At 58.5% G+C, this 115,343-nt stretch carries 87 protein-coding genes and 1 pseudogene (1 of these 88 cut by a window edge); 56 read left to right on the top strand and 32 right to left on the bottom strand.

All coding sequences use genetic code 11. The features are described from left to right. Both J3U87_RS17475 and J3U87_RS17480 read right to left on the bottom strand, forming a co-directional pair. Window positions 1–426, bottom strand: partial view of a TetR/AcrR family transcriptional regulator gene (locus J3U87_RS17475; protein ID WP_237384341.1) — the 5' portion only. 150 nt of this gene lie to the left of the window's left edge; 426 of the gene's 576 nt are visible here — the first part of the coding sequence; its start codon is at window positions 424–426; the stop codon falls past the left edge of the window. Window positions 427–627: 201 nt separating this feature from the next. Beyond that, window positions 628–1,722, bottom strand: a complete 1,095-nt coding sequence (locus J3U87_RS17480) for an SDR family oxidoreductase (RefSeq protein WP_237384342.1) — start codon at window positions 1,720–1,722, stop codon at window positions 628–630. A gap of 474 nt (window positions 1,723–2,196) precedes the next feature. On the opposite strand from J3U87_RS17480, the gene J3U87_RS17485 reads away from it, so the two are divergent. Next, window positions 2,197–3,264 (top strand): thrombospondin type 3 repeat-containing protein, encoded by a 1,068-nt coding sequence (locus tag J3U87_RS17485; protein ID WP_237384343.1) that lies wholly within the window; start codon window positions 2,197–2,199, stop codon window positions 3,262–3,264. A gap of 260 nt (window positions 3,265–3,524) precedes the next feature. Here J3U87_RS17485 and J3U87_RS17490 read toward each other — a convergent pair whose 3' ends face one another. Then, complete coding sequence (locus J3U87_RS17490) at window positions 3,525–3,710, bottom strand: hypothetical protein (RefSeq protein WP_237384344.1); 186 nt, start codon at window positions 3,708–3,710, stop codon at window positions 3,525–3,527. Next, window positions 3,707–3,850 (bottom strand): hypothetical protein, encoded by a 144-nt coding sequence (locus J3U87_RS17495; protein ID WP_237384345.1) that lies wholly within the window; start codon window positions 3,848–3,850, stop codon window positions 3,707–3,709. Before J3U87_RS17495 ends, J3U87_RS17490 begins: the two co-directional genes overlap by 4 nt. Window positions 3,851–4,754: 904 nt before the next feature. Here J3U87_RS17495 and J3U87_RS17500 point away from each other — a divergent pair. Then, the gene (locus J3U87_RS17500; protein WP_237384346.1) at window positions 4,755–5,921 is read left to right on the top strand and encodes an FAD/NAD(P)-binding protein; all 1,167 of its coding nucleotides are present in this window, start codon (window positions 4,755–4,757) and stop codon (window positions 5,919–5,921) included. 145 nt (window positions 5,922–6,066) lie between these two features. Here J3U87_RS17500 and J3U87_RS17505 read toward each other — a convergent pair whose 3' ends face one another. After that, window positions 6,067–6,498, bottom strand: a complete 432-nt coding sequence (locus J3U87_RS17505; RefSeq protein WP_237384347.1) for a helix-turn-helix domain-containing protein — start codon at window positions 6,496–6,498, stop codon at window positions 6,067–6,069. Between the two features lie 241 nt (window positions 6,499–6,739). Between J3U87_RS17505 and tmpT the strand changes: the two genes are divergently transcribed. Further along, a complete protein-coding gene (gene tmpT / locus J3U87_RS17510) occupies window positions 6,740–7,372 on the top strand; it encodes a thiopurine S-methyltransferase (RefSeq protein ID WP_237384348.1) in 633 nt (210 codons plus the stop codon). Window positions 7,373–7,528: 156 nt separating this feature from the next. Here the strand turns inward: tmpT and J3U87_RS17515 are convergent, their stop codons facing one another. The 6 genes from J3U87_RS17515 to J3U87_RS17540 all read right to left on the bottom strand — a co-directional run bounded on the left by J3U87_RS17515 (window position 7,529) and on the right by J3U87_RS17540 (window position 14,681). After that, entirely contained in the window at window positions 7,529–7,939 is a 411-nt protein-coding gene (locus J3U87_RS17515) for a VOC family protein (RefSeq protein ID WP_237384349.1), read from the bottom strand. Between the two features lie 142 nt (window positions 7,940–8,081). Continuing rightward, window positions 8,082–8,402 carry a hypothetical protein gene (locus J3U87_RS17520; protein ID WP_237384350.1) on the bottom strand — a complete coding sequence of 107 codons (321 nt, stop codon included), beginning with the start codon at window positions 8,400–8,402 and terminating at the stop codon, window positions 8,082–8,084. Window positions 8,403–8,564: 162 nt separating this feature from the next. Then, window positions 8,565–9,698, bottom strand: a complete 1,134-nt coding sequence (locus J3U87_RS17525) for a tryptophan 7-halogenase (RefSeq protein ID WP_237384351.1) — start codon at window positions 9,696–9,698, stop codon at window positions 8,565–8,567. Window positions 9,699–9,806: 108 nt separating this feature from the next. Beyond that, window positions 9,807–10,220, bottom strand: coding sequence for a hypothetical protein (locus tag J3U87_RS17530; RefSeq protein ID WP_237384352.1), 414 nt, complete (start codon window positions 10,218–10,220; stop codon window positions 9,807–9,809). A gap of 32 nt (window positions 10,221–10,252) precedes the next feature. Then, window positions 10,253–12,565, bottom strand: coding sequence for a LodA/GoxA family CTQ-dependent oxidase (locus J3U87_RS17535; protein ID WP_237384353.1), 2,313 nt, complete (start codon window positions 12,563–12,565; stop codon window positions 10,253–10,255). A gap of 16 nt (window positions 12,566–12,581) precedes the next feature. Further along, window positions 12,582–14,681, bottom strand: coding sequence for a tyrosinase family protein (locus tag J3U87_RS17540; RefSeq protein WP_237384354.1), 2,100 nt, complete (start codon window positions 14,679–14,681; stop codon window positions 12,582–12,584). Window positions 14,682–15,397: 716 nt separating this feature from the next. Between J3U87_RS17540 and J3U87_RS17545 the strand changes: the two genes are divergently transcribed. The 5 genes and pseudogenes from J3U87_RS17545 (at window position 15,398) to J3U87_RS17565 (ending at window position 18,580) form a co-directional block, all read left to right on the top strand. Further along, window positions 15,398–15,730, top strand: coding sequence for a hypothetical protein (locus tag J3U87_RS17545; protein ID WP_237384355.1), 333 nt, complete (start codon window positions 15,398–15,400; stop codon window positions 15,728–15,730). Window positions 15,731–15,865: 135 nt separating this feature from the next. Beyond that, a pseudogene (locus tag J3U87_RS35300) lies at window positions 15,866–16,027 on the top strand (hypothetical protein); the annotation flags it as partial. A 70-nt stretch (window positions 16,028–16,097) separates the two neighbouring features. After that, window positions 16,098–16,712 carry a hypothetical protein gene (locus tag J3U87_RS17555; protein ID WP_237384357.1) on the top strand — a complete coding sequence of 205 codons (615 nt, stop codon included), beginning with the start codon at window positions 16,098–16,100 and terminating at the stop codon, window positions 16,710–16,712. A gap of 715 nt (window positions 16,713–17,427) precedes the next feature. Beyond that, window positions 17,428–17,892, top strand: a complete 465-nt coding sequence (locus J3U87_RS17560) for a helix-turn-helix domain-containing protein (RefSeq protein ID WP_237384358.1) — start codon at window positions 17,428–17,430, stop codon at window positions 17,890–17,892. A 73-nt stretch (window positions 17,893–17,965) separates the two neighbouring features. Next, the gene (locus tag J3U87_RS17565; RefSeq protein WP_237384359.1) at window positions 17,966–18,580 is read left to right on the top strand and encodes a hypothetical protein; all 615 of its coding nucleotides are present in this window, start codon (window positions 17,966–17,968) and stop codon (window positions 18,578–18,580) included. Window positions 18,581–18,625: 45 nt separating this feature from the next. Here J3U87_RS17565 and J3U87_RS17570 read toward each other — a convergent pair whose 3' ends face one another. From J3U87_RS17570 to J3U87_RS17580, 3 genes are all read right to left on the bottom strand, one after another. Beyond that, window positions 18,626–24,334 carry a serine/threonine-protein kinase gene (locus tag J3U87_RS17570; protein ID WP_237384360.1) on the bottom strand — a complete coding sequence of 1,903 codons (5,709 nt, stop codon included), beginning with the start codon at window positions 24,332–24,334 and terminating at the stop codon, window positions 18,626–18,628. 233 nt (window positions 24,335–24,567) lie between these two features. Then, window positions 24,568–29,373, bottom strand: a complete 4,806-nt coding sequence (locus tag J3U87_RS17575; RefSeq protein WP_237384361.1) for an RHS repeat-associated core domain-containing protein — start codon at window positions 29,371–29,373, stop codon at window positions 24,568–24,570. A gap of 91 nt (window positions 29,374–29,464) precedes the next feature. Continuing rightward, a complete protein-coding gene (locus tag J3U87_RS17580; RefSeq protein ID WP_237384362.1) occupies window positions 29,465–29,788 on the bottom strand; it encodes an RHS repeat domain-containing protein in 324 nt (107 codons plus the stop codon). Window positions 29,789–30,088: 300 nt separating this feature from the next. On the opposite strand from J3U87_RS17580, the gene J3U87_RS17585 reads away from it, so the two are divergent. Both J3U87_RS17585 and J3U87_RS17590 read left to right on the top strand, forming a co-directional pair. Further along, on the top strand, window positions 30,089–30,349 hold the full coding sequence (locus tag J3U87_RS17585; RefSeq protein WP_237384363.1) for an antitoxin: 261 nt from the start codon (window positions 30,089–30,091) through the stop codon (window positions 30,347–30,349). Further along, complete coding sequence (locus J3U87_RS17590) at window positions 30,346–30,744, top strand: type II toxin-antitoxin system VapC family toxin (protein ID WP_420038271.1); 399 nt, start codon at window positions 30,346–30,348, stop codon at window positions 30,742–30,744. The genes J3U87_RS17585 and J3U87_RS17590 overlap by 4 nt, the downstream gene beginning before the upstream one ends. Window positions 30,745–30,776: 32 nt before the next feature. Here the strand turns inward: J3U87_RS17590 and J3U87_RS17595 are convergent, their stop codons facing one another. The 5 genes from J3U87_RS17595 to J3U87_RS17615 form a co-directional block, all read right to left on the bottom strand. Further along, window positions 30,777–31,196 (bottom strand): type II toxin-antitoxin system VapC family toxin, encoded by a 420-nt coding sequence (locus J3U87_RS17595; protein ID WP_272932499.1) that lies wholly within the window; start codon window positions 31,194–31,196, stop codon window positions 30,777–30,779. After that, window positions 31,193–31,432, bottom strand: coding sequence for a FitA-like ribbon-helix-helix domain-containing protein (locus J3U87_RS17600; protein ID WP_237384366.1), 240 nt, complete (start codon window positions 31,430–31,432; stop codon window positions 31,193–31,195). The genes J3U87_RS17595 and J3U87_RS17600 overlap by 4 nt, the downstream gene beginning before the upstream one ends. 725 nt (window positions 31,433–32,157) lie before the next feature. After that, entirely contained in the window at window positions 32,158–32,622 is a 465-nt protein-coding gene (locus tag J3U87_RS17605; protein WP_237384367.1) for a hotdog fold domain-containing protein, read from the bottom strand. A 199-nt stretch (window positions 32,623–32,821) separates the two neighbouring features. Then, window positions 32,822–34,174, bottom strand: a complete 1,353-nt coding sequence (locus J3U87_RS17610; RefSeq protein ID WP_237384368.1) for a DUF1501 domain-containing protein — start codon at window positions 34,172–34,174, stop codon at window positions 32,822–32,824. A 35-nt stretch (window positions 34,175–34,209) separates the two neighbouring features. Continuing rightward, window positions 34,210–36,045 carry a DUF1549 domain-containing protein gene (locus tag J3U87_RS17615; protein WP_237384369.1) on the bottom strand — a complete coding sequence of 612 codons (1,836 nt, stop codon included), beginning with the start codon at window positions 36,043–36,045 and terminating at the stop codon, window positions 34,210–34,212. A 439-nt stretch (window positions 36,046–36,484) separates the two neighbouring features. Here J3U87_RS17615 and J3U87_RS17620 point away from each other — a divergent pair, with 439 nt between their 5' ends. The 3 genes from J3U87_RS17620 to J3U87_RS17630 all read left to right on the top strand — a co-directional run bounded on the left by J3U87_RS17620 (window position 36,485) and on the right by J3U87_RS17630 (window position 41,897). After that, the gene (locus J3U87_RS17620; RefSeq protein ID WP_237384370.1) at window positions 36,485–37,216 is read left to right on the top strand and encodes a TerC family protein; all 732 of its coding nucleotides are present in this window, start codon (window positions 36,485–36,487) and stop codon (window positions 37,214–37,216) included. Between the two features lie 222 nt (window positions 37,217–37,438). Beyond that, window positions 37,439–37,699: a hypothetical protein gene (locus J3U87_RS17625; RefSeq protein WP_237384371.1), complete on the top strand. Its 261-nt coding sequence runs from the start codon at window positions 37,439–37,441 to the stop codon at window positions 37,697–37,699. A gap of 331 nt (window positions 37,700–38,030) precedes the next feature. After that, entirely contained in the window at window positions 38,031–41,897 is a 3,867-nt protein-coding gene (locus tag J3U87_RS17630; protein WP_237384372.1) for a S8 family serine peptidase, read from the top strand. A gap of 258 nt (window positions 41,898–42,155) precedes the next feature. Here the strand turns inward: J3U87_RS17630 and J3U87_RS17635 are convergent, their stop codons facing one another. Then, window positions 42,156–43,424, bottom strand: a complete 1,269-nt coding sequence (locus tag J3U87_RS17635) for a TlpA disulfide reductase family protein (protein WP_237384373.1) — start codon at window positions 43,422–43,424, stop codon at window positions 42,156–42,158. A gap of 167 nt (window positions 43,425–43,591) precedes the next feature. Next, the gene (locus tag J3U87_RS17640; protein WP_237384374.1) at window positions 43,592–43,879 is read right to left on the bottom strand and encodes a 4a-hydroxytetrahydrobiopterin dehydratase; all 288 of its coding nucleotides are present in this window, start codon (window positions 43,877–43,879) and stop codon (window positions 43,592–43,594) included. On the opposite strand from J3U87_RS17640, the gene J3U87_RS35305 reads away from it, so the two are divergent. Further along, window positions 43,878–44,132 (top strand): transposase domain-containing protein, encoded by a 255-nt coding sequence (locus tag J3U87_RS35305; protein ID WP_420038309.1) that lies wholly within the window; start codon window positions 43,878–43,880, stop codon window positions 44,130–44,132. The two genes, J3U87_RS17640 and J3U87_RS35305, sit on opposite strands and share 2 nt — an antisense overlap. A 288-nt stretch (window positions 44,133–44,420) precedes the next feature. Here the strand turns inward: J3U87_RS35305 and J3U87_RS17645 are convergent, their stop codons facing one another. Further along, entirely contained in the window at window positions 44,421–45,629 is a 1,209-nt protein-coding gene (locus J3U87_RS17645) for a PAS domain S-box protein (protein ID WP_237384375.1), read from the bottom strand. 822 nt (window positions 45,630–46,451) lie between these two features. Here J3U87_RS17645 and J3U87_RS35310 point away from each other — a divergent pair. After that, on the top strand, window positions 46,452–46,727 hold the full coding sequence (locus J3U87_RS35310) for a Druantia anti-phage system protein DruA (protein ID WP_420038272.1): 276 nt from the start codon (window positions 46,452–46,454) through the stop codon (window positions 46,725–46,727). Window positions 46,728–46,772: 45 nt separating this feature from the next. Here J3U87_RS35310 and J3U87_RS17650 read toward each other — a convergent pair whose 3' ends face one another. Further along, window positions 46,773–48,938 (bottom strand): patatin-like phospholipase family protein, encoded by a 2,166-nt coding sequence (locus J3U87_RS17650; RefSeq protein ID WP_237384376.1) that lies wholly within the window; start codon window positions 48,936–48,938, stop codon window positions 46,773–46,775. 622 nt (window positions 48,939–49,560) lie between these two features. Next, a complete protein-coding gene (locus J3U87_RS17655; protein ID WP_237384377.1) occupies window positions 49,561–50,394 on the bottom strand; it encodes a beta/alpha barrel domain-containing protein in 834 nt (277 codons plus the stop codon). Window positions 50,395–50,662: 268 nt separating this feature from the next. Between J3U87_RS17655 and J3U87_RS17660 the strand changes: the two genes are divergently transcribed. The 3 genes from J3U87_RS17660 (at window position 50,663) to J3U87_RS17670 (ending at window position 57,167) form a co-directional block, all read left to right on the top strand. Beyond that, a complete protein-coding gene (locus J3U87_RS17660; protein ID WP_237384378.1) occupies window positions 50,663–52,213 on the top strand; it encodes an acyl-CoA carboxylase subunit beta in 1,551 nt (516 codons plus the stop codon). A gap of 266 nt (window positions 52,214–52,479) precedes the next feature. Next, window positions 52,480–55,383 carry a GAF domain-containing sensor histidine kinase gene (locus J3U87_RS17665; protein ID WP_237384379.1) on the top strand — a complete coding sequence of 968 codons (2,904 nt, stop codon included), beginning with the start codon at window positions 52,480–52,482 and terminating at the stop codon, window positions 55,381–55,383. Window positions 55,384–55,790: 407 nt separating this feature from the next. Continuing rightward, window positions 55,791–57,167: a sigma-54-dependent transcriptional regulator gene (locus J3U87_RS17670; protein WP_237384380.1), complete on the top strand. Its 1,377-nt coding sequence runs from the start codon at window positions 55,791–55,793 to the stop codon at window positions 57,165–57,167. A gap of 28 nt (window positions 57,168–57,195) precedes the next feature. Here the strand turns inward: J3U87_RS17670 and J3U87_RS17675 are convergent, their stop codons facing one another. After that, window positions 57,196–57,585 carry a hypothetical protein gene (locus tag J3U87_RS17675; RefSeq protein WP_237384381.1) on the bottom strand — a complete coding sequence of 130 codons (390 nt, stop codon included), beginning with the start codon at window positions 57,583–57,585 and terminating at the stop codon, window positions 57,196–57,198. A 147-nt stretch (window positions 57,586–57,732) separates the two neighbouring features. On the opposite strand from J3U87_RS17675, the gene J3U87_RS17680 reads away from it, so the two are divergent. The 10 genes from J3U87_RS17680 (at window position 57,733) to J3U87_RS17725 (ending at window position 66,801) form a co-directional block, all read left to right on the top strand. Continuing rightward, window positions 57,733–58,452, top strand: a complete 720-nt coding sequence (locus J3U87_RS17680; protein WP_237384382.1) for a metallophosphoesterase — start codon at window positions 57,733–57,735, stop codon at window positions 58,450–58,452. A gap of 294 nt (window positions 58,453–58,746) precedes the next feature. Continuing rightward, window positions 58,747–59,205 carry an ATP synthase F0 subunit B gene (locus J3U87_RS17685; RefSeq protein WP_237384383.1) on the top strand — a complete coding sequence of 153 codons (459 nt, stop codon included), beginning with the start codon at window positions 58,747–58,749 and terminating at the stop codon, window positions 59,203–59,205. A 111-nt stretch (window positions 59,206–59,316) separates the two neighbouring features. Continuing rightward, window positions 59,317–59,880 (top strand): F0F1 ATP synthase subunit B family protein, encoded by a 564-nt coding sequence (locus J3U87_RS17690; protein WP_237384384.1) that lies wholly within the window; start codon window positions 59,317–59,319, stop codon window positions 59,878–59,880. After that, on the top strand, window positions 59,877–60,419 hold the full coding sequence (atpH, locus tag J3U87_RS17695; protein WP_237384385.1) for an ATP synthase F1 subunit delta: 543 nt from the start codon (window positions 59,877–59,879) through the stop codon (window positions 60,417–60,419). The genes J3U87_RS17690 and atpH overlap by 4 nt, the downstream gene beginning before the upstream one ends. Window positions 60,420–60,424: 5 nt before the next feature. Further along, a complete protein-coding gene (atpA, locus tag J3U87_RS17700) occupies window positions 60,425–61,945 on the top strand; it encodes a F0F1 ATP synthase subunit alpha (RefSeq protein WP_237384386.1) in 1,521 nt (506 codons plus the stop codon). Window positions 61,946–61,947: 2 nt separating this feature from the next. Then, a complete protein-coding gene (gene atpG / locus J3U87_RS17705; protein WP_237384387.1) occupies window positions 61,948–62,805 on the top strand; it encodes an ATP synthase F1 subunit gamma in 858 nt (285 codons plus the stop codon). A 43-nt stretch (window positions 62,806–62,848) separates the two neighbouring features. Then, the gene (atpD, locus tag J3U87_RS17710) at window positions 62,849–64,258 is read left to right on the top strand and encodes a F0F1 ATP synthase subunit beta (RefSeq protein ID WP_237384388.1); all 1,410 of its coding nucleotides are present in this window, start codon (window positions 62,849–62,851) and stop codon (window positions 64,256–64,258) included. A 29-nt stretch (window positions 64,259–64,287) separates the two neighbouring features. Then, a complete protein-coding gene (locus tag J3U87_RS17715; RefSeq protein WP_237384389.1) occupies window positions 64,288–64,680 on the top strand; it encodes a F0F1 ATP synthase subunit epsilon in 393 nt (130 codons plus the stop codon). 119 nt (window positions 64,681–64,799) lie between these two features. Then, a complete protein-coding gene (locus J3U87_RS17720; RefSeq protein WP_237384390.1) occupies window positions 64,800–65,525 on the top strand; it encodes a methyltransferase domain-containing protein in 726 nt (241 codons plus the stop codon). An 88-nt stretch (window positions 65,526–65,613) separates the two neighbouring features. Continuing rightward, window positions 65,614–66,801 (top strand): ABC transporter substrate-binding protein, encoded by a 1,188-nt coding sequence (locus J3U87_RS17725; RefSeq protein WP_237384391.1) that lies wholly within the window; start codon window positions 65,614–65,616, stop codon window positions 66,799–66,801. Window positions 66,802–66,916: 115 nt separating this feature from the next. Here J3U87_RS17725 and J3U87_RS17730 read toward each other — a convergent pair whose 3' ends face one another. Then, window positions 66,917–67,255 (bottom strand): STAS domain-containing protein, encoded by a 339-nt coding sequence (locus tag J3U87_RS17730; RefSeq protein ID WP_237384392.1) that lies wholly within the window; start codon window positions 67,253–67,255, stop codon window positions 66,917–66,919. A gap of 193 nt (window positions 67,256–67,448) precedes the next feature. Here J3U87_RS17730 and ruvA point away from each other — a divergent pair, with 193 nt between their 5' ends. From ruvA to J3U87_RS17750, 4 genes are all read left to right on the top strand, one after another. After that, window positions 67,449–68,057: a Holliday junction branch migration protein RuvA gene (gene ruvA / locus J3U87_RS17735; protein WP_237384393.1), complete on the top strand. Its 609-nt coding sequence runs from the start codon at window positions 67,449–67,451 to the stop codon at window positions 68,055–68,057. Next, on the top strand, window positions 68,051–69,067 hold the full coding sequence (ruvB, locus tag J3U87_RS17740; protein ID WP_237384394.1) for a Holliday junction branch migration DNA helicase RuvB: 1,017 nt from the start codon (window positions 68,051–68,053) through the stop codon (window positions 69,065–69,067). Before ruvA ends, ruvB begins: the two co-directional genes overlap by 7 nt. Beyond that, window positions 69,060–70,769, top strand: coding sequence for a sigma-54 interaction domain-containing protein (locus J3U87_RS17745; RefSeq protein ID WP_237384395.1), 1,710 nt, complete (start codon window positions 69,060–69,062; stop codon window positions 70,767–70,769). Before ruvB ends, J3U87_RS17745 begins: the two co-directional genes overlap by 8 nt. 492 nt (window positions 70,770–71,261) lie before the next feature. Beyond that, window positions 71,262–72,866: a hypothetical protein gene (locus J3U87_RS17750; protein ID WP_237384396.1), complete on the top strand. Its 1,605-nt coding sequence runs from the start codon at window positions 71,262–71,264 to the stop codon at window positions 72,864–72,866. Window positions 72,867–72,942: 76 nt separating this feature from the next. Here J3U87_RS17750 and J3U87_RS17755 read toward each other — a convergent pair whose 3' ends face one another. After that, complete coding sequence (locus J3U87_RS17755; protein ID WP_237384397.1) at window positions 72,943–74,349, bottom strand: AAA family ATPase; 1,407 nt, start codon at window positions 74,347–74,349, stop codon at window positions 72,943–72,945. Further along, the gene (locus J3U87_RS17760) at window positions 74,349–76,457 is read right to left on the bottom strand and encodes an ATP-binding protein (protein WP_237384398.1); all 2,109 of its coding nucleotides are present in this window, start codon (window positions 76,455–76,457) and stop codon (window positions 74,349–74,351) included. The genes J3U87_RS17755 and J3U87_RS17760 overlap by 1 nt, the downstream gene beginning before the upstream one ends. Window positions 76,458–77,193: 736 nt before the next feature. Here J3U87_RS17760 and J3U87_RS17765 point away from each other — a divergent pair. The 17 genes from J3U87_RS17765 (at window position 77,194) to J3U87_RS17845 (ending at window position 99,805) form a co-directional block, all read left to right on the top strand. After that, a complete protein-coding gene (locus J3U87_RS17765) occupies window positions 77,194–79,272 on the top strand; it encodes a hypothetical protein (protein ID WP_237384399.1) in 2,079 nt (692 codons plus the stop codon). A 185-nt stretch (window positions 79,273–79,457) separates the two neighbouring features. Beyond that, window positions 79,458–81,905, top strand: coding sequence for a PPC domain-containing protein (locus tag J3U87_RS17770; RefSeq protein WP_237384400.1), 2,448 nt, complete (start codon window positions 79,458–79,460; stop codon window positions 81,903–81,905). A 46-nt stretch (window positions 81,906–81,951) separates the two neighbouring features. Continuing rightward, a complete protein-coding gene (locus tag J3U87_RS17775) occupies window positions 81,952–82,701 on the top strand; it encodes a hypothetical protein (protein ID WP_237384401.1) in 750 nt (249 codons plus the stop codon). 72 nt (window positions 82,702–82,773) lie between these two features. Then, window positions 82,774–83,532, top strand: coding sequence for a tetratricopeptide repeat protein (locus tag J3U87_RS17780; protein WP_237384402.1), 759 nt, complete (start codon window positions 82,774–82,776; stop codon window positions 83,530–83,532). A 41-nt stretch (window positions 83,533–83,573) separates the two neighbouring features. Beyond that, entirely contained in the window at window positions 83,574–84,182 is a 609-nt protein-coding gene (locus J3U87_RS17785; protein WP_237384403.1) for a hypothetical protein, read from the top strand. Between the two features lie 271 nt (window positions 84,183–84,453). Beyond that, entirely contained in the window at window positions 84,454–84,918 is a 465-nt protein-coding gene (locus J3U87_RS17790) for a tellurite resistance TerB family protein (protein ID WP_237384404.1), read from the top strand. A gap of 332 nt (window positions 84,919–85,250) precedes the next feature. Beyond that, window positions 85,251–87,374, top strand: a complete 2,124-nt coding sequence (locus J3U87_RS17795; RefSeq protein WP_237384405.1) for an arginine--tRNA ligase — start codon at window positions 85,251–85,253, stop codon at window positions 87,372–87,374. Window positions 87,375–87,560: 186 nt separating this feature from the next. Then, entirely contained in the window at window positions 87,561–89,027 is a 1,467-nt protein-coding gene (locus J3U87_RS17800) for an HTTM domain-containing protein (protein WP_237384406.1), read from the top strand. Window positions 89,028–89,207: 180 nt separating this feature from the next. Then, window positions 89,208–90,194 (top strand): ATP-grasp domain-containing protein, encoded by a 987-nt coding sequence (locus J3U87_RS17805; protein WP_237384407.1) that lies wholly within the window; start codon window positions 89,208–89,210, stop codon window positions 90,192–90,194. Beyond that, window positions 90,187–90,894, top strand: coding sequence for an HAD family hydrolase (locus J3U87_RS17810; protein ID WP_237384408.1), 708 nt, complete (start codon window positions 90,187–90,189; stop codon window positions 90,892–90,894). Before J3U87_RS17805 ends, J3U87_RS17810 begins: the two co-directional genes overlap by 8 nt. 76 nt (window positions 90,895–90,970) lie before the next feature. Beyond that, a complete protein-coding gene (locus tag J3U87_RS17815; protein WP_420038310.1) occupies window positions 90,971–91,927 on the top strand; it encodes a glycosyltransferase family 2 protein in 957 nt (318 codons plus the stop codon). Beyond that, window positions 91,893–92,585, top strand: a complete 693-nt coding sequence (locus J3U87_RS17820; RefSeq protein WP_237384409.1) for an LbetaH domain-containing protein — start codon at window positions 91,893–91,895, stop codon at window positions 92,583–92,585. Before J3U87_RS17815 ends, J3U87_RS17820 begins: the two co-directional genes overlap by 35 nt. Before the next feature lie 253 nt (window positions 92,586–92,838). Next, entirely contained in the window at window positions 92,839–94,923 is a 2,085-nt protein-coding gene (locus J3U87_RS17825) for a hypothetical protein (protein ID WP_237384410.1), read from the top strand. 574 nt (window positions 94,924–95,497) lie between these two features. Next, window positions 95,498–95,986: a prepilin-type N-terminal cleavage/methylation domain-containing protein gene (locus J3U87_RS35010; RefSeq protein WP_272932501.1), complete on the top strand. Its 489-nt coding sequence runs from the start codon at window positions 95,498–95,500 to the stop codon at window positions 95,984–95,986. Window positions 95,987–96,344: 358 nt separating this feature from the next. Further along, window positions 96,345–97,109: a hypothetical protein gene (locus J3U87_RS17835; RefSeq protein WP_237384411.1), complete on the top strand. Its 765-nt coding sequence runs from the start codon at window positions 96,345–96,347 to the stop codon at window positions 97,107–97,109. 97 nt (window positions 97,110–97,206) lie between these two features. Next, on the top strand, window positions 97,207–98,436 hold the full coding sequence (locus tag J3U87_RS17840; protein ID WP_237384412.1) for a sensor histidine kinase: 1,230 nt from the start codon (window positions 97,207–97,209) through the stop codon (window positions 98,434–98,436). Window positions 98,437–98,446: 10 nt separating this feature from the next. Further along, window positions 98,447–99,805, top strand: a complete 1,359-nt coding sequence (locus J3U87_RS17845) for a sigma-54-dependent transcriptional regulator (protein ID WP_237384413.1) — start codon at window positions 98,447–98,449, stop codon at window positions 99,803–99,805. Here the strand turns inward: J3U87_RS17845 and J3U87_RS17850 are convergent. Both J3U87_RS17850 and J3U87_RS17855 read right to left on the bottom strand, forming a co-directional pair. Beyond that, on the bottom strand, window positions 99,780–100,526 hold the full coding sequence (locus tag J3U87_RS17850) for a hypothetical protein (protein WP_237384414.1): 747 nt from the start codon (window positions 100,524–100,526) through the stop codon (window positions 99,780–99,782). The two genes, J3U87_RS17845 and J3U87_RS17850, sit on opposite strands and share 26 nt — an antisense overlap. 40 nt (window positions 100,527–100,566) lie before the next feature. Beyond that, complete coding sequence (locus J3U87_RS17855) at window positions 100,567–100,929, bottom strand: hypothetical protein (RefSeq protein WP_237384415.1); 363 nt, start codon at window positions 100,927–100,929, stop codon at window positions 100,567–100,569. A gap of 338 nt (window positions 100,930–101,267) precedes the next feature. Between J3U87_RS17855 and J3U87_RS17860 the strand changes: the two genes are divergently transcribed. From J3U87_RS17860 to J3U87_RS17880, 5 genes are all read left to right on the top strand, one after another. Beyond that, window positions 101,268–106,112, top strand: a complete 4,845-nt coding sequence (locus J3U87_RS17860) for a sigma 54-interacting transcriptional regulator (RefSeq protein WP_237384416.1) — start codon at window positions 101,268–101,270, stop codon at window positions 106,110–106,112. 246 nt (window positions 106,113–106,358) lie between these two features. Beyond that, complete coding sequence (locus tag J3U87_RS17865; protein WP_237384417.1) at window positions 106,359–106,709, top strand: YciI family protein; 351 nt, start codon at window positions 106,359–106,361, stop codon at window positions 106,707–106,709. After that, a complete protein-coding gene (locus J3U87_RS17870) occupies window positions 106,703–108,004 on the top strand; it encodes an RNA polymerase sigma factor (protein WP_237384418.1) in 1,302 nt (433 codons plus the stop codon). Before J3U87_RS17865 ends, J3U87_RS17870 begins: the two co-directional genes overlap by 7 nt. A 124-nt stretch (window positions 108,005–108,128) precedes the next feature. Then, window positions 108,129–108,794: a DUF2461 domain-containing protein gene (locus J3U87_RS17875; RefSeq protein ID WP_237384419.1), complete on the top strand. Its 666-nt coding sequence runs from the start codon at window positions 108,129–108,131 to the stop codon at window positions 108,792–108,794. Window positions 108,795–109,095: 301 nt separating this feature from the next. Next, on the top strand, window positions 109,096–111,648 hold the full coding sequence (locus tag J3U87_RS17880) for a serine/threonine-protein kinase (protein ID WP_237384420.1): 2,553 nt from the start codon (window positions 109,096–109,098) through the stop codon (window positions 111,646–111,648). A 19-nt stretch (window positions 111,649–111,667) separates the two neighbouring features. On the opposite strand, the gene J3U87_RS17885 is transcribed toward J3U87_RS17880, so the two are convergent. Further along, window positions 111,668–112,252 (bottom strand): thymidine kinase, encoded by a 585-nt coding sequence (locus tag J3U87_RS17885; RefSeq protein ID WP_237384421.1) that lies wholly within the window; start codon window positions 112,250–112,252, stop codon window positions 111,668–111,670. Window positions 112,253–112,669: 417 nt separating this feature from the next. Between J3U87_RS17885 and accC the strand changes: the two genes are divergently transcribed. Beyond that, window positions 112,670–114,184, top strand: coding sequence for an acetyl-CoA carboxylase biotin carboxylase subunit (accC, locus tag J3U87_RS17890; RefSeq protein ID WP_237384422.1), 1,515 nt, complete (start codon window positions 112,670–112,672; stop codon window positions 114,182–114,184). Window position 114,185: 1 nt separating this feature from the next. Continuing rightward, window positions 114,186–114,689, top strand: a complete 504-nt coding sequence (locus tag J3U87_RS17895; protein ID WP_237384423.1) for a biotin/lipoyl-containing protein — start codon at window positions 114,186–114,188, stop codon at window positions 114,687–114,689. 36 nt (window positions 114,690–114,725) lie between these two features. On the opposite strand, the gene J3U87_RS17900 is transcribed toward J3U87_RS17895, so the two are convergent. Next, on the bottom strand, window positions 114,726–115,187 hold the full coding sequence (locus J3U87_RS17900; protein WP_237384424.1) for a hypothetical protein: 462 nt from the start codon (window positions 115,185–115,187) through the stop codon (window positions 114,726–114,728). Window positions 115,188–115,343 lie beyond the last annotated feature (156 nt).

Genomic DNA, 115,343 nt, shown 5'->3' on the forward strand with positions numbered 1-115,343 from the left:
ATCGTTTCGAGCCTCGCCGAGGCTCCGAGCGCGAAGGAACAACGCCTCGTATGCCTCCTGAAGGCTGTGGACCATCGCGTCGACGCGAGCCTTCGCCAGGGTACCGAGTGACTCCGGCGAACCGCGCATCTTGACGAGTAGACAGCCCTGCGGCGCGTCCCGGGGAGCGGTCAAGGTGTCGATCATGGATTCGAGGGTTTCCGCAAACGAACGCTCGGAGTCCAGGCCCGCGATCATCGGGGCGATCACCACCTTGCCGTAGCACTCCAGTGCAGCGTCGAGAAGCCCGTCTTCTCCTCCGAATTCTCGATAAAGCGAGGGCTTCGACAGGTTGGTCCTTCGACAGACCTCGTTGATCGAGAGGGCCTGCACGCCCTCCCGCCAGTAGTTCTCCATCGCAAGCATCACGGTCGGCTCGCGCTCCATGGTGCGGGGTCTCCCGCGTTTCCTCTTTTGTTCCATATGATGAGGCCTTTTGCTTCCTACGCAATGTGTTGACAGGTCACAGGCATGCCTGCCGCAATGAATGTACCGCCAAGATCGAAAATCGCCAACCCCGGTCCCGCCAGGGATTGGCCAAATTCAATCTGCGGAAAGGGCACCTTCGCCATTTCGAGGTCTCGAGATTCAGCCGGTTGTCTGACTGATGTGCTTCACGGCTTGTGCGGTTTCGAGAACGGATTGATCGATGGGGGTCGGATTCCACCTGAAGAGCTCGCGCGCCGTCGAGTTGTCCGATTTCAGGTTCATGTCCAGCATCCCGACCAAGCCCTTCGCCTCGCGGTCAAAGAACGACAGGAATCGAAGCATGAGGTTCGGTGCCACCCGCGTACCGACACGCCCGTAGCCGCTTTTTTTGAGAGTCTGGGCCATCTCGAGGAAACTGACCGGCTCGGACAGGGCGGCGATGATGCGTCTTCCCGCGGCTTTCTCGTTGGTCATGGCGCTCAGATGGATTTTCGCCACGTCCCTGACATCGACCATGGGGAACGCGGTTTTCGGAACCAGGGGCATCTTGCCGGCGATCATCTTCCCCACCATCGTCATGGTTTGGCCGCTGACGTTCCGTCCAAGCGGTGGTCCCAGAACGCCTCCCGGATTCACCACCACGAGCTCGAAGGACTCGTCGCCGGGCAGACTCTTCATGTAGTCCCAAGCCGCTTTCTCGGCCAGGGTTTTGCTTTTCGTGTAGGTACTTATCTCCTTCGAGTTGGTATCCGTCCAGGCCTGTGGGCCGAACTGCCCCTCCTTCATGCTCCCCATCATCGAGAGGACCGAACTCGTGAGGACGAGCCGCTTGACGCCGGCACTGCGAGCCGCGCGCAGGGCTCGAAGCGTTCCTTCGACTGCTGGGATGATCATTTCATCTTCGTGCTTGGGGTTCGCGAGAGTAAAGGGCGATGCAACATGTAAGACGTAGTCACACCCCTCGTTCGCCTCTGCCCATCCCGTGTCTTTGGTCAGGTCGAGCTCGACGAAATCGAGCTTGGTCGCGTCGACGTTCGCCGACGCCATGGTCTCGCGAACCTCTTTCTCTTTTTTAAGGCTACGGACCGACCCGCGAACGCGGTACCCCGCTCGCAGGAGCTCCGCGGCACAATGAAGCCCGATGTAACCCGATACGCCCGTAACCAGTACTGTTTCTTTCATGATGATATCCTCCCGGATCGAATTGACCGGCATTTTTATACCAGTTGGTACGATAAAGATAGAGGGAGCCATCCCGCCTGTCAATCATTAAAATACCATTCGGTACGAAAATAATTCGAGATGGACCCAGAGCGCAACGGAGAGGATCGGGAAAGACGGGGAAACGGACGCCAGCGATCTCACGAAGGCCTGATCGAAGGGGCTATCCGGGAATTGCCAAAACCCCAATGAGGCACGTGGGTCCTGCTGCGAGGGGGGAATTCGCCGACAGAGAAAATAGGTCGTTCAAATATGCCGAATGCCTCGAGAGATAAAACAAGCCTAAATCGCTGTGGGTGAGATTTTTGGATTCCGGTAAATCTGGAACTCCCGCTTTTTTCGTGATTTTTGGCGGGTTTCGAAAAGGCCTGGGGCTTACAGGATAACGCCACGGAAATACGACGGCAGGTCCCCCCAGCGTTACCCATGGGTCTTGGTTGAATCTCTCGACGTTCATGTGGCGCCCGGCCTGCTCGTTCGCGGCGAAACGGAAAAAAGGAGCCCACTGTGAGATATTTGTTTTTCTCTCTCTTGGTAACCGCCATGGTCGTTGCTGGCAATCAGCCGCCCCCGCGCCTGCTAAATACGGACGCCATGCTTTTTTATGAGCACTCCCTGAAGCATCTGGCGAAAACCGACGAAACCCACCGAAGCCGCATCGCCTTCGAAGTGGAAGACACCACCCTTTTCGAGATCAATACCAGCTTCGGGTTGGTGGGTCTGGAAGGAGATTACCTGCTGGTCCCCACCAGTTCCGCCAGCAAGATCGCGGTACTGCGCAGCCTGGCTTCGCAAACCAACCTTCGTGTGGATATCTTTCTCGATGACGAGCTCATCGAATCCTTCGGCTGGTCGGATTTCGAAGAATACAACAAGACGTTGAAGGAAGATTACGACAAAGCCCACTTGATCGAACTCTACAAAAACTTGGTGCCGAACGAAAAGGTGTCCGTGAACCACGCCGCTGAACTCAAGGTAGACACGCTCGACCTTTTGGCGCGCAACGCCGGCAAGAACAAGGCTGGCTCCGACGATTGCGGCTGCTACCAAGCGTTGATGCAGTGCTACAACACCTGCGACCAGTTCAAACAAGCACCTTCCGGTGGTTCCGGGACCCCCAACCACCTCATCCACTGCGGCCATTGCGACGAGGTTTACGCCGAGTGTGTCGCCCAATGCCCTACCAGCGACTTTGACGGAGATGGTGTCCCCAACAATGAGGACAACTGCCCCCACACCGCGAACCCTGGCCAATACGACTGCGATCGTGACGGTATCGGTGGCGCTTGCGACCCCGTGAACTCGAATTACATGACCTTCAGTACCACCCCCTGCCACATCGACGAAGACGGGCTCGGCGGATGGTGGTTCCGCCTCGAGCTGTGGGTCGAGGACTACCAGGTGGATGTTTCCCAATGCCGCAAGCCGCCCCGCTATGTGCGCCGACTCCAGAACGAGGTTCGCTGCATCAACCAGAGCGAATACCAGTGCTGCAAAGGCGAACTGCGACCCGAACCCGCCAGTTTGTGTGACACCATCCTCGAGAACAACACGTGCCAAAGCGCCAACCAATAACCAGTAGCATCGGCGGCGCCTCGACGAGGCGCCGTTTTTCATACATCCCGGCCAACTCCGAAAGGTAAAGTCAGCCGAACAGATGAAGCACACGAAATGTTGGTTTTTAGATCGTTTTCCCGAGTGAGAGCGTCAGCGACTCCCGCCCTTCGGCGCCACATCATCCAAACACCGGAAACAAGGCGGGCTTCTCCGCAGTTCGAGCACCAAGGGATATCCCTTGGGTCCGGTAAGGGAGAAGCCCACGTTGCGCGATGGGATCAGTCGGGGATGGGCTGAGCCCGCGCCATGGAGGGCTGCCGCATCAGGTTGAACACGAAGGTGGTGCCGGCGATTTTGCGGCCGTTTTTCGCGACGGCGATCACCGAACCGTGGGTCGGAAGGGTGACACCCGGGAACACATCACCCAACAGTTGTGCGTGGGGCTGATTTCCGGTCAGTGTCATAGTTCGATCCACCAGCCCAGGGGCTGCCAGGAGAACCCGTCCTCGCTGAGAAAGAGTTGGTTGTACTCGGAGCGGGTAAGGAAGCGACCATTGCCTTGAACGATCTCTTCGAAGGCCAGACCGGGCAGGCCCTGATCCATTCTCGAGAAGAGGCCGCCAATGTCGAAGATCGCTGCTTTCGGTAAGTGTGCCTCGGAATCGGAGGGCCCTATCGAAGCTCCCACCGATGGCCAGAACCCGGTTGTCGCGTACGAGGACGTCTCGAACCTGACGAGGACTGCTGACTTGGGACCACTCGGCCCAGGCAGGTGCCAGACCGGCTGCGAGGGTCAGCGCGAGTAGGACGATCGCGATCCGCCGTCCTGGCGCCTGGATGGGTTGGGGGAGGCGTCGCTCGAAAATCTTGGCATGCATCGATTGTCTCATTCCTGAACCTCCAGAGGTACCGCGGCGGCGATGGACGGTTGCCGATGTTGGTTGAAGACGAAGGTCGTCCCGGTAATCAACGCCCCGTTTTCAGACTGGGTTCGAAGGGCGTAGTGACCCGATGGCCCTACCCGGCTGCCAAACCATTGGTCCAGCGTTCGGGCGGTCGGTTGGTTGCCCAGGAGTTCGAGCTCTTCCGTAAACCGTCGGTAGGCATAGGTCGCGCCTCCGCCTTTGGCGAGGCCAGGTTCAGCCAGGTCGATTTGCGCTGCATCTCTTCTCCTTTTGGTCGAACAGGTCCGGGAATTGGGCCCGTCGGCCGGATCGGTGCGGCGGCCCGGCGATTCAACGGGCGGGTGGATTGGCGGAAATGGGGGCACGAGGCGCGACTTGAGTGGTGCTTTGGGTGTTGGTGCAAGGTGAACAAATAAAGTGAAGCGAGGGTTAATGATCGGTGGTTCTCAAAAAAAGGTTTTCGATTAAATGATAATGATATATCGTTCTTTTGGGGTGGGAGGCCGTGCCCGTCTTCTCGAGAGATACTTGGCTCGGCTGCTCCCCATACGTTTCCCGAAGGCCGCTACCACTCCCTTTGCCGGCTTTCGAAGAGGATAGACCATGTTGAATTGGTTGATTGTCGGAGGCGGTATTCACGGCACCTACCTGTCTCACCTGCTTAGACACGCGTGCGGGGTGCCCGATGCTAAAATCCGAGTGCTCGATCCCGAGGATGGTGCCCTTGCCGGCTGGTTTCGCAACACCAAGAATACCGGCATGGCCTATTTGCGTTCGCCGATGGTGCATCACATCGGATTGACGCCTTCCTCGCTCAAGCAGTTCTCCAAGAAGTGGCGCGAACGCAAGTGCTCGATCGCACCTTACGAGCGTCCCAAGCTGTCGATGTTCAACGCCCATTGCCGCCATGTCATCGAGCGCCATCGACTCGAGGACCTGCGCGAACAGGGGCGAGCCGAGCGCATTCTGCTCAAGGGCAATCACGTGGTGGTCGAAAGCGATCGCGGGCAACTCGTGGCCCGGCGGGTTGTCTTGGCCCTGGGCTCGGCAGCGCCCAGGGTGCCGGCGTGGGCCGCGGGTCTGCAACAACAAGGCGTGATGGTGAACCACCTGTTCGCTCCCGACTTTTGCAGCGACTGTTTGCCGGTTCACGGCTTGACGGTTGTGGTTGGCGCGGGCATCAGCGCGGCCCAGTTCGCGCTCAAGGCGTTGGAACGGGGTGCCGAACGGGTCGTGGTCATCTCGAAAAAGGCGCCGCAGGTTCATCAATTTGATGCGGACCCCGGTTGGTTGGGCCCGAAGTACATGAATCGCTTCAACCGCGAACGAGATTTCGGTTTACGCCGCGAGATGATCAGCCGTGCACGTCGCCGGGGCTCGATGCCGAGCGACGTCTACCACCGACTCGAACATCAGCGACGCGCGGGGGAAGTCCTGTGGCTGGAAGGCGTGGTGCGTCAGGCACGGCAACAGGACGGCCAGGCGCTCCTCGAAGTAGGTAACCAAAGCCTGGTGGCGGATCGGGTGATTTTGGCGACGGGTTTCGACAACACGCCGCCCGGTCAGGCGATGATCGAACACCTGGCTCAGGAACACGGACTGCGGCGTTCTCCTTGCGGCTTTCCGCAAACTGATCGATTCTTGCGGTGGCACCCACGTGTATTTATGGCGGGTGCGTTGGGCGAGCTGTCGTTGGGACCGGTGGCTCGCAATATCGCCGGCGCGCGTCGTGCCGGGAACGTGTTGAGCTATTTGTTGCGACGCAGCTAAAGCGGCAATCCACCGCGTTCAGGCATCCCAGGTCGGGGCGATGCGTGGGCGGACATTTCGCCGTTCGTCCCCCAACCTCCGCCTGGATGGTGCCGATTTGAGGCCCGCCGGAGATTTGCGGGCCGAAGGAACGCGCATGTAGTTCTCAGCGCGTTTTGCCGCCCGACTTTCGCGGGTTTTTCAGCTTGCCCTTTCCGGCCGCGCGGAGCAAACGCTGGAATTTGGGACATTCGAAATGGCTGGGGGCCCGGCACTCCGCTGCATGGCGAAGCCCGTCGCGAATGGCCATGATCCGTTGAATGTTGTTGTCCAGTTCGTCCGCCTTGGCCAGCAGTAGATCCCTGTCGATCTTTGGGCCGTCGGGGGTGAACAAGGCGGCGATCTCCTCGAGCGAAAAACCCGCGAAGCGCCCCAACGAGATCAAGGCCAAGTGCTGGAGCACACTGGAATCAAACAACCTGCGCAATCCTCGTCGGCCCGTCGACTGAATGAGTCCCTTCTCTTCGTAATAGCGCAACGTGGAGGCGGGTAGCCCCGAACGCTTCGCCACCTCGGCGATATCGATCGTTTCCGTCATTTGTGCTTGACCTCAAGTCGACTTGAACTTGTATCCTTATTCTACCCTCGATGCGGTGCGATGAATAGCCCGCGAGACGCCACCCATCTGGTGATGGAGGTTGCCGGGGTTCGAGCTCGGTAGGCTCCGCATCTCCGGCGAGCCGAGGTGTGACAATGTGCGATCACCTCCTTCTCGATAACCTGGGGTAATTCTCTTATAGTATGTGTAACTCGAAAAGATGTCTGAAAAAGGAGCCTTCATGGAAGTCAGTTTTTGGATGGACCGGTGGGAAAAACGCGAAATCGGTTTCCACCTCGACGAGGCCAACCCCATTCTCGTGAAACACTTCAACCAACTCTCCTTGGAGAAGGGGAGCCGCGTGTTCGTGCCCTTGTGCGGGAAAACCAACGATATCGGTTGGCTGCTTTCACAGGGCTATCGCGTTGTCGGTGCCGAACTGAGCGAACAGGCCATCGGTGAATTGTTTGCTGAAATCGGGGAAAAACCCGAAATATCGGAATGCGGTAAAGTAAACCGATACAGCGCCAAAAATATCGACATTTTTGTCGGCAATTTCTTCGACCTGACCGGAGAGATATTGGGCCCCGTCGATGCCATTTACGATCGAGCGGCCTTGGTGGCGCTCCCTAAAGAAATGCGGGAGCGATACACCCGACGCCTGATCCAGATCACGGGAAAAGTGCCGCAGTTGCTCCTTTGCTTCGAGTACGACCAACAACTGATGGAGGGCCCCCCGTTCTCCATCGTTTCCGAGGAAGTCCATGCCCACTATCGGGACAGTTACCGTCTCGTTCTTTTGGAACGCATCGATCTTCCTGGCGGATTGAAGGGGAAACACCCGGCCATCGAAAGTGTTTGGTTGCTTGCGTAAGACCGAGAAATCCGAAGTCTGTTCGTTTCCGTGACTCGAGGCCGAACTCTGGGGGGCTAGCCGGTACACGGGTATTCTCGGTCGCCATGGGCGACGGGTGCCGCTACCGGGATTCGCTGCGGCTTGCGTCTTTTGACGTGGCCGGTCCGAGGCCCCTCAATCCTGCGACGTCCAGGGATTGTAGGTGCCGAAATTCCATAAATGGCCTTCCGGGTCACGACAGGAAAAAAGGCGGCCGCCAAAGTCTTGGTCCTCCGGCTCCATGACGATTTCGGCTCCGGCGGTGCGGGCCGTCTCGCAAAGGGAATCGACTTTGGACACGATGATGTACGGGCTTTGGGTCGTGCCCCCGAGCGACGCCGGCGTTCGTTGTAATTTTCCGAAAGCGTCGTCACGAGCGCTGCCAAGCATGATCATGGCCTCGCCGAGGACGAGCTGGGCGTGCGCGATTTTGCCGGCGCCGTCGTCGACGACCAGGCGGCGTTCGAACCCGAAGGCGTCGCACAGCCATTGGATCATCTTCGCGGCGTCGTCGTAACGCATGGTGGGAATGATGGTGGAGGTCATGATTCGGTCCTCCTCCTGCTGTCGGTGATATGGCGTGAGCATACCATGGGGCTCACCGCTGGACAAACGAGTGGTGGGTATCGAAGTATTCACCTTCGAGGGTGGGCTCGACATTCGACAAGGGAACAGGCAAGCGCCAGAACTAAAAGCTGAGTCTCATTCCGGCTGTCAGGCGCCGCTCTTCTCCCGGAACGTCGACCTCAATCGATCCGGGTACGGAATGGCGTTCGTCTAAAAGATTGCGAGCGCGCAGTTCCAAGCTGTAACGGCCCAGGGAAACGGCGGTGCCCACATCGAGCAGGGTGTGGGCAGCCAAAAAGTACTCCTTGCGTCCTGCGATATTGATGTTGGTGATGTCGGCCCGTCGCTCACCCATGTAGCGAGCCAGTAGGAAAAGCTGGGTGGGCCGCCGAAAATCGGATGAAGCGGTCAGGACCAGATTGACGAGGGGATCGGCGAACAAACCCATCCGCAGGCAAAGAGAATTCTCCGGCCTGCCTGTCGGCCCGCCGGGTCGACACTTCCAGACAATTCACTCTTCGCGGAATCGAGGGGGAACGAGTTGGCGATGATTAACCGGTTTAATTTAAATCACTTAGGTGGGGTCTTTCTTTCTGGTGCAGACTCATGACGAGATCAGCGATTCCCAACCGATCGGTCGGGACTCCACCGAGCTGCAATCATGGCGTCGTTGCCAGAACCGCTCGCCTGGCCAACGCCGCTCCATGCGGTAGTACTTGGCTCTGGTGGCCAAATAGTGGTGAAAGGTCTCTTTGATCAGGTACCGGTAGCGGCGCATGGCCAGGGGTTTTCCGGCTAAGTGATCGGCGACGGCGTAGCCGGCGAAGATGCCGGAGGACAGTGCCCGGCAGATACCCTGGGACGAAAGCGGGTCGACCGCCATGGCCGCGTCGCCCGTCGCCAGCCAGCCGGGACCCGTCACCGGATCGAGTCGTTGGCTGAACGCCGGCCTCCGTCGTGGCGGGCCGAGGGGACCTGCTCGGGTTAGCCGCGTACGGGTATGTCGGGTTTGCGCCAGCGCGTCCCACCAGTCCGACGGCCGCCAACTCCGGAAGCTGTCGCGATCCGTCATCAGCGCGACCACCATGCCTCCGCCCGGCATCACCGACGAGTACCACCAGCCGTTGGGCACCGCTTCGACCGTGGTGTAGGTCTCGGTCAGTTCCGTCCGGAAGTGGGTGTACCAACCCAGCAAGCGGTCTTCGACGCGGAGGCCCGCTCCCTGGCGACGTGCGAACCAGGCCGTTCGGCCGCAAGCGTCGACCACGAATTCGGCCCGCAGCCTCGTCACTTCGGGATGGCCAATCAGCGGGAGTAACCAGTCTCCCGTCTCTCCGTCAACGGGGCCAATCGTTCGGCTGCCGTGTAACAGCCTGGTGCCGCACGTATTGGCCGCGTTGGCCAGAAAATCGTCGAAGCGCGCTCGGTCCAGGTGCCAACCGGTACCGCGTGCCGCGAAGACAAACGGCTGGTCCACCAGCTCCGCCGTTCCCCAGGCGGCTTGAAAACCGTGACACGGGTGGTGGCCCTCTCGACGGAATGCCGACCACAGGCCCAGTTGCGAAAGGAATTCCCGTGCCTGCGGCGGCAGTGTTTCTCCCATTCGCGGCTGCTTGTCACGGTCACCCGCGACCAGCACGACATCGAGATGCGGCGCGTGACGGTTCAAGGTGATCGCGGTTGCCGCGCCCGCCGGTCCGCCCCCCAGCACCGCCACCTGACATTCGATCGTCGACATTCCGCACCTCCACCTCCGCCACCCCGAATGAGTCGTGCATCGGACCTCGCCGGGTATCCCCGCTCCTAGGGCCCGACCACCTGCGCTCGATAGCGAAACCGGGCGGGGTCAATCGTCTTGACGGACGGCGTACCACGAGGCGACGACCCCCGCCGGACTGACACCGGACTGCGAAGCGTGGGGGATGGTACGCACGATCGAGCCGACGATGGCCGGCCGTTGTTGGATCCCGTTGGGCCAGTGCGGCACCAGATATCCCTCGTAGTCGTAGATCCATTCTTCGCCATTGACGAGGCCGTTGCCCTGGAAGCGAAGGGTCATTGGATCGCCGTAGCTGCGCGAGCCCTGGAGTTGGAGACGCCAGCCCGGGCCACCGAGGGTTCCGGCGAGCCGCTGCATGGGCGCGGGTTCGATGACCAACGTACCCTGACCGAAACGAAGGTCGTCGAAGGACACGTCGAGATGGGGGTCGTTCAGCAGACTGCGATAGCTCCAGGTTCCCTCGAACGGGTTTTCGGTCATGGTTCGCTCCTTCTCGGCAAGGATCCCGGCGGTCAGGTCGGCTCGGCATCCTTGCGTTCGACACTGATGTAGCGGGGCAGATCGGTGGTGTGGTCCTTTTCGAGTTGTGCTTGCGAGAGATAGGGGTTCTCGATCACGAAGCCGAGATCTTTCCACGCGGTCACCATTTTCAGGTCGCCGGCATTCGTCTGAGGAATGCCCCGGCTCCAGCCCAACCATTGGTAATTGGGTTGGCCGCCCTGGAAGGAAACGACCTCCAAGGTCTCCAACGGCCGATGGGCCGGCCACCACATGGTTTCCCAGGTGCGCATGGTGCGCTTCAGGCGGGCGTCGTTCTCGGAATCGGGATAGAGGTCGTTCCAAGCCTCGTAGGTGACGTCGATGTCCTGCATCGAGCATTCGTTGAAATCGGCCTGCCAGGGAAGCGCCATCTGTTTCGTCAAATCGCCGGGCTCGAGGCCGACGCTCAGATCCGTTTGCGCGTTCAGTGCATCGATCTGGTCGTCGAACGACTGGCCCGGCGTCTTGTAGGCGCTGGCCGCGGTTTGACCGAATTCGGCGAATCGCGGGGCCGCCTTGATGCGGTAGGGCTCCGTGTAAATCGAGGGATTGCGAATCAGCCAGCCCACCTCGGCGCCCGGGCAGAAGGCGCCGCCGCAGAGATTGCTAAGGACGCCCCGGTCCAGTTCGTGACCCGATTCGCCCATGCCGGGCGGCAGGCGCTCGCGCGCCGTGGCCATCTTCGCTTCGTTGATGAACTTGCCCTCCATCCACTGGCGCAGGATGAAGAGCTGGTAATCGGTCAGTCGCAGGAACTTGGAGGGCAGCGTGTTGGAGATGGGATTGTCGCCGGCCAGCAGCGGCATCAGCGGTGCGTTGGCGGTGCGGCTGTGGGGCCTGCCCAACTCGCGAAAGGTGTTCTCCTCGCCGGCCTGGCGCAAGACGTTGTAAATGTAACGCCGGTTCTTTTTGTAGGGATCGTCGCGGACGAAGGCGATCAATCGGGTCTGCAGCGCGCTGTGAAACATCGATTTGGCGCGGTCTCGATCCGATTCGGGCCAGTCTTCGAAATCTTCGATGGGGTCCTTGCCTTCGCGCGACCGGCTGAGATTGACCCATTTGCGGAAATGGGCCTCGGTGCTCTCCCGTGCCAGCATCTCCTCGACCCGGTTCAGGTCGACGGTCGGCGGCCGCCCCAGCAATTCCTTGTAAAAGGTGCCGCGCTCGGTTTGGTCGTGGGGGAAATTGGATTGGCTGAGGACGTTGGCCAGCCAGGTGTAGTACCAGGGCCGCGAGATGATCGGCCAAATGTCGCGATGGAACCAGGGGAGGTAGTCCGGATTCCACTGAAGTTCCTGCGCGCGCCACAGGGCCAGCGCCTCGGGGTCGGAAGTGTCGACGATTTGGGGGTTGTCGAAGCTGCCCTCGAGTCCGTAGATGCCGGTGTCTGTCGCGAATTCGCGGATTCCCATGTCGTGGACGACGTCGTCCGTCGTCACCTGGTCCAGGATCTGGGGGACGTAGGCCGGATAGGCGGCGATCACCCAGGCGGGACCGGCGACATCCAGGTAGCGATAGGCGTCGATCGAATCCACGTACATCTTGAGCCGCGCCATCACCGGCCCATCGGAGGTGTCGTCGAACCAGCCGTCGTTGTTGGCGTAGTGGTCGATGCGCGGCTGGCCCATGCCCGTCTTGTAGGAGCCCGAGCGGCCGTGGCCGCCCAACACGATCAATTGGCCCTCGCGATTGGTCATGATGTCGCCGAGCGTTTCGATGCCGTTCGGGTTCAACTCCGGCGGAAAGGTTTGCGCGTAATCGGCGTCGGGGTCCTTGTTGAACGAGGCCCGACGCCGATCGCCACAATCGACGGTTCGAGGACCCGGATCGATGATCAGCCGCTGGCGCGCTTCGGCGTCGGTGATGTCCGGGTTGCGCAGCGGGTGATCCGGTCGGTAGCCGTGCTCTCCTTCGAGCTGTTGGAAGCTGTACCAGGCGGCCTTCTTGTTGGCCAGGTGGACGCGCCACTCGATGTCGACCAGGGTGCCGTTGTTGCCGCCACCTTCGATGCGGTCGCCCAAGCGCAAGCGACGCCCTTTCACGTCCTGCTCGTCGTGCACGAAGATCTGGAACCGCGCGCCTTGGCGTTTGATGCGGCCCTCGGCGTCCTTGAATTTGGCGATCGTCAGCTCGCGCGTTCCGTCCGGGCTCAAATCGGCATTGCCCTGGGCATCGCATTGGATGGGTAGGGCGCCGGGTTTCTCTGGTGACAGGCAGAAGCTCGTGGGACTGTCGCCCAATCTCGCGATCCCGATCGCCGGATGAATGTGGTAGGTCTTGACCATGGTTCCGTCCTCCGGTTCAGTCTTTGAAATTCAACGAGACGCTTTCCAACCGCAACATGTCGGGAATCTCTCGACCGTCGACGCCGACCACCACCAGGGCGACCTCGAACCGGGTGGCACCTGTCGCGGCCAGGTGTTGCACGCATCGAGTCACGTCGAGACGGTAGTTTCGCGGCGTATTGTGGTGGCGATCGCGCAGATCGAAGCGATCCTGCCGATCGGGCGGCAGGTCGCAGTGGCCGGGTCCGCCGTAACAGATGCCGTGGCCGAAAATCGGGATGTAACCGGCGAAATGCGCGTTGTCGCGGAAGTCGGTCGCGGCGCAGGCATCGCGCAGATTGACGAAGGCGCGGATGTAACAGGACAGCGGCATTTGCGGCACGCGATGCAGCCGCAATTCGATGGCTTTGCTGCTGCTCATGACTTCCGCGGGGATCTCGGTGGCTTGGGTGAACATCCGCGAGATCGGCGTCCCGTGACCCACCGGAAAGATGCAGGTGTGCACGACGTACTCGTACCCGAAGCGGTGGATGTCGTAGGTGTCGCGCACCGTGTAGTTCCAGGGTGTCAGCACGGCCGAGGGATCTGCGGGCTCGCAATGGGGGTGGGCGCATTGCCATTCCCACCACAGGCGATCCACGTTGATGTGGTGTGGCCAGAAAATGGGATCGAAGGAAGCGGTCAGGTTGCTGAACATGTCGCCGAACTGGGGTTGGGCGTAGAGATCCTTGCGGCTGTGGTAGGTGCGCCCGCCGATGCGCACGCCCTTCGGTGGTACCTTTTGCTCCGGCGCCCAGCCTTCCTTCTCGTAGTCGGGATTCATGCCGCCACACCAGATGTGGAGCGTATTGTGGGGGTTCTGGTCGATCCAACCATAGGAATCGTTGTAGCGACTGCCGCCGCCGTAATCGCGAAAGTTGTTCAGGCTCTGGATCTGGATGACGTCGTTCAGGGACGGGTAGTGGTAATGGATGATCTCGTTGATGGTCGAGGGCTTGCCGTCATCGGTCTGGAACTCGGCCGGGTAGCGCAGGGGATACCACAGAGAATTGGAGGCCAGGAGCTCGTCGATGAACCAGGTGCGGTAGCGCTGAGCCAGTGTCTCGCCGTCCAAGCCGGCCTTGTCCCAGATCGCGATCACTGCATCGAAAAAGGTGCGCTGCGAGGTGAAGAGCCGATTCACCAACGGGGTGAGCAGGGGAAAGAGTGCGGCGCAATCGTCCGGTTTGCACGTGTCGCGGCAGCGCCGTTCCAGGTTGCGGATCGACTGTTCGGTCAGGAAACCCTTGAAGGATTCGGGAATGATGTCGCCCTTCAGATCGCCATCCCGGTACCGCGGCAGTGTCCAATCCCAATAGGGGAGCGTGACCTCGGGCACCACGTCCTGGAGCGCCTTTTCGAACTCGTACATGTAGATGCGGTGCCAGGGGAGGAAACGCTCCCAGGCGTGCTGGCAATGGTTCTGGTGGATGAGGGCCTGGTTGTTGTAGTTGCGACGGTCGGCCGGCCAGCGGTTGAGATGGTAGAGCTCCCTGAACGCGTGGCGCAGCCGTTCCAGCTCTGCCGGGCTCAGAAAGTCGAGGTTCTTGCGTTGCCGTAGTGCGTTGCCGGGCCGATAGTCCTCGGCTGGCTCGAAAATCAGGTGGGCCCTTTCGTCGCCTGGCGTGTCGACCCCCGCCTGAAGGGACACCTCGTGAACCCGATCCTCAACGGGGCACCCATCGTCGATCCATCGTTCGATGAAGGCGATCTCCTCGGGAGGCAACGGATCCGCACCCCAGGGCAGGCGCGGCAGTCGCTTGCCGTCGAAGGGAAACTCGCCGCGAAGGCCCTTGATCAGGCCTGATCGCGCGCCGCGGGAATCCGCACTACCTTGCGGTTCTTCGTGTGTCGCCTGCGCGACCTTCTCTTTGTTTCCGCAGCACGAGTGCGTGGGCTTCTCTTCGGGGGCGATCAAGGGAATTCCGTGAATCTCGAAGGCCTCGAGCTTGTCGATCTCCAGTTCCCAGTACTTCTCGTAATCCTCGTAGGGATAGGTGCCGGCGCATGCCGCGCGCGCCAAAATGGCTTTGACCCGCTCGAAACGCGACAGCTTGCTTTCAGCGGTCGTGGACATCTTCGCTCCTCCGGCGCCCCGTTGGCGATCGCTGCCGGGACCGGGTCGCCTGTCGTTGGTGAGTGGGGAGATCGATGGGGAAAGGCCGTGCATTCAACTCGAAAACCGGAGGACGGGATCGCTCGTGGGGATGTGGGTTGGCTGCGGCACCGGTGGCGACGACCAGGGGTCGGACCCTCGGCGAATCCGATGGTGGTCGCACCTCACGGGACAGGTAGAGGGTTCGGATGGCGAGAACGAGGTCACACGCGGCGACGCAGAGCCACAGTTCGCGCGGCGAAGGGATCGTGGCTAAAAAGAAATGGGAGAGAGGTAAGTTTGGACTATTGTGCCACTGTGAACTTTTTGGATCAATTGAAAATGCTGAATTGTGCGGTAAATTGATTTGGTGCTGGCGAGGCCGTTCCACAAGGTCGATTTCGACCGTCGCTTCAATCTCCCATGGCGTTTGTCACGCTTTGCGGATCTTTCGAAGAGCGGTACCGTTTCCTCACGATTGACCCGATGTGGTCGCGGTACAATCGGTGCGCATCTTTGCCGTCTTACCGAATCCGGTGCCAACCGTCGCCTGCCGGGATCGATCGAAAAGCGAGCGTTCCAAGTCGCGCCGGCGTTCGTGGAAACCTGCCGGGGCCCCCGGTGCCGTGGGAATTCGCTCTCCCACCTGGGACTTGCGGCGACGGTGGCCTTGCCGACTTTCGTGCCAAGGAGAAACCATGAGTACCTTCGTCGCCTTGAGCATTTTCGACATCGAAGCCAGCAAGCCAAAAGCCGCGATCCCCGCGGTGGTGCTCTCCACTGCCGGTATGGGGGACCGAACCGATGCCGGCGGCAATTACGAGTTGAAGATGCCTGTGGACGGAACCTACCGCATCATCGCCGTATACAGTGTTTTTTCCGTGGCGAAAACCGCCACGCTGGTTCAGGGCGCCACCACCACGGTGGATTTCGACCTCAACTTGGACGTCAACTGCCAAATCGAGCTGTGGGGCCAATTCGACGTGCGATTTTTCGTGGGGTGCGTCAACCAGACAGCGGCATCACCCTGAGGGGCGATCATGAAACTCGAGTTTCCGTTCAGCATTCTGGTGTTATGTTGGTCGACTTTTGCCCTGGCCATTCCCAACGAAGGCTACGAGGGCCTGTTCGTGTCCCAACGAGCCAAGCTGCTCGTGGGAAGCTTGATGGGTACGAGCATCAATACCTGGAGCGGGAATCTGGTCCTTCATCGCGAAATCTTTTTCGCCGATGACAAGGGCCTGCCGGTCGAGCTCTACCTCGTTCACAACCTCGACCACCGAACCATCGGCTCTCCGTTGGGGTTGGGTTGGCGACACTCCTATCAGGTTCGGTACACGCCTCAGGGCAATGGCGACATCATCATTTCGTGGGGCGACGGCCGCGTTGGTCAAGGGCATGGCCCACCAGGCAACGGTCCTCATTTCTGGATTGCAGGAATACAACCGCTCGCAGCGCGAGGGGCAGCAAGGGTTTGGTACCCTGTTGCGCGTCGGTGGCTCGGCCGCGGTGGATTTGGCGTTTACGGTCGCCAGTGCGCCGACCGCGATCGCCGACTCTCTGCTCAACACCGGAGTGGCGCAAACGATGAAGAACTCGTTTCGGGTGCCGATCGCCTATTTTAGCTGCCAACAGACGGCCGATCGCATGGAGCGGGACATGGCCAACGGCAAGTACGGCTATCTGCCCCAAGGCCTGACCAAGTTGGGCGCGGCCCTGGCCGATACCCGCGCCGGCGAGTACGTGACTGACCGTTTGAGAGACGCCATTCACACCGGCAAGCAGGTCACGCGCAAGATCGCTTCGACCGCGAAGAGCCTGTACCACAGAGTCGCCGCCCAGGCCGGGGGCCGGATTGCCGGACCACCGGGTTTCAGGTGGGTAACTAATCGAAGCGAATCGTTTGGGAGTTCCCGCATTTGTGAGAGGGGCGTCGTTGCAGTAAGTGCCGGGCCCACCCAGGGCGCCGGGCCGACATTTTTCGACGAACTCCCCGCGCATTCGCCTTTTTAGGTTTTTATCTTTATCTTCGAGCTTTACAGAGTTTGTTACATAAGAGGCAAACGCGCCCTTTCCAATGCCTACGACACCGTCACCGGCGTGCAGGGCAGCCTGTTCTCCTCCAGGGAGTGATTCGTTTGGATCTCGCAGGAAATAGATGCGCCTGCGAGACGCTTTTGGGCGCGTCCCATGAGGAAATGCTTTGAGCTCGGACAGTTGGGCAAGACGTGGAAGGGATGTGTTTTAGGAGTTGTTTTGTTTGTTTCGTTTATTGCGTTTATTTCGTTTGTGAAATATGTTTTTATCAAAAATGCTCCGAACAAGCGCGGTGGAAGCCTAGCTTGATTCCGAGAAAGAAACAACGCGGAGCGAGCCTGCATGGTGGTCTCGGCTGCCTGAGAGGGACGTCGTGCACGGCCGGTATGGCCAGGTAGGTGCGACCGCTGGTCGCACATTCCGAAGCTCCTGCTTCTATTGGCGCTTCGCTCTTAGGCGTTTCCTATTTTCGCAGCCTTGATCGCTTCGAAGTGTCGGCCGGGCCGGCATACCGCCCCTGACCAACTTACTGCCATGCCGACCCTCATTAAATGCGGGAACTCTGAGCATGGTCATTTCGACATGTTCAGCCGGCGGGCTTACCGCCCCTGCTGAACCTACCGGGCACGACGAATCTTTCGGCATGCGGGAACTCCGAGCAACTTTGTTTCAATAGAGAGGGAGGATGATCATGGCTGTGCATGCATTGAGGCAACCGCCACCAAACAATGATGATATTGCTCTTGCTCGCGATTCTGGGCAGCGACTCGCACCCTTTGCGCAATCGGCCAGATCCTTAAAGATTCTGGTGTCGGATTCTGATCAGGAGCAACCCATTGAACTGCCCGCAGGTGCCGTTGCGCTTCTCATGAAGATACTCGAGGCCATGGCGGCCGGGCGTGGTCTCCATCTCATTCCGGAGAGTGCCGAACTAACCACTGTTCAGGCCGCCGAAATTCTCCATGTTTCTCGTCCCTTTCTCATCAAGTTGCTGGAGGAAGGAACCTTGCCGTTTCGTAAGGTGGGAAGACATCGCCGCGTTCGCATGGAAGATGTCATGGCCTACAAACAACGGATCGATCAAGAACGCGAGCGAACTCTGGATTTACTCGTGGCCGACGCTCAAGAGCAGGATATGGGATACCTCGACTCATGAGGCGGTACGTTGCACTGCTGGTTGCGAATGTTCTCTACCCGGCCCCTATCAGGGATCTTTTCCTCGAAATGGGATGAAAAGTCACCTTTCCGGGGGACAATTACCTTACCCATTGTTTGCGGAACATTTATCTATGATGTCGATTCCTTTCTCTATTATAAAAAAAACAACAGTAGCGGAGATTAATGCCTTGAGTCGACCTCAATCAGCGGTTCTTTCTCTCATTCGGTATGGGTTGAGTGGCACTTTCATCCTCTGGATACTCATGTGCCAAGCCTGCATGGAACAACTAGACCCAGAACCCGACAGCGCAACGAACGGGTGTTTTAAAGAAACCAGATTTTGGGTGATCGTCAGTAAAGAATGTATCCTCATTTCGGATGGGGTTGAAGATTTGGGCGTCATTTCCAAAGAAGATTTTGCAAAGTATGTCGTGCTTTGGCATGACCAATTGATCGCGGAAGCAGAAAAAAACCAACCAGGGTCGCCAAGTTTTTTCGAGAATGGCAAACCCAGGGCTGCCATCCGAATTTCAGATAGTGTGCCCCCTGCCGAAATCGAAGGCATCGTTTCCATGGTTCGAAGCGCTGGTTACCACATCAAATTGTTTCCACCTTTCTCCGAGGGCTCCGGTGATCGTTGTAACCTACCGACTGCATCGCTGTTACCTGAAATCGCCGATAAATGATCGGGCTAGGCGGATCTCTGAAATTACTTTGCCCGCAAGGCAGGATCAGTTTTCGGTGGCGGCTGCTAGACGCTTTTGGGCGTCTCGCACGAGGTAGTGGTCTTCCCCGAGGCGGTCGACCAATGTGCGATGGGCACGCCCTAATAGGCTGAGCCCATCGCGCTTCCGCCCGAGATCGACCAGAATGCGGCCTTTGATCGAGGCGGCGACCTGGTGGGATTCGTGGGTGTCGGGCAGCGCAGCGGTGTAGATGGCGGTGGCTTCCTCGACCAGGGACAGCGCCCGATCCGGCCGTTCGAGGTCGGCGTTGGCAATCGCCAGCGGGAGGAGTGCGGCGGCTACCTCCGGATGTGCGTCGCCCAGGCTTCGACGCCGTAGGTCGAGCACATTCTCCAATTCGGTTTTGGCGCCGTTCACGTCCTGGCGTCGCATTTTCAGGAGAGCCCGTTCCAGGCCCACCGACGCCCCAAGCAAGGGGTTCTGTAAATCGCGGGCCGCTTCGTGGGCTTCGCTGAGTAAGGTTTCGATCTGTCCGATGTCGGCATCGCGTTGGTCTCCACGTAGCAGTACCGCCGCCAAGCCTTTGTGGATGGGAATCAGGTCCTCTTTCTCGATGGACGGTTGGGCTTCGCTCGTGGCCAGTGCTTTCCGATAGTAAGACTCCGCCTGCCTCAAATCGCCCGAAACGAGATAGAATTCGCCGGTTTGCCACAAACTGGCTATAAATTGACGGTGATCTTCGCCGAGCTTGTTCCGGAACAGTTCCAGGGACTTGTGATAGTGGGTTTCGGCGGAGGGGTAATCGCCGGTTCTCATGAGAACATCGGCCAGCCTGCTCAGATTCATGGCCACGGTGGGATGGCCGTCTCCGTGGAGTTCGGTGTACCCGGCGAGCACTTGGCGGATAAGCGGCTCCGCGGCAGCGTATTCGGCTTTTTTCGCGAGCAGGTCTGCCAGGTTTTCGAGGGTGCCGATGGACCTGGGGTGGGTTTTCCCCAACAGGTCGGTGCGCATGGCGAGGGCCCGCTGGAAGATGGGTTCGGCGGCGGCGTAATCGCCCTTTTCGACGAGCATGCAAGCCAGGTTGTGGAGGGACGTGGCCAGATAGGGATGGGCGTCCCCCAACTGGCTTCTGTAGATGGCGAGTGCCTTGCGCAGCAGGGGTTCGGCGGCCGCGTAGTCACCCATGTCCCACAAAATGTTCGCGAGGTTGTTGAGGCTCGCCCCCACTTTGGGATGGTCTTCCCCCAGGCGCTCGATGCGCATGGCGAGCGATTGCCGGGAGAGCGGCTCGGCGGCGGCGTGATCGCCCCTTTTCCGGAGAAGAAGCGCGAGGTTGTGGAGACTGTCGCTGACGCGTGGATGGTTTTTTCCCAGCATCGCCGTTTGAATCTCCAAGGCCTGGCGAAGAAGGGGCTCGGCGGCGGCGTAGTTGCCTTTGCTCCAGTGAAGGATCGCGAGGTTGTTGAGGCTCGAGGCCACGCTCGGGTGGGTTTCGCCCAGGAGCGCAATGCGCATGTCGAGCGCCCGTCGATACAGGGGTTCGGCATTGGTGTAGTCGCCCTTTTTCCGGAAAAGGATGGCCAAGTGATTGAGGCTGCCGGCCACTTCGGGATGGTTGTCGCCCAATCGTTCGGTTTGAAGGGTGAGCGCCTGGCGGTAGAGGGGCTCGGCGGCGGCATAGTCGCCCTTGGCTTCCTGGAGCATCGCGAGGTTGTTGAGGGCGAGGGCCACCTGGGGATGCCGCTCGCCCAGCAGGTCGCGGGTCAGGGTCAAGGCCCGATGCAACAGGGGCTCGGCGGCGCCATAGTCACCTCTCGCCTGGAGCAGTTCGCCGGATCGCGTCAGGCAGCCGATGAGGTGGGGATGGCGTGGCCCGAAACGATTGCGGTAAATGTTTTCGGCTTGGTCGAATCGTCGTGCGGCTTGTGGGTAATCGCCCTTTTTTTGGTGTTGGATGCCGAGCATCGCGTAGGTTGCCGCGACCTCTGAGTGCTCCTCGCCGTAGTGGTTCCGCTGTAGGGTCAGCAGCTCGCGTAGCTCGCCGATGGATTTGTCGTAAAAGCCCAGCGCCGATTGCAGGGCGGCCCGGTCGCGAAGCAATGCCAAACGTTCGCCGATGGCCTCTTCGGTGTTGGGTAGATGGGTGGTGGCCCGTTCATAGGCCTTGTCGGCATTGAGGTAGTGACCGAGCTGGAACCAGAGGCGACCGCGGGCGTGCTCCAAGCGGGCGATCTGCAAAGGGCTCGCCTTGGCCTCCAGGCGTTCCGCAAGGTGATCCAATCGGGCCTGCATGCCTTCGTAATCGCCTTCGGTTTCCAGGGTGCGGATCAATTCCCAGGGAGCCTGGTTCTCATCGGTCATTGGGGCGTCGGCATGGGCGACGGCCCCTTCGAGCAGTTCCCGCGAAATCGCGTGGTGGCCCAATTTGCGGTAGACCCGGCCCATGGTGGTCATGAGGCGCGCTTGGATCTCCGGCTGGTCCGCCAGGCTCCGGTCGATTTGGTGCCGGCCGTTTTCCATGACTTCGAACGCGGTGACCTCCCCGCCGCGCGCCAGGTCCGGATCGACGTGATCAAACATCGACAGCATGAAGTCGGTCACGCGTTCCGCCGTTTGCCGTTCCCTGTCGACGGCATCGCGTTCGCGGAGGATCAGAGCCCGTTGAAAAAAGGCAAAGGCCGCGAGGAGGAGGGCGAAGGCCGAGGCCACGACCGCCTGATTGCGGCGCCGGCGCAAACGCGCGATCGTGGCTTCCCGGGCGTGGACTTCCTTTTCCGCCAGGGCGACTCCCGCGGCGACGAATGCCCGTTCCAGATCGGTCAGGTGGTCCGCTTCCCGCGTCACCAGGTCCTTCATTTGGTAGAGCGGACCGCCGCGCAAGAGATGATCTTCGTCGCGATTCGCCGCTTCCCAAGTCGCCGCGGCGCGACGCAGGCGATGAATCAGTCGCGCCGTTTCGCGGTCTTCGGCCATCCACTCGCCAATCCGGTGCCATCGGCGGATCAGGGCTTCGTGCGCGACGTCGACGATGTCCAGGTCTCTGCCCTCGTCTCGGGTGCCGGTCAACAACCGCGAGGCGGTCCAGCGCTGCAGCAGGGGTTCCACCCGCTCGCCGCCCACCGCGATCAGCTCCTCCTTGGTGGCGCGGCGCCGGGAGTCCTCGACGCCCTCGCCGGGCTGGACCAGGCAGAGTGCGAACATCCTGCGCAGGACATGGCGGCCAGCCGCGTCCACCGCGCCATATTCGTTTTCGGCTCGCTTGGCGAGCGCGCCTTCGATGCCGCCGATTTCGTCGTAGGCGGCCTGGGTGAGAAGCCCCTCCTGGTGACGCTCGTAAAGCTCGAGGAGTGCGTGTTCCAGCAAGGGCAACTCACCGGGGGAGCCGGCCACATCGTCCAAGATTCGGTTCAGGAGGCCCGGCTCCAACGTGAGCCCGGCCAAGGCGGCGGGACACTCGATCGACCTCGCCAGTTCCTCGCGATTCATGGGCGGTACCTGCATCAGGTGATCGATCACGTAGTTGTTCAGGTCGGGGTAGGCGGCGCATTTGCCCAAAAAATCGGAGCGCATGGTCAGCAGCACACTCAAGTAGGGTTTGGGCCGGTCCACGGCATAACAGAGGCCCGCCACGAACGCGGCTCGTTCCGCATCGTTTTCGGCGAGTGTGAACACTTCTTCGAACTGATCGATGACAAGACAGAGCTTTTTCTTTTTGGTGATTTCCAAGATTTCGCGGGCAATGAAGTGAAGGGCTTCGGCCGATCCCGAAAGGCGGTTGTACCATTGCTCGGTCGGCAGGTTCAGGTTCGCGCCGCCGAACAACCCGCGAAGCGCGAAGACCAACTCTTCGATGGGCCGACGGTCGGGTTTGAACAGCAACACCTCTTGGTTCCGCTCGCGCAGCCAGGGGATGACGCCGGCCTGCACGATGGACGACTTACCACTGCCGGAAGGACCCAGGACGGCACCAAAGGCGTGGTCGGTCATGTAGGAGGTGATGCGCTGGATCAGCGATTCGCGACCGAAAAACAGGTGGCGGTCTTCTTCGCGGAAGACTTCCAAACCTCGAAAAGGGCAAAGGCCGGTCGGTTCAGGCCGATCCAGTCGATGGACCAGATTTCCCTCGATGCGGCTCGCCAACCGTTTCATGTTCGTTTCATCGACGTCGTCCAGACCGACCCAGGCCAGGCCACGCAGGAAAACCGGTAATTCGCTTTGTTTGTCGGGAAGGCGGGCGCCCGGTAGCAGTAGGGGAATGAAATCGAGGGAAGCCTTGTGATAACCGAGAAGATCTCGCATCGCCGGTTCCTCGTCCCACGGCGTGAGGCCCCGCTTGGTGGAAGCGGGTCCCTGGCACACGATACAGGTCCGGGTCCGCGGCAACGCGCGTTCCCATTCGCTCGAAATATGGGTGCGGGATCGCTCGGAGGCTTGCCAGACCTTCAGGTTTGCCGGGCCCTCCAGGTAGTCGGCCAGGATGGCTACCGTTTCCGTGTCTCGGGGATGGTGCCAAAACAGGGCGTCGAACGTTTTTTCAACGGTGGCTTTTTCGGTGTGATTGAGGCCCGCCATGACCTGATCGAGGCCGTCGATCAGCTCTTTGGCGCTACGGTAACGCTTGTCGAGATCGGGATCGAGCATGCGACGCAATACGTAGCCCAATCCCTCTGGTAGGGGATCCAGCGGGGCGTGCGAAGCCTCGCCGTGGGATTCGGACATCGAAGGGGGCGACTCTGAATCCTCGGCTCGTTCCGGATCGGGACCGGGACCGGGATCCGAATCGGATGTCTCGCGATCGTGCGCCATGATGGGGGTATCCAGGGTCGGTGCCTCGTCGTCACTGTCGAAGGCCGGAGGGGGATTTCGCTCGAATTGGAGCGGGAGGTCGCGCAGGGTCTGTTGGTACCGAAACGAATAGGCGAATCCCCGTCCCTTGGACATGAGCTGGGAAACGGCCTCCAGCGGCGAGATTTCCATCCATCGCGGATGTTCGCCGGTGAGCATTTCCAGGAGCACGATGCCCAGGGAATACAGGTCGGAAGCCGCGGTCGGCAGCTCTCCCATAAACTGTTCCGGTGAGGCATAGGCCGGTGTCATCGGCGAATCGCCAACGGCGGTCAGGGAGGCTTCATTGGGGTTTTCCCGGTGGGCGATGCCGAAATCCAACAGCTTGGGCTCTCCTGTGCGGTCCATCATCAGATTGTTGGGTTTGATGTCGCGGTGAACGACACCCGCCCCATGGGCAAAACCCAGGGCTACCGCCACCTTGCGAATCACCTGCAACAGGTCGTACAACGCCGGGTGACTGTTGGTGCACCAATGGTCGATGGTCTGGCCGTCGATGTACTCCATGAGGAAATAGGGTTGGCCGGTGTCCGTGTTGCCCGCATCGAGCAAGGTCGCGATGTGGGGGTGTTTCAAATCGGCAAGGATTTGGCGTTCCCGGCGAAATCGTTTCTGAAAATGGGGATGCAGCGCGTCGGGCCGGATCAGTTTGATGCAGACCGTCATGTCCAGAACGCCGTCGTCGCGATGGGCGAGATAGACCGAGCCCATGCCGCCGCGACCCAGCTCCCGTTCGATCCGATAGGCACTGACCCGGGTCCCGATCATCATTTGCGACAGACAGGCTCCGGCGAGGTTCTCGTCGTCGCCACAGATGCGACGAACGTAGGCGTCGCGTTCATTCGGCGGTAGGCTTTTGGCCTCGGCGACAATCTCACGGACGTCATCTGGGATTTTTCGATCCATGGTTCCCCCGAGGAAGAGGCCGTTGGGTTCCATGTATGCGGGTGATGAATGAAGGGTTCCGGTAATTTGTTTCGAGCACGGGATCGAAGGGACGCGACCGGCTTTTCGGATCGATCGGTTCGGTCTTTCGTGGCTGGCTGGGGCGGCCTACCACCCGGTCGGTGCTTGTTTGGAGACGATCCGGGAGTCCCGACGGGGGAGAGGTGGTGACTCCCAGGATCGATGCGTTTCGATTAATTGTCGGTGCTGGCTTTCTCCCGTTGCGCCTTGTCGAAGAGGACGTCCTCGAGTAGCGCATCGCGCATGTGGAAGGACACGCCGCCTTCGCCTTCCGTGTTGGGGCCCCACTGCTGTTCGGTCTGGATCTTGGGATTGTTGACGTCGAGGGTGGCGTGCAGATCGATGATGACCGTGTGGCGTTTGTATCCCAGCCCGACCTTGGTGTTGGATGCGTCGCGCCAACTGACGATGACGGCCCAGTGGGTGGCGGTCACATATCCGCTCCGTTTGATTTGGCTGGCCACCACCGGCCCACCGTTGAACACGATGTTCGCGTTGTTGATCGCTTCCACGATGGCCTCGGCCACGCCGTGGCATAGGAACTGGCTCAGGTTCTTGTTCTTTTGCACCTCGTCGAAGCCGAAGGTGTCGATCATGGCGTAATTGCGCTTGGAACCGGCGGAGTAAAAGGGATTCCAACCGTAGTCGTTGGTATCGTGACCGCGATTGCGGACCTCCACATCCGTCGCCACGACCTGCTTCAGCGAGTCCATCAGCTCGGTGTTGGTCTGGGGGTTGCGGTTGATTTCGGTGTTGCTTGCGGCGGCATCGTTCCCGGTGGGGTCGATGTGGGAGATGGGATTGTCGAAGGCGTATTGGTAGGGGTTCAAGGTGATCGGCCGCTGGAGATCCGGAGGCGCGGGGTCGCGGCTGAGGAACCGTGCCGTCACCGAATCGTAGAAGCGGGCCCGCATGTGGTAGAGGTGTTCTCCTTCCCGGCGCACGCCCTTTTCACCCACGAAAGTGAACGGTTGGGTACTGGCACCCTGGCGCGCGACCACCCGACCGTAGGGCGCGTAGGCGTAAGCGTCCGTGACCGCGCCGGCGGCATCGGTCAGGGCGATCGTGGAACCGGTCGCATCGAAATGGTAGTGGCTGACCGCGTTGCCGTCGATTGGGTCGATGGCGTAGAGCAAATCGCCGTCCGGTGTCCAGACGTAGAAGCGGACGAACTGCTGGGCGTTGTCGTCGCGCTCGGCGACGATCGGGTCCAGCCGAATCCCGTAGTTGCGATAGAAGCGACGGGTGACGCCGGACTCGGTCCTGCTGACCAATTCGCCGATCCCGTTGTAATTGAAGGTGATGGTGCCGATCGAAGCCAGGCGGCCGGCGTCGTCCCAGACCTGGGCGGTGCCCCGCCGCGTGGTTTGTCGACCGCGGAGATCGTAGGCGTATCCGTCCGAGGTCACCTGGGCCGCGCTGTCGTAGCTGAAATCCTCGGTGCCCTCGAATCCTTGGAGGCCTGGCGTCAAGGGTTCGTCGACCTCGATACCGGTGATCTGACCGGCTGCATCGCGGGTGTATCGGCGATCCACGATCGATCCGTGCCGAATGCGTGACATGCGTGAGGCGGCGTCCCACTCGAGGGTGGTGTTCACGCCATTGGGACGGGTCACGCCGACGAGTCTGAAATCGTTGTCATAGGTGAGGTCCAGCGTGGTGTTGGTCAGGCTGTCGCTGACCTGCGTCACCAGCTCGGTGACGGGATCGTAGGTGTAGGTAACCGTGAAAAGCCCGTCGTCGTAGCTGATCGAGGCCAGCCTGCCGCCGTCGTCGTAGCTGGCTCCGAAGAGGATGCCGCGATCGTCCGTGGAACTGGTGACTCTCCCTTCGGCATCCCAGGTGAGGGTCAGGTCGTCGGTCGTGAGCATGCGGCCCAGCGCGTCGTAGGTGAAGTTCAGGTCCGTTCCGTCGGTGTACTGCTCGCGTGTGACCCTGCCGCGCCCGTCGAACGTACGTTGCAGGGTGCGGCTGTCCGGATAGGTCACTGTTTCCTGCCGGCCCCTTTCGTCATAGCCGTATTGGGTGCCGTTGCCTAGCGGATCGGTGTCCACCGCGGCGCGGCCCATGGTGGTGACATCGCGGTCCCACACGTTGCCGTTGAGGTCGGTCAGTTCGTCGAGCTGCTGCATGCCGTCGTAGCTGTACTGCGCTCGAGAACCCAAGGGGGTGGTCACCTCGGAGAGCATGCCGCGTGGGTCGTAACTGTAGCTTTTGGTGCGCGTCAGCGGATCCGTGATCGAGCCGATCCGACCCATCGGATCGCGGGCCACGGTGGTCGTTCGATTCAATTCGTCGGTGATGCCGGTCAATTGGCCGACCCGGTTGTAGGCGTAGGCTTTGGTGCGGCCCAGCGGGCTGGTGATCGTGAGTGGGCGCCCGTGTGCGTCGTAGGTGGAGGAGAACGTTTGGCCGCCGCTGGTCGTGTCGGTCGCCCAACCCCGGCTGTCGTAGCTGTAGCTGGTCGTGATGCCGTTGGCGTCGGTGGTCGAAGCCGTTCGACCCATGGAATCGAAGGTGATCGTGGTGGTTTTGCCCAACCGATCCGTGATCGAGGCGATGCGGTCGAGGGCGTCGATCCCGTAGGTCGTCACCATGCTCGCCGGATCGGTGATCTGGGTCAGGACACCGTTGGCGTCGTAGCCGTAGGTATAGGTTTCGTCGTTCTCGTCGGTGAAAGAGGTGAGATGGTCTTCGGCATCGTAGGCGTAGCTCACCTGGTCCCCGCCTGGCAGGTCGCTGCGCGTCATGCGCTTGAAGGTGTCGTAATTGTAGGTGGTTACGCCCACATCGCTGTCGGTGTAGGTGCTCAGGGTGCCGTCGTTGGCATAGGTGTAGTCGCGATTGCCGCCCAATGGGTTGGCGAGGCGCGTCAATTGGCCTCGGCCGTTGTATTGGAAGGTCCATTGGAATCCGCCGCGATCGGTTCGGCTGGTCAGGTTCCCGTTCGCATCGTAGGCGAAGGTCTCGAAACTACCGTCGGCGTAATCCCGCCGCGTGCGGTTCTGGAAGGTGAAATCGACGGTGTCGCTGTTGTCCGGGTGGGTGAAGGTCTGAGGCTGAGCCGTGTAACTGTCGGTTTGGGTGTGTCCTTCCGCGTTGGTGAAGGCGGCCTTTTTGCCGGAGTTGGGCTCGTAGGTCAGGGAGCTGACGTCGTCGGCCCGGTTGCTGAAGGACGTCGGCTGGAAGTCGCTGTTGTACACGAGGTCGATGGTGCTGCCCACATCGTTGGTGGAGGTCGTCGGGAAGCGATCGCGTTCGTGTTGGAATTGCCGCTGGCTCGAGTCCGGGTAGGTGACAGCCACTTCCGAGGTTCCCCGCGCACCGGGCGTGTAACTGAAGGTGGTTTCGTTGTCGAAGGGGTCCCGTTGTGCCTGAATGGCGTGGATCCCGGAGGGATTGGTGGTCCAATCCTGATCGATCGGGCTGTTGCCGCGCGGTTTCGTAAAGGACTGAAGTAGGTAGCAATCCTCCTCGCCGGTACCCGTGTAGGCAAAGGTGGTCATCTGACCGCGGGCGTCGGTGAAGCCGCTGAGCTTGGTGCCCGCCCCGCCGTTACAGGTGTCGTAGTGGAAGGTGATGGTCCGGCCGGCGCCATCGTCCACCTGCATCAAATGGCGTTCCTCCCGATCGACGCTGTCGTTGTACGTGAAGTTCAGTTCACGACCCATGCCGTCGTCGATCTTGGTGGGCAGATGATCGTCGTTGTAGGTGAAGCTCAACCGGTTGCCGTTGCGGTCCAGAATGTAGGCGACCTCGCCCATCCAAACCAGGGTTCGGCCGGGTTGATCGATGTCTCCGCCGCTTTTGCGGAAGATGTAAACGAGCTCGTTGTCGGGCGCCATGACATAGAAACCGTCGTTGAGCTTGCGGAGCTCGAATCGGATCGGCCCGGTGGCGCGGAAGCCACCCTTGCCCTGTGGCTCGAAGACGAACAGGTTGTCGTAGAGCATCATGTTGACGAAGCGCACGGCCGGTTCGACCGAGGTATCCCGAACTTCGATCAAGCGCATGACGGCATTGCTTTGAAAAGCGCGAACGCCATCCGCGGGTGGAAACATCTGGCGACCGGTGTTGAACGGGGTTCGGGTTTCCATGTCGGGGGCGTAACTCATGGTGAACGCGAGGTTCATGATCCCGCCCGGATGGAGCAGTTGCCAGCGGTGGCGGAATTCGCCGCCACCGACCGAAATGGGCTCGGCCGTATCCCAGGTGATGTTGTCGAAGACGCCTCGCGCCTCTTGGGTCGGCGGTGCGCCGGTGAGGGTGGAGACGACCGTATCGATCAGTAACCGGCCACGCGTGCCGCTCTCCTTGGTTTTCCAGTCCTGGCTGGTGATACGCTTGCCCGATCTGCCGGGGCCCGAAGCGGCCGAAATCTGTAGGTCGAAACTGGATCGGCCCTCGGATACCATCGCCTGAATGATCGAGGTGACGTCGAAGGTGTCCTCCAGCCCGCTGGCGGCCATGGTTCCGTTCACCGCCGCGATCTGGTCGTCCAGGGCCGGACGGGTGTTGAAGGATACGGTTGCCTCGTTCCACGTCGCGTTCGCATCGACGGCGCGAATCTGGACCTCGGCACCCGCACCGCAGCCGACCCCGCCACCGCAATCGAGCACGTCCAGTTGCAACTCCGCCGAGGTGACCGAGACCCCGCCTCCCAGCGAGTTGGTGAACCGCAACAGAACCACCGTGCCACCGCCGGCATCGTCGTCAAAGATGAACATGGAAACGTCACTGCCGTGGGTGGAATCGGGTGCGTTCGAGTCGATATAGGTATCGTCCGTCAATTCCACCGAGACTTGGCCCCGAGCCGCCATGGGCACCCAGGCGCCCACTGCCAAGATCGCCAACCAGGCCGCTGAACGTTTCCACGGCCGGCTTGGCCGGGCGTCACCAAACGGGAGCGCCGCGATCCCGCGGGGAAAGAGCTGGACAAGGGAGATCGGCGACGCGAACAATCGGAAGATGCTTTTCACGGGTCCTCCTCAAAAATCCGATCGGACGAAGCGCGTTCGAGGCCGTTCGCTGCAGCAGCGTGGACGAAGGATGGTGGGAGCCTTCCTGGGCTCACTTTTTCTTGTGTCTCAGATGTGCCACGCCGCTTCGGTTGCAGTTGACCAATTCGACCAACGTCAACACCGTTTCCGTTTGTGGCCAGCCAGGCAGGCGGGTGCGGAACTGGACCACATCCAGACAGGGTTCGGCCGATGTGTCCCGTTGGAGCAGGTTGCCCGCCGCATCGTAGGTGTAGGTCATGGACGCGCCGTTGTCGTAGGTCACGGAGGTCAGCCTGCCGTTGGCGTCATAGGTGTAGGTGATGTTGCCGGCCGCGAGGCACACACCCAACCCGAGAAACACAAGCATCAGCGCCATGGGAAGAGCCTTGTTCAAAACGAAACCTCCTCGGAGGCAAAATCTGGCTCGGCCAGTCGTTTGGTGTTAAGAAGGCGAATCTACCGCTGAATCACGTGGTGCATGAGGGTTACCCATTTCGGGTAACGCCGGAGCATGAATTGGAATGTTGTGTCCCCAGAATAGTTTGCCGGGATTGTTTGGGTCAACAATTTTGAAATTTCCATATGTATTTTGTTCTTGATTCCCAAAAATCGAGAGGTGTGTGAGGCCGACCCAATTTGAAGTATTGCTACGCTGGTAATATACTTTGGTATATATCACCTGTGGAGATCCGAAATGACGCAAACAGCCAAGCTTTTCATGAATGGACGGAGCCAAGCGGTGCGCCTGCCAGCGGCCTTTCGATTCGAAGGAAAGGAAGTGTTCATTAGACGGGATCCCGAAACGGGGGATGTGATCTTGTCCCGCAAGCCCGTTTCTTGGGATGGTTTTTTCGAACTGCTCGGTGAAGTCGAGGTGCCGCGCGATTTTCTCGACCCCGCAGACCGCGAGCAAGGAACGCATGATCGTGATCCCTTCGATGGTTGGCGCGAATGACGCGTTACATGTTGGATACCAACACGGTGAGTTATCTAATGCGGGGTGATATCGGCGTGGCAAAGAAGGTAAGAAACATCCCCATGGATGCAGTCTGTATTTCAGTCATAACGGAAGCGGAATTATTGTACGGCCTGGCGAAGCGATCAAGCGGCGGACGGCTTCGGGAACTGGTGAAGCGGCTGCTGGACAGGATCGATGTTCTTCCCTGGGACCGCGAAGTGGCGATTCGGTTTGGTGACCTCCGCGCTCACTTGGAACGGAAAGGCATGACGCTGGGCCCTCTGGATATGCAGATTGCCGCCCATGCCTTGGCCGAGGCCGCCGTGTTGGTTACCAACGATCGGGCATTTCTCCAGGTTCCGGAACTGGAAATCGAAAACTGGGTGGCATGACCTCCTCCGAAGCGAGCGTTTCGGCCCGGAAATCACGTCTTCCAAGGGTCGATCACGGGGATCCCGGCGGCTTCGAATGGCGAGGTATCTCTGGTTGCCACCGTGAATCCATGTACCTTGGTGATGGCGGCAATTTGACCGTCCGCCATGGAGATGGCTTTTCCCAAGGTTCGTGCGCGACGGAACATGGAGGCGTAGGCGATGGCGGCCTTTTCGTCGAATGAAAGAATGCGGGACCCGAAAAGGTGGTGTAACAATTCTCGCAAGGCGTGACTCAGTCCCTGTTTTCGCTTGCTTTCCGGCAGGATTTCAATGCCCACCAAGAGCTCGGAAAGGCTGATGGTCGTGAGAAAGAGCGACTCGGCAACCTGCTGATCGAGCCAAGCTTGAACGACGGGATTTCCCGTGGGTTTCATGGGCTCTGAAACCACGTTCGTGTCTAGAATGATCATTCGAATTCCGCGGGTTCCATCGGCGCTTGATCGCGATTCGTCTCGAGTTCGAGACCCTCGTATTGTTGTGCGAAGGCGGCCAACTGCGATCCTATTTTGATGCGTTCCTTGGGGCGAACCGCTTCTTCCAGAATCACTCTGATTTCTGCCTCGGTGCTTCGGCCGTTACGAGCTGCGCGAAGTTTGAGCGCTCGGTGTGTTTCTTCCGGCAAGTTGCGGACGGTGACGGCAGCCATGGCGTGTCCTCTTCATAGGTACTGGGCGATGTCACACGGGTTGGCGATCCTTCCAGCATGATATCAAAATGATATCACATGATATCGCGGTGATTGCATGCTTCTGATTTGATATCAAAGTGATAGCATAATGATAGCTTTTCGGGTTTTGATATCAGGTGGTGTTCGAGTTGAAGAACCTACCGAATAGAGGTGCCAGCCACCTGTTCTTGCGAACCTGCCAAACTCCCGTTGACCTGAGTGTCGAAAGATTCGTCGTGCAGGGCCGGTAAGCGTGCCGACTGAACTTGTCGAAGTGATTCGAGCGAGGAGTTCCCGCATGCTTTGAGGATTGCCATTGCAGTAGGTTGGGCCGCTGGCCCGACACTTCGAAGCGGCCCAGGCTTCGCAAGAAAAGTGATATAAGAGCGAAGCAGATAAGTAGGGCCTCCAGATCTCTCCATGATCGATTTCGATCTGTGCTAGGTCTTTTCGATGGCGCGTGACGAGGGATAGTATTGGCTTCGCTCTTTAGCATAACTCTATGTCTGTTACCTACGTTGCTTCGAAGCGTCGGCCCAGCGCCCTGGGCGGGCCCGGCACCTACTGCGACGACGCCCTTCCCGTAAATGCGGGAACTCCCTAGCGATTCGCTTCGATTAGTTACCCCCCTGAAACCAGTGGTCGGTGTGTCGGTGGTTCGGCATTCCGACCACCGGCAATCCGGCTCCCGGTTTGGGCAGCAGTCAGCGTCTCGGGCCGATCCGCCAGGTCGCCTTGGCGCGGGAGACCAGGTCGCCGGCTTCGTCGTGGAGCTGGCTTTCGATGATGAGTTCGCGATCGTCGGTGATGGCACCCAACTCGGGACATTGGCAGGAGGCGGTCAAGGTGCCGCGCGCTTTTTTGGTGTATTCGATGGAAAGTCCCGTGATGATGGCTCGCGCATCTTTGGGCAATTGCGCGGTCATCGCCAGACCCGTTACGAACTCGGCGATGTTCATTTGTGCCAGCGCGTGAATGGAACGCAGGTGGTTGCGCACGCCGCGACGATCGTGCAGGCGGGCTTTGGCGTGGCCTGGCGCCAGCTCCATCACCCGCGGCCGAACCGACCCCGTGTAGGGCACTTTCCACCCCATGATCTTGCTGAATAACCACTTACCGCCTGGGGCACCGCTGAGTTTGTGCCACAGGTCCAAAAGTTGATTGGCCATGGTGTGCTCCTAGAATGGGATTCTAACGAAATCCATTATCGCCGATGTGCCGCGACATGGCAAAAAAGAAAAAAAGGCACCGCGGCGAAGTGCCGGGTGCCGATGGCGTGGGCTCGAGGGTTTTGATGCCACTCGGATCCTCGACCCACGCGCCTTGCGAGGTGCTGAGCCAGGAGCGAACAGTTAAGGCGTTTGCGAATCAGCCGAACATCTCGACGATGTCCTGGTAGTAGCCGGAGATGCCGTTTTCCTTGGGGGTGTACTCGTAGACCCTGCCCGAAGGCGTGTCTTCGATCTCCTTGGTCCAGTCGATACCCAGCGAGGAGTACATCGTGGCGATCAGGTCGTGAATGCTGATGTTGCGGTCTTGCGACCAGAACGGGTCCGAAATGTACCAACCCTCGGGATCGGTGGCGCCGAAAGCCTGATTGGGAACGATGCCGCCGCCGGCAACGAGGGAAGAGTACGCGTAGGGGTAGTGGTCGCGGCCCTCGTTCCGGCTCAGGGCGCCCGGGGTGCGGCCGAATTCGCCGGTTACCACGACCATCGTTTCGTCGAGCAGGCTGCCGCCGCGTTTGCCCGGGGTGGCGGCCAGGTCCGTGAACATGGCTGCCAGCGCCTGGTCGAGCGTGTTGCACAGGTCGTAGATGCTCTGCTGACCCTGCTCGCCGGTGTAGATGGCGTAGTGGGAATCCCATCCACCCTGAGTGACTTGTACCACGCGTGTGCCGCGATCCTTGGCCAGCAGTTTGGCCGCCACGGCACAGCCGATGCCCGTGCCGGATTCGCCGTAGCGGGCCATGTCGGCCTCGTCGACCGAGAAGGCGTCGACCACGTCCGGTTGGTACATCATCTGTTCACCGAGGATGTAGAAGTTGTCGTAATCGTTGATCGCGTTGCCGTTCGCCGAACTGGTGCGATCGGCGGCGTCGGTGTTGCGCAGGCTCGCGTAGCGCTTGCGGAACATCGCTTCTCCGCCGGGATGTTCCAGGCCCGGTACGCCGATTTCGGCGGAGTACCCGAAGGCGGCGTAGGTGCTGGGCAACAGGCCCGGTCCCTGGACGCCGGCGTTGATGGTGACGAACGGCGGCAGGATGTCCGAATCGCGGCGCTGCGCCGCCAGTTCCCAGGCGATCAGGCTGCCGATATGCGGCTGCTCTTTCGAGAAAGCCGGGTTGAAGGTATGCGCCGTTTCCAACAGGTAGCCCGCGCGCTGGTGCACCGCTTCGCTGTGGCTCAGGCAGCGCAGGAAGGAGAATTTGTCGGTGTGCTGGCTGAGTTCCGGAAAGAGCTTGCCCGACATCTGGAGGTTACCGAAGGTGGCGACTCCGAAATCAGAGGGTGTCCAGCTTCCGGTCTTGATATCGAAGGTGTCCACGTGACTGGGGCCGCCGCTGAGGAAGACCAGGATCAGGTTTTCCGCACTGCCCCGGGTGACCACATCGGCCTTGGCGCGCAGTTTCAGTCGTTGTTGCGCCGAAGCCACCGCACCCATCCCGCTCAGGGTTACCGCGCCCGCACCGAAGATTTTCAGGAAGTTTCGTCTCATCATGGGAATCATCTCCTTTTCAAATAGTTGTGTGGCGCTCAGTGGATGAAGGTGAAGGAAGCTCGGTTGAGCAGGAGCCATGCGGCGGTGGCGGCTTGATCTTGGGGCGTGTCGTAGGTGGCCAGCTCGGCGAGCAGCTCGGCCACTTCGGTTTCGCTGGGTTCACGGCACAGGATGTCGAGGAACAGGTTGGTGATGATCTGCTCGGCGGACATGCCCTGCTCGAGGTATCCCATCAGCCGGCTTTGCGGGTGCAACAGCCGTTCGTCGATCAGGGGCGAGTTCATCATCAACATCGCCTGGGAAATGCTGCCGGCGTTGGTGCGCGGCTGATCCAGGCGGTTGCCGCGACCGAAGGCGGCGAGAAACACGATCAGGTCGGCGTAGGCGTCGTTGCGCGGTTGACTGGTGTCGGGCAGTTCGTGGGCGTAGCTCAGGCGCAGCACGTTGTTCGTGCCGCGATCACGCATTTGGATCTGGGTGATGACCCCGGTGGCCGTCACCAGCGAGTCGTAGACCTGCTCGGAGGTCATGTGGTGGGCCAGGTAGCGGGTGTAATAGGGTGCGTAGGCATCCTCCCAGGTTCCCACTTCGAAAGTGGAACTCATCTGATAGGTGGCGGAATGCAGCAAGTAGCTCAGGTAGGCGCGCAGGTCGAAATCCAATTCGATCATCTTGTCCGTCAGGTGTTCCAACAGGTCCAGGTCCAGCGCCTGCACTTCCCAACCCTCGGGAAGCTCCGCATTGGGGTCGAGGCGGGCCATGTCGAAGGCGTCCATCGGTTCCACCGGCGCCAGGCCGAAGGCGTGGCCCCAGAGGCGGTTGGCCCAGTGCCGTGCGAACTGGCGATCCTGAACGACCTGCGTGGCGAAGTCCGTGCGGAACAGCGTGCCTGGCTGAGGTTCGGCGCCAGTGGTCAGGAACTTGGGGGTAATCACGCCGCCGTCGCGAATCGGGCGATCACCGCTGTCCGATTCCGCCAGGTATCCCTCGCTCCGCCCTTCCGTGATGTCGAACGATTCGATCATGTTGGTTTCGCGGTTGACGTTTCGCTGGAAACGCAGACCCGAGAAATAGGCGGCCATCTGCCACAGCTCTTCCCGCTTTCGTTCCGCCAGGTAGACGTTGACGTTTTCCAGGTGATAGGCCCCGTCATGACAGGAAATGCACTCGACGGGAATGCCCATGAACTTGGTGGTGGCGGCGATGGCCAAATTGTCCTGAAGGTCCTGGGTCAGGCGCGCCATGTTCCCGGATCGCACGAAGAAATTGGTGACGCCCTCGGTCAAGGTGTTGCCGGTGCTGGTGATCATGTCGGTGGCCATCTCGTCGAGAGGTTTGTTGGTCGCCACCGCATCGGCGAAGAACTCGTTGTAGGGAATCAGGCCGCCGAGCAAACTGCGTCCGTTGGACTCGAAATGCTCCTGGAAATAAAAGGACCAATGCGTGATGAAGGCATCGGAGGCCAGCAGCTCGTCCACGTACCGTTCGCGTTTGCCGGCGCTGTCGTCGGCGAGAAAGGCCCGCGTTCGCTCCGGATCCGGCAAACGACCGGTCAACACCAGGCTCGTCCGCCGAATGAAGGTCGCGTCGTCGCAGAGGTCGTTGATGGGCACGCCGTCGGCCTGCATTTTTGCGAAGGTGAACACATCGATTTCGTTCAGGGTATCCGGCATTTCCGATTCGATGACACAGCCGCCTTCGCGTTTCGCGGTGGCGTCCTGGAGAAGCTTCAAGTTCTGGTTGAGCCGTTGAATTTTGAGTGCGCGTTGATGATCGGGCGTATACGGGGTATCTGGATACGCGGCCAGAATGGGGCACAACAAAACGAGCAGGCAGGTGCGGCCTGCGTGACTGAATCGCGAGAACGTCATGATGTCACCTTCCGTGGAATGCTGGTTCTTGCCAGGGTTGACCAGCCGACTAAAAGGAAGGTTTAAGCCGAGTTTCATACGTCTGGCGCAAGGGTGATTCAGATCACGCCGGTGGCGACGGGCACCGCCAGCGTTCCGATTTTTAACCGTAAATTCATGTCTTCTAGAACCAGGGGTTGAGGTAGACTTAGTCTCAATATTGTACGACCGGTCGCTTTTACCCTTTTCCGATGGGTTGCACTTCCACAGGGAGGTCGACGCCTGGATAGGTGGCTCGAACACAGGGCCCTGACGGGGTTCATCGGGGAACGGACTTCGTGCGTGCTCCGTCGGGTGACGGGCCGACCGGATTTTCGAGGGCCGAGGGGACGGGTTCGCGCGATCGATCCGTCATTCGCCAACTGTCTCGGGTACTTGAATCAACGAGAGGGGGTTCCACTTGGATTGGATATCGGATCCACAGGCATGGATCGCACTTGCAACCCTGACGGTCCTCGAGATCGTATTGGGGATCGACAACATCATTTTCATTTCGATTCTCGCCGGCAAACTACCCAAGGAGCAGCAGAAAAAGGCGCGTCAATTGGGATTGGCGCTCGCGCTGATCACGCGCATCCTGTTGCTGTTCTCCATTAGCTGGCTGTCCAAATTGACCGCGGAACTGTTTTCCGTGTTCGGGCACGGCGTCTCCGGGCGTGATTTGATCCTGGGAGCCGGCGGGCTGTTCCTCCTGGGCAAGGCCACCGTGGAGATCCACGAGAAGATCGAGGGTGGCGCCCACAAGGATCAGGATGCCGGCAAGGGAACGGTTACCTTCGGCTCCGTCCTGATTCAGGTCATGATGCTGGACGTGGTCTTCTCCATCGACTCCGTCATTACCGCGATCGGTATGGCCGATGACTTGGGTGTCATGGTGACCGCTGTCATCATCTCGGTGCTCTTCATGCTGGTGTTCGTCAACGCGGTCAGCGACTTCGTCGATCGCCATCCCACCGTCAAGGTGCTGGCGTTGAGCTTCCTGTTGATGATCGGTCTGACGCTGGTCGGCGAGGGCATGGGATTCCACATTCCGAAGGGCTACGTGTACTTCGCGATGGCGTTCTCGGTGTTCGTGGAAATGGTCAACCTCCGTGTGAAAGTCAACACGACCAAGGCGAAAGAGGCCGCCTGACGGTTCGTCGCGGAGGCGGCTCGCGTGTCCGTCTCCGCGGTGTGTCCAGGTCGTCTCCGCCGTCGGGACCGCGGTTTCGACTTCTTTTCCTACCCGCGGGGAACAGAATGCCCCCCGCGGGATGGCCGGTGCGCTTCCCCGCCCGCGTGGCATCGGGTATACTGCGCTTGAATCATGTAGTCTGAACGGTATGTATATCATCTATATTGGAGGGAGGCGCTGGTGAGCGAATCCGGCCTGGGAGACCAGAAAATCGACAAGGAACGTGCTGCCGAAATTGCCAGTCGCGAACCGACCGTGAAAACCTTCATGGGCGATCGCGAAAACCTACGGCAGGTGGTTTTGGAAGGCCCTGATTTCTTCTCGGTGATTTATCGCGGCCGGGACGAAAAGCAACAGATGGGTTTCCAGTTCGAAGTTCGGGTCTGTAAGAAAACCGGTCGCGTCGTTTCCACCCACGCACACCCCGTCCGTCTCGGATAGATTCCCGACCCAAGAGATGTACAGCGCACGTTCGTCGTGACATGGTCGTCGCTTCTGTCGATCGAGCCGTCGCCGGGTAGCTTCTCGGGAGGCTGATCAACATCGGAGGAATCACGTGATGGGAAAGTGCGCAATCCTGAATGTCGGGATCGATGGACGTCTTTGGATGGGGCTCGCTTTTTGGGTCGGGTTGTCGTGCGCCGGCCCACTTTGGGCGGCCTTTCCTTTCGGGGAGTCCCCCTCCGGCTCGGTTTACGAGTACGCGGACTATCTCCGTATCGACCGCAGTCGATCGTTGCCAGCAAACTTCCACCCGACCGAGAGTTGGTGGTTGACCGACCGGATCGATCCTCATTTTCGCTTGGCCGGGTCGCCCCAGGAACTCTACGGTATCCGCGGGATGGGCGTGAACCGCGCCTGGCGCATCAGCACCGGTCGGCCGGACGTCGTGATCGCGATTCTCGATTCGGGCATCCGTTGGGAACAGAGAGCCGATTGCAGCCTGGTTCGCAAGATCTACGTGAATCGGGGAGAGTTGCCGCTACCGGAATCGGGGCCCAATGTGGACGACGAGCGTTTCGGCGGCTACGACGTCAACGGCGACGGTGTCTTCAACGTGGTCGACTACTGGCAAGACAGCCGGGTTCGCGATGTGAACGGCAACGGCTGGGTGGATCCCGAGGATCTGATCCTAACCTTCAGCGATGGTCGCGATGACGACGACAACGGCTATGTGGACGACATTTCCGGCTGGGACTTCTTTGAAAACGACAACGATCCGCGCGACGACGTGAACCACGGTCACGGCACCAACCAGGCCCGTTATGCGGCGTCGGAGTCGCTGCGCGCCGGCGAACCCTGTCCCGGCGATGCCCAGGTACCCATGGACGGTGATCCGGGAACCTGCCCCAACTGCATGATCATGCCGCTGCGCACCGGCGACTCCTTCGTCGCCGACGTGAATCACTACGCCGAGGCCGTGGTATATGCCGTCGACAACGGCGTGTCGGTCGTCGAGTCGGCGCTCGGTACGCTCAATCAGACCCGTTTCGGCCAGACGGCCACCGATTACGCCTATCGCCACGGGGTGATCGTCAACGCCTCCGCCGCCGACGAGGCCTCGGCCCATCACAATTGGCCCGCCGCCTACGAACACACGCTGGTCCACAATTCGATCAAGCCGCCGGAGGCGCCCGGGACCTTCCCCGAAAGTTACCTGTTCCTCAACGGCTGCACCAACTTCGGCGCCTATATCCACACTGCGATTCCCTCGGAACGATGTTCCTCCCAGGCCACGGGGTTGGCGGCGGGCCTTTCGGGTCTGCTCGTCTCGGCGGCGAAGAATGCGGTCGAGCTGGGTACCATGACGAATTACATCGACGATCGGGGCGAACAGGCGGCCTATCCGCTTTCGGCCGAGGAAATGCGCCAGCTCTGGCGTTTGGCTGCGGACGACATCGATTTCGCGACCCCGTTTCCCCACCACGCCTTTTCCTACGCGTTGCCGTACCTGCCACTGGGCTGGCTCGCCGTGACACCGCGCCTCTACCAAAACTACGCCCTGGATGCGTCGCTCATCGAAACCCGACGCTACCAGACGGGGCGTGGTTGGGACTACTTCACCGGCTACGGGCGCATCAATGCCGCGCGGTTGTTGCGCTACGTGGGGTTCGAGCGGCCTGGCCGGTCCGGGCGCGAGTTTCCGTCTCACGGCGGTCCGCTCTCGGAAGGTGACGATCCGCTGCTCCGGGCCCAGGACCGAATCCCGCCGGAGGCCGACATCGTCTCGCCCAGGTGGTTCCGCCAGTACGGTCACGATGGGGACGGCCGCCTGCAGATTCCGGACGATCCCCAGACCCCCGACATGATCGTCGTGCGGGGACGGGCCGCCGCCAATCGCGTGACCCACGCGGGCGGTACCTTCGACTACGTCCTGGAATGGGCGCCGGGTCCCCAGGGCGACAGCGCCCCCACGCCCTTCGTTCCGGCCGCTGCCGGCAGTGAGGAACGCAGCCCCGGGCCATGGTTCGAAGCGGCACGGGTGACCGATCTCTCCGAAGCATTCGAGGGCGAGTTGGGACGCATCTCAGTGGCCGACGTCATGGCGGCCTTGCAAGCCGAGAAGGATGCCTTCTCGGCCGAAGGGGATCCGGTGGGGCCCGAGGCCACCGAGCGCTGGGCCGTTCGCCTGCGGTTGCGGGTCATCGCTCGGCCGGCGCAACGCTTGGACCGGGTGAACAACGAAGCCGTCTTCCAGAAACAGGTCTCGGTATATCCGGCCGAAGAACTGCTGGTTCGCGACGATTTGGGGCTCGGCGGCTATCCCGCCGGTGGCAGTGCTTCTCCCGCGCTGCACGATGTGGACGGCGATGGGCGTTCGGAGCTGTTGATCGCTTCCGACGACGGATTGGTCCACGCCTATACCGATCTCCAAGCCGGAACCGAATTGCCGGGTTGGCCGGTGCGCTCGCGGCCTATGGCCCAGATTCCCGAAAGCGGCGACAACGCTTTCACGCGCGGGGATGTCTCCGCCGAGGTCCTGGGCGGATTCCTGTTCGGCGGACCGGCCGTGGTCGATTTGGATGGAACCGGTGCCCTTTCGGTGTTGGCCGCCGATCAAGAGGGATACTTGTACGCCTGGACGGCCGATGGCGAGCTGCGAGCCGGTTTTCCCGTCAATGTCGATTTCTCTCTTTCGAAAGAGCGGCCCTGCGGCCCCGACACCATTCCCCAGTGCGATGATTTGGGACCGCAGGACAAACGGAACGAACAGAATCGGCGCGATTGGGCTTTTTTCGCGGCGCCGGCAATCGGTGACCTGGACCCGGCCTATCCGGGTTTGGAGATCGTCGCGGCTGCGGCTGACAGTCACATCTACGCCTGGCATGCGGACGGCACGCCGGTGGCGGGCTGGCCGCTGTTGCTGCGCGATCCGGACAAAGTGGCGCTGGTCGATCCGGAGACGCGGGTGTTCCAATACGCGGCCGGCAGTGATTGGGCGCCGGGCAGCAAGGCCATCACGACACCCAGCCTCGGCGATATCGACAACGACGGGTTTTTGGATGTGGTGGCCACCGTGAACGAGCAGTACGAGGAGTTGCCCAACGCGAACTTGGGCGGTTCCCTGATCGAATTGCTGTTGTTGGGTGCCGATCAGGTGGGCAACGGTCGGGTCTACGCTCTCGAACACACCGGGGCGGCCACCCCGGAAACCGCGAAATCCCTGCTGAGCGCCCACCCACACGATCAGGCCTACAAGTTAGGATGGCCGGTCGCGATCGCCACCGTCGGCATCGATCTGCTTCCGACCGTCGGACAAGGCAGCACGACCCAACCCGTGCTGGCCGATATCGACGGTGATCGGCGCTTGGAAACCGTCGTGTCCACCCATTTGGGGCCAGGGCACGTGTTGCGTGCCGACGGTTCCTCCTTCTATGGGCGCAGTGGCCTGGGCATGCGGATTCTGGATCGCGAGGCCGGCGATTTCGGCGCCGCCAGCCCGGCCGAAGACGATCCGTCTTTCCCGGCACTCGGTGGCTTTTCGATCGGCTCCATGGATGGCGGCGCGCATTTGACCATCGCCGGCCCCTGCGCGGGTATCGAGCGCATGCTGGATGTCGTGCTGGCGGGGCGCCAGGTACGGGGAGAGGATCACTTGGGGTTGTGGCGCGCCGATTCGGGAGCCTATGAACCGATCGCGCCGTTGCTGGTCAACGATCTGCAGTTCTTCACCGTGCCGGTGATCGCCGATGTGACGGGCGACGGCCGGGCCGAGGTCGTGCAGCAAACCTCCTTCGGCGACCTCAACTGGGCGGGCTTGGACACCGGCGCCGAGGATCAGGTTCGCCATCCCACCGGGGGTTGGCACATCAATGCGGCAGTCGTGGGCAAAGCGCCTCTGGGATCCAGTGACAATGGCACCCTGCACGTGGTCGGTTTCTCGCGGCAAGGGTATCTGCGGGTCTACGCCACGGGTACGCCGGACGATCCGGAAGCTACCCGGATCGCCTTGGGTGAATGGCCTCGGGTGGGCCACGACGCCCACAACAGCGGTAATTACCACCACGATGTCGAAGCGGGCAAAATGTCCGTGACCGAGCCACCGCCCGGTGAACCCAAATCGTCGAAAGATCCGGTCGGCAGCAACGCCGACCGGACGAATCCGGAAGGGTCTTCCGGCGACAGTGAATTAGAGTAATGCCCATCCAGTAATCGTTTTTCATGGAGTATTGGTTTTTGGAATCGGCCTGGCATTCGAGGGGTCGATTACAGGGGCTAGTCGTTTGATTTCAGGTGATTACTCGATGGAGTCTATCTTGATGAGACCTGAGACCTGAGACCTGAGACCTGAGACCTGAGACCTGAGACCTGAGACCTGAGACCTCGAGACCGATCCTGGCCATCCAGGCGAACCAACCCGTCAGTTACGAGTTCTTCGTTCCCGGATGGACACGATCTACAGCAGTTCTTCGATGCGCCGGCGCAGGTCTTCGGTGTATTGCGTGTAGTGGTGGCCCGTGCCGGGGCCGCTGAAGCCCGTGTGGATGGCGACCACCTCGCCTTTGCGATCGATCAGAATGCTGGTGGGATAGGCAAGGAGGTGGTTCAGGTCGGGCAATTTTTTGCCGGCTTCGGCCTTGTCCTTGGTGCCGGCCAGCAAAATCGGGTAGGTCAACTTGTGGCGTTTCTGGAAGCGCTTGATGGCGCGCGTGTCGCGTTTCGTGTCGCCGGTGGCTTCGAACGCCAGGCCCAGCACCTGGAAGCCGCGATCGCCGTATTGGCGGAACAGCGATTCGAGCAGAGGTGCTTCGTCGTTGCAGTTGGGACACCAACTCCCGAAGAGGGTGATCAGCCGAACCTTGCCCGCCAGCAATTCGGAGTCGTGGTTGACGAGGTTGCCCTCGAGATCGGGAAACGAGAAGCGAAATCCGTTGCTGGGATCCTGAAGCTCGGTCAGGCTGTAGGCGTCGGGCAGTTCGGCGGCTTCGTTCCGTTCGGCGTCCCACCGTTCGTGCCATTTGTCCGAAGACCAGAAATCGCCCCGAAGTCGGTTCTGCTCATCCAGGGTGGCGAGGAACAGGAAGGCGTGCCCGCCGTCGAAACAGCTCAGCTTCAGTTGGCGACCGTCGACGACGCCCTCGAGAAACCGGTAATCGCCGGTCTTGGTGAGAAAGGTGCCGGTCAGGCGTTTTCCTTCTTGCCGGAACTCACCGATGGCCTCGCCGCTGGGTTCGCCGTCTTGGGTGAAGGCGACCGACCAACGGCCGGCGAGGTCGACCGGATCTTCCGCCGAGGTGACTTCGAACCGGGAGGTGTCGTCATGGACGGCGAAGAAGGGCAGGGTGGCGGTACGGTCCTGGTTGACGAGTTTGGTCCAGGTCCCTTCGAGCCGGGTGCCTTTTTCGTTCAGCTTGCCGCGGAACACCGACTCGTAGTGATCGATCGAAAGCGTGACGGTGCCGTCTTCCGCGACCGCCACGCGATCGAATTCCAGTCGCTCCGCGTCGTTGAGCGCGACGGCGTTGCGACCATTGTCACCGTCCTCGATGAGCACGGTAAAGGGAAGTTCGCCGCCCGGGGACTGAAGGACGAAGCGCCAGGAACCCGTGGGCGGGAGTTCGGGCCGGATGGAGGCCGGAGCGGCGTCTGGCGGTGTCGATTGATTGGTGCAGGCCATGCCGGCAACAGCGAGCAAAGAAATAAAAACGAGATGTTTGCGAATCATGGGGCTCGTGAGGCTCCTTTGGGGATGAAGTGTCCGTGGTGGGAAACACGAAAACGGGCGATTGGCTTCCCAGGATATGGGTAGGGGGGCCACCCGCGGTCCGGCGTCGCCGGGAGAAGACGGGAATCGGGAGGATCGACGCGCGACCCGATGTGGAACGGGACGATTCAGGTCAACATGGCGTCGATGGCCCTGGCCATCTTGAGGTCCCGTTTGGAGAGGCCGCCCGCGTCATGGGTGGTCAGCTCGATGCGGACCCGGTTGTAGACGTTGAACCATTCCGGGTGGTGGTTCATGCTTTCGGCCAGCAGGGCGACCCGGGTCATGAAACCGAAAGCCTCGTTGAAATCGGTGAAAGCCAGGGCGCGTTCCAGCTTGCCCTGATCGTTGAGGTGCCATTCCGTGAGTTCGTTCAACGCGGCGGCGCGTTCGTCGTCGGTGAGCTTCTTGGACATGGTGATCTCCTTGAAGGCGCGAGGTACCTTCTCTTCTGAGGGCTTGGGGCATTATAGCCAAGGTCGACGGGGAGGTGGGTGTTGCGCGCGGTCGGGCAGGGATTGGACGAACGGCTGGGAACCCTACGCCTATTTAAAACAGTTGTTCGAGCGTCTGCCTGCCGCTCAGACCGACGAGGACCTCGCGTTGCTCTTGCCAACATGTTCTCGAGAAACCATCGCGAACTCAGCGGTCCCGGACGCGACGCATTAAGCGCTTACGTCGCAAACGTCCTGATATTATTCTGGATCGGTTTCCGCCAATCGGGGAACCCACTTGGAGGGCGTGTGGAGAATTCGCCGCGAGGATGCCCGGCTATTCCCCGAAGCTCATTTAATGATTCGTACCAGCGTCGCCTCGTCGACCTCGTCACCGACCGAGATGGGCACACCTCGACCGGTCAGCATGATGCATCGACTTGCACCCGAATGTTTCTAACTACAAGAAAACTCTAAATAACGACAAATTAGTACCCCGTCTCAATCAAAGTAATCGCTTGCGTTATTCGATTATTTTCAGATCTCCTATTTCTTTGACCTTTAACTCTTGAATATCAAAGACAACTTTATGACAATTTCTGTAAATAGAAAACCGAACCCCTAAAGAAGACAAAACAACTCCCGATTGGTAGAGTTTTCCCCTTGGACTAAAAAGGCCTGATTCGATGACAAATTCGTCGTCAGGAATTTCGATCACAATATTCAAGCATTCCTTTCGTCGCATGAGCGCAATGGACACATTGGATGATGAATCCAATGAGTCTTCAGGCAGGATGTTGTTAACAACTCCGCTTATCGCCAGAGTTAGTTTTTGTCCATCTACCTGCATTAGCGTGTTTTGGGTGCAATTATCAAATGACACATTTAAATGACATCTTCTTTCGAGTGATATAGACAGCTTCGCAATTAAGTACCTGATGTCAATTGTTCTCGAAGAGAATTTATCAAATCCACCTTTTTTGCGACATACAGATTGGCTGAGAAGAAAATCCTTACACTTCTCTGCAGCGGAAAATATTTCCTTTGATGTGCCTTTTATCTCTTCAATCATACTCTTTAAATATTCGGACAGCAGTTCTCGATGCTTACGAGAATCCAGCAAGAGTTTGAGAAACTTTTTTTGCTCTAGATTCCTTCTGATCACTCGAATTCTCTCGCCTAGAATCTGATTCCTGCTCTCTGAAATAGAAGAGTACAACCCTGAGAACTGCTGTCGAAATTGATCGATACACATTGATTCCGAGAGCTGCATCCCAATAAGCCTTTCATTTTCAGCAAACTCTTGACGTTCCCTTGAAAATCGAGTCCAATCTTCAACTTCAGCAATGACGAATGGTCCTGCCGGGGCTTCAATATATCGGGGCACGACCCGAACCGGACATGTAATGCCATTCTTTTTTCTATGCATTCCCAAAACCGTTAATTGTCGATCTCTGTTGAGTTTGATTTTTTCTACATATCGATCCCAGCCGATCAAATCTAATTGAGGGGCAAGGTCGTTAACCTTTAACGATAAGAATTCTCGATCTGCGAAACCATAAAACGCTTGAGCTTTTTTGTTCGAAAACAAAAATTGACCATTTCTCGCATCTATTATGAAAATCGAGCGTGTGCTCGCAAACAGCAACGTTTCTAAAATCAAACTAGTAGCCACATTAAGATCTAATCCCACAGGCAATCCATCACTAGATGGATTTAACGGCTTAGCCATGTTTCATTTTCTCCAAACAGTAGCTCAATACCACGCAAGTAATTCATAGTATTCAATAGAGATAAAAAAATTAAAAAACTATCTATGTAATGATCACAGACCTTCGACTCTGCCCATAATGGTCATGTGAATCGTCGTGTAGCGGTTTTGTGTCGGTGGCCCGTCTTTGGTGATTGCCTCGGCAACAAACAGCGGCGATTGGGCCGGTTCATCGATCTAGGCCGAGGATATTTTCAGGGCATCGACGGGGCCAGGAAAGAAGAAGCTCAAGATAGGGACGAGCTAACCAGAATCGTCAGCGGTGTTGTTGCCGATGAGGATGTCATTGAATTTGTAACTGTGTGCCAGTTTTTCAGGATTACCAGATGGATGGCCTTAGTTGGAGCGGAGCATCATTTGATGCGGAGATTTGTGATGGTTTCGCTCATTAAATTGGGGAAGGAAAAGATCGAGTCTCCCGCTATGTGTTTGCCGGTGTCCAATGTGGTGCCCCTTGATGTCGATCGAATTCAGTTCCTTACCTAAATGTCTATTGAATCGGGGAATATCCAATAGCCACCTATCAGGAGAGCGTTTTGAAAACCAAAGACCCTCTGCTTCCAGCAGGTTAGGATAGAAACATTAGAAGGATGTTTTTTGATGCCAGTGATGAGGATAATATTACAGCTCGGGGGTACTTTTTTCAATGACTCAAATGAGATTTTTTCTGGCTATCAATTTCACTCCCTGGAAATTTTCATGAAAACCACTTTGCTTTCCAATGGCAAGTCAACAACAAAATAAACGTAAAGCCCACGCCTGGCGCAAGTTCGCGTCCTTCCGGTGAAGGAAACCAATCATAAAAAAGTTGGACGATGGACCCCGGAGTCCCACAAAGCGAGGTTTCAGCGGATCGTCCAGAACTCGCGCTTCTTGCTTCTGCCTTGGGTCGAGGTCAAAGGCCTCGCCAGTTCCGTTCTGATCCTGGTGACCCAACAGCTCCCCGACGCTTGGGACCGGGCCTTCCACCAACGCCGCGAATCTATGGATCTTCGACTGGTTCCAAACAGAAAATCCCGATGCACCAACGCGTACAAAAAGACGCGTTGGGACGAATGAGCCTCGCCCACCTGGATTTTTTCATTTGCTATAAATCGTTTGTTCTTAGAAGGATGGTCCGATGCTGAGGTAAAGGCTGTGGCGGTCCTTTTCGGCAAGGCCCAGCGACAGGTATACCGGCCCGATGCGGGTATCGGCGCCCAGGGTGAAGGTTGCCGTGTAGCGCAGGTCCTGAAGGTCCACCTCGTCGCGGGTCTGCCACATATTGCCCAGCTCCAGCCAGCCGCCCACGTAGATGCCGTCTCCAATAGGCGCGGGCAGATTGCCGGCACGGTACAAATAAGTGGGCCGCAAAATCGCGTAATGAGAGCCGATCAACTCGCCCCGTTCATAAGCCGAAAACGAGAAGAACCCGCCGATGCCGTACTGGGCATAAAAGGGCAATGGCTCGTTTTCGAGGCCGCTGGCGGATTCGAGCCAACCCAAAAGGGTGTGGCGCCCGAACGATTTGGTGAGCACGAGATTGAAGGTTGCCGAGTCGAAGGTATCATCGGCGCCCATGTCCTCGCGCACCGAAAAAAGGCTCAAACTGGTGAGCATGCCTTGCTTGGGGAAGGCGCGATTGTCGAGGCGATCTACGATCAAAGAAGTCGAAATGCCGCCCAGGGTGACGCCGTCCAAGGGGTTGCCGTCGGGGAATTCGAGGACGCCGAAATCGGCGTCGTACTTGCCGTACACATAGCGGGTGCGGAACTCACCGTAGGCGCCGAGGTTCAGGCCCAGGTCCAGGTTCGCCCGGAAAAAAATGGACTCCAATTCCAGCGGTTCGCCACCGCCGGCGAGCTGGGATTTATCGCGATCAATCCCGATTTGGGGGGCGATGAAGAAGCGGCCGCCGAAATCCAGCGGTTGATAGAATTCGCTGCGCAGGCGTTGGGTTTCGCCGAAAATGAAGTCGGTGCGCAACTCACCGCCGAGGGCGTTGAGGCGGGTGTTGGTCAGGTTGACCAGCGGCAGGATGCGGGTGTTTTGGTCGTCGTCGATGGTGGTGTTGACGCCGAAATGCAGGTAGTTGGGGCCCCAAAACTTCTCGCGAATCAGGATGCGTACGTGAAAGCCGCCCTCGGCGGGTTTCAGTTGGAAATCCACCAGTTCGAAATCGCCGAGGCCGAACACGCGGTCCAGATCGCGGCGTAGGCTGGGCAGGTCCAGCGGGTCGCCGGGTTTGAGCCGCAACCGGCCGCGCACCACGCGCTCGTCGACGCGTTTGAGGCCGACGATGTCCAGCGACACCACGCGCTTCGTCGCGGGCGGCGGCTTGGTGCGTCGCTGTTGATAGGCTCTGTAGGCGGATTCCGAAACCGACCATTGGGCCAGTTGATCGACGGCGGCGCGGGCCGCATCCTCGCCGCGGTTGCGGATTTCGGCAGTGGCGGCAAAGTCCAGCGTGCCGATATCGCTGATGGGCGGCACGATCAGTAAATCGGCCTGATCCAACTGCTGCTCCACCTGCTTGCGGCTGAGAATGCCCATGGCTTGCGAAGAGACATCCATCAAGGTGATCAGTTTATCGCGCTCGCGCAGGGGCAGGCCGATGTCGACGGCGATGATCACGTCCACATCCATGTCCTTGAGCACTTCGATTGGCAGGTTGTTGACCACGCCACCGTCCACCAGCAGGCGGTTGTCGATTGAAACGGGGGCAAACATGCCAGGCAAGGCCATGCTGGCGCGAATGGCCTTGGTGAGATCGCCTCGTTGGAGCGCGACGGAGTCGCCCTTGACGATGTCGGTGCCCATGGCGCGGTAGGGGATCGGCAGTTGATTGAAATCCGAGATATGGGCCACGCCCAGCGTGTTGCGGCGCAGGAAGAAATTCAGCTTCTGGCCGGCGCTCAGCCCGGTGGGAAGGCGTACACCCTGACGGCTGATGCCCACTTCAAAATCGAAGAGGAAGCGCTGATCTTCCTCCTTGCGCCGAAAGGTGCGGTCGCGGCGGGCGGGCTGATCGTCAAACAAATCCGGCCAATTCAGGTCCAACATGATCGCTTCGATGCGCTCGAGGGGCAGCCCGGCGGCGTACAGGCCGCCCACCATGGCGCCCATGCTGGTGGCGGCGACGGCATGAATGGGAACGCGCTGTTCCTCCAGCACGCGCAAGACGCCCAGATGGGCATAGCCGCGTGCACCGCCGCCACTGAGGGCCAGGCCGATACGCGGGCCATCTTCGGTGGTGTCGGCTCCTCCCTGGGCCAGAATCGGTAGACCCATTGCCAGTGGCATCAACAACCACGGCCAAAAAGAGGTGGGAAGGAGGCGTCGTCGAGGGTTGCGAAACCATCGCGTGAGACGATGCTCGAGCAAAGAACGCATGGAAGCCTCTCGAATATAGGCTTTGATTCCTCAATAGTTTACCCATGCCCATGACTGAAAGCCAGGAATACTCCGCGTTTGCGGAGCGTCGAAGCCCTCGACCCGGGTGATCCCGCCGGCGTGGCCATGCGTTGGTCCTGGCCGCCGTGATTCCGATAAGCTACGGCAGGAATGAATCCCAATATGGGGTTCATCACGGGGGCCATGGACGCCGTTGTGGGACGATGAAGCCGGATGCGGGAAAGCCGCACGTCCGGTTCTGTGGGGGGGGGACAGCCGCAAGGCTTGCCCCTATCCCGACAACATCGGAATACATGAAAGGATCGGCATTCGGTGGCACATCATGGCCCTGCTTTTCCTGGGTTCGTTCATTCCTGCCTTCCTGATCAAGATTTTGCGGCGGCAAGACCCAGCTCAGGTTGAATGCAACACGTTGTTTCAAGCTCGGACGCGTGGAATTCTCCAAAGCCAAGCGTGGTGGAGATTTTCTTCGGCACCCAACCCGGAGAACACCGCCGCCTCAATCGAAATGGGGTGCCTGTTTCTTGTTGTGCAGGCTCTGCGACACCCCGATCAGGCAGGAATGTTTCAGCAGTTCCAGGACTTTGTCGGGTAGGGCCGGTCCCCCGAGATTGGTCATGGAATGGGCGCGGTGGGGCACGGCCGGGACCTGATCCAACTCGGGAATGCCGAGATTTTGGTAGGCCACGATGTCCCCGCCCATTTCGATGAAGAGGCGGGCGTATTTATCGTGCTGGGGGCACTCGGGATGCAGCCGCAGGCCGATCAAGTGGTTCTCGTCCACCGCGCGAATCGAGGCGTCGAAGATCTCGCGAATCAAATCTTCCATGTCTTCCTTGACGATCTGCTGGAGCACCAGGAAATAACAGGCACCCAGTTCCACGTAGCGGAAGCCCACCTCGCAGGCTCGTTGGCTGGCGTTGCGAAAGGCGGTGACCAGTTTGTCGCCGTTGATCCAGTCCAAGTTGTCGCGATAGTCGAAATGGCCCTGCATCAGCGATTGGGCGTCGCATTCGCCGGTGTGGGTGATGTGGATGCCCGGCAGGCTGCCGTTGGAGGAGATGATCTTGGTGAGGGCCCGCAAGCCGTCGAGATACTTGGGCTGGTCGGCGCGCAACAAGCTGTACTTGCGTGAGTTGGGCGGCGCTACCGTGGCCGGGCCGGTGATCACGAGTGCGGCCTCGGTCTGGGCGAAGGCCTTGTAGTGCATCAGCAGTTCCGGCGTGACGCGCCCGTTGGGGTAGGTAAGCTCCGTGGGGGCCGGCAACACGGCGAAGGGATTCTTGAGAAACACCGATTTGAGTTGCGTCGTCGGTGATGCGTTCGTGGTCATGCGGGGGCCCCTGTTTTACCTCTCGTCTCGGCATAATCGCCGAAAGGTTGAGGCACGTCGCTCCGGGTCTCCAAGGAAAGCTTGACAATTCCAGCTCGGCAAGCTTTGATGGGCCTCGTTCACTGTATAACTCGACGCTTTCGCCCAGATCTTTAACGCGGTTTCCGCACCTCGTCGTCCCTGATTTTACGGGGGTCGGCCCGCCAGACGGGCACGGCGGCGTGGCTGGGTCGGCATGGTCGAGACGATCCGATCGCTGGAGGCTGCCATGAAATACGAGTCCCGCTTCAAGGAACTGAAGGAACGCGAGCGCAAAGCATTGCTCGGTGGCGGGGAACGACGCATCGCGCGTCAGCACGAGTCCGGAAAATTGACCGCACGCGAACGCATCGATCTCCTGCTCGATCCCAACAGTTTTCAGGAACTGGACAAACTGGTGGTGTCCAAGCGCACCGATTTCGGGATCGAGGCCGAACCTTCCGTCGGCGACGGCGTGGTGGCCGGATTCGGCACCATCGAGGGGCGCACGGTGTACCTGTTCGCCCAAGACTTCACCGTGTCGGGCGGTTCGCTGTCGGCGGCCAACGCGCGCAAGATCGTGAAGATCATGGATCTGGCCATGAAGGTCGGCGCGCCCATCGTCAGCTTGAACGACTCGGGTGGGGCCCGCATCCAGGAAGGGGTGCGCTCACTGGGCGGTTACGCGGACATCTTTTTGCGCAACACCTTGGCCTCCGGCGTGATCCCTCAGATTTCGGCGATCATGGGACCCTGTGCCGGTGGGGCGGTCTATTCGCCTGCCCTGACCGATTTCATCTTCATGGTCCAGGATTCGTCCTACATGTTCGTCACCGGACCGGACGTCATCAAGGCCGTCACCCACGAAGAGGTGACCAAGGAAGAGCTCGGCGGTGCCATGACCCACAACAAGACTTCCGGCGTCGCGCACTTCGCGGCTCCCGATGATCGCGCCTGCATCGCCATGATTCGCGAGTTGATGGGTTACATTCCCAGCAACAACCTGGAAGATGCGCCTTCCCAGCCCAGCGACGATCCGATCGATCGGGAAACCACCGGCATCCAGGAGATTCTGCCGGACAATCCCAACCAGCCCTACGACTGCAAGAAGATCATCAAGGAAGTGGCCGACGGGCATCGTTTCTTCGAGGTGCAACCGCATTTCGGCAAGAGTATCGTGGTCGGCTTCGCCCGCTTGGGTGGGCAATCGGTGGGTGTGGTCGCCAACCAGCCCGGCCATCTCGCCGGTGCACTGGATATCGATTCCTCCACCAAGGGCGCGCGTTTCGTGCGTTTTTGCGATGCCTTCAACATTCCGCTCGTGACCTTCGAGGACGTTCCGGGTTTCCTGCCCGGTACACGTCAGGAGTTCGGCGGCATCATTCGCCACGGCGCCAAGCTGCTGTACGCCTATTCGGAAGCGACCGTTCCCAAACTGACGGTGATCGTGCGCAAGGCCTACGGCGGCGCATACTGCGTCATGGCGTCCAAACACCTGCGCACCGACATCAACTTCGCCTATCCCACCGCCGAGATCGCGGTCATGGGCAGCGAAGGCGCGGTGAACATTCTGTTCCGTCGCGAGTTGGGCGAGGCCGCCGATCCCGACGCGCGCCGCAAGGAACTGATCGACGAATACCAGGAGAAATTCGCCTCGCCCTTCATCGCCGCGGAAGAAGGGTACGTGGACGAGGTCATCGAACCCAAGGACACCCGCGCCAAGCTGATCCGTGCCCTGCGCATGTTGGCCAACAAGCGCGAGGACATGCCGCCCAAGAAACACGGCAACATGCCGCTTTGATCGAACCGCGATGGGCCGGGGGACGACTGCGCCGCGATTCGAAACTTTTGCGATCGCGGCGACCTGTTTCGTTCGTTTTCGAACCGCTTTGGATCGGGAGTACCCGGCCGCCCGGTCTTTTATGATGTGCAACCTGGTAAAATAAGTCTTGCGATACCCGGCTTTTCGATGGTTCGTTCCGCGGGAACACTTGCGATGGGGCCTAGGGTCCTTCGGCCTCCGGTCGAATCGACGCCTGTCCGCCGTTGCGGTATCCGGAATCGAGGATGGATCTCGAAAGGGACCGGCAAGGCGACCTCACCACGCGCGATCCGCGCGGCACACGGCTCCGGACGGCGCGCTTCGGCGGTAACATGAATCCGTTTTCCAAAATCAAGGTCTGGCTTTTGGAGAAGGGGGGCAAGCTCGGTTATCTCGTGCTTATCCTGCTGATCGTGTTCGGCCTGATGAACGTGGTCCACAACATCACCTACCGCAAGCCGATCGACGGCGGCACCTGGGAGATGGAGGGCGACCAACTCAAGGTCGTGGACACCGACCTGGATGCCGACACGAGCCTCCAGATCGGCGACGTGCTGCTGGGTATCGACGATCAGGCCATTACGGATGTGGACAGTTACCAGGACTTCATGCACGAGGTGAGCGTCGGGTCGCGGCACCTCTACATTCTGGACCGCTCCGGGAGCCGCTACGAGCCGTGGGTCGAGATCAAGGGGGTCAAGGACCCGCACATCTCGAAGTACTACTTTTTCGCCGTTTCGGGCTTTATCTACCTGATGTTCCTGTTCCTGATCCTGAGCCAGGAGGTGACGTTCCGGGCCCGATCGGAATTGCTGTTGTTCTGTCTCTGCGTCTATCTGACGTTCGTGTTCCACCCCACGGATCGCTTCACTTCGCTGGATTGGATCAGCTTCTACCTGGACCAGTTGGGCGGTTTGCTCCTGCCGTCGGCCCTGACCGCCCTGGCCCTGCGCCAGTCGCTCAGCAACAACAAGTGGCTGCCGTTCATTCAAACGGTTCACTGGTTGCCGAGCGTGGTTCTGGCCCTGTTGCTGCTGATCTGGATTCCCTCGATACTGGGGGTCTCCAGTTCCAATACGGCCGAACGGTATTTCGAAGACCTGCAGCGTATCCAAGGGCTTTGGGGCGGCTGCCTGATCGTGGTGTCGGTCATGGTGCTGGCCCTGGTGGCCGAACTGTACCGGCGCGAGAAGAACTTTTCCCTGTTTTGGGCCATGAGTTGGATTCCCTTCGCGCTGACCCTCTGGAAGCTCGACTACCCCTTTTCCACGGCCACCGCCAGTTTGGCGCCGATCGCCCTGCCCCTGGCGCTGATCTTCAGTTGGAGCCGGGAGGGGCACCTGTACCTGGGCTCCATCGGCAAGAAGGGTTTCGTGTACCTGTTCGTCACCCTGGTCCTGATTTTGGGGTATTTCCTGTTCATCGGCACCTTCCAGGCGTTGCTGGGGTCGCAGATCGGCCCGGACGGGTTGTCCATCATTTCCGGTTTGGGCATCATGTTCGCGGCCGTGTCCTACATGCCGCTGCGCCATTACGTGGCCGACTCGGTCGACCGCATGATCTACGGCGAGCGATTCGAATCCCTGAAAGAGCTGGTCGATTTTTCCGGGATCAACCGCGCCGATACCCGCATCGAGGCGTTTCTGACCCACATCGTGCACCGGTTGGCGAGGGCTTTCGCCATCGAGACGGTGGCCGCCTATCTCGGCGTCGACGGCGTCAAGGCGTTTCGTGCGGTGGACGAGGCCAATCCCTACAAGGCCCTGGTCATCGACGAGTTGCCCGAGGCCTTGCTGGCCGGGGACCTGTTGCGCGGGGTCGATGTCGACGCCTTTCGGCTTCAGCAGGACAAACGGGAGGCCCTGGTCCCCGAGGCCTACATCTGCCCGATTCGCGTGTCCGGATCCCTCGCCGCCCTGATCGTGTTCGAACTGCGCGACGGCGGTCGTTTGACCCCGGAGGAGTACCGCCTGCTGCGCAGTATGCTGGACCAATGCGGCGTTCTGATGGAGAACATGGAGCTCTACGCCAACATCAATCAGAAGGCGCAGGACATCATGCAGCTCAAGGAATCCAACGAGAACATCATCGAGAGCTCGCGGCTGGGCATCCTGACCACCGACGAAATGGAGCGGGCGGGCTCCTGCAACAGCGCCTTCGCCGATCTGGTCGGTCGCCCGCGCGATCAGATCCTGGGCCTGACCTTCGACGAATTGTTTTCCCGGCTGAAGGTGACCAGCCGCCAGTCGGTGAAGTTCGGCGTCAACACCGAGGCCCATTTCACCAACGAACGCGGTGAGGACCTGATTCTGGAAATCCAGAAAACCGCCCTGAAGACCAAGGAAAACGAGGTGTACGGCACGCTCTACCTGGTGGAGGACATCCGCGAGAAGAAGCGGATCAGCCTGAACATGATGCAGCAGGAAAAGCTGGCTTCGATCGGTCTCCTGGCTGCCGGCGTGGCCCACGAAATCAATACCCCGCTCACGGGCATCACCAGCTATTCGCAATTTTTGAGCGGGGATTCCGGTTTGACCGAGGAGCAACGCGAACTGCTGGGCCTGATCCAGGCCCAAAGCCAGCGCGCGGCCCATATCGTGGCCTCCCTGCTCAATTTCAGCCGCAAGGAGTCGGAACCCAAGGGGCCCGTCGACGTGGCCGAAGTGCTGCGCCAGACCATCAAATTCCTCAGTCACCAATTGCAGAAGGCGAACGTCGAGGTCACGATGGAACTTCCGGCCGAATCGCCGCCCATCGAGGGCTATGCCAACCCACTTCAGCAAGTTTTCGTCAATCTGATCGTCAACGCCATGGACGCCATGCCGGAGGGCGGCGGGCTCTGGATCCAGATGATGGTGCGCCGAAGGGTGATCGAACTGATTTTCCGCGACGAAGGCGTCGGCATGGACGCCACGACGCGTCGCCACATCTTCGACCCCTTCTTCACCACCAAGGAAGTCGGCAAGGGCACCGGTCTCGGCATGTCGGTCGTGTACAACATCATGCAGGAACACCAGGGTTCGATCGAAGTGGACAGCCAGCCGGGCAAGGGGGCGACCTTCCGACTGCGCTTCCCGCTGCACGCGCCGGAGCGTTTGGCCTGGCCGGCCGCGGTTCCCACCGTCGCTTCGGATGAATCTCGAAGGTAGGTGAGGTGGTGGCACGATTCGTTTCCAGGTCTAGAGAGCGGACATAGTGAGGGATTTTGGACGATGGGAGCGCGGGTTTTTCGATAATTGGGTAAGCCCATTCTGGCGGGTTTTGTCGCGTTAGTGTGATAGCGAGTGTCATTGCGGGTTTTGGATCGGACGTGAAGTCCAGCGGGCATGGTCCCGAGTGCGCCCCGAGGGAACCGCGGCTTCGATGCGGTTTGCGGGGTAGCGCCGATGGGGGCCAGGCGTCTGGCTGCCCGATTTCGGTCACCGCATTCAAGGCGCTGGTGTTCACCTCATGGCGAAGCCCTGCCGAGAAATACGGGCTAGGGCCTGGTTTACAAACCCTGCTAAACTGTCCCAAATCGTGACTTACATGTAATGGGGAAAGGTGTCGTACATTCATGGAGCCGAATGCCAAGATTTTTCTCGTAGAAGATGAACCGGTGGTTCAGGACGTTCTCAAGCGCTTGTTCCGCCCTTTGGGCTACAAGGTCAAAACGGCGGATCGCGGCGATGAAGCCCTCGTCGAACTGGAAAGTGGGCAAATCTTCGACTTGATCATTACCGACCTCAACCTGCCGGGCGTTTCCGGGCTGGAGGTGGCCGAACGGGCCCGCGACTTGTGCCCCGACGTTCCGGTCATCGTCATCACCGCCTATGCCTCGGTCGACTCGGCTGTCGGAGCGATGAAAGCGGGGGCTTTCGATTACCTGACCAAGCCCTTCAACAACGACCAGGTCCTGCTGGTGGTCAAAAAGGCCATCGAAAAGCGGCGTCTGGTCGAAGAGAACCGGCAACTGCGTCGCGAATTGGATTCACGCTACGGTTTCGAAAACCTGGTCGGCAACTCGGAGCCGATCATCGAGGTGTTCGACCTGGTGCGCCAGGCGGCCCCGGCGACCGCCACGATTCTCATTCGCGGCGAGTCCGGGACGGGCAAGGAATTGATCGCGCGCGCCGTGCACCACAACAGTCCGCGTCGCGACAAACCGTTCGTGGCCCTCAACGCGGGCAGCATTCCCAGCGATTTGCTGGAGAGCCAGCTCTTCGGGCACGTCAAGGGTGCCTTCACCGGTGCCGTGAGCGAAAAGAAGGGGTTGTTCGAGCTGGCCGACACGGGCACCCTGTTCCTCGACGAGGTGGGCAACATCAGCCTGGAAATCCAGGCCAAGCTGCTGCGCGTACTGCAGGAAAAAGAATTCATGCCCGTGGGGTCGACCGAGACGGTTCGGGTCGACGTGCGCCTGGTCTGTGCCACCAACGCCGATCTCGAGAAAATGATCACCGATGGCAAGTTCCGCGAAGATCTGTACTACCGGCTCAACGTCATCGAGGTTCACATGCCCAGCTTGCGGGAGCGCGTCGGCGATATTCCACTGCTGGTCGACTATTTCATCCGGAAGTTCGAGAAAGAGAACAACAAGGCGATCGCCAAGGTGGAGCCGGATTTCGTGGCCGCCCTGGAGGCCTATCCCTGGCCCGGCAACGTGCGTGAGCTGGAGAACCTGATGGAGCGGGCCGTGGTGCTGTCGCGCGAGGGCAACATCGATACCGCCTTGCTGCCACAGAGCTTCCACAAACGTCAGGAGACGGTTCCCGACAACTTCCCGGATCTGGAGGAAGACATCAACTTCCACGAACAGATCCAGGCCTACGAGCGAGCTCTGATTCTAAAAGCGTTGAAGAAAGCCGACAACGTGCAGAAGAAGGCGGCCGGGCTTTTGGGCTTGAAAACGACCACCTTCAGCGAAATGATGAAGCGCCACAAACTGCGGTAGTCCTGGAGACGGCGCGTGCGCCGTCTCTTTAGAAATCGATCAGGGTGACTTTCTCCGCGATGGGCAAACTGGTGGGGTAGGTGGTGACCAGCAGGTCGATTTCGACCGGGATGTCGATCCACATGTCGATGACCGGGTTGCCGTATTCGTCGATTTCCCGCGTCAGGTCCACGGCATCGATCGGCAATTCCATGCCCATGCTCTTGCTGGCGTCCAGAATTTCTTTTTTCAGTTCGGGGGCCTTCTTGTTCATTCCGTCCCGGATGATTTTCTGGGCCTCTTTCTCGAAGTTTCGGCGAAACTCGAGCGCTTGGTAGTTTCGGTAGAAGGTGTAAAAGAAGATGGTCGTCACCAAAATCGTGACGATCAACCCGACGATACCCTTCGATTTCTTTTCTTCCTCTCCCCAACGCGACATGGCTTCCTTCCTCATTCCCCAATCTGCTAGATTGGAATGCATTGTCGAATCTTCAACTGGGTTTTGAAAGATCCGCAAACCTGGTGAGATTCTTGATTCGAGTATAGATTTGATTCCCACGACAAGTCAAAAACGAATGGTGAATACTTGATTCTCGTAACCGATGCCCACGTGAGCCTTGCCAACCGCAATCACGAAGAGTTCTTCGAGATGCTTGACCACTTGGCGACCCTGTCGGAGGACGTCGTATTCCTCGGCGATATCTTCGACCTGTGGATCGGCCTGCCCGGTTACCAGGATGGCATTCACGCGCGCTTCCTGGCGTGGTGCCGCGAGCAGAAGGCCGTGAGAATGGTGGGCTTGGTGGAGGGCAACCACGAATTCTTCGTGGCCGAACGCCACGGCGGCAACTTTTCCTGGTGCGAGAAGGCCGAGCGCCAGGTGGCCGAAGGGCGCGTCCTGTGCGTGCACGGCGACCTGATCAATCGCCACGACCTCAACTACTTGCGCTTTCGCAAGGTGAGCAAGAGCGCGATCGTCAAGACCCTGGTTCGATTTCTCCCCGGCGGTCGTTGGTTGGTGCAGCGCCTCAAGAAGGATCTCAAGAAGACCAACAAGGCCTTTCGCATCAGTCTGCCGCGCGACGAAGTGGATCGTTTTGCCGCGGAACGATTGGTCGGCGATGTGGAGCGTATTTTCGTAGGGCATTTCCATCAGGAGTATTCGGTCTCTCCGCGGCCGGGCACCGCGCTCCACATTTTGCCGGATTGGTTTGCGACGCGAAAAGTGGCCCATTACGACCCCAGACGTGGTAGCCTAACGTGCGTGCCGTGGCGACAGTTGACCATGCTGGAATCCGGCACCTGATCTTCCGCTCGTCAGTTCGTTTGTGACCGGAATTTCGACCTATTCGTAGGGGCCGCCTGGTCGTTTTCGACCTAAACGAAATTGCCCCTGTGCCTTCCGGGCTCTCGATCTTGTTTTGCGGAAAAAAGTTACTGGGCGCCCCGTGCCGAGATGGCGCTTTCTGCGAGCGAAAACCCTTAATTCCCTTAGTTTAGTTGACACCTCGAGAGTCTTTGTGCTACTTTGCTTGGCGTTTTTGAGGGGTTTGTCCGGTACAGGAAATGGTCAGAAAAAATAGCGGGATGAGTTCTTTTCATGGAAGAGATATTAAATAGTTTGCCCGGTCCGATGCAGGTCAACGTCACGTCGTTGGTCATCGCTGCCATCTTTTTAGTTCTCATCGTCGTTCTCAACAATTTGATTTTCAAGCCCATCGTCGAAAAGTTGGACGAGCGGGCCCGCCGTATCAAGGACGGCGCCGAGGCGAAGAAAAGTGCGGACAAGACCGTCGAGGAAAGCTTGGCCGCATTGAACAACGCCCGTGTTGAGGCACGACGCGAAGCGCAGAACAAGAGATTAGAAATCCTCAAGGAGTCCGAAATGGCTCGAGAAGTTATCATTACCAGCGCCAAGGAAAAAGCGCTGGGTATGGTTCAAGCTGCCGCCACCGAGCTGGATCAGCAGGTGGAAAAAGCCAAATCCACCTTGCGAGAAGAAACCAAAGGGATGGCCGACCAGATCGTGGCCTCGGTTTTGTCTCGCTCTGTTTCCTGATCCTTGGTTTTCCCTGTGTAACGGGATCTGAGTTCGGGCTTTTTCAAAGCCCCTTTCCCTACCGATCGATTTAAGACGTTTTAGGGTCGTGCTTCAATGAAACGAGTTATCGTGCTTCGAACAATCTTGGTATGTCTCTGTCTCGGCTTGCCGGTAATGGCTGCCGGAGGCGGTGGTCACGACGGTGGTCACCATTTCGACTGGGCCCATTTCGCCGCGCAGACGGTGAACACGCTGATCTTTTTCGGCACCCTGGCCTACCTGCTGAACAAGCCGATCAAGGAGTTTTTCTCCAATCGCAGGAAGCAGATTCAAGAGGCCTTGGAACTCGCGGAGAAAAGCCGCGTGGATGCCAAGCGCGCTCTGGATGAAATCGAACAAATGAAAGCGGCACTCGCTGACGAATTGGCCCAGATCGAGAGCCAGGCGCACGAGGATGCGGAATTCGAGAAAAAGAAAATCGCGGCCGAGGCGGAGCAGGAAGCTGCTCGGCTCATGGAGCAGGCCAAGGCCGACGTGGAGCACCTGCGTCGGGAATCGGTGACCAAGCTGAAGGCCTTCCTCACCGACCTGGCCATGGCCGAAGCCGAAAAGGTCATTTCGACCTCGATCACCGACGCCGACCGCAAGAAGTTGTTCGCCGAATTTACCAACAGTCTGGGAGCGAAATCATGAGTGCCGCCAGAGTCGCCGCGCGTTACGCGAAGGCGTTTGTCGATGCGCTCAGCGATCAGAACCGCCTGGGTGATGCCGAGTCTTTTCTGGAATTTTGCGAAGTGGTTGACGGAAACGGCCAATTGCGCCGCCTTTTCGCCAACTACGCCGTATCTCCTCGCATCAAAACGGGCGTGGTCGATGCGCTGGCCAAAAAGTTGAGCCTGTCGGGATTGTCGTTGACCTTCCTCCAGCTCCTCGTCAAGAAACGCCGTCTTGATATTCTTTCCGAGTTACGCGTCGCCGTGAACGAGAATGTCAATCGCAAGTTAAATATTCAACCCGTGAAATTGGTGACCGCCGCATCGCCCTCCGCCGAGGAAGTTCAGGCGTTCAGCCAGGGCATGGGCGCCCGTTTGGGTTGTGAAGTCAAAGTGGAATCCAGAGTCGATGCGTCCCTTCTCGGTGGTGCCATCGCCCAGGTGGGCAGTGTCGTGTACGACGGCAGCGTACGTGGTCGGCTCGACAGGCTGCGCCAGGAATTAATTAAGGAGAAATAATCGAGATGGATATCAGAGCGGAAGAGATCAGCAAGATTATTAGGGATCAGATCGCCGGTTACGAATCTGATGTCGATGTGGCCGAAGTCGGTACCGTCGTCGCCGTAGGTGATGGTATTGCCCGCGTTTACGGTTTGGAAAAAGCCATGGCTGGTGAGTTGCTCGATTTTCCCCATGGCGTGGTAGGCATGGTACTCAACCTCGAAGAGGACAACGTCGGTGTCGTTCTCTTCGGTGGTGGCAGCAAGATCCGCGAGGGTGACACGGTCAAGCGTACCAAGCGCCTCGCCTCGGTCCCGGTCGGTCAGGCCATGGTCGGTCGCGTCGTCGATCCGCTGGGCAACGCCATCGACGGCAAGGGCCCCATCCAGAACGACGGGTTCAACCCCATCGAGCGCATCGCACCCGGCATCATCGCCCGTAAGTCGGTTCACGAGCCGATGCAGACCGGCCTCAAGGCCGTCGACGCGATGATTCCCATCGGCCGCGGCCAGCGCGAGTTGATCATCGGCGACCGTCAGACCGGCAAGACCGCCATCGCGCTGGACACCATCATCAACCAAAAAGAGACCGGCGTCATCTGCATCTACGTCGCCATCGGCCAGAAGCGCTCCACCGTCGCCCAGGTCGTGAGCAAGCTGGAACAGAACGATGCCATGAAGCACACCATCGTGGTTTCCGCGACCGCTTCCGAGCCGGCCCCGTTGCTCTTCCTCGCACCCTATTCCGGTTGCGCCATGGGCGAGTATTTCATGGACCGCGGTGGTCACGTGCTCATCATCTACGATGATTTGTCCAAGCAGGCGGCCTCCTACCGCGAGCTCTCCTTGCTGCTGCGTCGTCCGCCGGGCCGCGAAGCCTATCCCGGTGACGTTTTCTACCTGCACTCCCGGTTGTTGGAGCGCGCCGCCAAGTTGAACGACGACGAGGGCGGTGGTTCGATGACCGCACTGCCGATCATCGAAACCCAGGCCGGCGACGTTTCCGCCTACATCCCGACCAACGTGATTTCGATTACCGACGGTCAGATCTACCTCGAGGCCGACCTGTTCAACTCCGGTCAGCGCCCCGCCGTCAACGTCGGTATCTCGGTATCCCGCGTCGGTGGTGCCGCCCAGACCAAGGGTGTGAAGAAGCTTTCCGGTACCCTGCGTCTCGACCTGGCCCAGTACCGCGAACTGGCGGCGTTCGCCCAGTTCGGTTCCGACCTGGACAAGGCGACCCAGGCCCAGTTGGCACGCGGTCAGCGCATGACCGAACTGCTGAAGCAGGAACAGTACGTGCCGCTCGCCGTCGAAAAGATGATCTGCATCCTCTACGTGGGCGCCAAAGGCTTCCTCGACGACATCGAAGTGACCGACATTCGGCGCTTCGAGACCCAGTTCTACGACTTCATGGAAGCCCACCACGCCGACTTGCTCAAAACGATTGCGGACAAGAAAGCCTTCGACGGTGACATCGAGAAGGACTTGACCTCCGCGATCAACGCCTTCAAAGAGCAATTCAAGGCGGAAGCAGGAGTTTAACCATGCCAAACCTGCTCGACATCCGTCGCCGGATCAAAAGTACCAAGAACACGCAGCAGATCACCAAGGCCATGAAAATGGTTTCGGCGTCGCGCCTGCGTCGGACCTCGGAACGCGCCATGAACGCCAGGCCTTATGCCGACCGCATCGCCGACGTGCATGCCTCGGTTCTGGCGCGGATGCCGGAGCTCGACTCGCCCTTGTACAACCAGCGCCAGGGCAAGACGCTGATCCTGGTGTTGGCCGGCGACAAGGGACTCTGTGGGGCGTTCAACAGCAATATCTTCAAGGCCGTCAGCAACCTCCTGGAACGCGAGGGCCAAGATCGCTGTGCCGTGGTCGCGATCGGCAAGAAGGCCGCCTCCTATTTCCGCAAGCATCCGGCCGACGTTCTCGAATCCTACGAAGACGTGTTCCGCAACGTGACCTTTTCACTTGCGGAAGAGATCTCGCGCAACGCGATTCAAATGTTCACCGAGGGTGGATATGGCAAGGTGATCCTGCTCTTCAACAAATTCAAGAACGTCCTGGTCCAGGAAGTGATCGAACAGCAACTCTTGCCGTTGACCGCCGTGGCGCAGGACGATCTGGAGGAAATGCCCGGGGTGGAACACCTCGCGGAACCCTCGCTGGATGCCATCCTTGCGGATCTCGCGCCCCAGGTCGTGATGACCCAGGTGTTTCAGGCCCTGTTGGAATCTTGTGCGGCGGAGCATGCGGCACGCATGACCGCGATGGATGCCGCCACCAACAACGCCAAGGAAATGATCGGCAAGCTTACGCTTGAAATGAACAAAGCACGTCAGGCCGCGATTACCAAAGAGTTGATTGAGGTCGTCAGCGGTGCCGCCGCACTTTAATCGGCGGTAGCCGGGTTGGTTTTAATCTCAAGGAGTAACTTCAATGAATAAAGGGAAAGTCGTTCAGATCGTAGGACCGGTTCTCGACGTGGCGTTCGAAGAGCAGTTGCCCGAAATCTTGAACGCCGTCGTCATCGACTACAAAGCGGAAGGTTCCACCGACGAGCCGGTCCGCATTACGGCCGAGGTGGCGCAACACCTCGGTGAGAACAAAGTTCGCTGTATCTCCATGCAGCCTACCGACGGTTTGATTCGCGGTGTCGAGGCCATCGATACCGGCCAGCCCATCAGCGTTCCCGTCGGATCGGAAATCCTGGGTCGCATTCTGAACGTCGTCGGCGATCCCGTCGACGAGGCCGGCCCCGTCAAGTCCAAAGACCGCTGGCCGATCCACCGCGAAGCGCCCGCCTACGAAGAACAGTCCACCCGTTTGGAAATGTTCGAAACCGGTATCAAGGTCATCGACCTGCTGGAGCCCTACATGAAGGGCGGTAAGACCGGTCTCTTCGGCGGTGCCGGTGTCGGCAAGACCGTTCTGATCATGGAGCTCATCAACAACATCGCCAAGCAACACAGTGGTTACTCCGTGTTTGCCGGTGTTGGGGAACGTACTCGTGAGGGTAACGACCTGTTCCACGAAATGAAGGACTCCGGCGTTTTGAACCAGACCGCCCTGATCTACGGTCAGATGACCGAGCCCCCGGGCGCCCGTGCACGGGTTGCGCTCAGCGGCCTGACCGCCGCCGAGTACTTCCGCGACACCGAAGGCAAGGACGTCCTGCTGTTCGTCGACAACATCTTCCGCTTCACGCAGGCCGGTTCCGAGGTGTCTGCACTGCTGGGTCGTATGCCTTCGGCCGTTGGTTACCAGCCCACGCTGGCCACCGAGATGGGTGAACTCCAGGAACGGATCACCTCCACCAAGAAGGGATCCATCACCTCCGTTCAGGCCATCTACGTACCCGCCGACGACTACACCGACCCCGCGCCCGCGACCACCTTCGCTCACTTGGACGCGACCACCAACCTTTCGCGCCAAATCGCGGAACTCGGGATCTACCCGGCCGTCGACCCGCTGGCCTCCAGCTCGCGGATTCTCGACCCCCATATCCTGGGTGAAGAGCACTACAACGTCGCGCGTCAGGTGAAGCAGGTTCTCCAGAAATACAAGGACTTGCAGGACATCATCGCGATTCTCGGCATCGAGGAACTCTCCGAGGAAGACCGGCTCACCGTTGCCCGCGCGCGTAAAATCCAGCGCTTCCTCTCGCAGCCGTTCTTCGTGGCCACGGTATTCACCGGTATGGAAGGGAAGTACGTCAAGCTGGAAGACACCATTCGCGGTTTCAAGGAAATCGTCGAAGGCCAGCACGACGACCTGCCCGAAGCCGCCTTCTACATGGTCGGTACGATCGAAGAAGCCATCGAAAAAGCCAAGAAACTGGCCGATTGATCGGCTCACCGAGAATGGGATAACCAATTATGGAATTACAAGTTCTCACTCCGGAAAAGAAAGCGTTGGAAGAAGACGTCGCGTCGGTGTACCTGCAGGGTAGCCAGGGGCGTCTGGGCATTCTGCCCCAGCACACCTCCTTCCTTTCCAAGCTCGATTTCGGCGTTCTCGAATACGAAAAGGACGGCTCCAAGAAGCAGCTCCTCTGTGGTTCGGGATTGATCGAAGTGATGGAAAACAAGGTCATCGTCCTGGTGCGCAGTGCGGAAACCCCCGACGACGTCGATGTGGAACGCGCCAAGGACGCCTTGCAGCGGGCCAAGTCCCGGCTGGGTTCCAAGGACAAGGACGTCGATCTGGATCGGGCCCACGAAGCTCAGCTCCGCGCCATTCAACGATTGAAATTCTTGGGCAAGCTCTAAAGAGCCTTTCCCTTCACCGCATGAAAAAGCAGGTCCTCGTGACCTGCTTTTTTTCTATCCGGCCGGATGTCGGCCGAAGGGTGAGGGGGGCGAGAGGGCGCGATTGTCGGAGGGACCAGGTGTCGTGGCAACCCATGCGCTTGTCGCAACCGAAGCGGGGCTATCGGTATTCGGTCGATGCGTTGTTGTTGGCCGCTTTTGCCGCGCGGTTCCGGCCGCGTCGCTGGTTGGATCTCGGAACCGGTTGCGGGGTGGTCGCGGCCCATCTGAGCGCCTACCTGCCGGAGAGTCGCGGCATGGCCGTCGAACGTCAACCCGAGCTGGCGGCGCACGCCCGGACCAACCTGGCCGCGGCGCCGGTCGGCCTGATCGAGGGCGACGCCAGGACCTTTCCCTGGCGCCGCGAGGTCTTCGATCTGATCGCCTGCAACCCACCCTACTACGCCCATGGCAGCGGCCGGCTCAAGAAGGATCCCGTCGCCGCGGCCGCACGCCACGCCCTTCACGGCGACTTGGTCGACTTTTGCGACGCTCTTTTCGGGGCGCTCACCCCGCAGGGGCGATTTTGCGCTGTTTTGCCCTGCACCTCTTATGAGAGAATGGAACCCCGACTTGTTGCACGAGGATGGTTTCCATGGGTCCGCCTCTGGGTTCGTCCTTTCGCGGATCGCGTGCCCAATCTGGTCTGTTTCGCTTTGGGCAAGACCCTCGTTGATCGGCCTTGTTCGGGGGAGATGGTTTTATATCGAGCCCATCGCCTCTTTTCCGAGCGGGCACATGACTTTTTTGCCCTGCGTGGAGACGAGGTTCCCATTTGGTCTGAAGACCATTCGTTGCTAGAATGAACCCAAATATACTCTTTTTCAGGGCCTGCGGTCTCGCCACATGGCGATTCCGGAGGCATACCAGAACTTTTGCTTGAGGAGCAGCCTTATGAATGGTTTGAGGTGGACCACGATTTTCACCCTGGTGACCGCGCTTTTTTTGCTCACCTCCTGCGCATCCAACGATGTCAAGATCGGGGTGATCATTCCCCAGGAAGGCTCACTTGCCGACTACGGTTATCAGATTCGTTCCGGCATTCAAATGGCCTATGACGAAATTCAGCAGTCCAAACAAAAAGGTGAGATCCAGAAGAACTACCAATTGATCATGGAGCGGGAAGACCAGGATCTCGCCAAGGTCGAAGAGGCCTTTCACCGCCTGCGCAAGCAGGGCGTGACCGCCATCATCGGGGCCGCCTCCTCGGCCGCCACGTTGAAACTGGCTCCGCTCGCCAACGAACACAAAATCGTACTCATCAGTCCGGCCAGTTCTTCGCCCGAAATCAACCAGGGCACTACGGACTTCGTATTCCGCAATCACCCCTCCGATACCCTCGAGGCCCAGAAACTTTCCAACGTGATCTTCCAGAAGGCCAAGATCCAGAAGTGCCTCATGGTTCGTTCGCGCGATGCCTACAGCGAAGGCATCACGTTCGAACTGCTCAAGTTTGCACGTCAAAACTCCAGCTCGCTGCCCAACGAGGTCGTCAAGTTCTCCGCCAATCCCGAGGAAGTGGATTGGACCGCGGTCGTCGATCGCATCGTCGAGATCAGACCGCACGCGGTGTTCCTCGCGGCCTACCACAACGGCTTGGTTCCCTTGATCAAGACTATTCGCGAGCGCGAAGACACCAAGGGCATCTACATCTTCACCTCTTCCTCGCTGATCCTCGACGAAGCCGTCAAGGAATTGGGCAAGGAAGCGCTGGAGGGCATCATGTTCACGGGCTACCATTGGGATCCCCACGAGAACATTCCCCAGGTGATCGAATTCACGAAGTCCTTCAAAGAGAACTTCCACACCGATCCCACCCTGTTCGCGGCCACCGGCTACGACGCCATGAAGTTCCTGGTGACGGCCATCGAAGACGTGAATCAACAGCTTCCCGACGATCTGCGCTCGCAGATCACCAAGAACGCCTTCACCGGCATTCTCGGTGAGACCGACTTCAACAAGCGCGGCGATGTCACTCGGATCCCGGTCGTCTACTCCGTTCACGACGGTGCCCGTGGCGAGATCACCGAAGAAGAGATCAACAAGATCAAAGAAGACGTTCTCACCCGACTCGAAGATTGAGTTCGTCGACTGCCGAACGTGGAAAAGGCCCGGAAATTCCGGGCCTTTCTTTATGCTTTCTATGAAAATGGCTGTGGGAAGCCGGAGCCGGGTGGCGGCTCGAAAGGTGATTCGATCAATCGAATGACTGCATGGCGTCTTCCACGGAATCGTAGATTTGGAATACCGTGACCAGAGACGTGAGTTGCAGCAGGCTGTAAATCTTCGAATGCAGGTTGCAAATGCGTAATTGACCGCCACGGTTGGTGATGGTGGTGTAACAAGAAACCAACTCGCCGATGCCGGAGCTGTCGATGTACTTCAATCCGCTCAAATTGAGCACGATTTTCTTGGCGCCAGACTCGAGTAATTCGTTGACGGCTCTCCGCAACTGAACGTCGCCTTCGCCGATGGTGATTTTCCCGTGAATTTCAATGACCTTGATGTCTCCATAGTCGACAACATTCGATTTCATAGTTGGCTCCCTATGTTTCGTGAACTGTGGTTGATTTATTATAGTCCAACTGCCTTGGGCTTTCAGTAATTTGTGAATGGGAAAGTCTTGCCCGATTCTGGGCGATCGGCCGGAGATCGGCTCCATTTCCCTGGATTTTTGGTGATTGCGACGACTGCCCGCGTGAGTGGGCCGATCGCTGGGAGGTAGCGTCTTGATTGGATTTCTTCGCGGCAGTTTGTTGGCGACCGAGGCCCAGAGCGTGCTGATCGACGTGGGTGGCGTAGGCTACGAGGTGTTCGTGGGCGACAGCGCCCAGACGGTCAAGGTGGCGGTCGGCGAGGAGCTGGTGCTTTGGGTCTACACCTATGTGCGGGAGGACCAGATCACGCTGTTCGGGTTCTCGGAGCCGGTCGTCAAAAAGATTTTCCTCGTGCTGATCGGGGTCAACGGGATCGGCCCCAAGTTGGCGATGTCGGTGGTTTCCACTCTGGGGCCCAACGAGCTGTTCGATGCGGTCCTGCTCGGCAACAATAAAATGCTGTGCACCGTCCCGGGGGTCGGGCGCAAGGTGGCCGACCGCATGATCCTGGAGTTGAAGGACAAATTGGCGCCGCTGATCGAAAACCACCAGCATCGCCAAGCCAGCGAACCGGGCGAAGCGCGCGAGTGGAAGGATCTGATGGACGCCCTGGCCGGTTTGGGCTTTTCTGACCAGAAGATCCGGAACGTGCTAAAATTGGCGCGCGAGGAGTTTGCCGGAAAACCGATTGATATTAATCAACTTCTCAAATTTTCTCTTAAAAAGATCAAACATTGCTGAGCGAACAACAGGAACCCGAAAGAGATTACGAAGCGGGGCTGCGTCCCAGGTCTCTGGCAGATTACATCGGCCAGTCGGCGATGAAGGAGAACCTGGCGATTTTCGTCAAGGCCGCGCGCAAGCGTCAGGCACCCCTCGACCACGTCCTGCTCTACGGCCCGCCGGGTCTGGGCAAGACCACCATGGCCAATATCATCGCCCATGAAATGGGCAGCACCATGAAGTCCACCTCCGGTCCGGCCATCGAGCGACCGGGTGATCTGGCCGCCATCCTGACCAATCTCAATCCGTTCGACGTGTTGTTCATCGACGAAATCCACCGCCTGAGTTCCGTGGTCGAGGAAGTGCTGTACCCCGCGATGGAAGATTTCCAGTTGGATATCGTGATCGGTCAGGGACCCGGTGCCCGGTCGGTGAAGATCGACCTGCCGCCATTCACCCTGGTCGGGGCGACCACCCGTGCCGGCCTGCTGACGACACCGCTTTTCGATCGATTCGGGGTGGTTCATCGCCTCGAGTTCTACACCGTACCCGAGTTGATTCAAATTCTGAAGCGCAGCGCCAAGCTGCTGAACATCGAGATCGACGACGACGGCGCCACCATGATCGCTCAGCGTTCGCGGGGAACCCCGCGCGTGTCCAATCGGTTGCTGCGTCGCGTTCGCGATTTCGCCGAAGTGGTCGGTGAAGGTCACATCGATGCCAAGGCCGCGCTGTACGCGCTCGATGCGCTGGGTGTGGATCAGCTTGGGCTCGAGGAAGGCCATCGCAAATTGTTGGAAGTCATTGCCCGCAAGTTCAACGGTGGCCCCGTGGGCCTTTCCACGCTGTCCGCCGCCATTGGTGAGGAAAAAGATTCGATAGAAGATGTCCAGGAACCCTATCTGATCCAACAGGGCCTCCTGGAACGCACCCCGCGTGGTCGAAAATTGACACCCGCCGGTTATATTCACGTTGGTTTGAAGGATTCGGTACCCTATCAGCCGAGGTTGTTTGAGGACGATGACTGAGCAACACGTTAAGTCGGTAAAGCTGTTTTTCCAGACCTTCGCGAATCACCTGCAACGGATTCGCGACGATGGCACGGATGCCAACCAGGCTTACCGCGCCCAGATTCTGCTTGGCCAATTGCATCAGTTCGAAAAGTCTATACTCGAGTCCGACGGGGACCTGGCTGCCGAAGGCGGCGACCAGCGTGCGTTCAAGGCGTTGTTGTCCCTGGAGGACTGCGGCTCTCTGGCTCAGTGGTTGGTCGCCGAACAGAACGCGTTTCCCGTTCAGGCCGTGTTCTTTCTCGATTCTCGCGGTATCTGGACGCTTTTGGCCGGCGAGGGCCCCGTACCCGATCGGCTTCGCGTCGAAGAGTGGTTGACTCGGGGTCGGGTGGCGCGCCTGGCCGACGAACGACCCTGCTACACCTGTTACCTCTACGGTCAGCCGCGGCTGATCCTGGCTTTCCGCGATGCCGACGAAAGCAATGCTTCCGCGCGCGGCCAGTTCGTTCACTTCATTTCACGCCTGCTTCCACTGTTCATCCAGGGTCGCGTCAAGGACGCCCCCTCCACGCTGGGCGGTTCCACCGGGATCATCGCCAAGGACGTGGTCTTTCTCGAGGTGCTGGGCTTGATCGAGAAGGCGGCCAAGAAAGACGTCAGCATGCTGCTCGAGGGCGAAAGTGGCACCGGCAAGGAAGTCATCGCCAATTTCATTCACCGCAAGAGCCCGCGTGCCACCAAACCCCTGGTGGCCGTCAATTGCGCCGCGATTCCCGCCGGCCTGATCGAAAGCGAATTGTTCGGTCACGAAAAGGGCGCCTTCACCGGTGCCTACCATCGCCAGATCGGCCGCGTGGAAGAGGCGGACGGCGGCACCCTGTTTCTCGACGAGATCGGTGAAATGGAGTTGGCGATGCAGGCCAAGTTGCTACGTTTCCTTCAGCTACACGAGTTTCACCGGGTCGGCGGCAAACAGAAGATCAGTGTGGACGTGCGCATCGTCGCCGCGACCAACCGCAACCTCAAGGAGCAGGTCGCTCAAGGGAACTTTCGCGAAGATCTCTACTATCGACTTTCCGTCATGCCGTTTACGATTCCCCCGCTGCGCGACCGGGTCGACGATATCGTCAGCCTCTCGCGCTATTTTTTCGAGAAGTACGGGGAGTCGTTCGGTATCGCCGAGCTCGACATCGATCCGATGGTGTTCGACCTTTTGGCCGCCTACGACTTTCCGGGCAATGTGCGCGAGCTGGAGAACCTGATTCAGAACGTGTTGGTGTTCGCCCAGAGCGAGAAGATCAAACCCTTGCATCTGCCCGAGTCGATTCGCGGCTTGGATCCCAAGGGCATGGAGGCGCGCGACGGCAGTGGCCGCATGCGCAAATGGCAGAAGCGCTCCAGTTTCGGGCGACGCTTCAAGATGCGGGCGCGGTCGAGAAGCGTAGATTCCGCCGTGGAGGCCAGCGCCGAGGTACCCGACTGGATGCGATCCATTCCGCGCGACAACGACGAACTCAAACAGCTCAAGCAGGACATACAAAACTTCGCCTCCGACCTGACTCTGAAACTGGAGCACCGTTTCCTGAAAAACCTCTTGGATCGTGCCGAAGGATCCATGCCCAAGGCCAGTAAAATCGGCAACATCAATCGCACGCTGCTCTACAAGATGATCGATCGAACCAAGCACTTGGAAGAAGATCAAGCCGATTCCGACTGAGTCTCCGTCGGTCGGTTGGGGTTCCGCCATGTCGTTCCGGGAGAGACGCTGGTTCGCTCTCGGAGACATCGATCGGGCACGAGAAAAAGCCTACTGATAGGGGTCTTTTGCCATCCCAAAGAAGGTCGTGCCCCAAGAGAGTGGAAATTTTTTTCGTGACATCTTTCGATTCTCGTTGGATCGTGACAGCGCGGACAAGTTCATTTGGTCTCTCATTTGAGCTGTGTTGTATGGCTCTTGGTTTGAAGGGGTTGTGTGGGAGGTATGTCCTTCGGGTGAAACGTGACGGGAATGTCATTGCCGCAGAGGATGTTCGTCAAACGGGTTTTGTTCTAAGGGGTTTTGTGAGACGCCTAACGAAACTCCCCGAAAGATTTTATAACTTGGCTTGCGAATTGCAGTTTTGGGTAGCCGATCCTATATTGTATCCGGAAGGATGCGGTATGGGACTTCATTTCGAGTTCCCCCTCATTTCGCAATAAACGGTGTTCCATGAAATCCACCCTTATCAAACTGATGATGTGCCTTGCCGCTGCCGGTCTTACGGCTTTTGCCCAAGACAGCGTCGACTATCGCTACCACGTGCCTTTTCCCAGTACCAAAAACGTGGCGACGCGCGACTGGCAATACCTGCTTGAAATGGTGCCCCTCGAAGACGGCGCCTTTCGGGTCCAGGTCTTTCAATACGATATTCAAGGCAATGTGGTGAACAATGCGGCGGCTACGGAACAGGCCTCCGGAACCGTTTACCGTTGGGACTCGAACACCGATTCACAGAGCCTTCGCTTGAGATCTCTGGAGATCGTTTCCTCTCTTCCCATGAGCGGTGTTTTTTGGATGTGGAACGACGTGCACGGACAGGTCAACGCGATGCGCGTGGCCTCCGCCGAGTCTTCCAGCACCGTCATCCCTTACCTTCCCGATATTTCCGAAGACGAGACCACCACTTTTTCAGTTTTGGGCACCTCCGCCCAGCCCCTTCAGGCCGATATTTCCTTCAGCTTCTACAATGTGGACCGATCGCTGGGGACCACCAGTCTCGTGCGCCAGGCCTGGCCCCGCAACGGGTACCTGGTGCTGACGCCAGGTAGAACGCTTTCGCTCGATGGTTTGGAAGAAGACGCTTCCGCTACCTGGGGTCGTCTTTCCGCCGGTTCGGCCGACTACCTGCTCGCCGGTTTTCAAACGCTGACACAGGAAAACGTCTTCGGAGATCGCGGGCTTTCTCAGACGAGTGCCTTTGAATTGGGCGATACCGCCAAGAGCGACGGTTATTTGGTTTTCGAAGGCCTGAGCGACAGCTTGCTTTTCGACGAGAGCGCGCCTGCCGGATACAACGATCGTTTCGAAGTGACCAATACGCACGGTCAGGATGTGGAAATCGTGTTCGAGTTGGTGGTTCTCGGGACGCCGGCCGAAGAGGGTGCTTCCGCTTGGCGGGAGATCGAACAGAAATACGTTCTCAAGCCGTTCGAGCAACGGCGCTTCGACCTCGGTATCGATCTCTTTGCCGAGAATACCGGCAGCCCCGTCCGCCTCTCCTACCACGCCTCCTCCATCGGCGAGGAAGCGGCTCCGATGCCGGTTCACGTGTTGCATATCCAGGAAGGGTTGGGTGAGGCCAAGATGGGTGCCCATTACTTTTCCGATGCGGGCAAGGAAATCGCCACCTGGATTTCGCTGGATCGCGATTTTGACACCTACCTCCATGTGGGGTCTCTGGATCGCGAATACGAAATCCCTCCCGAGCAGCCCAATCTTGAGCCGGTTTTCGTTCGCGAAGAAACCGAGATTCGCGTTCAGCTTTTTCACCGCGACAAGATGTTCTTCAATCAACTGTTCGCTTTGGGCCCCGACAAGGTGCTTTCGGTGTTCAACTCCACCCAGCTTCGCGAGTTGATCGGCGAGAAACCCTTCAGTGCGGAAGTCGACGCCATTCGGGTTCGCATCTTCACAACTGACGAAAATCCCAATTCGGCGGGCAACTTGTTGATCGCGAAGATGGTTACGTTTTGGGAGAACGATCTGGCGCTCGTGAATCCCATGATCTTCACCCCCGATTTGGGCCTGACCGCCGATGAAGAAAGCGCCGAGTAACAATCACCGAGAGCGCAATCAGCGCAACTCTTTTTTCGAAGATTGGTGAAGTCCGCTCCCGTTACAGACTGGGGGCTCAGTTCAGTGCCGCTTCCTCGGAGATCAGCATCATCAGGTCCAGGAAGTCCGCCTCGCTGTAGGTGCTCGGTTCCGATTCGGCCATTTGGAAAAACCGGAACAGCGACCAACTCGACTCGTTTTGTTCGAAGTACACGAGGTACTCCGCCAGTTCCAGGATGGCGCGCTCCCAAGGTTTGCCCTCACGCGCGTCCTTGGTGAGTTTCAATAGCCCTCGATCGGGGTAAATGCTTTGATCTATTTGGGAAAGCTTGAATGGGGCCAAGCCCTCACATCTTTTTCCGTCTTGGGACTGTTCCAGGAAAAACTTGTACAGCGTCAAGATCTGCTTCAACACCAACTGAAAGTGCGCTTTATCCACTGCAGGATCGGACTGGTGCGGCGCATGGAAACTCGGGCTGGCGTCAAATTTGGCGCTCAGCCATTGGGTGTGGAAGTAAGAGCAGATTCTCAGGTGGTTGGCAGACTCGATGGAGAGGAATCCGAGCTGAAGTAGTTTGGAGACCATGGCCTTTTCGGCCGGTGTCTCGAACTCCGTCAGGTGATTTTTTCCGCAGAACACGTCCTTGACCAGATCCTGCTCTTCGGGGCTCAGCAAATCGAAGTTGACCTCGATCACCTGGATCAGGGATGGGTTGGCCTCGAGCTGGAGCGTGACGTCCTCCAGCTTCTGATTCTCGAAAAAGTGTTTGGCGAAAAGCTGGAGTTCATAGGGGTTGCCGTCGGTTTTGTCGATGATCTTCGCAATGGCGTGCTCATCGGAGAGACCGCTCTTCAGGCAGGTCTGAGCGGCTTCCTGGTCGAAGTGGCCCAGGTACATCGCGTTGAAACCGTGAAGAAAAGGCGACGTGTCGACGACCACTTCCTTGTGGATCTGTTCGAGGCGAGGTGTCGAGCTGATGACGGTGTGAACGTGGTGGCTGTTTTGAAAAAATTTGCGAAGCTTGCCCAGGAACACCGGATTCTTTTTGCCGACGGTGATGAACTCCTCGGCTTCGTCGATGAGCAGCATCAACCCCATGTTCTTTCGTTGCAGGCTCCTGCTCAATCTTTTCAGAATTTGGTGACAGGGAACGCTGTCGTCCGGCTCGCAATCGAGCGCCTCCCATGTCTCGGGATACTCGTCCTGGCTGTCTTCGATCGCGTCGATCAGGCTGTCGGCCAAGCCCTCGACGTCGTAACTTCCCTGGATATCCCAGAAAAGGGCGAAAGTGTTCGACTCCTGGCCGTTGACACGATATTCCAGTTGCCGCAGGAGCGACGTCTTTCCGACCCGTCTCTTTCCGATGATCCAATCGCAGGATTCGTTGGAATCGAGTAAGTTGGCAATGATTTTTTTGCGACCGTAAAAGTGTGATCCAGATACCCAGCGTCCTGCGGAAAATGGGTTGCGTAGGGTATTCATCAGCCTTTTTCTACCTCGTGCCGGATTTCGTTGTAGACGAAATTCACGTCTTTGGCCGTGATCTTGCGGCGGTTTTCGTTCAACACGTGGGCCACAAGGTTAACACACATTTTTTGGATGAGATAAGGCTTGCCTTTGGTGACCGTGACAATCTTGTCCACGGCATCGGCGTTGTACTGGTAAACGCCTCGAACGGGATCGGTTACCAGTGATTTTGCTTGTTCGTCGGTGAACGGTTTCAGCTCGAGTTGCTCGAAGAAGTTATACCAGGGACTGCCTTCGCTTTTCCAGGTCGTGTTGATGTTGATGCCCGCCATCACGGCGACCAGGTGTTTGGCGAATCCTTTCATGAACACCGAGCGCAGTTGCTGATTGGTCTGTTCCGAGAAACCGTTCATGATGTCGACCTCGTCCAGCAGCAGTACGAGCTTCGGTGATTTGGTGCAGGTCTGTTTGAGCTGTCCGACATACTTGCGCAGGCGTTGGGTGAGAATTCTGCCGTCGATGGATTCCGGAGGTGGATCCAGGTGAATGCCCTTGGGCTCCAACGCCATGGTGATCTCGTGGTCGATGACCCCGAAGAATTGATCTTCCTTGACGCCCTGAAGGTCGATGAACACTGGAAAAAACTCGTAGTGGGGGTCGTCGAGCTCGGGCAGGATCGCATCCAATTGGTGCAGAAAGCTGGTTTTGCCGATGCGCCGCTCGCCGTAGATCATCAAGGAATTGTTGTGCAGCGTGTTCAGGAGTTGCTTCAACATGGGTCGGCGACCGAAGAACATCTTGTCGTTGAGGACCGGTGCACCGGCGATGTAGGGATTGAAGCGGTTGCGAAACGCCTGGCGCTTTTTCCGTTGCCGGATGAAGAACAAGCCGAGGGTCAGGATCGCCAACGTGATGAGAAAGACCTTTCGCAGGAAGGGAGCCTTGGGCTGGGCCGGGCGCGGGAAGGTGTAGGGATACACCCGCTGGTGTATCTGGTTGTGCATGTCCCTGATTTCGAGACGCAGGATGTTGGAGAGTTTGGGAAAGGTGTGCTTGGGAATGGTGGGAATCTGGAACTCTTTGTTGTTGAACAAATCCCACGACGACAGCAGCTTGTCGTTGATGTAGAGCGAGGCGTTCTTGAGTGCGGTGTCGCTGGCGATTTCCGCCTGGATCATGGCCGTCAGGTTTTGCTCGGAAATGGGGATCAGGTCCCAGTCGACACTGATCACGGCCGGATCGGGTTTGGAGAGCGAGGCCCGTGTCTTTTCGAGTTCGCGGTGGAGACGCGAGTTGGTGAGCTGCAATTCGCGCTGCTGCTTCATGGTGTTGAGCAGCATTTCGTTTGACTTGTCCGCCCGCCTCAAGGCCGCGTTCATCGCTTCTTCGATTTCTGCGGCGGTCTGTCCCTCGGCCTCCATGCGTTCGGTGAGCCGTGTGATTGCGAATTGCGCCTGCTGGTGGCGGGGTTTCAGGCGGGTGACCGCGGTATAGAAGGAGAGCGCGCGGGCGAAGTTGCCCTGCTCCTCCTCGAGTTGGGCGTCGCTGAGCAGGTTGTCCACATTGGCTTCGGCTTCCTTCTCGATATCGCGCAGCTCCTCCTCGTTGGAGATCAACACGCGAAGGATGCCGGTCAATCCCTGGAGCTCGGCATTGTTCGGAAAGGCTTCGCGGAGATCCTGCAGTACCGATTGCGCCGCGGTGTACTTGTTCATGGAAATCAGTTCCCAAAGGGCCGTGGTGTCGGGGCGCTCCTCGATCTCCGGTTCCGACGGGTAGCGTGCGATGAAATTCGTCAACAGCTCCATGGTCAAGGCATTGCGTTCGACGCTGTCTTCCTTTTCCGCGTAGGCCCGACGTAGAAAAAATTCGGCCCGTTCCACGTTCCCCGTCCACAAATGCGCCGCGGCCAATTGGTGATAGGGGTAATAAGTAATGAATTGAACCCCGTAGGTCTTGGCCTGTTTCTTCGAGCGCGGTTGAAGGGCGACGGCCGCTTCGAGTTCCCGAATGGCCGTACGGTAGTCTTCCGCTTTCAAAGCTTTTTGGCCTTGGTCGTAATGCTCGTACCAGGTTTGTTCCTGAAAGATCAGGAATGTCGCGACGGAGAGGAGGAAAAGCATGGATTCAGCCTTGGTTTCGAGGAGTGGGGAGGGAGGCCGTGACCGGAAAAGGCCGCATCGAAAAGGAATGGCACCGATCGGGCATTCACCTGTATGAGAGCGCGTCCCCGCGATGGAGCGCGCCCGGTCATGGTTTGCCAAAACCGTGCCCACCATCGGTCTGTCTTTCATTCTAAGTGGCGATCAGGGGGTGGAGCATCCGATTCCGGGGTGGGGGACGGGCAGGTCTTGGAAGGGTATCGGTGGCTCCCTACATTTCCAGAACGCCCAGTCGAAGTGGGTTTTCTCTAAAAGAGATTTTATCATCGTGAGTTATGGGGTGGGCCAACTGGTGGATACCAGCTCCGCCGGCACGGCGGGAAGACGGAAGGTGGCGCAGGAAGATCCGCACAAGGCTGAGTCGTTGCCAGGCCGAGCCGAAATACCTTCGCGAAAGGACCGAGGCGGGGGAAGGGAGACAATGTGAATCGAGCGAAAAAGGGTGGTTTGTGTCTCTCAGCCGGGAACATGTGTCTGGCTCGGGAAATATTTTTGAAAAACTATGTAACGTATTGTTTTTATGGTGGTTAAGGTGTTGTTTTGGTTGGCACGTAACATGCTTTTGACGAGGGTGCCCGTTTGTGAAGGGTTTGGATCAATGAATTTGGGATCAAAACCACCACAACAGTTGTGCCGAACTTCTAGGGATGCTCCTGAATCTGTATGGATTCAAAATTCAATGGAGGAACTAACAGTTATGAATTTCAAGAAACTGCTTTTGGTAGCCCTCATGGCTGCTGGTAGCATGGCGTTTGGGGCCATCGAGCTCCGGACCACCGTTAACCCGGTTTACGTTAGAGGTACCTGCGAACAGGCCGGTATCATCTTCTTCTCTGTAACCGGTGACGATTTTGCTCGAGCTAGCACTTCCGCTCCGGTCTACATTCGTTTGACTTTGGACCACAACGCGAAACTGTGCAAAACGCTTGTTTGGTCTCACTCTTCCAACATCAACTCTCACACTTTCAACCCCATTTATCTCCCCTTGTACCTGGAAGCCGGTCAAGGCGCTGTGACGGACACCGTCGCCGCTCCCGACGCGACCCTGTCGGTCGTTCGTTGGAAAGCTGGTGAAGCTTCCATCTGGCTGAAAGTTCAGTCTTCTTCCTCTGACTGGATCGACACCGGTGGTGGCACCGAGTCTCCGACTCCCAACCAGCGTATTTCGTTCGTAATCGGTGTTCCCGCCAGCGAGAGCTGGGAGCGTCACTCCGACATGTTCACCGATGGCCGTGCCAACCTGCCTTTCGCGACTCGCGATCTCGACGCTGGTTCTAACGACTTCCTGGATGCAGTATCTACCCTGATCTGTACCGACCTGTCGAACTCCAACCTCGAGCCGCTGCCCGCACCGCAGGATGTTTCCGGTCTGAACTTCGACCCCAACTCCTACGACGAAACCACCGAGAACGTTGAAGACGGTCAAACTGAAGGTTCCATCCAGGAAGGTACTCCTGTATCGGTCGCCTTCTCGAATGACTTGTTTGTTGCTCGTGGCTTCGACTTCAACTGCGACGGTGCTCCCCAGGCCAAGCCTCCCTTCGTACGCGCCAACCTCTGCTTGATCACTGGTCAGAACCAGGGTGAAGAAGACCAAGGTCTGGTATGTGTACCTAACACCGTTGTCGTCAACGTAGCTTGCGGCCAAGGCCGTGGCTTCCACATCGGTTCTTTCATCGAACTGCGCACTCCCAACGATCGCAACTACGGCTTCCGGTTCTACACCCGTAGCTCTGACGGCTTCTTCATCGACGAAGACCTGAACGCTGTCAACCCCGCGGGCATCCTGCCTCAGTGGCTGCGTCTCGACTCCGCCGCTCTGTCTGTGATTCCTGTTGCTCCGGACACCGGTTCCTTCGACCTGCCCTTCGGCGACACCACCAACAGCTTCAGCGCTGGTGGCACCCTGTTGACCCGTCGCGGCCAGATCGTTTTCGACGGTCCCGGCGTTCCCGATGACATCACCTTGTCTGTAAGCGCGACCGTTTGCTCCTGGTACGAGGAAGATCCCAGCACCATCGACATCACCGTCGACTTCTGGGCCACCAACCTCGACTCCGTCATCGACTCCGACACTCGCTTCCCCGGTATCGACAACTTCGGTCTCGATCAGGAAGTTGCTTGTGATCCCTCCGCTCGCCTGGCCTTCACCTACGACTGGGCCTTCGGTGAGTTCCTGCCCTGCGAATCTTCCGCTTGTACCCGCATCTTCTTCCAGTACGTACCCCGCGCTATCAAGCCCGACGGTTCTCCCACTGGTTTCTTCGCCGGCGTTTCCTTCGTGAACCACGGCCAAGCTGACCTGGATTCCGTAACCGGTATCGTATACGAAGCTGACGGCACCGAGTGGCAGGTTGAGTTCCCCGAACTGGCCGTTCGCAACCAGCAAACCTGGCTGCTGTGGTTCGACGAAGAGTCTCAGACTGTGGTATTCGCCGACTCTGACGACACTTCCATCAGCCAAGCTCCGGTTCTGCAGGACGACACGGTTCTGCGTGAGTTCGGTACTCAGCGCTCCTCCATGTTCGTAGTTGGCTGCGCTACCGCTGACGACCTCTCCCTCAACACCCTGGTCGCCGATCTCGACGGCTACCTGTTGATCGGTAAAGACGGCGTCATCAGCGGCGCTTACGGCGCTCGCAACACCGAAGATCACCCCCAAGAGCAATCTGGTGATCTGCCGGTACTGTCTCAGAAGCGTGCTATCGACACTGGTATGCCTGCCGAAAAGCGTGTTTCCTCTTTCGGCACTCGCGATCCCTTCATGATCAAGTAATCTTCTAAACCCTGAAGGCCCCAGCCCCTGGTTGGGGCCTTCTTGTATCTGCTCTTAAAGGCTTTATCACCATCATTGGCTATGCCTTTGATGGTGATAAAGCTTTTGATTTTAAGGCATCAAAATTGAATAGACGGGTCGGGAAGAGTGTTGTTTGGGTAGTACCTTCCCACAGGAGATTGAGCATGCTTTCGAGAGTTCTATGGGTGCTTTTCGCGGCCCTGCCAATGGTGACGGCCGGAGAAGTCACCACGCAAAACAAGACCGATCTGAAACCGGACGGCTCCTACTTCGTGAATGCCGACCTTTGGACCAGTGATTACCTTTCTCTCCGCAAAGATCAGATGGTTCACGGTGAAAGTTACCGTGGCTATCCCGGACCGCTTCCCAAGCTTTTTTACGCCTTGGGCCAGGACCCCAACCACCCCGCCATCGATTGGGAGCTGCTGAATCTCGTTGATCGCGAAGCGCTTACGTGGGAAGGTGCCTGTAACGGTTGGGCCATTTCCACCTTTTTCCACGAGGAGCCCGAAGCGATCGTTTTCAACGGGATCCGCTTCATGCCGGGCGAACTGAAAGCCATGCTGGCCAGTATCTACCGAGCCAACCAGGCTCGTGTTTCCGGCGGCGGCGCCACTGGCCTTTCCGCCCAGGCCCTGCACGACTTTTTGATGCTGACCGTGGCCGACGGATTCCAGGTGGTATTCGACGTCGACATCTCCGACCAGATCTGGAACTACCCGGTGCACGGCTTCGATTTGGTGTCCCAGCAGGATGGCGACTACACCAATGTCACCGCCACCGTATACTACCCGGCCCTTGTCACCTTGAACGACAACAACGACTTTCTGCCGCTCGATACCGAAATCTACACCTACCGTTTTCTGACCGAGACCCAGTCCAGCTACGAATACACCGGCAATTCGGTGGAAGCCCACCCCCAGCGCGCCTGGTTCCCCGGTGAGTTCTACTACAAGGGTCAGTGGCTCCTGATCGCCAATCACTATTACTACCGCGAACTCTACTTCAAGCTGTTCAGTTCCGGTTTGGGCTTCGGGGTCGAAGACGACCTCTACGAACCCAACAACGCCGCCGAGGCGGCCGTGCCTTTCCGCGACGAGTTCGTGTACGGCAGTCTGACCGTCGGCGACGTAGACTACTACTCGGTCGATTTGAAAGCCGGCCAGCGCCTACAGGTGGAGTTCGAAATTTACGACGGCAATCCGGCCACCTTCGCCTGGATCGATCCCGAGGGCAACGAACGGGACGCTCAAGATCGCAGCGAGGGCCATACCCTGGATATTACCGCCGAAACCGCCGGTACCTATCGCCTGAAGGTGGCACACGACGAATTCTACGCTTCCAATTCCTACTACACTCTCGAGTTCCCCAAGGACGCCGGGTCATTTTGGCTGGGTCAGGGGCAGTTGGGTGACGAATTGGCGTCCGACGCTTTCGCCATCAACACTCGGGCGGCCGAAAACAGCGTCGATGCCCAAGCGCTCGCACCTTACGGCGGTGTTGCACTCGCCAAGGAATCGGGAAGGGTATGGCGTTCTTCCGAGCGTACCATCTGGGCCGAAAGCTGGAAGAACGGCGATACCATGCACAAGAAGCTGTATCACCGCGACCACGTGATGAAGACCCGCTACATCGCGCCTCACATTACCTTCCGCAACGGTTGGAAGACCCGTCTGGAAGTCTTTTCCGAAAAGGCCGGTGTGCCGGTGACCATGGTCCTGCACGCGGACAACGGCAACGTGATCCGCTCCGTCGAGCTTCCCTTCAACGGCAGCACCCGTTACGAGAACTTCCTCGATCGGATCCCCGGCATCGGTTCGCTTTCCCAGGTCGCATGGTTCGAACTGACCACGGCCAGCGACAACCCCTTGAAGGGAACCGTCTGCTTCGAGAATGCCCGCGGCAACTACGTCATGATCGATTTGGAGACCCGTCCCGGTATTGGCGAAATGATGGTGTTCGACCTCAAATCCGAGGCCGAAGGCGGCACCGGACTGGCGCTGCTCAATGTCGCCGATGTGGAAAACGAGGTGCTCTACAGCCTTGAAACCAAGAGCGGTGATGTGATCGCCGAAGGTGGTTTCTTCCTGGGTACCGGCGAGAAAATGCTGAATACCGTGGCCGACCTGACCAGCAGCACGGTGACGAACGACATGATCCTCTTCGTTCATGCCCAGTACCCGCTGGACGGTTTGGTCGTTCAATACCAGATGGATCCCTATTTCATGTATGGTCACCGCATCCTGCGCGACTCCCTGGACGAGCATTACGAAACCTTTGTTCGCTTGCCCGAAGACCGCAATTTGGTTACCCTGATGGTGGCCAACCTCGGTACCGCCAACAATCAGCCGTTGTTCGAGGGCTATTCGGCTGACGGCACCCTGCAGGGTCGTTTCAACATGAACATTCAGCGGGCGTTGTCTCCCAAGGAAGTCAAGTTTGTCGACGTGGCGACTATTTTCGAAAATGGAGTGGACATCCTGGACCTGGATGCCATCACCCACTTCCGGATTCGTTCTCCCAAACCCTTTTTCGCCGTCGAGTTATATGGGACTCCCCAAACATCGACCTTTATGGGCATTCCATTGCCCCTGATCTACGAAAACCCCTGAGGTGGTAGGGGAACTCGAAATTCTCCACGACGAGGTTAGAGATTCAATGAAGATTGCTAAAGCGTGGTTCCTGTTGCTGGTGCTTTTGTCGACCGCGGCCATGGCTCAGACGAACAAGGCCGATGGCCAGGATGACGCCAAGAAGAAGAAACTCACTTCCAAAGAAGCGGAAATCCTCAAGGAAAACATGCAGTTCATGGTTTTCGACGAGGAGCTCGGTCGCGAGCGCCCCGCCAGACCCGACGAGATCACGGTCCATATCGAAGAAGGCGACCGCTACATCATTCGCCCCTATTTGGAAGAGAACGCCGTCAGGACCGACCACATCAAGGTGTTCAACGAAAAAGCCGAAATGGTCAAGATTCCCCTGGATCGACCCATCGTGATCGAGTACTGGACCGGCAGCGGCATGGAACGCAACCAGTTTTGGAACCGGATGCGTGAGCTGGAACGGGAACACGAGGGCAGCGAACTGATTCGCGTCATTTCGATCTTCTACGACACCGGAGAAGAGCCGCGTGCCAAGATCGAGCTGGCCGGCAAGGAATTGAAGAACTACACCAAGCCCCAGAACCTGTATTACGATCTCCTGGACGGAGTCCGCACCGATTTGCAGCCGCCGGGACCGGTGTCCTACTTTCTCGTGGATCAGCGCAAGCAGATGACCCATGTGGGTCGGGGAGACTTTCCCGCCACCGCCCAGCTCTTCGATGCGATCCAAAATGCGATCAATTACTACAAAGACGAAAAGAACAACCCCACGGGTCTTTCGGTGAAGCGCGGTTCCACCAACTGAGCGCCACTATTACGTTTCTCACGGACCTGACTTGGGCCATGCGACCCGAGTCAGGTTTTTTGGAGTTTGATTATGCGTTTGTTTTTGATTTTTCTCGTAGGATGTTCCCTGTCCGCGTTTGCATGGCACGGGGATCACGGTAAACCCAAAGCTGCCGGTGATGCTCCCCAGGGGGCGCCCCAAGATTACATGATGGCCGCCCAGGCTCGCGAAGCTGCCGGCGAGATCTACTTCAAGCTGATGAAAGAGGGTCCCGCCGCCGAGCAGTACGCCGCACTGGCGGAGATTTTCTTCGACGACAGCCAGCCGTTGCCCGCCCGTTTCTACTATGAATTGGCGGTTGCCAAGGATCCTGAAAACAAGGCGCTCCAAGAGGGCCTGAAGAAGATCGAAGATAGACTTACCTATCTCGACCAGCGGTTCAAACACTTCACCGAGCGCTCCAAAAACGAAAAGAAGCCCAATGCTTACGGCAGTATGGCGGCCATCAAGTTCCACATGGGCTATCGCCGCGAGGGTGTCGAAATCCTGCAGACCGCCATCAACAACTTCGGAGAGGATCCGCGCATCGCTCCGTTGATCCGGACTTTTCAGACCCAGGTCGCCAACGATCGCGCCATCATCTTGGCGCTCAACGAAGGTGTTCAGAAATCTATCGAGAATGGCGATGTGGATGCGGCCCTCAAACTGGTAGGGCAGATGATTTTCGTCAGCTCGGGGCATCCGGACATCATGGCCGTAGTCCAATCGGTCGAGAAAACCAAACCCCAGAGCATTCACCCGGAAACGCTCGCCCTGATCGAAGAATTCTCCAAACAACATGTCAATTGAGAAGGGCCACCTCTCTGACCTGACATGCACGAGGTGTGCTCATGTTCAAACTGTTTAAATTCGCCGCCCTCGCCCTGACGTTGGTGCCTTCGCTGTTGGCTACCGAGCCCGCGCCCGGCGCCGATGAGGCGAAGCCCGAGGAAGTGCAGTACGAGATCATCGGTGAAACGGCCGCGGTCCAACACAAGGAAGCGCTGGAAGAAACGATTCGGCTGTTCTGGCAGAAGACCGTCGAGGGGGACTTGACCTCGATTTACGGCATGTACGTGGAAAGCTATCGCAAAGCCGTTCCCTTGAAGGATTTCATTGGTCTGAATCGGGGTGAAGTCTCCGATGTGGAACTCGACAAGATCTGGATGTGGGGCGACGGCTGCGCCTACGTCAAGATCTACCACGCCATGAAAACCGAGTTCATGGAGTTCCCTCGTTTCCCTACCCGTCAACGGTGGGTTTGGAACGAGGACAAGTGGCAGTTGTACCAGGAGTCGGCGGTCGGCGGATTCGTGATCGCTCCCAAGTCCAAGAAGGTCCAGGAACCCTGCCCGTTGCCTGAGAAACTGCGCTCCAAGGTCAAGAAAAAACCCGCCAAGGCCGCCGGTGACACGTCGGCAGCCAAGGAAAAAGGCGAAACCGCGGCCAAGGTGAAATGAGGTTCTTTCGAAAATCGATCGGGTTTGCCCGGTGGAGCCGGGATAACGATCGGTAGAAGAGCTTCTGGGTACTGGCTCGTCGAGCCCACGTTTGAATTGAAAGAGAGGTCGCCTTCGGGGTGACCTCTTTTTCGTTTGGGCCGGAAGATTGGAAGTCCGGCTGGCTCCGGATCGTCGGGCCGCGCGGTTGGGTTGGTTTCGAAACGGGTAATGATGATAGTATGAATGCCAAGAACCACACCTCTCGACGAAAAAGGAGCCGTCTCAGATCATGTCGTTGTTTACCCGTTTGCTCGATATGTTTTCGAATGAGCCTGAGCAACAGGAGGCCGACGATCCGCTCCTCGTTCGCGCAGCGCTACTTTTGGAAACCGCCTGTTTTGACGATGATTTCGCACCCTCCGAGCGACAATTGATCGTTCGCCTCTTGGAGCACAAGTACCAATTGGAGCCGAGCGAAATCAAGGAACTGTTCGAGACTGCCAACCAAAGGCGTTCGGAGCGCCACGACATTTTCGTGTTCACCAACCGAATCAACGAAGTGCTGTCTCTGGAAGAGCGTGCGGAGCTCATGACCGAGATCTGGCAGGTGATCTTCGCCGACGATAAGGTGACGCCGGAGGAAGAACATCTCGCCCGACGACTGCGAACCCTTCTCCGGCTGGATCACCAGCATTGGGCCAAAGCCAAGCAGGATGCGCGCATCCGCAACAAGGAATCGACACCTGAGTCCTGAGGGCTTTCTCTGTCCGCCCCCCATCGTACTTCGCCGTTGTGGTAACGCCGGGTTAGCCCTTGGTTTGTGGCCAGGGCCTGTGTTACATTTCCTGGCTTAACCGGTGCCCGGCCGGCGACGTGTCCACCGCCGGCGATCGAGAGCCATGGGGCCGATGTTCAGGTATTCGGACCCAATCGATCCGGCATTCGCGGCGGCGTCGTGTCGCCATGGTCCATCGGCGAACCATCGGATGTTTTCATTGAAATGTCGGCGTTTCCGAAAGGGGACCAACTACGGACTCGAAACTCGGCATATCCGGCCGGGCGAGTCGTGCAAAAGAGAGGAATTCCATGTCGTACCAAGAACAGATTCTTGCGTTGTTGAAACAGGTCTTTGTCGTGCATTTGGGACTCGATGCCAAGGGATTCGAAGACCTTCGATTGGGCGTGGAAGTTCCTCGAGACACCTCTCACGGTGACTTTGCGGTGGCCTGCTTCAAAATGGCCAAGCTCTTGCGCAAAAAACCAAATTTAATCGCGACCGATATCCTGCCTCATGTGCAGGCCGGTCTGGGTGATTTTGCCGATCTGGCCTCCGTCGAGGCGCTTGGTCCCTATTTGAACTTTCGCGTCAACAAATCGGCCTTCGCGGCCGACGTTTTGGGCGGCATTTTCGACGGTAGCCTGTTGGCGCCGCGCCCCAAGAAAAACCTAAAAATGATGATCGAATATTCTCAGCCGAATACCCACAAGGCCTTTCACGTCGGCCATATGCGGAACGTCGCGCTCGGCGATGCCCTGATCCGGATTTGCGAGTGGAACGGCTACGATGTGGTCGCCGTGAACTACATCGGCGATGAGGGAACCCACATCGCCAAGTGCCTGTGGTACTTCCGCAAGCATTTCGACGGCGCGGTTCCCGAGGAGAATCGCGGTGAGTTTTTGGGCGAGCTGTACCGCCGCGCGGTCAACCTACTGGATCCCAAAAACCTGACCCGTTGCCCGATTCCCAAGGTCTACGCCGCCAGGGTAACCGCGATCGAACCTTCGCCCACCAAAAAAGAATGGACCATGGTCACCGTCGATACCGGCTCTTCGACGCATACCGTCATCTGTGGTGGTACGGGTTTCGAAGTGGGCGACGTGGTGGCCTACGCGGGCCTGGGCGCCAGAATCGCCGGCCGCCAGGTGGGCGTGTTGGACAAGGAAGGCGTGCGCAGCGAGGGCATGATCTGTTCCGGCAAGGAGCTGGGTCTTTCGGAAGAAGCCCAAAAAATCCATGTCCTGCCCGAGGAGACACCTCTCGGCACCGAACTGGCCGAAGTGTTTCGCATCGAAGGGGCGCTCGATCCCGAGGTGCCCGTCGTCGACGAGCTCCAACGCCGAAATGGGGAAGTGAGCGACATCCTGAAGGCGCTCGAGGCCTCGAGCGGCGAGGTCCACGACCAGTGGGTGGAGACCAAGAAGTGGTCCATGGACGAGTTCCACGCCATCTATGATTGGTTGGATGTTCGCTTCGACCATTATTTTTTCGAATCCGAGGTGAGCCTGCACGGGAAGGAGATGGTCTTCGACTATTTGGAAAGGGGCGTGCTGGTTCGGTCCGAGGGCGCGGTGGGTGCCAATCTCGAGGAATACAAGTTGCCCTTCCTGCTGTTGCTGAAATCCGACGGCACCGGCCTCTACGCCACCAAGGACCTTTCCCTTGCCCACGTCAAGTTCAACGACTTCGGCGTGGATCACTCGGTTTACGTGGTCGATGCCTCCCAGTCGCTTCATTTTCAGCAGGTGTTCGCGACCCTGGACAAGATGGGCTTCAAGCGCGCCAAAAACTGCTTCCATCTGCCCTATGGTCTGGTCAAGCTGAAGAGCGGCAAAATGGGATCCAGGCACGGCAATGTGATCCTGTTCTCCGAGCTGCAGACACGGCTCGAAGAGAAGTTTCGCGAAGATCATTTGAACCGTTTCATCGGCGAGTGGTCCGATGAGGAAATCCACGAAGCCGCGCGCTGGATTTCGATCGCGACCATCAAATACGGCATGTTGAACACCGACAACATGAACGAGATCGTCTTCGACATGGACGATTGGACCAACAAGTCCGGGAATACCGGCTCGTACATGCTGTATGCCTATGCGCGGACACGGTCCATCATGCGCAAGATCGGTGACGTGGACGAGAGCAAGGCTGACTGGTCGTTGCTGGGTAACGAATACGAAGTGGCGCTGCTCAAGAGCATGGCCCGGTTCCCGGAAGTCGTGGCCCGTGCCGGCCAGGAATACAAACCCAATCAAATTTGCACCTACCTCTTCGCCTTGTCCAAAGAGTTCTCCAAGTTTTGGGAACACTGTCCCGTCCTTCAGGCGGAGACCGAGTCTTTGAAAATGACGCGTGCGTTGTTGATCGAGGCCGTGGGTCGCGTTTTGAAAAAAGGTCTCGAGCTCATTGGCCTGCGGCCTTTGGAACGCATCTGATTTGGGTGGGTTCTCGCCCCCAGGCTCCGTGATGGTTCGAGACGACATCGAAAAGGCCCGAGTTCCTGCCGTGGTGGCGGATCTCGGGCTTTTTTCGAGGCCGGCGAGTTGCAGACCCGGAGGCGCGGTTTGTCTATGCTACAATAGCCGGACTTTTTATCCATCAAGGTGAGCCAAAGGTGGGACATGGGGAATAACCCGAATGCCGGCAAATGGTTTGATCTCAAAGCGACTCATTTTTCGCTTTCCCTGGCGCGCATCGTTTTCTTCAGCTTCCAGTTCTGTGAATTCGCGCAAACCTACTGGAATCGGGCGATCAGTTTCCCCGAGGGAAGCCTGATCGGGAACGTCGTCCTTCCCGTCTATCTGGTGATTCACCTATTGTTGATTTTCGGGCTGTTCACTCGGTTTGCCCTGATCGCGAACTTGATTCTGGCCCGCGTCATTCTCGACAACGTGCTCGATATCTACCACGTGGATTACGTGATCAAGTACCTAAGCCTGGCGCTGGTCTTCATGCCGGAACCCAAGGCGCTGGCGCTGGATCTCGTGCGCCGGAAGGAAAAGGCTCGCCCAGGGGCACCCTTACCGACTTGGTTCTATCTCTGGGTTTTCACGCCGCTTGCCTTGACCTATTTCGATTCGTTGTTTTTCAAGTATCGCAACGAAATATGGCAGAACGGGCTCGCCTTTTGGATGCCGGCGGCCCTGCCCAACTTCAGCACCGGTTATTACCCCGAGTTTTTGGAGGTCAAGGCGCTGGTCATGCCCTTGTCCTACCTCTCCCTGATCTACGAAACCCTGTTTCCCGCCTTGCTGCTGCGGCGTGGCCGTCTGATTGTCTGGACTGTCGGGGTGGGCTTCCACCTCGGGATCGCGATGTTTTTTCCGATTCCCTGGTTCGCCTTGAGCTGGGTGGGCGCCCTGTTGCTGTTTTTTCCCTTTCACTGGTTCATGGATCTCGAAGACGATGGCGAGCCCCAGGAAAGCCTGGCCTATTCCAAAGTCGTCGCCAGGTTGGGCTACGCGGGATGCGTGTTGCTTTTCCTGTTTCAGTTGAGCCTGATCTTCACCCCGAACAAGGTGAATCGATTCATTGCGCTGCACATCGGACAAGCACGCCACAACGTCTATCTGGATTTCCACTTCACCCTGACAAGCCCGATCCTGCGCTTTTACGAAGTCACCGAAGAGGAAAGAATTCCCATCGCCTCTTTCGACGACAAGGGTTACCCCCAGGTATCGGGCCGCTACTGGGCGACCACGCATTTTTTCTTGCGCTTCGGCTTCCTCAACGATCCGCCCAAGTACACCATGTGGCATATTGCACGGTATTGCAAAGGCTCTCTTTTGAAGCGCGGGCGTCCCGTGGCCGGCTCGGTCATCGAGATCGAGTACAAGGATGTAACCACCCCGCTAGCACTGGATTTCGATCGCGACGATCAAATCGAGAAACACCCGTGGCACGCCGCCGGACGCATCGTGTACGACGAGAACGGCAAAGCGAACTTCGACTTCACCCGCAATTTCCGCCACCAAATGTTCGATGTCAGACGGCCCTTGCCGGTACGAAGCAAAATCGTCACACCCAAAAAAGAGGAACCGAAGCCCGAAAGCGAGCCCACCACCTCGGAACAAAACCAGAATCCCTGAATGTAGTGGAAGAAAACCGATCCCGCACACAGACCGGGCGGGTTCACTTGTAAAGAGACTTGGATTGGGTTATAAAGAATCTGGGAATCAGAGCGTATGGCGTGAATATTCAGTTGTTTATGAAAAATACGTTCTCGCTGTAAATCTCAGGTGGTTTCTGGCGGAGGAGCCTGGATGACGATGGCACTTCGAAATCGCATCGCGATCACGGGAGTGAGTGGGAACGTGGCTCAGGGAATCATCAAGGGCCTGCGTCAAGCCCCGTCCCCCTATTATCTGGTGGGTTTGGATTACAGCGAGACCTGCGCCGGTTACTTTTTGGTGGACGCTTGGGAGCGCATGCCTCCGGTACGCTCGCTCGAGTACGTCCCGTGCATGATCGAGGTGTTGAGGCGGTTCGAGATCGATTTGTTGCTGCTCGGGATCGATTCCGAAATCAGCGTGATCAGCGGGCGCTGTGGAGAAATCGAGCGGGAAACGGGCTGCAAGGTCGTGATTTCGGAGCAGTCGTTGATCGTCGCCTGCACGGACAAGCTGGAGACCGCGCGTTTGTTCGAGCAGTTGTACCTGCCGTTTTTGAAAACCCTGGAATGCCCTGTATCCGTGGACGAGGTGTTGTCCTTCGTCGAGTTGCCGGTCATCGTCAAGCCGAGACGCGGGCATGGATCGAAAGGCCTTCTGATGATCGATCGTCCCAACGATCTTCGCCAATGTGCCGAACTCAGGGATCCCTCCTATTGTGTGCAAGCGTACGTCGAGGGGCGCGAGTATACGGCCGGCCTCCTGTTCGACGAGCAGCATGGATTGCGCGATTACATTTGCTTCGAGCGGCGCCTGGTGGACGGCACCACCATGGACGCGACTGTCGTCGACCTGCCCGGCGTCAATCGCTTCATCGAAGATTTCGGAGCGCGCTTTCCCGGCACGGGACCGGTGAACCTGCAATTTCGGTTGGATGCCGATGGGATTCCTCGTGTCTTTGAAATCAACCCTCGCTTCTCGGGGACGACCGGCTTGCGGGTTGCCTGTGGATTCAATGGCCCGCTGCGTATCGCCGAGCACTTTTTGAAAGGCCGGCCGATTGAAAGGGCCGAGGTCGAGCCCGTTCGCGTCTATCGCATTTTTTCCGAGTTGGTGGTGCCCCAAGAGCGAGTCGATGATGAGTGATCCCAGTTTGCGTCGTATCAAGTACGTGGTGTTCGACTGCGGCGGTACGCTGGTGGATCTGGTGCCGGAAAAGTGGGAGTGTGCCCACACACTGCTGACCCAATTGGACTTGGATATCCCACTCCCGTTCATTCAGCAGGCCTATCGAACGGTCGAGTTCGCCATGCCGCAGAAGTCCAGTCGTGAGCGAGATGCCGGTGACCGCGTGGCGTACTACGATCGGTTCAATCGCATGATTTGCATTCAGTTGGGCATCGAATCGAAATGGAAGCGGGTCAACGCGCTCTTCCAGAAACAATTTCCCAAAATGGTCCAGTGGCGGGTGTTTTCCGATACATGGCTCTGTTTGGAAGATCTCTTTCCCAAGTTACCCCTGTACGTACTGGCCAACTGGGACCGTCACCTGCCGCGGGTCCTGGAGAAGAACAAACTGTCTTCCTATTTTCGAGCGGCCTTCGCTTCACAAGACTTGGGCTCGGAGAAACCCGACCCCGAAATTTTTCGGGCATTCCTCCAGCGGGTGGGTATCGATGCGGAAGCCTGCCTCTACGTGGGCAACGAGTATCTCGCCGACGTCGTGGGAAGCCGTGCCTGTGGTTTTCATCCCGTTTTGGTGGATCGGGCTGGATTTTATCCTGATGTGGCCGACTGTATCAAAGTAAAGGATTTGAGCGTGTTGGCGACGATGTTGACGCGCTGATTCCGGATTGGGAACACACAGAGGGAGGAACCCCGTGACCGACAAGGCCGCATCGCATCCGGAACTGTCATTGATCGTGTGCCTCTATTACGAGGAAGAATGCGTGGAGGAATTCGTCGCTCAAGTCCGCGCGGCTTTGAAGGATCAGGCGATCACCTACGAAATCGTCTTCGTCGATGACGGCAGTCAGGATCGAACCGTGCCCTTGGTTCTCGAAATGGCCGAGCGGGACGACCGAATCAAGCTGATCCAACTGTCCCGCAATCACGGGAAGGAGGCGGCCATCACCGCCGGGATCACCTACGCTCGCGGTGAACACATGATCATGATGGATCCCGATCTCCAGGATCCGCCGGAAGCGATCATGGATTTCTATCGAAAAGCGCAAGAAGGTTACGACCTGGTGTTCGGGGTTCGTAAAACCCGTGAAGACTCCCTGTCGACGCGCCTTTTTTCCAAACTGTTCTGGACCTTCCTCAACCGATTGACCGGGCTCGACATCCCGGAGAATTTATCCGTGATGCGGATATTCAACCGACAGTTCGCTTCGGAATTTTTGAAATATGCCGAGCGCCTGCGCTTCATCGAAGGGATCTTCATGTTGGTGGGCATGCGGCGAACGTCCATGGCGGTGGCCCACCACAAGCGTTTTGCGGGAGTATCGAAGTTCAATGTCAAGAAGCGCATCGCTCTGGCATTGAAGGCGATCACCTCGTTTAGCGACAAGCCCATCCATTTGGCGATCGGGACCGGGATCTGGTTGCTCTCCATATCGCTCGGCTATGGACTTTGGGCCGTGATTCGCAAGGTTTTTTTCAACGTCGCGCTTACCGGCTGGACATCGCTGTTTGTATCCATTCTTTTTGTTGGTAGCATACAAATCATCCTCCTGGGCATCATTGGAAATTACGTCGGACGCATTTATTCGGAAGTCAAGGCGAGGCCTGTGTTCACGGTTTTCAGGGCGATCAACATCGACCCTGATGAGGAGTTTGGCGATGAAAGAGAAGGTTGCGTTAATCGGCGCGGGTGATTTGGGTGTGCTCCTCGCCCATCATTTCGCGGCCAAGCCGGACCGCTACGAGGTTGTCGGGGCCTTCGACGATTTCCAGGAAAAGGGGAGCCGGGTGCGAGGCCTGGATATTCTCGGTGGTGTCAATGACATTCGGCAATCGTCGGAGCGCAAGCTGTTTTCTTCGTTGGTCATGGCGATCGGTTACCGACATTTGGCATTCCGTGCCGGTCTGTATCTCCGGCTCGTGGAGATGGGTCTTTCGTTCGCCCGTTATGTCCATCCCCACGCCTACGTGGATCGGGGGGCGGACCTGGCCCCGGGAAGTATCGTGTTTCCGGGCTGCACGATCGATCACCGGTGCCGTATCGGACCCAACTCGCTGCTCAACACGGGCTGTGTGTTGGCCCATGACGTGATGCTGGACGGACATACGTTTTTCGGGCCGGGCGTGAAATCCGCGGGATTTGTCCGGATCGGCGCCTATTCGTTCATCGGGGTGGGCACCGTCATCATCGACAACATCGAACTGGGAGAACGGTGCCAGACGGCGGGTGGTGCCGTGGTGACCAAGAGTTTTGGCGACAACCTGTTGCTCGCGGGTGTTCCCGCGCAAATCAAACGAAAACTGGATTCGGTCGAGGATGACGAACCGGATCTTTTTCGTTCTCACGCCTAGCCGCGCGGCGACCTTTCGCGAGCGGCCTCGAACGGATGAAACGCCGCTTCGGTGACGTGTTCGTGGGTCCATTCAACAGTGCTTTTTGCTACCATGACCAGAGCCGCCAGGATTCAGGGCGCCAAGCCGCCGATAGCTTGGACCGATTCGATGGGTTGGTCCCGCTATCCTGCACTCATCCGCAGGCGCGACACGCCTTGACAGGACTGGAGCGAAGCCCGGCCGGATTTTTGATGAAGAAGGATCGATGCACATGAAGAGTAGGGGCCTCGCATGCGCCTTGGTGGCGAATTACCTATTGTGTTTGACCATGTTGGTCTACCGGGCGTTTTCCCTGGTGTTCTCCTGGGATCTTTTTTGGCATTTGAAGATGGGGGAAGACTTTGTCACCAAAGGATTGAGTCCTTTCGTCGATCACCTGAGTTTCACCCATGGTGGCGAAGAGATTTTTTATGTACCGGTCGCCTTTCAGGTTGCACTATATGAGTTCGTCCATTATTTCGGCGTATTGCGTGGTGTTCAGTCTTTCAAACTTCTGTTTTGGGTACCGGCCGTCACCATGTTGTTTCTATTGCTCTGGAGAAACAAAACCCACTATCTGGCACACTTCTTCATATTGCCCCTCGCAACCGGAGCGATGATTGCACGTGCACCGGCGCGACCCGAGCTCATGACCTACCCACTGGTCATCATCGCGATATATCTCGTATGGCGTGCACGTGAACATTTCACCGTGAAATATATGGCGATGATCGCGGGCTTGATCCTCGTCTGGAACAACCTGCACGTGTCATCGATCTTTGTGTACATCGTTGCAGGTCCTTTATTCATCGAAAAAGCCATCGAGTACCTGAAGGTCAAGAATTTCAAACCCCGCGATTGGGGGTTTCTGATCGGTTCGGGCCTCGCCCTGTTGGCCATCGGATTTCTGCGCCACGATTTGGGTCACCCGATCTTGGCGGCACTGGACTTCGATCCCCGCTGGAAGAGCGTGACCCAAGAGTATTTGGCCTTTCACTCGGGTCTGCTCAAATCCTATTTGCGAGTAAGCTGGGGTTTGTTGGTGATTCTCCTGTTCCTACTATTGCAGCGGGGTTACTATGGCTTTTTCATTACCCTGCTCTTTATGGCCTATCAGTCGATCACCGCAGTGCGTATCTTTTCGATCATGATTTTCATGCAAATGATCGTTTGGGCCATTGTGTTACCAGAGTTGTCCCTGGAAAAAATTTGGTACCAGTTACGTCGACAGTTAAAGACCTTCGCTTTGGTTTTTGTATGGATTGTCATGATCTTCAACTATGGCCAGCTAGGGTATTCCCTGTTTCGCGTACCGTTGATGCATTCTTTGAGAGAATCTCATTACCCGTTCGGTGCAATCGATCAGGCGACCAGGAAACAATATAAAGGCAAGGTCTATAACAAATTCGATTTCGGTGGTTTTTTCGCGTATTACATGGCGCCGGAAATGAAAGTCTATATCGATGGTCGTACCAATATCCTTTATTCCTATGAATTCTTTCGCCGCTACCAACATACCTACGCATCCATCGAGGTTCTTCGGGAGGAAGACGATCGCTGGGGATTCGATTTCATCCTCTCCGACAACGACGTCGCCGATTTTCGAAACTACATGCGCTCCGGGCGCTTTCTCCTGGACACCGCCGATGCCTCGGCCAGTTTGTTCCGAAAGAATCAGGGCGATCTGGCCGTGACCGGCCATTTATTGATCTGGCCGGATTGTTGGGACGAGAGCCTGCTGGATACGCTCGAGGAGGAGTATCGCTTTGCGGCCGAACACCTCCCCAGTCGCAATTGGGTTCGGAAGATTCTCGAATACACGCACGCCTATCGCGAAGCCGAGGACAAAGAGGCCTTTTTGCAGAAACCACCGCCCCATTTGATTCAGAGCGATCACGTGATCCGCGTCGCCAGCGGTATCGCGCTGGCGAGGGGCAGCGTCAAGACGAGTGTTTCCTATTTATACCTGCTCAAATCGAAAGAGGTCCGAGACCTTCAGGCCCTGGCTGGTCGCTTCCTATTATTGAATGAATACCAGTTGAGCGAAAACCTGCTTTACATGGCGATCCACGACGAGAATGTGCCCAGACTCTCCGCCGAATCCACCTACCGCCATCGCCTGCTCCTGGATGAGCTGCGTCAAACGGGACATCGGTTTTCGATTTTTCCGGAGAGCGAGCTGGCGGATTTTCGATTGGATGAGGTTCAGGCCGAGGAATCCCCATTCCCCAGGAGTGACTGCGGCTTGTTGGATCGCTTCAAAGCGCCGGTTGAAACCGTTCCTGCCGCTGAAGGGGCCGAACCGACCCGAGATTGAGTGTGGAAAACGATTCGCCGGTAATCGTCCAGCCTGCTCTCCGCGAGAGCTATTGTCGGCTTCGCGGAGAGTATGCGACCACGCCAAAGCCGGCGTATGGGCCGGTGTGGCCATTCAACTCGTGAGTCATTGGCATCGCCGAGATTTGCCGTTTAGAACCTGAAGCCCTACCCTCTTCACCATGCGTTCTCTCATTTTTGGATGAGATCTAAACGACATGAATTATTGTATTTGTGGCTGAATTCTCTTTCTGGACGGCAGCCGTGAAACGGTGGCACGATCCTGGGGCCGAATGCCGAGATGGGTGACAGAAAGTGTCAGCTCGTTGCGGCTATGGTTGCAAAAAGTGTCAGGTGAGCCGGGGGGAATGTGATCCCTGTTACCTAACCAACGGGTGCCACCAAAGAGGGTCATCGGGGGTCGAATTAAATTTTTGAGTAAACATCTTGATAACAAACAGCTTGTGTTTGAAGGGCTACGGTTGGTATGAACATCTTCGGGATTTGGCAATGGGCTTGCTCAAAGACAGGGCATCAGCAATACGCTGGACTTTGACAAAAGGGAGTCTTTCGAGATGAGAAGAAAAGGTTTTAGTTTGGTCGAACTCATGGTCGTTGTTGCCATCATCGCCATCCTGGCAGCTATCGCTCTGCCCATGTACTCCATTTTCCGCCAAAAAGCCACCGCCATGAAGTCTATCGGCGCGTGCAACGATTTGAAACAGCCTCTAATGACCTGGTTCGAAGATACCGGCGACCTGCAGTTGCTCACTTTTGAAACCAACGGCCGTGTACACGGTGTTCACCCCGAAAGCGGCGTGGACGTCACCATGGGTTCCGGTCTTCCCGACATTCCCAACCACACCTACACCCCGACTACTCCCGCTGCCGCTCAGGTCGTGATCGCATGGGCTTTCACCGCAGGTTGTCAGCTTTGCGACGGTGAGTGGTGCATGCTCTGCAACGATGCTGCTGGTGTGTGTAACGTTGAAATCGATATTACCGATGCCGACGGTGACGAACTCCAGTCTCTGAACAAGCATCCGGGAACCGCTTGCCCGTAATCGCTTCGATTCAGATTTAGCTGAAAAGCCTCCTCTTCTCGAGGGGGCTTTTTGCGTTTATGGCATCGAGAATTTTCACTTTGTCCCATGAAGACCGACTTTTGAATAAGATCGGTAGTATGGTTTTTCTCGATTTGGCGTGGTATCGATTCAGCGGGCGCCGATGGTCTCGAATGGACCGCATAGGATCAAGATCCCATTGGTCGCTGGTTTAATGAACCGGAGCGATATATACTAGGGATCCAGTTGATAACGTGTTTTTTTGGGGTTGGTTTGTATGCTCATTCTTGCGCTACTCATATTGGGATTCCATACCGGCACCGATGATGGCCATCATTCGGAAGGTGGTGGAGAAAAAATGGAGTTTCGCCCCATTAACGAGGGCAATGTCATCGAGATGGGACCCTACCAATATACCGTTCCACCGGGAGTGTGGTTGGCGCACGAAGAACATGCGCAACACATGTACGGGTTACTGAATACCGACTACATCGACAATTGCCACGGCGTTTTTTTCAGTGCCTCGGGTACCTGGTCCTATGGCGTGTCCATTCAATGGTATCCCGGTGATCTCTATCGGATGGCTCCAGCCGTCACCGAGGAACAGTTTTTCCAATTTCTCGGGGACAAAGACCTGTTGCCCGGTTTTCCCTCCAAGGGCGAGCGAACCGTGGCCATGCCGCCCACCACATCGGAAGACGGCACGAGTTTCGAGGTCGGGTTTCGGTACGCCCCCGACGAAAGTAACGCCGGCGAGGGGCGAGTGCTGGCCCGAAAAGTGTGGATTTCCACTGAAGGCGCACTGGTCTATACCTTGATGTCCAAGGGCGATCACTACGATGTCCACCAAGAGGAAATCAGGGGCATCTTCGACAACGTGGTCCAGATCCGCTTTCCGGACGCGGAAGCGCCCAAGCAAAGCTATACCTCGTATCTTTCCTTCTTCAACATACCCTTGGAATTGACCGTCAATACGGGCGATCAAGCGAATGCCGGTGCCGAAACGCTGCCGGCAGGCGAACCCCAGGTCGATTGGACCGCGAGTGCTCTCGTGATCGGGCTTGGCGTCGTCATTCTCGTCGTGGCGTTTGTCATTTCTCGGCGGAAGCCGGAAGAGGCCTAGTGATTTCCCCTTCGTGGCATGTGGGAACGAACCCCTTCCCGTTCGGCGTCGTGTGCGGTGAGTTGGGTTAGGTTCGCTCCTTCGCTGGGGGTCCGGCATGTCGGATGATCTTCTGCCCATTTTGCTGGTCCTGACACTCGTTCTGGTGTTCGTGCTGCTCATGGGCATTCGCTTGGTCATGCTGTTGATGCGGCGCGAAGGGCGTCCGCTACCACGCGAGCGCTCCGTGCAGGAACTGTTGGTGGAGACCCTGCGCGAGCGGAGTTACGGCGAGCAGGAGGCGCTTCGCAGTCAACGCGAATCGACCATGGCTCTCGAAGCGCTGAACCTGTTGCACCGCACCATCATGGACCACATTCCCGTGGCGGTTGCGGTGTTGGACTTCAACGGGCGCGTGCAATACGCCAACGGCTTGTTTTTGGATACGCTTTCGGTCGATTCGATCAAGGGGCAGTCGTTGGGCACCATTTCGGACACGCTCAACGGCCAATGGCTGGAAATGCGCTCCCTGGGGGAGCAAAGCAAGAGTGGGGTGCCCCTCTACATCGACGGTATGCCCAAGATCGTGCACTTGACCCTTACCGAGCTGCCCGATCTCCAGTTCCTGTTCACCATGCAGGACCGGACGCGCTTCCACGCATTGGAGGAGCAGGTGCGCCTGAAGCGGGAGCTGGCGCTGATGGGGGAAATGGCGAGCGGCATCACCCACGAGGTGAAAAACTCTCTTGCCGTGGTCCAGGGTCGGCTGCAGATGATGAAGTACGGCAACGTGGAACAGAACACCGAGAAGATCCAATTGGAAGTGGATCACCTGCTCAAGTTCGTAACCGCCTTTCGCAAGTCCAGCGAGGGAGAGTCCGTACGCAAGGAGGTCATCCCGCTGCGGGAATGGTTTGCCGAGCTGGTCGATCACTGGCAGGGACACGAATGGGGCGAACGCGTTTCGTTTCCGGCCGATTCCGAGTTGGCGGGTGAGGTCCGCGGCGACCGAATTCTTCTCACGACCGTGATCAACAATCTGATCCTCAACGGGTTGGAAGCGGTTGCCGGTGCCGGGGACGGAGACCGGGCGCCTTCCGCCTGGGTGCGAATCTGGGTGGCGGAAGATCCCCACGAAATGAGGATCGGGGTGGAAGACCGGGGGCCCGGATTCGCCAAAAACGTGACAGGAAAGGTTTTTGTGCCCTTCGTGACTTCCAAGAAGACGGGAACGGGGTTAGGCTTGTTCCATTCACGCAAGATCATGCTGGAACACGGTGGCAGCCTCGAAGTTCGCGAAGGATTGCCCACCACGCTGATCTGCCATCTCCCCAAAAACATGGATTGAGGCACGACGCATGGACAGCATATTACTCATCGAGGATCGGCCCGGCTTGCGCCAGGTGTATGCCGAATTCCTACGGAATCTAGGGTACATGGTCGTCGAGGCCGGTTCCGTGGAGGATGCCCACAAAGCGATGGCCGTACGTGAGTTTTCGCTGGTCCTCACCGATTACATGTTGCCGGGCGCCAACGGTATGGATTTCCTGAAACAACTCAAGGAGCGCGATCCGGACTACCTCGTCATCCTGATGACCGCGTTTGGCGAGATCAAACTGGCGGTCGAGGCGACCCGTGCCGGCGCCTTCGATTTTCTCGAGAAGCCGATCGATCTGGACCATCTCAAGATCGTGATCGAGCGCGCCCTGGAGCATCGCCGCCTGCGTCGCAAGGATACCTTCCACGAAGCGCAGAGCGTGACCGAGAGCGAGGAGATCATCGGGCAGGCACCCGCCCTGAAAGCGGCTCTGGCCATGGCCAAAAAAGTGGCCCCCAGCGATGCCAATTGTTTGCTCCTGGGCGAGTCCGGTGTCGGCAAGGAACTGTTTGCCAAGTACATTCACGGCAATAGTCGGCGGGCGGTGGGCGCTCTCGTTTCCATCAACTGTGCCGCGATTCCCGGTGAATTGATCGAGAGTGAGCTGTTCGGCCACGAAAAGGGCGCCTTCACCGGTGCGGTCGGCAAGAAGGCGGGCCTGATCGAGATGGCTGACGGCGGCACCCTGTTTCTGGACGAAATCGGGGAAATGCCCCTGTCGCTCCAGCCAAAACTATTGCGCGTGATTCAGGCCAAGGAGTTTCGTCGGGTCGGTGGCAGCCGCACTCTGAAGTCGGATATTCGGGTCGTCGCCGCAACCAACCGCGATTTGAAGACCGGTACGCGCGAAGGCTGGTTCCGCGAGGATCTCTACTACCGGTTGGCGGTGTTTCCCATCGATATTCCGCCGTTGCGGGACCGCCGAGGCGATTTGCCGTTGCTGATCTCCGCGATCCTGCGCCAGGCCCGATTCGGCCATGCCGATATTTCACCCAAGTTGCTGGCGCAGCTCCAGGCCTACCACTGGCCGGGCAATGTCCGCGAACTCAAAAACCTGCTCGAACGCGCGATCATCCTGAGTCAGGGCCAGCCATTGGATGTGAACCATTTTCCGGCCAATCTCTTCGATTCTGCCGAAAATGTGGGACTCCGATTTCATTTGGACCTGAACCGCTCTTTCAAGGACAACCTGTCCCGGCTCGAAGGCCAGTTGGAGCGAACCATGATCGAGTTGTTGCTGAAAGAAGAGAGTGGCCATCGCGAGCGCGTCGCCAGACGGTTCGGCGTTTCGGTCAAAACCCTCTACAACCGCATCAAGGCGTTGGGGATTCAGTGTTGAGTGCGGAGCCGGCCCGCTCCGTGCGGTGACGCAGGACGAGCAGGGCAGCCAAAACCGGGACCTGAATCAACGCGGGACCCACGTTCCCGAAGGTCAGGGACCCTCCGCCCAGATAATTGTCGAGAATGCCGTTGATGGCGCCGATTTGGGGCAACGTCCAAATGAAGAATCGGGGCCAAGACAGGTTCAGTTCGAGATAGGACAGCAGGTACTGATCCAGGTACTGCAGGAACCCGGTCGTCGCCCAAAAACCGGCGTATAGGAGCGTCGTCACGGCCCGCGAAAACCACGAACCCAGCGCTTCCGTCCACATCACGAAGCAGCCGTGCCAAAGACAGACGAGTGCCAAGGAAATCAGGAGTTCGGTGGCCAACCCACCCCCGACGAGCCATCCCGCCAACAGTGCCGGTGCCAGCAACAGACAGGGATTCAGGAAGGCGAGCACCCAAAACAACCCGTGACGCGCTACCCGTAAGTGGTGGAAACCCAAGGGAAGAATGAGAAGGATCGGTGCTCCGGTGCTGATCAGGCCCGCCAGAAAGCGGGGGAGGCTATAGGCACCCAACACCGTGCCCAAAACACTGAGGTTACCTTCCTCGAATTTCATCGTCGTCAACATGATCGCGGCCGGAACCAGTCCAATCAATCCGGTGACGAGACCGAACCACCACAGGTCTCTCTTGTTTGGTGGATGGAGGTCCTCGTTTTGTTGGTGTTGCATTGCAGATCTGCCTCTTGGATATAGGGAAATGGGGACGAGATCACTCTGGTTCCGAGCCGGTGGGGCCCTCCTGTCGTGCCGCACGGTATTGCAACCTCATGACCAGCAGGTGGGACGCCAGGGCGATGGCGTGATAGCCGAAAATCGTGCGAGTCGGTAAATTCAGCACGACCGAAAAGGACGCCGGCAGCACCATGAACAGCAAGATCGGGAAGGGGACCATTCCGGAACGCGCCTTGAAAATCCCCAACAGTCCGCTGGCCAGCACCAGCGTGGTCAGAATGCCGCCGAACGTTTCGGCCTGCTCGCTGTCGATATCGAGTCGGAATCCCGAAAACCAGAAGATAGTCGTCAAAAGAATCGTCAAAACCTGAATGACGGAAATGACCTGCCATTGAATCATCGATCAAACCTCGGCCGCGCTATGGTGGGACACCTCGTGTGGCCCCTCAACCGGAGGCCTATCATACCGCGAAATGTGCGGAACTCAAGCCGAGGCGATGTCCCGAGATAGTTCCTCGAGTTGCAACGGAAAATTCTTTGAGATACGAATGTTGTGGAATTATTTTTTTAAATGAAATTTTTGTTGACTCCGGAGGGTTGATCGCTAGAATGTGAATATCGCTTTTTCAAAATTATGTACTCGTGATGGATTGCGCTCGGGTTCACCCTGGGCCGAGAGGCGGTGTCCGTTGCTCTCGGTTTGCCTTCCGTGGGCCCGTTTGCGCGCAAGGAGGGGCCGTGGCTCACCAGTTTCCCACCCTTGTCGATGCTCGCTTCGAACTGATCCAAGCCGAGGCGTCCGGCTCGTACCGGCGTTTTCACGATTTCATTCAAGATCGGGAATATTGGGGGCGGCTGGTTCCCAAGAGCGAGACCCCGATCTCCCTGCTTCAGCGCTTGGCGGAACTGCGACACTATGCCGCGTTTCCGATTCATCGCCTGCGCGATCTGGGCGATCGCAGTTTCGTGCTCGTGGAAAGCCCTTGCGAGCACCAATCATGGAAAGATTATGAACGCCGTCGCATCGGCTTCACCAAAAGGTGCCTGTTCTTGAAGGCATTGATGGATTTCCTCCAATTCCTCGGTGAAATGGAGTTGTGCCTGTTGGACCTGAACCCCGACCAGGTATATCTGAGAGACGGTAAGCATTTGCGCATTCTGGGTTTGGAACGGGCCCTACCGGTTGGAGAACCTCTTCCCGAACATGTTCGGCTCGATTCGAGGTTTGCACCCCCGGAGGTGCGTCCCGGAGAAAAGCCACATCCCAAGAGTACCGTGTACCAACTGGGTGTGTGGTTCCACTGGTTAGCCCTGGGTGAGCTACCGACGGTGGAAAATTCGGAAGGAGCGACCCGGGCACCATCATCGAACGACATGGATGCGTGTCGAGACATGTCGGCCCGACTTCGGGCCGCATGGCCGGCGGCCAGGCCGGATTGGTCCGCCGTACAAGCCTGGTTTCGCGAGTGGATGCGAGTCGGCGAACCCGAGGGTTCGAGCCTCGCATCCTGGCGTGGTTGCCGGGATCGAAAATCGCGACAAGCGTTGTCGGCGGCCCTGGGGCGAGCGACCGAGAAACCGACCTGTCTGATCTTGAGGTGTTTCCCAGGACGGGAATTCATGCCGCGATTGAATGCCGTGATGGAGGAAGCGGAGAAGCTTGATTGGCTCGCGCTCCATCATTGGGTACCGAGGCAAGTGACCACGCCTTTTCAGGCCTGTGAAGCGTTGATGACCATGGCTCGAAGAAGTTTGTCCCTCGCTGCCCCCAAAGAGAACGTCGCGCTGGACAAGTCGGCCGGGCCCGCCCCGCCATCGGGGTTGCGCAGCGTACTCATCGATCGCCTTCGACCCATGATCGGAGAATTGTCGGCGAAGAGGGGATTGCTCCTGATTCTCGAAGACCTCCACTTTGCGGACGAAAACTCCCTGCGGCTTCTGGCGATGTTGCCCGAACTGTTGCCTGCGACGCCCATTTGCCTTGTTTTCACGACGGATCACTTTGCCCACCGGCATCTGCGCCGGTTTCGAACGAAGTGGCGCGGAGACTGGTCCGAACACCACGCCGAGCCGGACTCTTCGGAAGCCTTTCAGCGCGCATGCCTTGGGAATGGAAAGGACGGGGCGCTTCCCTGTCGCTCTCCCGGGACCCTCAAAAGTCTTGCGGGTCATTCGGAGCTGCTGGCACTTGCGTTTACCCTTGCTCGCGGATCCGGTCGTCTGGGTTTGGAGGCGCTGTTTCACCGCAGTTGGCCACATTTGAGACCCAAAGAGCAGTTGGTCCTGGAGATCGTTGCCATGTCCGCGGTGCCCATGTGCGCGTCGACCTTGTCTTTCGTGTCGAGTATGCCGCGTCTGACCGGAATCCTGGACGGCCTGATTCGATCGAAACTCCTGCGTCCGGTAGGTGCACCTCGGCGGATGTCTATGGGGAACCCTCTAACCGATGAACCCTATTTCGTCTTGGATGTCCCGTTTCTCGGTCCATTCTGTCGGTCACGGCTTTCCGAAGCCGAGCGGAGGCACATTCTCGAGCGCCTGGACCAATGGGTCTCTGCCGCACCGGACTCCGATCCGGTGCAGCGTGTCTACCTGCAATTGATGCGGGGTCACCGCAAAAATGCGCAGACCAGTCTGCGCCATTTGCGTCATCACATCCTCGACCAATGGGACTTGGACCTCGCTCGCGAACTCACCGAGGTGGGGGACCGGTTTGGTTTGGAGTCCTTGGCATCATTCGAGGAATGGTGCGACCTGCTTTGGTCGCGTCCACCAAAGCGCCTACCGTCTCGCTCTTACGCCGCAGTCTACGGCCTTGCCAAGGCGCTTCGTTGTTACAGCAGGGGACGGGTTCATCAGGCGGGACAATGGCTGGAGCGCATTGTCAGGGGACGCGCCGCCCAAAGAGGAATCCGGGCCCACGCGCTCGTGTTGCGGGCCGAGTGGGCGGCGGAGCTCGGTGAGTGGGGTCCCGCGTTCGAGGCCCGATCCAAACTGGCGCGATTTACGCCAGGTTTGCGCACCGAATTGGTGGAACCATGGCGAATGCGCGTGAATACGGCGTTACTGCGGGCTTGTATCGCTTCGCCGGATCGGCGATTGCCTTCCTTTACGATCGAATCATGGAGTTCGGGAATTGCAGGGGCTGCCTGGTGGCGGGCCCACCGACACCTCCACCGAGGTGACGAGAAGAGGGCCCTCGAAGTCTTGACCTCCCCTGGCGGTGAAGTTGCCACATCGGGAGATCCGCTGTGGCGGGCCAGGTGGACCGCACTGGAAGCCGTTCTCGAAGGGCGGATGTGGAATCTGGCTCGTGCGAAGGTCCTGTATCAGGATGCGATTTCCGCCTACGAGTCGGCCGGTTTTGCGATCGAGGCAGGGCGGCTCGAGCTGGTGCGGGCGATGTTCCTGCTGCGGGTGGGCGCGCTCGATGCGGTAGCCGGGATCGTCGCGTCCGGACGATTCGATGACTTCAAATCCGATGCACGCCGACCGGATCCCTATCGCCGTCGGTTTGCGGTCCGGGCTCGATGGTGCCTGTGGTCTCATCGCTGGGAATCTTTTCGGAAGAACAGCGAGCGGGCGCGAAAATGGTGCCGGCAGCAAGGAACGCTGCACGACGAACTCGAGGTGCTTCACGATCAACTGTTGGCAGCCCCTTTCGCGCAGCGCCAACGCGTTTCGCGAGATCTGAAGGCGTGCACGGACCTACTCTCCGAGGTTCAAGTGGAACGCGTCTCGGTTCAGGAGTTGAGGTTCGCATTGGATTGGGCCCATTACTTCGCGGGAACCGATTCTTTGCCTTCTCTTGTCCGAACTCCCGATGATTCCCTAGATCCCGTCCTTGATTGGCGTGTCCGATTTTTGGCCTTTCTCCGGAATCCCACACCAGATGGCTGGGCGCCGTTGGTTGCCCAGTTAAAGCGTTCCGAGTTCTCGGTACCACACGGATTCCTGGTGAGAACCGCAATCGAGAAGGAGTGCCTTCCCGGTTACTGTCTCGACCGCGACCTGTTGGCTTTCTTCCACCAACTGGAACGGCGCCACCCGCTTCACCTGGGCTCCTTCATCACCAGGCACTTTCCGGTCTCCGTAACGGCACCTCGTTTACCGGGGCATGCTTGGGAACACTATTTCCTGCTGTTGGAAGGACTCCAGACGCGAACCAATCCACCTCGGGCATTCACTTGGAATCGATTGGCGGATGCGGTGAACAGCTTCTTTCCTTTTCGTGCCTGGGGCTTTTGTACCCGGCATCGCAATGATTGGCAGGTGATCGACGGTGTCGGGTCGACCGAACGGGAAGTCCGTTCGTGCGCTTGGACGTCGATTCGAAGCCTCCTGAACGATTCGATCCGCGGCGACGGCGATCCTGCGCCGAGGGTCCTGTCACTCCCCGAGCCCGGCAATTCGTGGAGCAACGAGCCGCGAATCCTGCTTCTGCTCATCGAGCGTATCAATCCGGAACCCATCCTGATGTGGTTTTTCTGCGATGAATCCCAGAGTGGTGGTGCACCCGACTGGCAGATTGCGCGATTGTGTCAGTTGTTGGCAAGCTGGATGACACACCTTCTCGAGCCAAGTGAGCTTCAACGGTTGGCGCCGGCGCCCTTAGTCACGGGGCCGGCCTGGCCACGTCCTGCATCGGATCACGGATTGGTGGGGCACAGCGAAACGATGGTTTCCGTTCGACATGCGATCGACCGACTGGCGCCCTCGAACCTGTCCGTTTTCGTCGGCGGAGAAAGCGGTTCCGGCAAGGAGTTGGTAGCCAGGGCGGTTCATCGCGCGTCCGCTCGCAGTAAGGCCCCCTTTCGAGCGGTCAATTGCAGCCAATACGCCGAAAGCCTCATCGAATCCGAGTTGTTCGGGCATGTACGCGGTGCCTTTACGGGGGCTGTCGCCGATCGCGTGGGTCTGCTCGAGGCTTTGGATGGTGGAACTCTGTTTCTCGATGAAATCGCCGACATCGGCCCGCGACTTCAGTCTCTGCTGCTTCGTGTATTTCAGGAAGGCGAGTTCTTCAGGCTGGGCGAGCATCGGCCGCGTCGCGTGGACCTTCGCTTCATCACCGCCACAAACCGCAATCTGGAGGAGATGGTCGCGGCGGGTTCCTTCCGCGAAGACCTCTATTACCGGTTGATGGGTGCGCGCATCATCCTGCCGCCCTTGCGCAAGCGTCGGGAGGACATCCCCGATTTGGTGGCGTTCTTCGCGACGCGCCACCGAGGAGCTGCATCGACTCGGTTTTCGGATGGGTTCGTGCAGCGGCTCCAGCGTTACGACTGGCCAGGCAATGTCAGAGAGCTGGAGACCTATATCGCACGGGCGCTCGTGCTTCACCGCGAAAAAGATCTGGTGACCGTCGAAGACATGGAGACGTTGCCCGAAGCGACCTCCTGTGACTCCGAAAGCGACGATCGGCTCGGTTTGCGTGAAATCGAACGGCGCAACCGGCACCAATTGGTTCGTGCCCGGTTGCACCGTTTCGAAGGTAGCCGCAGCAAGACCGCGGAGAGCTTGGGCATTTCGCGCCAGCACCTTGCCAACATCATCAACGCCATGGAGCGTGCCGAAGATTGACGGACTTCCGCTGGTGAACCGGGCGGTCCCTCTTTCTTGGCGCACTTCCCGGAAGAGGGATGTCGAATCCGGGGCGGCTCGTGCGTCCTTGGATTAGGAAGGGGTTCCGAGGAAGTCATCCCACCCAATCATTGACTTTCCAATCGGTTCTCCGCTATGGAAAGAACAAACTCTCGGAAGATGATGCGCGGTTCGGGCTTCGACGAAGTGCCGGCCGCGATTCGATATGACACAAGGAGTATGAACATGGCCCAGTATATGTTGATCCTGCACGATGCACCCACCGCGATGGAAGGCCTTTCACCGGAAGAGATCCAGTCGGTTATCGCCAAGTACAGCGCTTGGCGCGACTCGCTCGCCTCCTCGGGTATTCTGGTCGACGGCAACAAACTCAAGGATGACGGCGGTAAAAAGCTCAGCAACGAGAACGGGCGTATTTCGATTACCGACGGACCCTTCAGCGAGGCAAAGGAAGTGATTGGCGGGTACTTCATCGTCAATGCACCCAACTACGATGCCGCCATCGAAATCACCAAGGCCTGCCCGCACCTGGATTATGGCCGGGTGGAATTGCGCGAGGTGGACTTGGTGTGCTGAAGGAATCGCCGGACGACCCGGGTGGTGTAAGCCGCCTGGTCGACCACCTGTTTCGGCAACAGGCGGGTCAAATGGTCTCCACCCTGGCGCGTGTCTTTGGCAGCGAACACCTGGATCTCGCCGAGGACGTGGTTCAGGAAGCCATGCTCAAAGCCATGCGCCAGTGGCCGTTTTGCGGGGTTCCCGACAATCCGGCGGCCTGGTTGGTGACCGTCGCCAAGAACCGGGCCCTCGATCTGTTGCGTCGGAAAACCGTGTTCCGCGGCAAACGCGAGGCGATCGAGGCTACCCTGCTCGAGTGGCATGGCGAAACGAAGGGTCGCGGACCCGATGTCGGCGGGACCCGGTTCGACAGGGAGCTGCGCGACGATCAGTTGCGAATGATCTTTACCTGTTGTCATCCGGATATTCCCCACCAGAGCCGGGTCGCGTTGACCCTGAAAACGGCTGGCGGCTTCAGCGTATCGGAAATCGCGCGGGCGTTCCTGTGCAATCAGGGCACCATCGCGCAACGGCTGGTGCGTGCCAAGCGACGCATTCGGGAAAAGGGGATCGCGGTTACGATGCCGCTCCCCTCGGAACTCGAATCGCGACTCGATACCGTGCTTTCCGTGCTGTACCTCATGTTCAACGAGGGACACAGCCCCCACGAGGGCAGCGTCGTGATTCGTGCGGATCTCTGTCACGAGGCCATTCGGTTGGCCAGCCTGCTGGCCGATCATCCGGTCACGATGCGGCCGAAGGTGCACGCCCTGACCGCACTCTTCCTGTTTCAGGCGGCGCGCCTGCCGGCCCGGGCCGATGCGCATGGCGGTCTACTGCTGCTTTCCGAACAGGATCGGAGCTGCTGGGATCGTGCACTGATTGCGCGAGCCCTGCACCATTTCGAACGATCGGCGTTCGGCGACGAGCTGACGGCATTCCATCTCGAAGCCGAAATCGCCAGTTGCCACACGCTGGCCATCGATTCGGCCAGAACCGATTGGCCGCGGATCACGATGCTCTACGACATGCTGCTCAAAATCCGGCCCGATCCGATCGTGGCGCTGAACCGCGCCGTGGCGTTGGCCGAGGCGAAGGGTGCCGAAGAGGCGCTCGCCGCGCTGGACGAGTTGGCGGGGCACAGCGCCTTGGCGTCCTACTATCCCTACCATGCCGCCTGTGGTGAAATGCTGCGGCGACTGGGGATGGGCGAGGCCGCGGCAGATGCCTTTCTCAAGGCCCAAAGCCTCTGCTCCAGCGAACCGGTGCGCGTCTTTCTCCAGCGACGGGCCGAGGAGGCCCGTACCCGGTGAAGGATCGCGGTCGCGTGATTTGCATTCCCGGCATGCGATCCGTTGCAACCTCTCCCTTCCCATGCCGTTATGATCATGGAAACATCTACAGACCATCGATACCTTTTCCAAAGGAGTGCCTGCCATGGCTTTTCTGAGTGAAGAATTCTTTCGTTTTTTTGAAGAGCTGCAAAGCAACAACCGCAAAGAGTGGTTCCATGAAAACAAGAAGCGCTACGAGCGTTTCGTCAAGAAACCCTTTACGGAACTCGTTCAGGTCATGATCACCCTGATCAGCAACGAGGGGCCGGCCCTTTCCGTGGTGCCCAAGGAAGCGATGTTCCGTATCAATCGCGACATTCGTTTCGCCAAGGACAAGACGCCCTACAAAACCCACATGGGCGCCAACGTCGCGCCGGATGGGCGCAAGTGTAAGATTCCCGGGTTCTACTTTCAGGTAGGCAGCGGCGGTGTCATGGTCGCCGGCGGGAGCTATATGCTGGACAAGGATAGTCTTTACAAGGTGCGTCAAGCGATCGCCAAGGATCCCGAGGCGTTGGACGAGGTGCTCGCCTCCAAGGGTTTCCGCGACGCGTTCGGAGAGATCAAGGGCGACGCCAACAAAGTCCTGCCCAAGGAGTTCAAGGAGGTCCGCGAACAACAGCCCCTGATCGCCCGGAAGCAGTTCTACTACTCCGTCGAACTGCCGGCCGAGGAAGCACTCCGAGACGATTTGCCGGATCGATTGCTCGAGCTGTATCGCGCCGGGAAACCGGTCAATCTGTACCTGCGGGAAGCCCTGACCGTTTGAGCCGTTTTCGGAGGCGACCCGGCGTCGGCCATCGATCACCGCGAACCGCCCCAAGGAAACGTTCCTCGCGGTTCGTTTCCTTGGGGCTCGCGTGGACCGGTTCACGCGCGGACGCGCCTTCTCCCCGATTGACACAAGCGATCGCCTGCTTATCATGAGAATATCTTATGACAGTCGCTCGAATGACCCCATTCGATCCGAGCCGCCCTCGTAACCGGTGCGTTCGAGCCGATTGGTGCCGGCCGGTGTTCGGGGACCTCTCCCGAATGGGGCCGATTCTGGGAAACAGCAGGCGGTTTCGATGATCCAGGTAGGATCCCAACTAGGTCGATTCCAGGTCGTTGAGCGGATTGGTCAGGGTGCCAGCGGCGAAGTTTTTCGCGGCTATGACGACATGTTGGCCCGGCCGGTGGCGCTCAAGGTGCTTCGTCGCAAGCACCGCATGACGCGACTGGGTCGCACGCGCTTTCTACGCGAGGCCCGCGCACTTTCGACCCTGAACCACCCGAGTATTTGCAGTATCTACGATTTTTTGGAAATCGACCGCGAAGACCTGCTGATCCTGGAATACATCGATGGCGAATCGATGAAACACCGGCTCGAGCGGGAATCGGAAGTGGCACTGGCCACGCGGCTCGATTGGGCGTTGCAGTTGGTGGAGGCGATGGCCGTCGCCCATCAGGCCAATATCGTGCATCGCGATCTGAAGCCCGACAATTTGTTGATCACCAAAGACGATCGCCTGAAAATATTGGACTTCGGTTTGGCCGTGGCGCGTGATGCGGAACCCGAGGAAGGAGAAAGAGATCGGGATGCGCGGGCCATCAGCCTCGATCCCAACGAGACCCATCACGGTACCCTGTTGGGGACTCTCGCCTACATGGCCCCGGAACAGGCGCGTGGCGAGCGGGCCACGACCGCCAGCGATGTCTATGCGTTGGGTTTGGTGCTGCAGGAGCTGTTCACCGGCGAGTCCGCCTACGTGGACACCCAAAACGTCGGTGCCCTGTTGAACCGCGTCGAACGGGCCGAGACCCGGCCCATCGACGGACAGGCGCTGGGTTTGGACGGCGATTTGGTCCGCCTCGTCGAGCGCATGACACAGGAAGATTCGCGGTTGCGTCCCACTGCCGGGGAAGCCGGGAGACTCCTCCGCCAAATCGCGCAGGAACCGCGGACCAAGCGCCGCCGTTTCCAAGTCGTGACGACCGTCTTGGTCACCCTCGCGCTCATGGTCGCGAGCTACGGTCTGGCCCTGCTTCATCGATCCGAGAGCCGAAGTGCCGACGTGCCGCGCACCCGCGTCATCGCCTTCCTGCCCGTGGCGAACTACCTCCCCGAAAACGAAAGTGCATGGGTTCGCTACGGGCTGCTGGAAATGGTGCGCGAAGGGTTTCCGGCCCGCGCCGACACCTACCTGATCGAAAGCGAGCGCCTCGAACGGGCATGGGGCGAAGCCGCTCCCGTGGGACACGATCAGCTCGATGCCGAGCGCATCCGCCGTCTGGGACGCGCTCTGGGTGCCAACATCTTCGTGGCCGCGGACTTGAGCCGGCGAGGACGGGCCTATCGACTGGAGTACGGCGTCTACACCCGGTCGGGTCTCGTCTTCGACAGCTCCGCCCAGAGCGAGGATTTCAGTCAACTCACCACGGATGTGACGCGCGATATCGCCCTCAAATTGGGCTACGTCTCCGAGCGCGAGGACAGCTCCTTCTTTCCGTCGATCGACCCCATCGCCAGCCAAGTGTACGGGGCCGGGCTCCACCAATACCTCGTCGAGGGACCGCGTGTTGCGCGGCACTATTTTCAGGTTTGTTACGATCGCGACCCGACCTTTCTGCAGGCCCTCTACTACCTGGGCCGCTGCGAGCTTCGCCTTGGCGACAGCGAGGCGGCCGAACGGTACTTTCACCAGGTGCTACCCCAGGCGCGGGCACGTGGCGACCGATTGCTGGTGGCCGATTGCCTGCACCAAATCGCGCGGATCGACAGCGATGCGGCCGAATTCACCGAAGCCGAGAAGCTGTTCGAAGAATCGATGACCATCTATCGCGAACTGGGGAACTTGAACGGCGTCGCCAAAATTCATCTGGGTTTGGCGATGAGTCACTACACCCAGGGTGACGAACGGCTGGCCGAGATCCACGGCCGGGAAAGCTGGCTCTTGCGTCGTCGCACGGGCAATGCCCACGACGAGGGTGTGGTCATCAATTTCCTGGGCATCGTCGCCATGGACGGTGGGCGGCTCGAGTTGGCCGAACAACGCTTCAAAGAGGCCCGCCGCATTTTTCAAGACATCAACCAACCCCAATTCGAGTTGCTGATTCTGGGCAATCTGGGCCTGGTCGCCAAGGCGCGCGGCGATTTCGGGGAAGCCGAGCGACTCATGAACATTTCCCTGGAATTGTCGGAGCGCACCGGTGATTCCCGCAACACCTTGTTGTTGCAGAGCCATTTGGCCGATTTGAAGGCGGCGCGCGGACAAACCGAGGAAGCGCTTTCTATCTATCGAAAGGTGCTCGAGCGGGCCAGCAAGATGAGCAACGAGGAACTGGTGGTCACCGCTTTGGCTTCCATGGCCGGCGTTCATCTCGATCTCGGTGAAATCTCCCTTGCCGGTGCCTGTTTGGAACGGGTTGGGGCCTCGTCCGTCTACATCCAGGACCATTACGAAACCCTGTTCGTTCTGGGCCGCTATCAGGCTTCGATCGGTGAGCGGGAAGCGGCCCTGACCACTTTGGAACGTGCGAAGCGGGAGGCCAAAGAGGCCTGGAGCGATACCATGGAAGACTTTCGGCGCGAGCTGGCATCCGATCTGGGCCGGGTCGAGACCGACAAGGGTGGCGGCTGAGGCGCCGTACCCCCGAGACTCAGATCTCGGTTTCCGGCAGGATGTCCAGTTTGACGTAGTAGCAGTCGTGGCAGGTCGGGAGGTACTTTTCCTCCGCACCCAGATCGATCTTGGGCCCGCTGAGTGTGGGCTCACCGTCGAGCAGCTTCAGGTTGAAGATCGCCTTTTTATTGCAGTAGGCGCAAGTGGTCTTGACCTCCTCGATCGAGTCGGCCAGTTCCATCAGGCGGCGCGAGCCCTCGAAGAGCTGGGTTTTGAAATCGGTGCGCAGGCCGTAGCAAATGACGGGAATCGAAAGGGTTCGCGTGATCTGGCGCAGCCGTTGAATGTGGTGGGCGGCCAGGAACTGGGCTTCGTCCACCAGAATGCAATCCGTCTCCTCGAAGAGATCGTCGTCCAGTACCGTGTCGTGGTGAATCATGATGTCGGCCGGCTTTTCCAGGCCCGCGCGCGAGCGGATGGTGGCGACCGTCCAGCGTTGATCCAGCTCCGGTTTGATCAGGATCGGGCGCTTTCCCTGGATTTGGTAATTATGGGCAACGGCCAGCAAATTCAGGGTTTTGGCACTGCCCACCGTGCCGAAGCGAAAATAGAGTTTGGCCATGCGAAGCTCCCGAGGTGGCGATCCGGCTGTGACCCGGAGGACGCGGCCCACGGGTTGGAACCTGTGATAGAAGCTTTCACCTTAGTCGCAATGAAGCATGGTCGCAAGGGCAAAACATCGGTGTCGTAGGGCCGGGGATCCGTCGTGCCCAATCCGAACGGGGAATCGATATGGGGTTTCCATTCCTGGCGTGAAGCGCCCGTCGACCTTCCGATTCTTTGGATCACGTTGATCTTTTCAGGCTCCACATGGCAGAATGGGGCGTTCTCGATGAGACATCCCATGCCATCGTGTTTTACAGGCGAGTCGCGCCGTTCGGCCTTCACGCCGGGTTTTCCATCCGATCGTTCCGCTTGCATCGGTTCCCAGCCCCGCCGTGCTTCGCGCGGGAGCCAAATACCTTATTCGAGTTTGCCCATGTTCAAGAAAGTTTTGATCGCCAACCGTGGCGAAATTGCGATCCGCGTGATTCGTTGTCTGCGCGAACACGGTATCGAGTCGGTTGCCGTGTATTCCGATCCCGACCGCCACAGCCTCGCCGTTCGTTGGGCTCACGAGGCGGTTCATTTGCCGGGCACCCTCAGTGCCGACACCTACATGAACATCGAGCGCGTCATCGAGGCCGCCAAGCGTACGGGATGCGAAGCGATTCATCCCGGTTACGGGTTTTTGTCGGAAAAGGCCGAATTCTCCAAAGCCTGTCGCGATGCCGGAATCACCTTCATCGGACCGCACCCCGATTCCATATCCCAAATGGGCGACAAAACCACGGCCCGCGCGCTGATGATGGAAGCCGGAGTGCCCGTGACGCCCGGTTTCCAGAACGAGAACTGCGATCGTGAAGAGGCGTACGCGGCGGCACGGGAAATCGGGTTTCCCGTCATGCTGAAGGCTTCGGCCGGCGGCGGCGGTAAGGGCATGCGCCTGGTGCGCGATCCCGAAGAGTTTCGTTCCGCTTACGATTTGGCTGCATCCGAGGCGGCCAGCGCCTTCGGCGATGATCGCGTCTATGTCGAGAAGCTGATCGAGAACCCCCGTCACATCGAGGTCCAGATCGCCTGTGACAAACACGGCAACGCCATTCACCTGGGCGAGCGCGAGTGTTCCGTTCAGCGCCGCCACCAGAAAGTCGTCGAAGAGGCGCCTTCGCCCGCGGTGACACCAGAGATTCGGGAGCGCATCGGCCAAATCGCCGTTCGGGCCGCCCAAGCGGTCGATTACGATTCGGTAGGCACCGTGGAATTCCTGATGGACCCGGACGGGAACTTTTATTTCATGGAAATGAATACCCGGCTCCAGGTGGAACACCCGGTGACCGAATGGATCACGGGCGTCGATCTGGTGCGGCTCCAGCTTCAGATCGCCGCGGGGGAGAAGTTGCCGTTCACGCAGGACGACATCCAAATCAGCGGGCATGCCATCGAGTGCCGCGTTTACGCCGAGGATCCCGAAAAGAATTTCATGCCCTCGCCCGGGAAGATCACCAAGCTGATGACGCCCAGCGGCCTGGGCGTTCGCGACGACTCGGGGGTCTACGCCGGGTACGAGGTTCCCATTTATTACGATCCCATGATTTCCAAACTCACCACCTGGGGCAAGGACCGGGAAGAGGCGACCGCCCGCATGTCGCGCGCATTGGGCGAGTACAAGGTGGGCGGCATTCGCACCAATCTCTGGTTCCACCGCGCCTTGATGCAGCATCCGGATTGGCAGGCCGCAAACTTGGACACCGGTTTCATCGAGCGCCACCCCGAGCTGCTGGTCAAGGGACAGAACGAGGATCATCTTCACATGGCGTTGATTGCGGCGGCCATTCGTCAGTATCGCGACGAAGTCAAATCGGTGACCCGCCAGGGCCAAGCTGCAACCGAAACCTCGAATCAATGGAAAGCCAGCGCACGCCTGGCCGTCATGCGCCACCGGAGTTTGTGAAATGGAATTGATCGCTAACGTCAATAAGCAGCAGCACAACCTGACCATCGAGCAGAAAGGGGAACATACCTATCTGGTCACCATCGACGACCAAGTCTACGAAGTCGATTGTATCGAGGTCATGGACAACCTGTTTTCCCTGGTTCACGACCAGAAATCCTACGAAGTGCATACCCATCGAACCAAGTCCGGCAAGATCGAGACCCATTTTTACGAGGACAGCTTCGAAGTCGAACTGGCCGATCCGATGAAGTTGCTGCTCGACCAGGCCATGGGCGCCGGTGTCCGCGGTCCGGTGGCACTCGAAGCGGCGATGCCGGGCCTGGTTCAGCGGATCCTGGTCAAGGAAGGTGACGAGGTCGAGGAAGATCAGGGCCTTCTGGTTCTGGTCGCGATGAAGATGGAAAACGAGTTGGGAAGTCCCAAGGCCGGCAAGATCAAAAAGATCCTGGTCAAGGAAGGAGAGAACGTGGAGAGTGGGGCCAAGCTGGTCGAAATCGAATAGCGTGCCCAAGGAGCTCGATCGGCGTCAAGACCACGGCTACTTTCGGAAGGCCCTTCTTCGGTTGGGTGCCGGTTCGTTGACCAACTTGATTTCGCAATCGGTCGTCACCTGGTTCGCTCCTTCGCGGAAGAAGTCGTCCGAATGGCAGATGATGTGGAACTTGAGGGTGGAATCTACCGAGTAGGTGGATTTGTCCGGAAAAGTCTTCATCTTTGAGGTAATGCGGCCGCCCCGTTCCATCTGCTCGAACCGCGAAAAGCTCCTCGACCCATTGGTTCCGGCTTCGGTACGGGAAGCCGGGGGGTGACTTGCTCTCGGGCTCGCAAAGCCCCCGATGCGGCCGGTGAGGCACTTCTTGAAAAACGCCAGTGGCTTGTGGAAGCACAGGGTCCCGATCTTCGAGAGAAGACCCTTGGGGGTGGTCGGACGACGATCGCCGTCGTGTTGTATGCCAAGTTCGTTCAGGACCATGTAGGGATGTTTCGAAAATGTCTTCATGGTGACACCTCTATTAAGCCTGATTTTCAGGAGGTGCGAATCTCCTGGTTTTTTGTGTGTTTTCTTGTGGAGCTGTTTTGTGGGGAGGAGCTCCTGTTACCGAGTTTCATTGTGGGTCCCAAGTGTGGAGGAAAAATGGAAGGAAGCGGGAAAATT

Source organism: Sulfidibacter corallicola (assembly GCF_017498545.1).
GTDB classification, from domain to species: Bacteria; Acidobacteriota; Holophagae; order Acanthopleuribacterales; family Acanthopleuribacteraceae; genus Sulfidibacter; species Sulfidibacter corallicola.

Coding starts and splice junctions, on each gene's coding strand:
- J3U87_RS17895 (WP_237384423.1), top strand. CDS start 114,186: ATGGAATTGATCGCTAACGTCAATAAGCAGCAGCACAACCTGACCATC.
- J3U87_RS17595 (WP_272932499.1), bottom strand. CDS start 31,196: ATGATCATTCTAGACACGAACGTGGTTTCAGAGCCCATGAAACCCACG.
- J3U87_RS17725 (WP_237384391.1), top strand. CDS start 65,614: ATGAATGGTTTGAGGTGGACCACGATTTTCACCCTGGTGACCGCGCTT.
- J3U87_RS17900 (WP_237384424.1), bottom strand. CDS start 115,187: ATGAAGACATTTTCGAAACATCCCTACATGGTCCTGAACGAACTTGGC.
- J3U87_RS17585 (WP_237384363.1), top strand. CDS start 30,089: ATGACGCAAACAGCCAAGCTTTTCATGAATGGACGGAGCCAAGCGGTG.
- J3U87_RS17775 (WP_237384401.1), top strand. CDS start 81,952: ATGAAGATTGCTAAAGCGTGGTTCCTGTTGCTGGTGCTTTTGTCGACC.
- J3U87_RS17805 (WP_237384407.1), top strand. CDS start 89,208: ATGGCACTTCGAAATCGCATCGCGATCACGGGAGTGAGTGGGAACGTG.
- J3U87_RS17600 (WP_237384366.1), bottom strand. CDS start 31,432: ATGGCTGCCGTCACCGTCCGCAACTTGCCGGAAGAAACACACCGAGCG.
- J3U87_RS17480 (WP_237384342.1), bottom strand. CDS start 1,722: ATGGCTCCCTCTATCTTTATCGTACCAACTGGTATAAAAATGCCGGTC.
- J3U87_RS17675 (WP_237384381.1), bottom strand. CDS start 57,585: ATGTCGCGTTGGGGAGAGGAAGAAAAGAAATCGAAGGGTATCGTCGGG.
- J3U87_RS17555 (WP_237384357.1), top strand. CDS start 16,098: ATGGCCCACCAGGCAACGGTCCTCATTTCTGGATTGCAGGAATACAAC.
- J3U87_RS17645 (WP_237384375.1), bottom strand. CDS start 45,629: ATGGCTAAGCCGTTAAATCCATCTAGTGATGGATTGCCTGTGGGATTA.
- J3U87_RS17765 (WP_237384399.1), top strand. CDS start 77,194: ATGAATTTCAAGAAACTGCTTTTGGTAGCCCTCATGGCTGCTGGTAGC.
- J3U87_RS17515 (WP_237384349.1), bottom strand. CDS start 7,939: ATGACCTCCACCATCATTCCCACCATGCGTTACGACGACGCCGCGAAG.
- J3U87_RS17495 (WP_237384345.1), bottom strand. CDS start 3,850: ATGGATCAGGGCCTGCCCGGTCTGGCCTTCGAAGAGATCGTTCAAGGC.
- J3U87_RS17835 (WP_237384411.1), top strand. CDS start 96,345: ATGGAGTTTCGCCCCATTAACGAGGGCAATGTCATCGAGATGGGACCC.
- J3U87_RS17875 (WP_237384419.1), top strand. CDS start 108,129: ATGGCTTTTCTGAGTGAAGAATTCTTTCGTTTTTTTGAAGAGCTGCAA.
- J3U87_RS17605 (WP_237384367.1), bottom strand. CDS start 32,622: ATGGCCAATCAACTTTTGGACCTGTGGCACAAACTCAGCGGTGCCCCA.
- J3U87_RS17850 (WP_237384414.1), bottom strand. CDS start 100,526: ATGCAACACCAACAAAACGAGGACCTCCATCCACCAAACAAGAGAGAC.
- J3U87_RS17755 (WP_237384397.1), bottom strand. CDS start 74,349: ATGAATACCCTACGCAACCCATTTTCCGCAGGACGCTGGGTATCTGGA.
- tmpT (WP_237384348.1), top strand. CDS start 6,740: ATGGAAGTCAGTTTTTGGATGGACCGGTGGGAAAAACGCGAAATCGGT.
- J3U87_RS17770 (WP_237384400.1), top strand. CDS start 79,458: ATGCTTTCGAGAGTTCTATGGGTGCTTTTCGCGGCCCTGCCAATGGTG.
- J3U87_RS17855 (WP_237384415.1), bottom strand. CDS start 100,929: ATGATTCAATGGCAGGTCATTTCCGTCATTCAGGTTTTGACGATTCTT.
- atpH (WP_237384385.1), top strand. CDS start 59,877: ATGAGTGCCGCCAGAGTCGCCGCGCGTTACGCGAAGGCGTTTGTCGAT.
- J3U87_RS17490 (WP_237384344.1), bottom strand. CDS start 3,710: ATGACACTGACCGGAAATCAGCCCCACGCACAACTGTTGGGTGATGTG.
- J3U87_RS17780 (WP_237384402.1), top strand. CDS start 82,774: ATGCGTTTGTTTTTGATTTTTCTCGTAGGATGTTCCCTGTCCGCGTTT.
- J3U87_RS17800 (WP_237384406.1), top strand. CDS start 87,561: ATGGGGAATAACCCGAATGCCGGCAAATGGTTTGATCTCAAAGCGACT.
- J3U87_RS17790 (WP_237384404.1), top strand. CDS start 84,454: ATGTCGTTGTTTACCCGTTTGCTCGATATGTTTTCGAATGAGCCTGAG.
- J3U87_RS17885 (WP_237384421.1), bottom strand. CDS start 112,252: ATGGCCAAACTCTATTTTCGCTTCGGCACGGTGGGCAGTGCCAAAACC.
- J3U87_RS17545 (WP_237384355.1), top strand. CDS start 15,398: ATGAGTACCTTCGTCGCCTTGAGCATTTTCGACATCGAAGCCAGCAAG.
- J3U87_RS17715 (WP_237384389.1), top strand. CDS start 64,288: ATGGAATTACAAGTTCTCACTCCGGAAAAGAAAGCGTTGGAAGAAGAC.
- J3U87_RS17540 (WP_237384354.1), bottom strand. CDS start 14,681: ATGTCCACGACCGCTGAAAGCAAGCTGTCGCGTTTCGAGCGGGTCAAA.
- accC (WP_237384422.1), top strand. CDS start 112,670: ATGTTCAAGAAAGTTTTGATCGCCAACCGTGGCGAAATTGCGATCCGC.
- J3U87_RS17750 (WP_237384396.1), top strand. CDS start 71,262: ATGAAATCCACCCTTATCAAACTGATGATGTGCCTTGCCGCTGCCGGT.
- J3U87_RS17785 (WP_237384403.1), top strand. CDS start 83,574: ATGTTCAAACTGTTTAAATTCGCCGCCCTCGCCCTGACGTTGGTGCCT.
- atpA (WP_237384386.1), top strand. CDS start 60,425: ATGGATATCAGAGCGGAAGAGATCAGCAAGATTATTAGGGATCAGATC.
- J3U87_RS17635 (WP_237384373.1), bottom strand. CDS start 43,424: ATGATTCGCAAACATCTCGTTTTTATTTCTTTGCTCGCTGTTGCCGGC.
- J3U87_RS17820 (WP_237384409.1), top strand. CDS start 91,893: ATGAAAGAGAAGGTTGCGTTAATCGGCGCGGGTGATTTGGGTGTGCTC.
- J3U87_RS17615 (WP_237384369.1), bottom strand. CDS start 36,045: ATGACGTTCTCGCGATTCAGTCACGCAGGCCGCACCTGCCTGCTCGTT.
- J3U87_RS17795 (WP_237384405.1), top strand. CDS start 85,251: ATGTCGTACCAAGAACAGATTCTTGCGTTGTTGAAACAGGTCTTTGTC.
- J3U87_RS17760 (WP_237384398.1), bottom strand. CDS start 76,457: ATGCTTTTCCTCCTCTCCGTCGCGACATTCCTGATCTTTCAGGAACAA.
- J3U87_RS17730 (WP_237384392.1), bottom strand. CDS start 67,255: ATGAAATCGAATGTTGTCGACTATGGAGACATCAAGGTCATTGAAATT.
- J3U87_RS17535 (WP_237384353.1), bottom strand. CDS start 12,565: ATGGTCAAGACCTACCACATTCATCCGGCGATCGGGATCGCGAGATTG.
- J3U87_RS17655 (WP_237384377.1), bottom strand. CDS start 50,394: ATGACCACGAACGCATCACCGACGACGCAACTCAAATCGGTGTTTCTC.
- J3U87_RS17825 (WP_237384410.1), top strand. CDS start 92,839: ATGAAGAGTAGGGGCCTCGCATGCGCCTTGGTGGCGAATTACCTATTG.
- J3U87_RS17840 (WP_237384412.1), top strand. CDS start 97,207: ATGTCGGATGATCTTCTGCCCATTTTGCTGGTCCTGACACTCGTTCTG.
- J3U87_RS17745 (WP_237384395.1), top strand. CDS start 69,060: ATGACTGAGCAACACGTTAAGTCGGTAAAGCTGTTTTTCCAGACCTTC.
- J3U87_RS17670 (WP_237384380.1), top strand. CDS start 55,791: ATGGAGCCGAATGCCAAGATTTTTCTCGTAGAAGATGAACCGGTGGTT.
- J3U87_RS17500 (WP_237384346.1), top strand. CDS start 4,755: ATGTTGAATTGGTTGATTGTCGGAGGCGGTATTCACGGCACCTACCTG.
- J3U87_RS17810 (WP_237384408.1), top strand. CDS start 90,187: ATGAGTGATCCCAGTTTGCGTCGTATCAAGTACGTGGTGTTCGACTGC.
- J3U87_RS17505 (WP_237384347.1), bottom strand. CDS start 6,498: ATGACGGAAACGATCGATATCGCCGAGGTGGCGAAGCGTTCGGGGCTA.
- J3U87_RS17530 (WP_237384352.1), bottom strand. CDS start 10,220: ATGACCGAAAACCCGTTCGAGGGAACCTGGAGCTATCGCAGTCTGCTG.
- J3U87_RS35305 (WP_420038309.1), top strand. CDS start 43,878: ATGGTGATCTCCTTGAAGGCGCGAGGTACCTTCTCTTCTGAGGGCTTG.
- J3U87_RS17650 (WP_237384376.1), bottom strand. CDS start 48,938: ATGGGTCTACCGATTCTGGCCCAGGGAGGAGCCGACACCACCGAAGAT.
- J3U87_RS17590 (WP_420038271.1), top strand. CDS start 30,346: ATGACGCGTTACATGTTGGATACCAACACGGTGAGTTATCTAATGCGG.
- J3U87_RS17610 (WP_237384368.1), bottom strand. CDS start 34,174: ATGATGAGACGAAACTTCCTGAAAATCTTCGGTGCGGGCGCGGTAACC.
- J3U87_RS17845 (WP_237384413.1), top strand. CDS start 98,447: ATGGACAGCATATTACTCATCGAGGATCGGCCCGGCTTGCGCCAGGTG.
- J3U87_RS17665 (WP_237384379.1), top strand. CDS start 52,480: ATGGATCTCGAAAGGGACCGGCAAGGCGACCTCACCACGCGCGATCCG.
- J3U87_RS17640 (WP_237384374.1), bottom strand. CDS start 43,879: ATGTCCAAGAAGCTCACCGACGACGAACGCGCCGCCGCGTTGAACGAA.
- J3U87_RS17570 (WP_237384360.1), bottom strand. CDS start 24,334: ATGGATCGAAAAATCCCAGATGACGTCCGTGAGATTGTCGCCGAGGCC.
- atpG (WP_237384387.1), top strand. CDS start 61,948: ATGCCAAACCTGCTCGACATCCGTCGCCGGATCAAAAGTACCAAGAAC.
- J3U87_RS17880 (WP_237384420.1), top strand. CDS start 109,096: ATGATCCAGGTAGGATCCCAACTAGGTCGATTCCAGGTCGTTGAGCGG.
- J3U87_RS17525 (WP_237384351.1), bottom strand. CDS start 9,698: ATGTCGACGATCGAATGTCAGGTGGCGGTGCTGGGGGGCGGACCGGCG.
- J3U87_RS17865 (WP_237384417.1), top strand. CDS start 106,359: ATGGCCCAGTATATGTTGATCCTGCACGATGCACCCACCGCGATGGAA.
- J3U87_RS17660 (WP_237384378.1), top strand. CDS start 50,663: ATGAAATACGAGTCCCGCTTCAAGGAACTGAAGGAACGCGAGCGCAAA.
- J3U87_RS17560 (WP_237384358.1), top strand. CDS start 17,428: ATGGCTGTGCATGCATTGAGGCAACCGCCACCAAACAATGATGATATT.
- atpD (WP_237384388.1), top strand. CDS start 62,849: ATGAATAAAGGGAAAGTCGTTCAGATCGTAGGACCGGTTCTCGACGTG.
- J3U87_RS17685 (WP_237384383.1), top strand. CDS start 58,747: ATGGAAGAGATATTAAATAGTTTGCCCGGTCCGATGCAGGTCAACGTC.
- J3U87_RS17565 (WP_237384359.1), top strand. CDS start 17,966: ATGAAAAGTCACCTTTCCGGGGGACAATTACCTTACCCATTGTTTGCG.
- J3U87_RS35010 (WP_272932501.1), top strand. CDS start 95,498: ATGAGAAGAAAAGGTTTTAGTTTGGTCGAACTCATGGTCGTTGTTGCC.